The sequence below is a fragment of the Rhodobacter sp. TJ_12 genome, assembly GCF_020023995.1.
In the GTDB taxonomy this organism is placed as follows: Bacteria; Pseudomonadota; Alphaproteobacteria; order Rhodobacterales; family Rhodobacteraceae; genus Rhodobacter.
The window spans coordinates 1-87,245 of the sequence record NZ_NRRD01000015.1 but is presented as its reverse complement, the minus strand read 5'-3'; the positions used below and the strand labels follow the sequence as shown (position 1 = coordinate 87,245).

General features: G+C 62.9%; 86 protein-coding genes and 3 tRNA genes. 66 read left to right on the top strand and 23 right to left on the bottom strand.

Annotated features, from left to right (window positions below; genetic code table 11):
• Together CKO11_RS11890 and CKO11_RS11885 are read left to right on the top strand one after the other, a co-directional pair.
• On the top strand, positions 1 to 278 hold a 278-nt coding region (locus tag CKO11_RS11890; protein WP_223638915.1), incomplete at its 5' end, for a hypothetical protein.
• A 21-nt stretch (positions 279 to 299) separates the two neighbouring features.
• On the top strand, positions 300 to 1,127 hold the full coding sequence (locus CKO11_RS11885) for a PGN_0703 family putative restriction endonuclease (protein WP_223638910.1): 828 nt from the start codon (positions 300 to 302) through the stop codon (positions 1,125 to 1,127).
• Positions 1,128 to 1,177: 50 nt separating this feature from the next.
• Here the strand turns inward: CKO11_RS11885 and CKO11_RS11880 are convergent, their stop codons facing one another.
• Positions 1,178 to 2,020: a hypothetical protein gene (locus CKO11_RS11880; protein WP_223638900.1), complete on the bottom strand. Its 843-nt coding sequence runs from the start codon at positions 2,018 to 2,020 to the stop codon at positions 1,178 to 1,180.
• A gap of 337 nt (positions 2,021 to 2,357) precedes the next feature.
• Between CKO11_RS11880 and CKO11_RS11875 the strand changes: the two genes are divergently transcribed.
• Together CKO11_RS11875 and CKO11_RS11870 are read left to right on the top strand one after the other, a co-directional pair.
• Positions 2,358 to 2,756 (top strand): helix-turn-helix domain-containing protein, encoded by a 399-nt coding sequence (locus tag CKO11_RS11875; protein ID WP_097081584.1) that lies wholly within the window; start codon positions 2,358 to 2,360, stop codon positions 2,754 to 2,756.
• Positions 2,753 to 2,920: a hypothetical protein gene (locus CKO11_RS11870; protein WP_223638896.1), complete on the top strand. Its 168-nt coding sequence runs from the start codon at positions 2,753 to 2,755 to the stop codon at positions 2,918 to 2,920. The genes CKO11_RS11875 and CKO11_RS11870 overlap by 4 nt, the downstream gene beginning before the upstream one ends.
• Positions 2,921 to 3,000: 80 nt before the next feature.
• Here CKO11_RS11870 and CKO11_RS11865 read toward each other — a convergent pair whose 3' ends face one another.
• Both CKO11_RS11865 and CKO11_RS11860 read right to left on the bottom strand, forming a co-directional pair.
• A complete protein-coding gene (locus tag CKO11_RS11865) occupies positions 3,001 to 3,219 on the bottom strand; it encodes a helix-turn-helix transcriptional regulator (protein ID WP_223638893.1) in 219 nt (72 codons plus the stop codon).
• 229 nt (positions 3,220 to 3,448) lie between these two features.
• Positions 3,449 to 3,538: transfer RNA gene (locus tag CKO11_RS11860), tRNA-Ser, on the bottom strand.
• A gap of 65 nt (positions 3,539 to 3,603) precedes the next feature.
• On the opposite strand from CKO11_RS11860, the gene CKO11_RS11855 reads away from it, so the two are divergent.
• The 5 genes from CKO11_RS11855 to CKO11_RS11840 all read left to right on the top strand — a co-directional run bounded on the left by CKO11_RS11855 (position 3,604) and on the right by CKO11_RS11840 (position 6,395).
• The gene (locus CKO11_RS11855) at positions 3,604 to 4,371 is read left to right on the top strand and encodes a hypothetical protein (protein WP_223638890.1); all 768 of its coding nucleotides are present in this window, start codon (positions 3,604 to 3,606) and stop codon (positions 4,369 to 4,371) included.
• A gap of 86 nt (positions 4,372 to 4,457) precedes the next feature.
• A complete protein-coding gene (locus tag CKO11_RS17520; RefSeq protein WP_263298464.1) occupies positions 4,458 to 4,586 on the top strand; it encodes a hypothetical protein in 129 nt (42 codons plus the stop codon).
• Positions 4,587 to 4,588: 2 nt separating this feature from the next.
• A complete protein-coding gene (locus tag CKO11_RS11850; protein ID WP_223638887.1) occupies positions 4,589 to 4,900 on the top strand; it encodes a hypothetical protein in 312 nt (103 codons plus the stop codon).
• On the top strand, positions 4,900 to 5,106 hold the full coding sequence (locus CKO11_RS11845) for a hypothetical protein (protein ID WP_223638884.1): 207 nt from the start codon (positions 4,900 to 4,902) through the stop codon (positions 5,104 to 5,106). Before CKO11_RS11850 ends, CKO11_RS11845 begins: the two co-directional genes overlap by 1 nt.
• 20 nt (positions 5,107 to 5,126) lie before the next feature.
• The gene (locus CKO11_RS11840) at positions 5,127 to 6,395 is read left to right on the top strand and encodes a hypothetical protein (RefSeq protein WP_223638882.1); all 1,269 of its coding nucleotides are present in this window, start codon (positions 5,127 to 5,129) and stop codon (positions 6,393 to 6,395) included.
• 181 nt (positions 6,396 to 6,576) lie between these two features.
• Here CKO11_RS11840 and CKO11_RS11835 read toward each other — a convergent pair.
• Positions 6,577 to 6,651, bottom strand: a tRNA-Asn gene (locus CKO11_RS11835).
• Positions 6,652 to 6,710: 59 nt separating this feature from the next.
• Entirely contained in the window at positions 6,711 to 7,601 is an 891-nt protein-coding gene (locus CKO11_RS11830; RefSeq protein WP_223638880.1) for an MBL fold metallo-hydrolase, read from the bottom strand.
• Positions 7,602 to 7,642: 41 nt separating this feature from the next.
• Between CKO11_RS11830 and CKO11_RS11825 the strand changes: the two genes are divergently transcribed.
• Positions 7,643 to 8,983: an ATP-binding protein gene (locus CKO11_RS11825; RefSeq protein WP_223638878.1), complete on the top strand. Its 1,341-nt coding sequence runs from the start codon at positions 7,643 to 7,645 to the stop codon at positions 8,981 to 8,983.
• Positions 8,984 to 9,046: 63 nt separating this feature from the next.
• On the opposite strand, the gene CKO11_RS11820 is transcribed toward CKO11_RS11825, so the two are convergent.
• Positions 9,047 to 9,238 carry a hypothetical protein gene (locus CKO11_RS11820; protein ID WP_223638876.1) on the bottom strand — a complete coding sequence of 64 codons (192 nt, stop codon included), beginning with the start codon at positions 9,236 to 9,238 and terminating at the stop codon, positions 9,047 to 9,049.
• Positions 9,239 to 9,655: 417 nt separating this feature from the next.
• Between CKO11_RS11820 and lon the strand changes: the two genes are divergently transcribed.
• From lon to CKO11_RS11780, 8 genes are all read left to right on the top strand, one after another.
• The gene (gene lon, locus CKO11_RS11815; RefSeq protein ID WP_223638874.1) at positions 9,656 to 12,070 is read left to right on the top strand and encodes an endopeptidase La; all 2,415 of its coding nucleotides are present in this window, start codon (positions 9,656 to 9,658) and stop codon (positions 12,068 to 12,070) included.
• 138 nt (positions 12,071 to 12,208) lie between these two features.
• Positions 12,209 to 12,625: an HU family DNA-binding protein gene (locus tag CKO11_RS11810; protein WP_223638872.1), complete on the top strand. Its 417-nt coding sequence runs from the start codon at positions 12,209 to 12,211 to the stop codon at positions 12,623 to 12,625.
• A gap of 19 nt (positions 12,626 to 12,644) precedes the next feature.
• Positions 12,645 to 12,719 (top strand) — tRNA-Val (locus CKO11_RS11805).
• 287 nt (positions 12,720 to 13,006) lie between these two features.
• On the top strand, positions 13,007 to 13,828 hold the full coding sequence (phnC, locus tag CKO11_RS11800; protein WP_223638870.1) for a phosphonate ABC transporter ATP-binding protein: 822 nt from the start codon (positions 13,007 to 13,009) through the stop codon (positions 13,826 to 13,828).
• Positions 13,829 to 13,874: 46 nt separating this feature from the next.
• On the top strand, positions 13,875 to 14,798 hold the full coding sequence (phnD, locus tag CKO11_RS11795) for a phosphonate ABC transporter substrate-binding protein (protein ID WP_223638867.1): 924 nt from the start codon (positions 13,875 to 13,877) through the stop codon (positions 14,796 to 14,798).
• 67 nt (positions 14,799 to 14,865) lie between these two features.
• Positions 14,866 to 15,717 carry a phosphonate ABC transporter, permease protein PhnE gene (gene phnE / locus CKO11_RS11790; RefSeq protein WP_223638865.1) on the top strand — a complete coding sequence of 284 codons (852 nt, stop codon included), beginning with the start codon at positions 14,866 to 14,868 and terminating at the stop codon, positions 15,715 to 15,717.
• Positions 15,714 to 17,045: a phosphonate ABC transporter, permease protein PhnE gene (phnE, locus tag CKO11_RS11785; RefSeq protein WP_223638862.1), complete on the top strand. Its 1,332-nt coding sequence runs from the start codon at positions 15,714 to 15,716 to the stop codon at positions 17,043 to 17,045. Before phnE (CKO11_RS11790) ends, phnE (CKO11_RS11785) begins: the two co-directional genes overlap by 4 nt.
• Before the next feature lie 3 nt (positions 17,046 to 17,048).
• Positions 17,049 to 17,675 carry a chloramphenicol acetyltransferase gene (locus tag CKO11_RS11780; protein WP_223638859.1) on the top strand — a complete coding sequence of 209 codons (627 nt, stop codon included), beginning with the start codon at positions 17,049 to 17,051 and terminating at the stop codon, positions 17,673 to 17,675.
• Here CKO11_RS11780 and phnF read toward each other — a convergent pair.
• On the bottom strand, positions 17,654 to 18,388 hold the full coding sequence (gene phnF / locus CKO11_RS11775) for a phosphonate metabolism transcriptional regulator PhnF (protein ID WP_223638856.1): 735 nt from the start codon (positions 18,386 to 18,388) through the stop codon (positions 17,654 to 17,656). The two genes, CKO11_RS11780 and phnF, sit on opposite strands and share 22 nt — an antisense overlap.
• A 77-nt stretch (positions 18,389 to 18,465) precedes the next feature.
• Between phnF and phnG the strand changes: the two genes are divergently transcribed.
• The 7 genes from phnG (at position 18,466) to CKO11_RS11740 (ending at position 23,604) form a co-directional block, all read left to right on the top strand.
• The gene (gene phnG / locus CKO11_RS11770) at positions 18,466 to 18,912 is read left to right on the top strand and encodes a phosphonate C-P lyase system protein PhnG (RefSeq protein WP_223638853.1); all 447 of its coding nucleotides are present in this window, start codon (positions 18,466 to 18,468) and stop codon (positions 18,910 to 18,912) included.
• Positions 18,913 to 18,917: 5 nt separating this feature from the next.
• The gene (gene phnH, locus CKO11_RS11765; RefSeq protein WP_223638921.1) at positions 18,918 to 19,481 is read left to right on the top strand and encodes a phosphonate C-P lyase system protein PhnH; all 564 of its coding nucleotides are present in this window, start codon (positions 18,918 to 18,920) and stop codon (positions 19,479 to 19,481) included.
• Positions 19,481 to 20,563 carry a carbon-phosphorus lyase complex subunit PhnI gene (locus CKO11_RS11760; RefSeq protein WP_223638850.1) on the top strand — a complete coding sequence of 361 codons (1,083 nt, stop codon included), beginning with the start codon at positions 19,481 to 19,483 and terminating at the stop codon, positions 20,561 to 20,563. The genes phnH and CKO11_RS11760 overlap by 1 nt, the downstream gene beginning before the upstream one ends.
• A 171-nt stretch (positions 20,564 to 20,734) precedes the next feature.
• Positions 20,735 to 21,601: an alpha-D-ribose 1-methylphosphonate 5-phosphate C-P-lyase PhnJ gene (locus tag CKO11_RS11755; protein ID WP_223638848.1), complete on the top strand. Its 867-nt coding sequence runs from the start codon at positions 20,735 to 20,737 to the stop codon at positions 21,599 to 21,601.
• Positions 21,598 to 22,356, top strand: coding sequence for a phosphonate C-P lyase system protein PhnK (gene phnK, locus CKO11_RS11750; protein WP_223638845.1), 759 nt, complete (start codon positions 21,598 to 21,600; stop codon positions 22,354 to 22,356). The genes CKO11_RS11755 and phnK overlap by 4 nt, the downstream gene beginning before the upstream one ends.
• 28 nt (positions 22,357 to 22,384) lie before the next feature.
• On the top strand, positions 22,385 to 23,068 hold the full coding sequence (gene phnL, locus CKO11_RS11745; protein WP_223638842.1) for a phosphonate C-P lyase system protein PhnL: 684 nt from the start codon (positions 22,385 to 22,387) through the stop codon (positions 23,066 to 23,068).
• Complete coding sequence (locus CKO11_RS11740) at positions 23,065 to 23,604, top strand: phosphonate metabolism protein/1,5-bisphosphokinase (PRPP-forming) PhnN (RefSeq protein ID WP_223638839.1); 540 nt, start codon at positions 23,065 to 23,067, stop codon at positions 23,602 to 23,604. The genes phnL and CKO11_RS11740 overlap by 4 nt, the downstream gene beginning before the upstream one ends.
• On the opposite strand, the gene CKO11_RS11735 is transcribed toward CKO11_RS11740, so the two are convergent.
• Positions 23,586 to 24,263: a DUF1045 domain-containing protein gene (locus CKO11_RS11735; protein ID WP_223638837.1), complete on the bottom strand. Its 678-nt coding sequence runs from the start codon at positions 24,261 to 24,263 to the stop codon at positions 23,586 to 23,588. The two genes, CKO11_RS11740 and CKO11_RS11735, sit on opposite strands and share 19 nt — an antisense overlap.
• Positions 24,264 to 24,352: 89 nt before the next feature.
• On the opposite strand from CKO11_RS11735, the gene CKO11_RS11730 reads away from it, so the two are divergent.
• The 6 genes from CKO11_RS11730 (at position 24,353) to CKO11_RS11705 (ending at position 31,511) form a co-directional block, all read left to right on the top strand.
• Complete coding sequence (locus CKO11_RS11730; RefSeq protein ID WP_223638834.1) at positions 24,353 to 25,516, top strand: alpha-D-ribose 1-methylphosphonate 5-triphosphate diphosphatase; 1,164 nt, start codon at positions 24,353 to 24,355, stop codon at positions 25,514 to 25,516.
• 504 nt (positions 25,517 to 26,020) lie between these two features.
• A complete protein-coding gene (locus CKO11_RS11725) occupies positions 26,021 to 27,439 on the top strand; it encodes an aminotransferase (protein WP_223638831.1) in 1,419 nt (472 codons plus the stop codon).
• Positions 27,440 to 27,527: 88 nt separating this feature from the next.
• A complete protein-coding gene (locus tag CKO11_RS11720; RefSeq protein ID WP_223638828.1) occupies positions 27,528 to 27,797 on the top strand; it encodes a hypothetical protein in 270 nt (89 codons plus the stop codon).
• A complete protein-coding gene (locus CKO11_RS11715; RefSeq protein WP_223638824.1) occupies positions 27,790 to 29,043 on the top strand; it encodes a diaminopimelate decarboxylase in 1,254 nt (417 codons plus the stop codon). The genes CKO11_RS11720 and CKO11_RS11715 overlap by 8 nt, the downstream gene beginning before the upstream one ends.
• 51 nt (positions 29,044 to 29,094) lie before the next feature.
• Positions 29,095 to 30,012 carry a methyltransferase domain-containing protein gene (locus tag CKO11_RS11710; RefSeq protein ID WP_223638821.1) on the top strand — a complete coding sequence of 306 codons (918 nt, stop codon included), beginning with the start codon at positions 29,095 to 29,097 and terminating at the stop codon, positions 30,010 to 30,012.
• Positions 30,013 to 30,080: 68 nt separating this feature from the next.
• Complete coding sequence (locus tag CKO11_RS11705) at positions 30,081 to 31,511, top strand: aldehyde dehydrogenase family protein (RefSeq protein ID WP_223638818.1); 1,431 nt, start codon at positions 30,081 to 30,083, stop codon at positions 31,509 to 31,511.
• 61 nt (positions 31,512 to 31,572) lie between these two features.
• Here CKO11_RS11705 and CKO11_RS11700 read toward each other — a convergent pair whose 3' ends face one another.
• From CKO11_RS11700 to CKO11_RS11690, 3 genes are all read right to left on the bottom strand, one after another.
• Entirely contained in the window at positions 31,573 to 31,944 is a 372-nt protein-coding gene (locus CKO11_RS11700; protein ID WP_223638815.1) for a YigZ family protein, read from the bottom strand.
• 112 nt (positions 31,945 to 32,056) lie between these two features.
• Entirely contained in the window at positions 32,057 to 32,305 is a 249-nt protein-coding gene (locus CKO11_RS11695) for a hypothetical protein (RefSeq protein WP_223638813.1), read from the bottom strand.
• 102 nt (positions 32,306 to 32,407) lie between these two features.
• On the bottom strand, positions 32,408 to 33,226 hold the full coding sequence (locus tag CKO11_RS11690; RefSeq protein WP_223638779.1) for a sugar phosphate isomerase/epimerase family protein: 819 nt from the start codon (positions 33,224 to 33,226) through the stop codon (positions 32,408 to 32,410).
• A 166-nt stretch (positions 33,227 to 33,392) separates the two neighbouring features.
• Between CKO11_RS11690 and CKO11_RS11685 the strand changes: the two genes are divergently transcribed.
• The 3 genes from CKO11_RS11685 (at position 33,393) to CKO11_RS11675 (ending at position 34,989) form a co-directional block, all read left to right on the top strand.
• Entirely contained in the window at positions 33,393 to 34,196 is an 804-nt protein-coding gene (locus CKO11_RS11685; protein ID WP_223638769.1) for a threonine/serine exporter family protein, read from the top strand.
• Positions 34,197 to 34,198: 2 nt separating this feature from the next.
• Positions 34,199 to 34,666 (top strand): threonine/serine exporter family protein, encoded by a 468-nt coding sequence (locus CKO11_RS11680; RefSeq protein WP_223638767.1) that lies wholly within the window; start codon positions 34,199 to 34,201, stop codon positions 34,664 to 34,666.
• A gap of 101 nt (positions 34,667 to 34,767) precedes the next feature.
• On the top strand, positions 34,768 to 34,989 hold the full coding sequence (locus CKO11_RS11675) for a hypothetical protein (protein WP_223638751.1): 222 nt from the start codon (positions 34,768 to 34,770) through the stop codon (positions 34,987 to 34,989).
• 36 nt (positions 34,990 to 35,025) lie between these two features.
• On the opposite strand, the gene CKO11_RS11670 is transcribed toward CKO11_RS11675, so the two are convergent.
• The 3 genes from CKO11_RS11670 to nikR form a co-directional block, all read right to left on the bottom strand.
• On the bottom strand, positions 35,026 to 36,687 hold the full coding sequence (locus CKO11_RS11670; protein WP_223638748.1) for a hypothetical protein: 1,662 nt from the start codon (positions 36,685 to 36,687) through the stop codon (positions 35,026 to 35,028).
• Positions 36,688 to 36,756: 69 nt separating this feature from the next.
• The gene (locus CKO11_RS11665) at positions 36,757 to 38,505 is read right to left on the bottom strand and encodes a PhoX family protein (RefSeq protein ID WP_223638743.1); all 1,749 of its coding nucleotides are present in this window, start codon (positions 38,503 to 38,505) and stop codon (positions 36,757 to 36,759) included.
• Between the two features lie 83 nt (positions 38,506 to 38,588).
• Positions 38,589 to 39,113, bottom strand: a complete 525-nt coding sequence (gene nikR, locus CKO11_RS11660) for a nickel-responsive transcriptional regulator NikR (protein ID WP_223638740.1) — start codon at positions 39,111 to 39,113, stop codon at positions 38,589 to 38,591.
• A gap of 137 nt (positions 39,114 to 39,250) precedes the next feature.
• Between nikR and CKO11_RS11655 the strand changes: the two genes are divergently transcribed.
• From CKO11_RS11655 to CKO11_RS11505, 31 genes are all read left to right on the top strand, one after another.
• Positions 39,251 to 40,030, top strand: a complete 780-nt coding sequence (locus CKO11_RS11655; protein ID WP_223638738.1) for a DUF4198 domain-containing protein — start codon at positions 39,251 to 39,253, stop codon at positions 40,028 to 40,030.
• A gap of 1 nt (position 40,031) precedes the next feature.
• Positions 40,032 to 40,667 (top strand): cobalt transporter CbiM, encoded by a 636-nt coding sequence (cbiM, locus tag CKO11_RS11650; protein WP_223638736.1) that lies wholly within the window; start codon positions 40,032 to 40,034, stop codon positions 40,665 to 40,667.
• Positions 40,664 to 41,233 carry a cobalamin biosynthesis protein CbiL gene (locus tag CKO11_RS11645; protein WP_223638733.1) on the top strand — a complete coding sequence of 190 codons (570 nt, stop codon included), beginning with the start codon at positions 40,664 to 40,666 and terminating at the stop codon, positions 41,231 to 41,233. Before cbiM ends, CKO11_RS11645 begins: the two co-directional genes overlap by 4 nt.
• Positions 41,230 to 41,943 carry a cobalt ECF transporter T component CbiQ gene (cbiQ, locus tag CKO11_RS11640; protein WP_223638730.1) on the top strand — a complete coding sequence of 238 codons (714 nt, stop codon included), beginning with the start codon at positions 41,230 to 41,232 and terminating at the stop codon, positions 41,941 to 41,943. Before CKO11_RS11645 ends, cbiQ begins: the two co-directional genes overlap by 4 nt.
• Entirely contained in the window at positions 41,940 to 42,659 is a 720-nt protein-coding gene (locus CKO11_RS11635) for an energy-coupling factor ABC transporter ATP-binding protein (protein ID WP_223638728.1), read from the top strand. The genes cbiQ and CKO11_RS11635 overlap by 4 nt, the downstream gene beginning before the upstream one ends.
• Before the next feature lie 552 nt (positions 42,660 to 43,211).
• Positions 43,212 to 43,931: a hypothetical protein gene (locus CKO11_RS11630; protein ID WP_223638725.1), complete on the top strand. Its 720-nt coding sequence runs from the start codon at positions 43,212 to 43,214 to the stop codon at positions 43,929 to 43,931.
• A 10-nt stretch (positions 43,932 to 43,941) separates the two neighbouring features.
• On the top strand, positions 43,942 to 45,438 hold the full coding sequence (locus CKO11_RS11625; RefSeq protein WP_223638722.1) for a Ni/Fe hydrogenase subunit alpha: 1,497 nt from the start codon (positions 43,942 to 43,944) through the stop codon (positions 45,436 to 45,438).
• Positions 45,420 to 45,965 carry a hydrogenase maturation protease gene (locus CKO11_RS11620; protein ID WP_223638719.1) on the top strand — a complete coding sequence of 182 codons (546 nt, stop codon included), beginning with the start codon at positions 45,420 to 45,422 and terminating at the stop codon, positions 45,963 to 45,965. Before CKO11_RS11625 ends, CKO11_RS11620 begins: the two co-directional genes overlap by 19 nt.
• Before the next feature lie 8 nt (positions 45,966 to 45,973).
• A complete protein-coding gene (locus CKO11_RS11615) occupies positions 45,974 to 46,207 on the top strand; it encodes a HypC/HybG/HupF family hydrogenase formation chaperone (protein WP_223638716.1) in 234 nt (77 codons plus the stop codon).
• A 130-nt stretch (positions 46,208 to 46,337) separates the two neighbouring features.
• On the top strand, positions 46,338 to 47,819 hold the full coding sequence (locus CKO11_RS11610) for a sensor histidine kinase (protein WP_223638713.1): 1,482 nt from the start codon (positions 46,338 to 46,340) through the stop codon (positions 47,817 to 47,819).
• A complete protein-coding gene (locus CKO11_RS11605; protein ID WP_223638711.1) occupies positions 47,816 to 48,814 on the top strand; it encodes a HupU protein in 999 nt (332 codons plus the stop codon). Before CKO11_RS11610 ends, CKO11_RS11605 begins: the two co-directional genes overlap by 4 nt.
• The gene (locus CKO11_RS11600) at positions 48,811 to 50,241 is read left to right on the top strand and encodes a nickel-dependent hydrogenase large subunit (RefSeq protein WP_223638708.1); all 1,431 of its coding nucleotides are present in this window, start codon (positions 48,811 to 48,813) and stop codon (positions 50,239 to 50,241) included. The genes CKO11_RS11605 and CKO11_RS11600 overlap by 4 nt, the downstream gene beginning before the upstream one ends.
• Before the next feature lie 59 nt (positions 50,242 to 50,300).
• Positions 50,301 to 52,535: a carbamoyltransferase HypF gene (gene hypF / locus CKO11_RS11595; RefSeq protein WP_223638706.1), complete on the top strand. Its 2,235-nt coding sequence runs from the start codon at positions 50,301 to 50,303 to the stop codon at positions 52,533 to 52,535.
• A gap of 202 nt (positions 52,536 to 52,737) precedes the next feature.
• The gene (locus CKO11_RS11590; protein ID WP_223638704.1) at positions 52,738 to 53,814 is read left to right on the top strand and encodes a hydrogenase small subunit; all 1,077 of its coding nucleotides are present in this window, start codon (positions 52,738 to 52,740) and stop codon (positions 53,812 to 53,814) included.
• 3 nt (positions 53,815 to 53,817) lie between these two features.
• Positions 53,818 to 55,611, top strand: a complete 1,794-nt coding sequence (locus tag CKO11_RS11585) for a nickel-dependent hydrogenase large subunit (protein WP_223638702.1) — start codon at positions 53,818 to 53,820, stop codon at positions 55,609 to 55,611.
• An 11-nt stretch (positions 55,612 to 55,622) separates the two neighbouring features.
• A complete protein-coding gene (gene cybH, locus CKO11_RS11580) occupies positions 55,623 to 56,411 on the top strand; it encodes a Ni/Fe-hydrogenase, b-type cytochrome subunit (RefSeq protein ID WP_223638700.1) in 789 nt (262 codons plus the stop codon).
• A gap of 258 nt (positions 56,412 to 56,669) precedes the next feature.
• Positions 56,670 to 57,302, top strand: coding sequence for a HyaD/HybD family hydrogenase maturation endopeptidase (locus tag CKO11_RS11575; RefSeq protein WP_223638698.1), 633 nt, complete (start codon positions 56,670 to 56,672; stop codon positions 57,300 to 57,302).
• Positions 57,302 to 57,622 (top strand): HypC/HybG/HupF family hydrogenase formation chaperone, encoded by a 321-nt coding sequence (locus tag CKO11_RS11570; RefSeq protein WP_223638696.1) that lies wholly within the window; start codon positions 57,302 to 57,304, stop codon positions 57,620 to 57,622. Before CKO11_RS11575 ends, CKO11_RS11570 begins: the two co-directional genes overlap by 1 nt.
• 7 nt (positions 57,623 to 57,629) lie before the next feature.
• Positions 57,630 to 58,046 (top strand): hydrogenase accessory protein, encoded by a 417-nt coding sequence (locus CKO11_RS11565; protein ID WP_223638687.1) that lies wholly within the window; start codon positions 57,630 to 57,632, stop codon positions 58,044 to 58,046.
• A 3-nt stretch (positions 58,047 to 58,049) separates the two neighbouring features.
• A complete protein-coding gene (locus CKO11_RS11560) occupies positions 58,050 to 58,877 on the top strand; it encodes a hydrogenase expression/formation protein (protein ID WP_223638685.1) in 828 nt (275 codons plus the stop codon).
• On the top strand, positions 58,874 to 59,710 hold the full coding sequence (locus tag CKO11_RS11555) for a [NiFe]-hydrogenase assembly chaperone HybE (protein ID WP_223638683.1): 837 nt from the start codon (positions 58,874 to 58,876) through the stop codon (positions 59,708 to 59,710). The genes CKO11_RS11560 and CKO11_RS11555 overlap by 4 nt, the downstream gene beginning before the upstream one ends.
• On the top strand, positions 59,707 to 60,591 hold the full coding sequence (locus CKO11_RS11550; RefSeq protein WP_223638681.1) for a hypothetical protein: 885 nt from the start codon (positions 59,707 to 59,709) through the stop codon (positions 60,589 to 60,591). The genes CKO11_RS11555 and CKO11_RS11550 overlap by 4 nt, the downstream gene beginning before the upstream one ends.
• A complete protein-coding gene (gene hypA, locus CKO11_RS11545) occupies positions 60,584 to 60,925 on the top strand; it encodes a hydrogenase maturation nickel metallochaperone HypA (RefSeq protein ID WP_223638679.1) in 342 nt (113 codons plus the stop codon). The genes CKO11_RS11550 and hypA overlap by 8 nt, the downstream gene beginning before the upstream one ends.
• Positions 60,925 to 61,830 carry a hydrogenase nickel incorporation protein HypB gene (hypB, locus tag CKO11_RS11540; protein ID WP_223638677.1) on the top strand — a complete coding sequence of 302 codons (906 nt, stop codon included), beginning with the start codon at positions 60,925 to 60,927 and terminating at the stop codon, positions 61,828 to 61,830. The genes hypA and hypB overlap by 1 nt, the downstream gene beginning before the upstream one ends.
• Positions 61,830 to 63,308: a sigma-54-dependent transcriptional regulator gene (locus CKO11_RS11535; protein ID WP_223638918.1), complete on the top strand. Its 1,479-nt coding sequence runs from the start codon at positions 61,830 to 61,832 to the stop codon at positions 63,306 to 63,308. Before hypB ends, CKO11_RS11535 begins: the two co-directional genes overlap by 1 nt.
• Positions 63,308 to 63,598, top strand: a complete 291-nt coding sequence (gene hypC, locus CKO11_RS11530; protein ID WP_076484133.1) for a HypC/HybG/HupF family hydrogenase formation chaperone — start codon at positions 63,308 to 63,310, stop codon at positions 63,596 to 63,598. The genes CKO11_RS11535 and hypC overlap by 1 nt, the downstream gene beginning before the upstream one ends.
• Complete coding sequence (hypD, locus tag CKO11_RS11525; protein ID WP_223638675.1) at positions 63,595 to 64,728, top strand: hydrogenase formation protein HypD; 1,134 nt, start codon at positions 63,595 to 63,597, stop codon at positions 64,726 to 64,728. Before hypC ends, hypD begins: the two co-directional genes overlap by 4 nt.
• A 32-nt stretch (positions 64,729 to 64,760) precedes the next feature.
• Positions 64,761 to 65,783 (top strand): hydrogenase expression/formation protein HypE, encoded by a 1,023-nt coding sequence (hypE, locus tag CKO11_RS11520; protein ID WP_223638662.1) that lies wholly within the window; start codon positions 64,761 to 64,763, stop codon positions 65,781 to 65,783.
• A 182-nt stretch (positions 65,784 to 65,965) separates the two neighbouring features.
• Positions 65,966 to 69,016: a CheR family methyltransferase gene (locus tag CKO11_RS11515; RefSeq protein WP_223638659.1), complete on the top strand. Its 3,051-nt coding sequence runs from the start codon at positions 65,966 to 65,968 to the stop codon at positions 69,014 to 69,016.
• A gap of 1 nt (position 69,017) precedes the next feature.
• A complete protein-coding gene (locus tag CKO11_RS11510) occupies positions 69,018 to 71,726 on the top strand; it encodes a putative bifunctional diguanylate cyclase/phosphodiesterase (protein ID WP_223638656.1) in 2,709 nt (902 codons plus the stop codon).
• A 103-nt stretch (positions 71,727 to 71,829) separates the two neighbouring features.
• On the top strand, positions 71,830 to 72,264 hold the full coding sequence (locus tag CKO11_RS11505; protein ID WP_223638653.1) for a cupredoxin domain-containing protein: 435 nt from the start codon (positions 71,830 to 71,832) through the stop codon (positions 72,262 to 72,264).
• A 56-nt stretch (positions 72,265 to 72,320) separates the two neighbouring features.
• Here the strand turns inward: CKO11_RS11505 and CKO11_RS11500 are convergent, their stop codons facing one another.
• From CKO11_RS11500 to xdhA, 8 genes are all read right to left on the bottom strand, one after another.
• Entirely contained in the window at positions 72,321 to 73,604 is a 1,284-nt protein-coding gene (locus CKO11_RS11500; protein WP_223638650.1) for an NAD(P)/FAD-dependent oxidoreductase, read from the bottom strand.
• A 174-nt stretch (positions 73,605 to 73,778) separates the two neighbouring features.
• Positions 73,779 to 74,864, bottom strand: coding sequence for a BMP family ABC transporter substrate-binding protein (locus CKO11_RS11495; RefSeq protein WP_223638647.1), 1,086 nt, complete (start codon positions 74,862 to 74,864; stop codon positions 73,779 to 73,781).
• A gap of 42 nt (positions 74,865 to 74,906) precedes the next feature.
• The gene (locus CKO11_RS11490; RefSeq protein ID WP_223638644.1) at positions 74,907 to 75,836 is read right to left on the bottom strand and encodes an ABC transporter permease; all 930 of its coding nucleotides are present in this window, start codon (positions 75,834 to 75,836) and stop codon (positions 74,907 to 74,909) included.
• Positions 75,833 to 76,912, bottom strand: a complete 1,080-nt coding sequence (locus CKO11_RS11485) for an ABC transporter permease (RefSeq protein ID WP_223638639.1) — start codon at positions 76,910 to 76,912, stop codon at positions 75,833 to 75,835. Before CKO11_RS11485 ends, CKO11_RS11490 begins: the two co-directional genes overlap by 4 nt.
• On the bottom strand, positions 76,909 to 78,426 hold the full coding sequence (locus CKO11_RS11480) for an ABC transporter ATP-binding protein (RefSeq protein WP_223638636.1): 1,518 nt from the start codon (positions 78,424 to 78,426) through the stop codon (positions 76,909 to 76,911). The genes CKO11_RS11485 and CKO11_RS11480 overlap by 4 nt, the downstream gene beginning before the upstream one ends.
• On the bottom strand, positions 78,423 to 79,364 hold the full coding sequence (gene xdhC / locus CKO11_RS11475) for a xanthine dehydrogenase accessory protein XdhC (RefSeq protein WP_223638633.1): 942 nt from the start codon (positions 79,362 to 79,364) through the stop codon (positions 78,423 to 78,425). The genes CKO11_RS11480 and xdhC overlap by 4 nt, the downstream gene beginning before the upstream one ends.
• Positions 79,361 to 81,661 carry a xanthine dehydrogenase molybdopterin binding subunit gene (xdhB, locus tag CKO11_RS11470; protein WP_223638630.1) on the bottom strand — a complete coding sequence of 767 codons (2,301 nt, stop codon included), beginning with the start codon at positions 81,659 to 81,661 and terminating at the stop codon, positions 79,361 to 79,363. The genes xdhC and xdhB overlap by 4 nt, the downstream gene beginning before the upstream one ends.
• Positions 81,658 to 83,040: a xanthine dehydrogenase small subunit gene (xdhA, locus tag CKO11_RS11465; RefSeq protein WP_223638627.1), complete on the bottom strand. Its 1,383-nt coding sequence runs from the start codon at positions 83,038 to 83,040 to the stop codon at positions 81,658 to 81,660. The genes xdhB and xdhA overlap by 4 nt, the downstream gene beginning before the upstream one ends.
• A gap of 204 nt (positions 83,041 to 83,244) precedes the next feature.
• On the opposite strand from xdhA, the gene dnaE reads away from it, so the two are divergent.
• Positions 83,245 to 86,754: a DNA polymerase III subunit alpha gene (gene dnaE, locus CKO11_RS11460; protein WP_223638624.1), complete on the top strand. Its 3,510-nt coding sequence runs from the start codon at positions 83,245 to 83,247 to the stop codon at positions 86,752 to 86,754.
• Between the two features lies 1 nt (position 86,755).
• Here the strand turns inward: dnaE and CKO11_RS11455 are convergent.
• Positions 86,756 to 87,245: AbrB family transcriptional regulator (locus CKO11_RS11455; RefSeq protein WP_223638621.1), on the bottom strand; the 490-nt coding region annotated here is incomplete at its 5' end.

Genomic DNA, 87,245 nt, shown 5'->3' with positions numbered 1-87,245 from the left:
AAGGACAGCCCAAAATTGTGTTTCTGAAGGAGCTTCAGGTTGCGTTTTGGGGCCGAAAAAGTGTTTTCGGTGATTTTTGTCAACCTGACGCCCCGAAACCCCTTATTTTATTGGATTTCGGGGTTGCGCAAGGTTGCGTTTTCCGGGTCTCGCGCGCAAAACGCAACCACTTTTGGGGTATTTTGTTACGGCTTTGTCATCATTTTGCCCAAAAACGCAACCAGAATGCAACCCAAATGCAACCGAGTAGCCGGGCGTTTCTCTTGCGTTCAACATGAACCGCGCGCACCCTCTTTTTCATGTTGAAGTCTTCGATCCGCAGCCGCGCTATCACCGCCCTATGCACCGCACATGCGAGAGCACATCCCGGCGTCGATCTTGATGAAAAAGGCTATGCCCCCGATTGGCGCCGCAATCTTCTTCCCGCCGTATGTGCGAATGACGTGGCTCAAGAGCTGTCCGAGGGGAGCGGTCAGGAACTCGCGACGAAGTTTCGCGCGGCACATTCTTCTTCGGCACTTGCGGTGAATGTCTTTGCGCCGTTCAAGCGGGCGCCTGAGGTGTTGCATATCCTCGACCGCGCGGGCTTCACCCAAGTCGCTTTTGAAAAGAAATGCCCGACCGGGCTGGGAGGCACCCCTCCGAACCTCGACGTGATACTCGAAGCGCCGGACGGGCTGATCGCGATAGAGTCGAAATGCCTCGAATATCTCACGCCGAAAACCGCGAAATTCGCCGACAGCTACCGGAGCGATCTGCCCGCGTCTCGGCGTGAAAGTCGGTGGTTCGCCGAGATGCTGCGTCTGTGCGACGATCCCAAACGGTATCGCCACCTCGACGCCGCCCAGCTCGTCAAGCATGCGCTCGGTCTCGCGCACAGCTACCCGGACCGCACGGTGACTTTGCTTTACCTGTTTTGGGAACCCGCAAACGCAGCCGAGGTCGAGGTCTTCGCGCAGCACCGCGCCGAGATCGACCGTTTCGCCGAGGCCGCGACGGGGGACCGCATCGCGTTTCGGGCGATGAGTTACCCGGAGCTTTGGGCCGATTGGACCAAGCTCAGAGCCCCTCAATGGCTCACAGTTCACATCGAGAGCCTCCAACGGCGCTATTTTGTTGCGCTCTGATCACGTCCCCAACCGGCTGGCGCTGGCTGCACCCCGATAGCGATGCGTTCTCACGGTGAAGTCAGTTGTGTAAAGCTCCCGTATTGTTCGGAGCCAATGCCTCTATCCTCGTAGCCCAACTCAGAGGCAGCGCCGGTGTCACCGGAATAGTCGTCCGCATGGCACAATGACAGGTAGATATTGGTGATCCCCTCGTTGAACCCAAAAACAGACGTGGGAGTCAGCACCTCCCAAACCTCATCGTCTCGCAGGTAAGCCGGGCGCTCCATAGAACAGAAGAACTGCTCATAGCGAGTCTTCGTCCAGCCCGGATTATCTGCCGTGGCCTCGGCTTCAATGCGTTCGTAGCCCTCGTCATTCCCCGCCTCAAGGCTCAGGCTGCTCCTCCTGACGCGGATGCGCTTGCCGGGAATGAGAGCGCTGCCTTCGCCCATCACCTCAATATCTTCTACGCGGGCCCACCAGCAGCCCCCCATGTGGCAGCGCCCCAAGAGCACCTTGGGCAAATCCGTTGGATGCGAGAAACGCCCCATGCTCGTTGAGGTTTGGCTATTGCCTTCACCCAGCGCCCGGACACAAAGTGTCACGTCATCGCCCGCCCAACAGGCGGGATCGCTGTCCGAACGGTTGGCCGCACCAAGACTTCGGCTGCCGTTGCGGATTTCGCCGCTTCCCTTGCGCAGCACGTCGAGCGACAGGGAGGGTGCCCCCTCGAAGCTGCGACCATCTTTCATCGTCACGTCGAAACTACCGCCGCCGCGCGGTCGGAAGTCGCACGCTCCGTCGATGCGCGCACCGCCAAGCGTGACCTCACAGGCCGCATCCTTTGCGAATCCCGGCGAAGCTACGGTTCCAATCAACAAAGAAAAAACGAACGGGAGACTTCTGCGCATAGAGAGCATTCCATTAAATAACATAAACTTAATAGGCCCGCTAAGCGTCAATCCAGGCCTTGTCAAGAGCAGTGCGCAGCAGTTTCTAACGATCGGCGTCGCTGTAGAAGTGAAAAACCGGCTCCCCTAATCCACGGCACCATCATACTCCTCGGGAGTGGAGGGTTCGCGCATCCCCGACCGGCTGGCACCGGCGGCATCCCCATCATGCCACCGCCTTTTCCCTAGGACTTCGGTCACGCTGCACTTCCCATCGTCGCGTATGCAAGTCCCACCCGACGCGGTTCGCGCGCTTCGATACGTTCGTCTCATCAGCAATAAATGTGAGACAAAACCAATGACCACACCGTTCAAAAACAGCGAAGTCGCGCGCTTCATCACCGATCGTGTTGACGCCTTAGCGCATCGCAAAACCCAAAGCGAAATCGCCGCCGAGGCGGGCTTTGCGAATGCGAATTTCGTGTCGATCCTGAAATCGGGCAAAAGCAAGTTACCCTTAGACCGGGTGCCCTCGCTGGCAAAAGCGCTCGAGGTCGATCCGGCCTATCTTTTACGCATCGCGCTTGAGCAGGCGGTGGGTGCGACGGCGGCGAAGGCGATCACCGAGATTTTCGGCTCTCCGGTCACGGCCAATGAACGCGCTTGGCTTGAGGAGTTGCGCGATGCGTCGGGCAACAGCGATCCGCGCATGACCGCGCGGGGGCGGACGACCCTGCGGGGTATCTTTGGCAAATGACCGATCTCTTCATCACACCGATGGGACCACTGGGACAGTGGGACCAGCTTTCTGAAAACGAGAAGGCGTGGGTCGAGTTCATCCGGGTAATCAGCGCGGGGCGCGACCCGAAGATCACACCAGAGCGCGTGCGCAAGCTGCGCGAACTTCTGGATGCGGGATGAGGCGTCGGAACGGCAGACCTCAGCCGTTCACCTGCGGAAAGGGGGCGCATTGCCTCCCTTCCGCACAAGGCGACCGTTCGTCAGCAAAAGGCAAGATGCGTCATGCAACAGGTCTGCAAGGATGCTTCGTGCGCGATGATCTCCGACTGCCGCCAGCGCGTGCAATTGGGGCCGACCTTAACGCCCTTCGGGAAGTCGCCTTCCCGCTTCCAGCGCCAGATCGTGTCTTTCGACACCCCATAGCGCTCAGCAACTTGGTTGACGGTTAGATAGATTTCGTTGAGTTCGACTTGGTTCATTTGAAGTCCTTCGGCGTTCTACGCACCGACCATCGGTGCATCCATACGCCTCAATACGCAGCAATGCAGAAGTCGTCGGGTGGGATCAGAAAAATATTATGAGCATTCCCGTCATCAGCCGCATCATTCGAGGCTGAAACAAGCGCGAACGGGTTGTTGGTATTTTTGTTGGGGATAGCAACAACGCCCAGCAGATTTGCCAGTAAAATATAGTCAAAAACTGAGAATGTGGCGGAGACGAAGGGATTCGAACCCTCGAGACGGTTTCCCGCCTGCACCCTTAGCAGGGGTGTGCCTTCGACCACTCGGCCACGTCTCCGTCGACCCGTATATGCTTGGCGAGCGGGGCGAACAAGAGCTTTTTCGCCGCGACAGGGGACCTTTATGCAGGCCTTGGTTGAACAGGGCGAGGACTTGATCCTGCCCAACCCCGATCCGGCGGTCGAGATCGTCAAAGGCTATCGGCGGTTCCTCTTGGGCCTCGATATTGCGAAGGCGCAGGACCGCAAAGCCTATTCGATCCTGCTCGACGAGCGGGTGGGCTTCCGGTACGATGGGCGGCGGGTCTATGTGCGCGACAGCACCATATCCCGGTTCTACGGCAAAGTGGCAGGGGCGGCGAAACGTGACGGGCGGCGTCACGTCGAGAGCAACCCGGCGATGGACGCTGGGATCTTGATTGGCAGCTTCGACTATCCGCTGTTCTCCCAGCGCTTCAGCAAGGTCAAGAAGTCCAACCTGACCAGCGACTACCGTGGTTGGACGTTCTACTCATACCTCAAGCGGTCTGCCGAGGCGTTCGGCCCAAAGGGAGACCGCATCCTGCGGCAGGCGCGCGGCTTCGATGAACTCATGAAGGATCGCGTGAGTTTGCCCGCCTTTGTCGATGCCGCCCAGGTGGCCGCGATGCTGGGCCATGATGACCCCGCCGAATTCCTGCGCCGCCGGATCGAGCTGGAAGACAATCACGGCTTCCCGATCCCGCTGCCGCACTGGAAACGCCCGCTGAAATGGCGCGCCGATCAGGTGGCCCTCTGGATCAAAAGCCAGGGCCTGCCCAAAGCGGCCATGCAGCCCGTGCCCGCCCATATCGACCCGGCCCTGATCGCCACCGGCAAGGTAGCCCTGATGGCAGAGGCGCGCAAAGCATGACGCAGCTCCGCCCAGATACGCCGGCACATGAGCGCACGAGCTTGATAGCGGCTGCGCTCGCAAAGGTGCTCGACCGTGGGCCAGAAATGAGCGTGGAGGCTACCGGCCCAGCCGCCAGTGACTTGGGGCTTTATGTGATCGCAGCCCCCTACGACGATGCGCGCAAAGTGCATGACATCGACCAGATCGCCCGCGAAATGGAGCTGTTGCTATGACCATGCAAACCGAAGCCCCCATTTATAACGCCTCAGTTTACAAGGTGTCAGACCTCACGCCCGCCGAACGCACAGCGCTGGCGCAAAACCGCGCCGAGGCGCTCGCCCTCGCGCTTGATGCGGGCGAAGATCCCGACGCCCTGATCGCGCGCCTCGTGGCCGGTTACGGCGCAAAATACACCACGAGCCGCGCCGCGACGCCCGATCGCCTCACCTGCCTCGGCATTGCCACCAGTTGCACCTATGGGGCGCACGGCCTCCTGCGCAACTGGATCGCTGCTGTCTGGCGCAAAACCGGAAAGGCGGTGGCGTGATGGCGGCGCAGTGGCGCGTGACGGTGGTGGCCAACCAGCCCGTTGCCTGCACCGTCTTGGTGCATGCAGCCGATAAATATGAGGCCGAAGATCTGGCCCAAAAGAGCGTGGCACGAACGCTCACTGATCCGGCCCGCCACTGGGAACCTTGCGGCGAAATCTATGATCCGCTCGCCGTGGCGGCAGATCCTATCACCAACGGTTAATCCCCCCGAAAGCCTTTCCGATGTCCAAATCCCCCCGCCTTCTGATCGCCGATCCGCCGCAGCTCCTGCGCCAGCGCCAGCGCGCCGATGGCTCTTGGCGGATCTGGTGGGAACCGTCCAACCCCGCCCGCCGCCTTGGCTTTGACGTGGTCGAGCTCGATGCCAACCGCCTCACCTGGTCGGTGCGCGAAGCGGGCAGGCTGAACCGTGAATTGGCCGCCGCACTCAAAACCGGGCGGCGCGCTGCCGCAGCCCCAATGGGCCGCACGATCGACGGGCTGATTGTGGCCTATACCAGCTCGGCCAAATTTGCCCGCCTCGCGCCCAAGACCCAAGACAGCTACCGCAAAGCCTTCGCGCCCATCGCCCAAAAATGGGGCGCCTATGCGGTGATCGACTTTTCCAAACCGGTGATGCACGAATGGCACGAAACGCTGCTCGCCACCAAATCCACCGCCACCGCCTCGGCGCGGATCCGCCACATGTCGATCCTGATGGCGCATGCCGAACTGATCGGTTGGCGGCCGGAAAACTCCAACCCCTGCACCCGGCTCGGCATGGCCACGCCCAAGGGGCGGCGCCAAACCGCCAGTTGGTCAGACTTCGATGCGCTGATCGAGGCGGCGCAGATCCTCGACATGCCCGGCATGGTCACCGCCATGACGCTCGGCCTTTACACGGGCCAGCGCCAAACCGATTTGCGGCTGGCCACCTTGGGCGAGTTTCAGCGTCGGCCGCTGCAACTGATGGGCTGGGCTGAACCGCGGCCGTGCTGGATCTGGGCCCTCACGCGCCAAAAGCGCGGCAATCAGGGCACCGTGGTCATTCACGATGACGCCGCCCCCGCGCTCGAAGCCGCGATCGCGCAGGCCCGCGCGCGCACCGCCGCCGCCAATGCCGGCCACGCCAGCGCCGATGCGCTCGCCGCTGCCGCTCTCGTCTGGGATGATCGCACCGGCCAGCCCTTCACAGGCGCAGGCGCGGAAGACCGTTTCCAAAACCGCTGGGGCGCCATCCGCCGCGCCGCCGCCGCCGCCCTTCAAGCCAAGGGGCAGGGCGACGCCGCCACCGCAATCGCCCAATTGCAATTCCGAGATCTGCGCCGCACCTTCGGCGCGCTCTCCCGCGCGGGCGGGGCCTCGAAAGATGACACGGCCGATGTGCTGGGCAACTCGGCCGCCACCGACCAGCACCTGGCAGACATCTACATGTCGCCACAAATCGAAACCTCGGGCCGCGCGGTCACCGCCCTGCGCCGCCCCACCAAGCCGGAAAGGAAAAAGGCGTGAGCATAGCCAAACAAAAAGCCCCGCGATTCGCGGGGCTTTTTGCTGCGGCAAATGCGGATCATTTTGCCGGCGTTGGCAACATGATCGAGCGCCCGCGAACACCGTCCGAAGTCGGACAGGTTCGGACGTCGGACGCTGACCATTTTGGCCAGCTACTAACGTCTTGATTTTCTTTGATTTTTGGCTCCGGCGGTAGGGATCGAACCTACGACCAATTGATTAACAGTCAACTGCTCTACCGCTGAGCTACGCCGGAACACGCGGCGGTGTATAGCTAGGGTCTGGGGGCGGCGCAAGGGGGGAGATGCGTTTTTTTTACCCCGAGGGACAAAGCATGAAAACGGCCTCGCTGGCGAGCGTCGGTGTGGCACTGACGCGGCCCGCTTTTTCAAGTTCCACCAGATGGGCAAAGACGTTACGGCGGGCGGCAAATTGCAGGTCGGGCGGGGTGTCGGTGTAGATGGCAGCGGTCAGCGCGGTGGTCGTGGCCGGACCTTGATCCGCCAGCGTGGCGAGGATTTGTTCGGTGCGGGCCGCGCGATGGGCGCGCAATTCGGCAAGCCGCGCCGCTGGGTCGGTGATCGGGTCGCCATGGGCGGGATAAAACACCTGTGCATTCTCGGCGGCCAGCACGTCGAGTGATTCGTAATAATCGCCCAGATCGCCATCAGGGGGAGAGATCAGCGTGCTGGACCAGCCCATCACCACATCGCCGGTGAAGATCGCCTCGCCCATGCGAAAGCTTAGATGATTGCAAAAATGCCCCGGCGTAAACAGCGCCGTCACCGCCCAGTCGCCCAGCGACAGACGGGTGCCATGTCCCAGGACCTGATCGGGGAAGAAGCTGGCATCCACCCCCTCGCCGCCGCCCGCAAGCCCCTCGGCCGCCAGCGTTTCCATCACCGCCGAGCGGCCCGCTTGCGGGGGGCCATAGGCAAAAACCGGGGCGCCGGTCCGGGTGGCCAGCGTGCGTGCGCCCTCGGAATGATCCAGATGCGCATGGGTCACCAAAATTGCGGCTACGGTTTCTGCGGTGCCAAGCCCGTCCAGAATCGCTTGCAGATGCGTGGCAATCTCGGGGCCGGGGTCCAGCACCGCCACTCGCCCATTGCCCAGCACATAGGTATTGGTGCCATGGTACGTCAGCGGCGAAGGATTGGGCGCCACAATCCGCCGAATGCCTTCTGTCAACTGTTCCAGTGCCATTTCGCTTCCCCTCCTTCACCGTCACCGCTAGGCTTTTTGCCATGAATTTCCTCTGGCTCAAACACCTCCTGCCGCGCGGGCTTTATGGACGGGCTGCGCTGATCCTTGTGCTGCCGGTGATCACGATTCAGCTGGTGGTTTCGGTCGTGTTTATTCAGCGCCATTTCGAACGCGTGACCGAACAGATGACCGGCTCGATGTTGCGCGAGATTGTTCTCGTGATCGAACGGGCGGATGCCGCGCCCGATCTTGACAGCGCACAGGCGCAGATGGGCGCGCTGGAAGAGGCGCTGGATCTGACGCTGGAACTGCCCGCGCCGGGGCCGGTCCCCACGGGCGATGCCCGCAAGGCCAGCGATTTTACCGGCGGCACCGTCATTCGCACCTTGCGCGAGGGCTTGCCCGAACTGCGCGCCATCGATCTGACGCAGGGCGGTGCGGTGCAGTTGTGGGCGGTGACGCAAAACGGCTGGCTTTATATTCGGTTTCCGCGCGGCTGGGTTTCGGCCTCCAACCCGCATCAACTGCTGGTGCTGATGGTTTTCGTTTCGGTGTTGATGACGGTGATCGCCTATCTTTTCTTGCGCAATCAATTGCGGCCGATCCAGCGGCTTGCGCGGGCGGCCGAAGCCTTTGGCAAGGGGCAGGTTTTGCCCTATCGGCCCACCGGCGCGATTGAGGTGCGCGCCGCCGGGCGTGCCTTTATAGAGATGCGCGACCGGATCGAACGGCAAATCGAACAACGGCGGATGATGCTTTCAGGGATCAGCCACGATCTGCGCACGCCGCTGACCCGGTTGCGGCTGGGCTTGTCGATGCTGCCCGAAGAACCGGATATGCGTGACGAAGTCGCCGCGATGGAGCGCGATGTCACAGATATGGGCAAGCTGGTGGATGCCTTTTTGAGCTTTTCGCGCGAAGAGGCGATTTCGGGCGATGCAGAGCGGATCGACATTTGCGCACTTGTCACGCAGGTGGTCGAGGATACGCGCCGTGCGGGGCAGGCGGTGCAATTGGCCGATTGCCCCGAGGGGCCGGTGATCGTGACTGCGCGCCCCGATGCGCTGCGCCGGGCGCTTGAAAATCTGATCGGCAATGCGGTGCGCTATGGCACGCGCGCCGAGGTGGTGATCGGGCAGCGTGCGCGCAGTTTGCGGGTGACGGTCGAAGACGATGGCCCCGGCATTCCGCCCGAGCGGCGCGAAGAGGCGTTACGTCCCTTCACCCGGCTTGATCCGGCGCGCAACCAAGATCGCGGGCAGGGGGTCGGGTTGGGACTGGCAATTGCAGCAGATATCGCGCGCGGCCATGGGGGCAGTTTGCAGCTTGGTGTCAGCACGCGTTTGGGGGGGCTGGCGGTCGAGCTTGTCTTGCCCCTTTGAAGAAAGGGCCAATGGGCACTGTGCAAGCTTAGGCTGGGTGCAAACCGATGGGGCGGTGCCCGATCAGAACAGGATCACCGCCAAGCCAACCCAAAAGGACAGGCCAAGGCCCAGCGCGGGCACGATCCACCATCCCGCCGGCCAGCGCGCATCCGACGCCTGATGCGCATGATCTTCACACCGGCTCGTAAGGCTCGGTCTGGACCGATCCGTGGCAAACAGCGCCGGAAACTCTTGGTCCAAACTGTAAGACATGGTCTTGCACTCCTTCTGTGCCCCGCGCGAAACAGCGCGAGCGGTCCTAGATTAATCTACCAAAGGTTAACGATACCTTGATATGAATCATCCGCAGGCTGCATCGCGCCCCAAGGCAAGTTTCTGCGCAAGAAAGCGGCCAAGTCATGGCCGGATCGTGGCAATTGCCGTTCCCGCGCGCGGTTTTCATGTTTTGGCGGCGCAATGGCGGCAAAGCGCCCCGATCCATCGCATTCGACAGATGCTGTGCTTGCGAGGTGGGCGTTTCTGCCGCACTGTAACGATTCGATGAATACGGGGCGGCTTGGGCAGATGCGTGGCATTGAACTGCGCCCACCCCCCCCCTAGATATGGGTCAAAGGGAGGGCACCGGCTGCCATGAACGGGGCCAGAGCCTTTCGCTACAGAGGACTTCAAATGACCGACACCCATCCCGTTTCTCACCCCGTCTTGCCGCTGCGCGATATCGTGGTGTTCCCGCATATGATCGTGCCGCTTTTCGTGGGGCGCGAGAAATCGGTGCGCGCCCTTGAAGAGGTGATGGCCGACGACCGCCAGATTCTGCTGGCCAGCCAGATCGACCCTTCGGTTGACGAACCGACCACCGATGGCATTTTCCGCACCGGCGTTTTGGCCAATGTGCTGCAACTGCTGAAACTGCCCGATGGCACCGTGAAGGTGCTGGTCGAGGGCAAGACCCGCGTGCAGATCACCGATTTCATCGCCAATGAGGCGTTCTTCGAGGCCGAGGCCGCGCCGCTCGAAGAAACCGAAGGCGATGTCGAAACGATCCGCGCGCTGCTTCGTTCGGTTGCCGAAGAATTCGAACGCTACGCCAAGATCAAGAAAAACATCCCCGAAGAGGCGATGGCCGCGGTGGCCGAAACCGCGGAAGCCGACAAGCTGGCCGATCTTGTGTCGGGCCACCTTGGGCTAGATGTCAGCCAAAAGCAGGAGCTTTTGGAAACGCTCGATGTCAGCGCCCGACTGGAAAAAGTCTATGGGCTGATGCAGGGCGAGGTCTCGGTTCTTCAGGTCGAGAAAAAGATCAAAAGCCGGGTCAAGAGCCAGATGGAGAAGACCCAGCGCGAATATTACCTCAACGAACAGATGAAGGCGATCCAGCGCGAGCTGGGCGATGGCGAAGACGGCCAGAACGAGATCAACGAGCTTGAGGAAAAGATCGCCGCCACCAAACTGTCGAAAGAGGCACGCGATAAGGTCGAGGGGGAGCTGAAAAAGCTGCGCTCGATGAGCCCGATGTCGGCCGAAGCGACCGTGGTGCGCAATTATCTGGATTGGATCTTGGCGCTGCCGTGGGGCGTGAAAAGCCGCGTGAAAAAAGACCTCATCGCGGCAGAGAAAGTGCTCGATGCCGATCACTACGGTCTGGAAAAGGTCAAAGAACGCATCGTCGAATATCTGGCTGTGCAGGCGCGCTCGACCAAGCTGAAAGGCCCGATCCTGTGCCTTGTCGGCCCGCCCGGCGTGGGGAAAACCTCGCTTGGCCGTTCGGTCGCGCGGGCGACGGGACGCGAATTCATCCGCATTTCGCTGGGCGGCGTGCGCGATGAATCCGAAATTCGGGGGCACCGGCGCACCTATATCGGCTCGATGCCCGGCAAGATTATTCAGGCGCTGAAAAAGGCCAAGACGACTAACCCGCTGATTTTGCTCGATGAAATAGACAAGATGGGGCAGGATTTCCGGGGCGACCCGGCCTCGGCCATGTTGGAAGTGCTGGACCCAGAGCAAAACTCGACCTTCGTCGATCACTATCTTGAGGTGGAATATGACCTCTCGAACGTGATGTTCTTGACCACGGCCAACAGCTACAACATGCCCGGCCCGCTTCTGGACCGGATGGAGATCATCAGCCTTGCGGGCTACACCGAAGATGAAAAGCGCGAAATCGCCAAGCAGCACCTGATCCCCAAACAGATCAAGTCGCATGGGCTCAAAAAGGGCGAGTTCAGCCTGACCGATGAGGGGCTGAGCGATGTGATCCGCTATTACACCCGCGAGGCGGGGGTGCGGAACCTCGAACGCGAGATCGCGAAGCTGGGCCGCAAGGCCGTGACCGAGATCATCAAGTCCAAAGGCGAGGTGAAGCAGATCACCGTCGATGCCGAAAAGGTCGGGGAATATCTTGGCGTGAAGCGGCACCGCTATGGTCTGGCCGAGGCCGAAGATCAGGTGGGCGTTGTGACCGGCCTTGCCTGGACCTCGGTGGGCGGCGATCTTTTGCATATCGAGGCGCTGAAACTGCCCGGCAAAGGCCGGATGAAAACGACCGGCAAGCTGGGAGATGTGATGAAGGAATCGATCGAGGCGGCCTCGAGCTATGTCCGCTCGATCGCGCCTGAAATCGGGGTCAAACCGCCGAAATTCGAAAAGGTCGATATCCATGTGCACGTGCCCGATGGCGCAACGCCAAAGGATGGGCCCAGCGCCGGTTTGGCGATGGTGACCTCGATTGTGTCGGTGCTGACGGGCATCCCGGTGCGCAAAGATATCGCGATGACGGGCGAGGTTTCGTTGCGCGGCAATGCCATGCCGATCGGTGGGCTGAAGGAAAAACTGCTCGCAGCGCTGCGCGGCGGTATCAAGACGGTCCTGATCCCCGAAGAAAACGAAAAGGATCTGGCCGAGATCCCCGACAACGTCAAAGAGGGGTTGGAGATCATTCCGGTCAGCCATGTGCGCGATGTTTTGCCCCGCGCGCTGGTGCGGATGCCCGAAGCGGTGGAATGGGACGAGGCCGCCGAAGAAGCCGCCGCGGCGGCTGCCGCTGCCAGCGCTGGCGCGGGGCAGGGCGCAACCGCACATTGACCCTTCGCGGCTAGAAAAATCGCGGCGCGTCCCGACCGGGGCGCGCCGTTTCTTTTCGCCCCGTCTTTGCGGAAAGTGCGTAGATTGTAGTCACGCGGCGCCGTAGGGTGTTGCCGTAGCCAGAACGATGGGGCGCCGATGGCCAAGTCCAGAAAAACGAGCACAGGGGCGAAATCTGCTGTGGGGGCGTCACAGCCCGAAGCGCCCATAGGCGCCCCTGACGGGGCAGTGCAGGCGCGCGCGCCAGACCCTGCCGTGGCGGTCAGCGTGCAGGTGCGCAAAAAGGAAATCGTCGATCGCGTGGCGCTGCGCAGCGGGGCCAAACGCGCAGTGGCGCGCGACATGACCGAGGCGGTTTTGGGCGTTCTCTCCGAGGCTTTGGCGCGCGGGGAAACGCTGGTGCTGCCGCCCTTGGGCAAAATCGCGGTGCAGCGTCAGGCCGACAAACCCACTGGCGAGGTGCTGCATCTCAAGCTCAAGCGGATCGGTTCGGGCACCGGGGCAAAAAAGGATGCAGAATCCGCGCAAGACCCCCTTGCAGAGCCCGAAGACTGAGGCTAAAAGCCCCGCTACCGGGCGATTAGCTCAGCGGTAGAGCGCTTCGTTCACATCGAAGATGTCAGCGGTTCAAATCCGTTATCGCCCACCATTATTCCCGTTGAAAGCGCTGGAGTGTTCCGGCGCTTTCATCATTTGCGGTATGGGCCAAGGCCGGTGCATGCGATGGTCGAGGCCCGTTCTTATGTGATGCGCCTTGCGCGGTTTGCGGATCGGCGCAAGATTTGCTGAACGATCTTAGCCGTTTGCACGCCCCCGCGTTGGTCCGGGGCTGGCTTTGGCCTGCTGGCGCTGTCATGTAAGCTTCGCGCAGCAGCCATGAAGACGTTGTAAAAGCCCCCCTAAATCCCGCCCCGAACCAAAGGCCGGGGGGCGCACTTGCTTGAGATTCGCGAATTGACACGGGTGTTCGGCACCCGCACGGCGGTGGAGCGTGTGTCGCTGCGCATCGATGGCCCGGCTTTCGTGGGGGTGATCGGGCGCTCGGGCGCGGGAAAATCCACGCTGTTGCGAATGCTCAACCGGCTGACCGATGCCAGCTCGGGCGAAATCCTGTTTGAAGGGCGCAACGTGGCCGCGCTGACCGGGCGCGAGAAACGCGCTTGGCAAAGCCAATGTGCGATGGTGTTTCAGCAGTTCAATCTGGTGCCGCGCATGGATGTGGCCTCCAATGTGCTGCATGGGCTCTTGGGGCGCCGCTCGACGCTTTCGACGCTGTTCAACCTGTGGAGCGCGGAAGATATCTTTCGTGCGCTGGATATCCTCGACCGGCTCGGCATCGTCGATCAGGCGTCGAAGCGAGCCGAGGCGCTTTCGGGCGGGCAGCAACAGCGCGTCGCGATTGCCCGGGCTTTGATGCAAGACCCCAAGATCATTCTGGCCGATGAGCCCATCGCCTCGCTCGACCCGATGAATGCGCAGGTGGTGATGGACACTTTGCGCCGCATCAACACCGAAGACGGGCGGATGGTGGTGGCGAACCTGCACACGCTTGATACGGCGCGGCGCTATTGCGACCGGGTGATCGGCATGCGCGACGGCCGCGTTGTTTTTGATGGCACCCCCGATCAGCTGTCCACCCAAGTCGCGCGCGAAATTTACGGCGCCGATGAAACCTTCGACGAGGCCGCGACCTCGACCGCCATTCCCGCAGATGCCCGCGCCGATGCGGCCTATGCCAAGGAAATGCTTGGCGCTTGACCCCAATCCCCGGCCGGGGTGGCCGGGGCAAAACCCGGAGACGACCATGAAGAACCTGCTCGCCATTCTGGCCGCCACCACCGCGCTTGCCGGTGCCGTGCACGCCGAGGAAATTACCCAGTTCAACATTGGCCTCTTGGGCGGTGAAAACGCCCAAGACCGCCTGACCTCTAACGAATGCCTGCGCTCCTATGCCGAGGAAACGCTGGGCGTGCCGGTGAAGCTGTTTGCCCCCGCCGATTATGACGGCGTGATCCAAGGTCTTCTGGGCGGCACCATCGACATGGCGTGGTTGGGGGCTTCGGGCTATGCCAAAGTCTACCTGACAAACCCCGATGCGGTGGATGTGGCGCTGGTCAAAGCGAACCTTGACGGGTCGTACACCTATCACTCGATCGGCTTTGCCCGCAAAGACAGCGGCATCACCTCGCTTGAAGAGGCCAAGGGCAAGGTCTTTGGCTTTGGCGATCCGAACTCCACCTCGGGCTATCTGATCCCCTCGGTCGAAATCCCGGCCTCCACCCCGGGCATTGCGCGCGAAGACCTGGCCGATGGTGCCACAAGCTACTTTGCCGATGTGAAATTCACCGGCGGGCATGAACAAACCATCGTCGCGGTGATGAACGGCGATATCGATGCGGGCGTGACCTGGGCGGACGGCCAAGGTAACTGGGAGGACGGTTATAACTCGGGCGCGCTGCGCAAGGCGGTGGATGCCGGTCTTGTCGACATGAACGCGCTGGTCGAGATCTGGAAATCGAAGCCGATCCCCGAAGGCCCGGTGGTGCTGCGCCGTGCCCTGCCCGAAGAGGTGAAAGCCAAGATGACCGCGTTGGTCGAGGGGCTGCACGCCCAAGACCCGGATTGCGCCTATGGCGTGGCGGCGGGGGATACCTCGGGCTTCGTGCCGATCACCCACGATTATTACGAGTCGATCATCGAAGTGCGCCGCGCGCAACAAGACAACTGATTTCATGACGCAAGGCGGGGGCTTTGGCCCCCGTCTCTTTTCTGCACGACGTCGCGAAAGGGTCCCCATGGCGGATGCCGCACTTCCCGCAGCGGATTACCTTGCCCTTGTTCGCCGCAAACGGCTTTACGGGGCAATCTTGCTGGTTTTGTTCATTGTGCTGATGGCCTCTGGCTTTCAGGTGGCCGACGGGCGCAATGCGGGCAGTTTCGCCAATGGCATCACCCATGTCTTCGATTTCCCCAAGGAAATCTTGTCCGAGGCGCTGCGCGACTGGCGCAATCTGCCGGGCTTTGTGGTGAAGTTTTTTCCCTCGCTCATCGAAACGCTCAATATCGCGGCGGTGGCCACACTGATTGGCGGCGTGCTGGCGGCAGTTCTGGCGGTGTTCTCCACCCGCGGGCTTGCGCTTTGGCCGCGCGCTATTCCGGTGTTTCGTCGCGCCATGGATGTGATGCGCGCAATGCCGGAAATCGTCGTGGCGCTGGTGCTGATTTTCCTGCTGGGCGGTGGCCCGGTGCCGGCGATGATCGCCATTATCGTGCATACCTCTGGCGCGCTGGGGAAGCTTTTCTCCGAAGTGGCCGAAAATGCCGATCTGAAACCGGTCGAGGGGCTGGCCTCGACGGGCGCGGGCTGGCTGCAACGGATCTGGTTTGGCGTTGGCCCGCAGGTGGCCCCGAACTGGTCCTCCTATGCGCTGTTGCGCTTCGAGATCAACATTCGCGCCTCGGCGATCTTGGGCTTCGTCGGCTCGGGCGGCATTGGCTATGACCTCAAGACCGCGCTGCAATGGGGGCAGGGCAAATACGATCAGGTCGTTGCCATCTTCTTGCTGTTGTTCCTGACCATCGTCTTGGTCGATACGTTTTCAGACAAGGCCCGTGCGCGGCTTGTGCGGGGCAGGGTGACGCCATGAGCACATTATCCCAACCCGCCCGGCTGATCGTCGAAATGGAGCTGGCGCGCGGCTTTGGGCGCCGCCGTCTGCGGATGATCGCGCTATTGCTCGCGCTTGCGGGATATTTGGCCTATGTCTTTGCCGCTTTTGACATTGCGGGCGTGGCCAGCCGCATGCGCCCGGAAAACGCGCAAACGCTTTTGGGCGATTTCTGGAGCCACAAGACCCATGTCACGCTCGATCGGCGCAAAGAGGGGCTTGAGGTCGCGATCGAGGGCGAGGCCAAGGGCCGTTACGCCCCCAATGCCTTCCCCGATTGGGTGCATACCGGCGCCCAGACCGTGGTGGACCTGCCCGATGGCGCACAGATCATCTATACCGAAACCGGCGCATGGGTCGATTATCCCGGCTTTGGCCGTATCACCGTCACCCGCGACGGGCGGCGCATTGATCTGGCCTTGCCCGCCGGTGCCCAGATGCCCGATTGGATTTCCGCTTCGCGCACGCGGGTCAATATCACCGGGTCTTGGTGGCGGTTTTCGCTGACGCCCGCGCGGACCGAAACCTTCCGCTATGCGCCGGGGTGGGAGCTGTTCTTTTTCACCCTTGATAGTCCCTATCACGGGAAGGGGCTGGGCGATTTGGCCGCGCTGGCGCTATGGGAGCCGCGCCTTGAGCCCGCGCGCAGCAATTTTGCGGGCATGGTCGAGGATATCTGGACCAACAAGATGTGGCGTCACGGCGATGTCGTTTGGGCCTTGGGCGAAACGGTCCTAATGGCCTTTCTGGGCACGATGGGCGCGGGGCTTGTGGCTTTTCCGCTGGCTTTTCTGGCGGCATCGAATTTTGCGCCCGGGCGTCTGATCCGGCTGGCGTTGCGGCGGATGTTTGACTTTTTCCGGGGCGTTGATGGGCTGATCTGGATGGTGATCCTGAGCCGGGCTTTCGGTCCCGGCCCGCTGACGGGGGCCTTGGCCATTTTCATGACCGACACCGGCACCTTTGGCAAAACCTTCTCGGAAGCGCTGGAAAACATCGACGCCAAACAGGTCGAAGGGATCGCCTCCACCGGGGCGAATGGCGCGCAGCGCGCGCGCTTTGGCGTGGTGCCACAGGTCGCACCGGTGATCCTAAGCCAGTTGCTTTACTACCTTGAAAGCAACACCCGCTCGGCCACCGTCATTGGCGCGCTGGTGGGCGGCGGCATCGGGCTTTTGCTGACACAAGCCATTATCACCCAAAAAGACTGGGAAGAGGTCAGCTGGTATATCGTCTTGATCATCGCGATGGTGATGGCGATGGACAGCCTGTCGGGCTGGCTGCGGCGGCGTTTCATCAAAGGGTAGACCATGCCAAAACTACACCGCACCACGCCGCATATCGGCCCCGATTGCGAAATCGTCAATGTCTCTTTCGGCGGCTGGGTGGAGGTGGGCAAAGGCGCGCGTCTGCTCAATGTCGAGATGCAGGACTATTCCTATTGCGACCGCTATGCCGATATCGCCAATACAACCGTGGGGAAATTTGCTAATATCGCGGCGATGACCCGGATCGGCCCGACCGATCATCCCTATCAGCAACCCGCGCAGCACCATTTTCTGTATCGTTCGTCCTACTATTGGGATGATGTGCGCGATGATGCCGCCTTTTTCGCGCAGCGTGCCGGGCGGCGCGCGACTTTGGGGGCCGATTGCTGGATCGGTCACGGGGCGATTGTGAAGCCAGAAATCACCGTGGGCATTGGCGCCGTGGTCGCCGCCGGTGCGGTGGTCACCAAAAATGTGCCGCCGTTCATCATCGTGGCGGGGTGCCCCGCGCGCCCGATTAAAATGCGCTTTGACGAACGCATTGCCGAGCGGCTCTTGGCGCTGGCGTGGTGGGATTGGCCGCATGAAACCCTGCGCGCGCGGCTGTCGGATTTTCGCACCCTGCCTATTGAAGCCTTTTTGGAACGCTATGAGACGTCGGCTGGATGAGCGCCCGGCTCGGGCGTGACGGTCAGCGCGACGCGGTCCGCGACAAACCAAGTGATCCCATATTCCACGGGCACGCCGTCGGCGTCGATATTCACCGCCTCGGTGCGCAAAAGCGCTGCGCCTTCGGCCACGCGCAACAACCCCGCGCGCGGCGCCCGCGCCAGTTTCGCGGTGATCCGGGTGGAGGCGCGGGTGTAATCGCGCAGGCCCGCCTCGGCCAGTGCGGCGGTGACCGAGGCAAGGCGGTGCAGCTTTTCTGGCAGGTCGGGAAAGCGCTTTGCGGGAAAGCTGGACCGAAACTGTCCCAGCGGCAGGCCATCGGCCAAGGAGATCCCCTCGAACAGATGCACCGCCTCGCATCCCAGCGCGGCGCGCTCCGCATCATCGGCGGGCCGGGTTTCGATCCGCAACACCTCGCGCGAGGGGGTGCGGCCCGAGGCGGTGACATTTTGCTGAAACCGCACCCGGCGGCCCAAGGGGTAATCGGTGCGCGGGGCCGCGGCCACAAAGACCCCGGCGCCGCGCCGCGAGACCACCAAGCCGTCCTCGGCCAGCGCCGCCAGCGCATGGCGCACCGTGTGGCGGTTCACGCCGAACCGGGCCGACAGCGCGGCCTCGGTCGGCAGCTTGCCGCCGGGGGGGTAAACGCCTTGGGCGATTTCCGCGCGCAGTGTAGCGGCGATCGAAGCCCAGACGGGAGCGCGTTTGGTCATGAAAGTTTCACTTCCCGAATCGTGCAAGACTGCGCATTATTTGTCTAGTTGTATAGAAAAGTGGACAACTTCGCAAGATGTCTAGCCTCTCTTCAGATCCGCAACCGCGGCGCGCCTATATGGGGCTTTTGGCCCGCGCACCGGCGCATCGGCTTGCCGAATTGCTGCCCGATCTGCCCACATATGCGTGGCTGCGCGCGCCCGAAATCGGCGCGGTGATGGTGCGCGGCCGCATGGGCGCGACGGGGGCACCGTTCAATCTGGGCGAGATGAGCGTGACACGCTGCGTCTTGAAACTGGACGACGGCACGGTGGGTCATGCCCATGTGCAGGGCCGCGACAAGGCCCATGCGACCCGGGCGGCGCTGATTGATGCGCTGATGCAGGGGGCGCAAGCCAATCAGATCGAAGCCGATGTTCTGGCGCCGCTGCGCGCCGATGAAGCCGCCCGCCGCGAGGCACAGGCGCAAAAGGCCGCGGCAACCAAAGTTGAATTCTTCACCATGGTGCGGGGGGAAGATTGATGGCGATGACCGAAGCGCTTTCGGGCGGCTTTGCCGATGCGCCCACGGATGCCGCGCGGGCCTTTCGCGCGCTGCTTGAGGCCATGGCCCGCCCCGGGCGGCTGCAACGGCTGACGCAAGCCACGCCGCCTGCGCCGCTTTCGGTGGCCGCAGGCACCGCGCTTTTGACCTTGGCCGACAGCACCACGCCTTTGTTCTTGGCGCCCAGCCATGACACGCCTTTGTTGCGCGACTGGATCGCCTTTCATTGTGCCGCGCCGCTTTGTGCGCCCGAACAGGCGGTCTTTGCCTTGGGGCGTTGGGAGGCGCTGCCTTTGGCGCGGTTCGCGCTGGGCACGCCGGACTATCCCGACCGGTCGGTGACCGTGATTGTCGAGCTTGAGGCGTTAGAGCCGCCCAACGCGCTTTTGTCCGGCCCCGGCATCCAGACGGTGCAAGCGGCGCATCTGCCCGAGATTGCCGCCTTTCAGGCCAATCATGCGCGCTTTCCCTTGGGTTTTGATGCCTATTTCTGCGCGGGCACCCGCATCGCGGCCTTGCCCCGTGCCACCGGCGTGGAGGCACTTTGATGTATGTCGCGACGAAAGGCGGCGAAAAGGCGATTGATGCGGCGCATGCGTGGCTGGCGGCAGAGCGGCGCGGGAATCCCGATGTGCCCGAACTCAGCATCGCGCAAATCCGCGAACAGATGGCCTTGGCCGTCAACCGCGTGATGGCCGAAGGGTCGCTTTATGATCGCGATTTGGCGGCCTTGGCGATCAAACAGGCGCGCGGCGATCTGATCGAAGCGGTGTTCTTGATCCGCGCCTATCGCACCACGCTGCCGCGTTTCGGCGCCTCTGCCCCTGTGGAAACCGGCGCGATGGCGCTGACCCGGCGCATTTCCGCGACCTTCAAAGATGTGCCGGGGGGGCAAGTTCTTGGGCCGACTTTCGACTATACGCACCGGCTTTTGGATTTTGCGCTGATGGCGGAGGGGGAGGCACCCCTCGCCCCGCAAGATCCCGCCCCCCAAGATACCGCGCCGCATGTTTTGGGGCTGTTGGACCGTGACGGGCTGATGGAGCCCTTGCCCGACGGGGCCGAGGTGCCGCCCGATTTGACCCGCGAACCGCTTGAGATGCCCGCGAACCGCGCGCTGCGCCTGCAAGCGCTTGCACGGGGCGATGAAGGGTTCGTGCTGGGCATGGCGTATTCCACCCAGCGCGGTTACGGGCGCACCCATGCCTTTGTCGGCGAATTGCGCATTGGCACGGTGATGGTGGAGATGGAAATCCCCGAATTGGGGTTTTCGGTCGAAATTGGCGAGGTGGAATTGACCGAATGTGAAACGGTCAACCAGTTCACCGGCTCCAAGACCGAGCCGCCGCAATTTACTCGCGGCTACGGGTTGGTGTTGGGCCAATCCGAGCGCAAGGCGATTTCCATGAGCTTGGTGGATCGCGCCCTGCGCTGGGCAGAACTGGGCGAAGAAAACACCGGCGCCCCGGCGCAAGACAGCGAATTTGTGCTGTATCACTGCGACAATATTCAGGCGACGGGCTTTTTAGAACATATCAAGCTGCCCCATTACGTCGATTTCCAATCCGAACTGGAATTGATCCGGCGGTTGCGGCGCGACGCGGGGCACATGCAGGAGGCCGCCGAATGAGATCAGTCGCCGCCACAATCCCCGCTGTCATTGTCCGCGCCACTGTCGGCCCCGCTATCGCTGCGGCCTTTGCCCCTGTGGGGGCGCAGAGAGGCGCCCAACAGGACCACCGTGGCCACGGCGAAAAAGATCCAATGCAATATCGCATTTCTTCTGCCCCGGGGGGGTGTCATGTCTGAGGCCTATACCTTCGCCTATCTTGATGACGCCACCAAGCGGATGATCCGGCGGGCGTTGCTGAAAGCTTTGGCCGTGCCCGGCTATCAGGTGCCTTTTGCCTCGCGCGAAATGCCGATGCCTTATGGCTGGGGCACGGGCGGGGTGCAGGTGACGGCGGCCTGTCTGACGCCCGAAGACACGCTTAAGGTGATCGACCAAGGCGCGGATGACACGACCAACGCCGTCTCAATCCGGCGGTTTTTTGAACGCACGGCGGGCGTGGCGGTCAGCGAACACACCGCCGAGGCCAGCGTGATCCAGACCCGCCACCGCATTCCCGAAAAGCCGCTCAGCGAAGGGCAGATTTTGGTCTACCAAGTCCCGATCCCCGAGCCGTTGCGCTTTTTGGAGCCGCGCGAAAGCGAAACCCGCAAGATGCATGCACTGGAAGAATACGGGCTGATGCATGTGAAGCTTTACGAAGACATCGCCCGGCATGGCGCGATTGCCACCTCTTACGCCTATCCCGTGCGGGTCGAGGGACGCTACGTGATGGACCCCAGCCCGATCCCCAAGTTTGATAACCCGAAACTGTCGAACAACCCGGCGATCCAGCTGTTTGGCGCGGGGCGCGAGCAGCGCATTTACGCGCTACCGCCTTACACGCAGGTGGTCAGCCTCGATTTCGAAGATCACCCGTTTGAACCGACCAAGGCCGAGGCGGCCTGTGATTTATGCGGGGCGACCGAAAGCTATCTGGACGAGGTGATCGTCGATGATGCGGGGGGGCGGATGTTTTGCTGCTCTGACACCGATTTTTGCGCCAGCCGCCGCGATGCGGGTCACATAGGGCGGCTTGCGCCCGAGGTGGTGGCATGAGCGGTCCGCTATTGGAGGTGGTGGGGCTGGAAAAGCGCTATGGCGCGCGGATCGGCTGCACCGAGGTCAGCTTCGATCTTTATCCCGGCGAGGTGCTGGGGATCGTCGGCGAAAGCGGCTCGGGCAAATCCACGCTTTTGGGCTGTTTGGCGGGACATCTGTCTGCCGATGCCGGACATATCCTTTACAAGGGCCGCGACACCCGCGCGATGGCGGAGCCTGAACGGCGCGTGCTGGCGCGCACCGAATGGGCCTTTGTGCATCAAAACCCGCGCGACGGGCTGCGCATGGGGGTCAGTGCGGGCGGCAATGTGGGCGAGCGGCTGATGGCCGTGGGCGCGCGCCATTACGGCGATATTCGCGCAACCGCCAGTGATTGGCTGGGCCGGGTGGAGATTGACGCAGGCCGGATCGATGACCGCCCGCGCGCCTTTTCGGGGGGCATGCAGCAACGGTTGCAGATCGCGCGCAATCTGGTCACCGGGCCGCGGCTGGTGATGATGGACGAACCCACCGGCGGCTTGGATGTCAGTGTGCAAGCCCGGCTTTTGGATTTGCTGCGCGCATTGGTGCGCGAAATGGGCTTGGCGGTGATCATCGTTACGCATGATCTGGCCGTGGCGCGGCTTTTGGCTGATCGGTTGATGGTGATGAAAGATGGCCGGGTGATCGAGGCGGGGCTGACCGATCAGGTGCTGGATGATCCGCAGGCCGCCTATACGCAATTGCTGGTGTCATCGGTGTTGCAGGTGTGAGGCCACGCATAAAATGGAGCGACAGCCGATGATCGAAATCGAAAATCTCTCGAAAAGCTTCACCTTGCACAATCAGGGCGCGGCGGTGATTTCCGTTCTAAGCGGGGCGCATTTTGCGGTGGCCCCGGGCGAGTGCGTGGCACTGACGGGCCAATCGGGCGCGGGCAAATCCACGCTGATGCGGATGATCTGGGGCAATTACCGCGCGGCCTCGGGGGCGATCCGCGTGGGCGGGCTGGATGTCGCCACCGCCACGCCGCGCGAAATCATCGCGCTGCGCCGCGACCGGCTGGGCTATGTCAGCCAGTTTTTGCGCGTGGTGCCGCGTGTGCCGACCCGCCGCGTGGTGGCCGAGCCGCTTCTGGCGCTGGGCGTGCCGGAGCCCGACGCACTGGCGCGGGCCGAGACGCTTTTGGACACACTCAATATTCCCGAACGGCTTTGGGATCTGTCGCCCACCACCTTTTCAGGGGGCGAACAGCAGCGGGTGAATATCGCCCGCGGCTTTGCCCATCCTTACCCGGCGCTGTTGCTCGATGAGCCCACCGCCTCGCTTGATGCGACGAACCGCGAGGTCGTCTTGGGCCTGATCGAGGCGGCCAAGGCGCGCGGCGCGGCGATCGTGGGCATTTTCCATGACGCGGCAGCGCGGGCGCGTGTGGCCGACCGCGCGGTGGATGTGACGCGCTTCACCCCCGCGAGGGCGGCATGACCGGCCGTTTGTTTGCGGTGGTCGGCCCCTCGGGCGCGGGCAAGGACCGGCTGATTTCCGGGCTGATCGCGGCCCGGCCCGCGATCTATCGCGCGCGGCGCACCATCACCCGCCCGGCCGCCGAAAGTGAAGATTTCGAAAGTCTTGGCACGCTGGCATTCTTGCGCGCACTGGCCCGCAACGCCTTTGCCCTGCATTGGGAGGCGCATGGGCTGCATTACGGTATCCGCCCGGCGGAACTGGCGCCGCTGCGCCAAGGCCATGACGTGGTGTTCAATGGCTCGCGGGCGGCTTTGCCCGCCTGTCTTGCGGTCTTTCCGGCGCTGAAAGTGATCGAGATCGTCGTCACACCCGAGGTTTTGGCGCAACGCTTGGCCGCGCGGGGGCGCGAAACCCCGGCAGAGATTGCGCATCGGCTGCAACGGGCCACGTTGCCCTTGCCCGCCGATATTGCGGCGATCCGGGTTGAAAACGACACCACGCCCGAGGCGGGCATTGCTGCGCTGATCGCGGCGGTTCAGCCCGAAAGTGTATGACGGGACAGAATATGAAACCGGCCCTGCGCATCCTCGCCAAACAGGCAAATCTGATCGACCCGGAAGGGCCGGGGCAGATGCGGGGTGAAATAGGCCACGGCTTCGGGCTGCAACCGGTCCAGCTCGGGTTCCGGCAGATCGCCGGTCAGGGTCAGGTGAAAGCGGAATTCCTCAAACACATAGGGGTAGCCAAAGGCGTGCAGCAGGTCACGTTGGCGCGGCGTCAGCGTCTCGGGCTTGCGGCGGGCGATCTCTGCCGCACTTGGCGGCGCGCGAAAAGGCTCGAACCGGGTCACCACCTCACTGGCGATCTCGCGCAGACCGGCCTCATTCCCATCGGGTCGCAGCGCCAAAAAGCGCCCGGCCAAGCGCGCCACCGCAAGGCCCGGCAGATCGACCGGGGCAATTTGCGTGGCCGCATGGGCCAAAGCCTCGGCCAGATCGTCGGTGCGATAGGCCGGGTCCAGCCGGAACGGCGCCTTGAGCGTGCCATGAAACCCGTATTTGCGCGGCGCGGCGGTGGCCGCCGCCAGACCGGCAATCGCGGGTTGGGCCACCGCGCAACCGGTTTCGGCATCCCAGCCCAGCCAAGCTGCGGCGGCCTGCGACAGCGCGCGATCATTCGGGGCGAAATAAAGGGCGTAGCGTTCGATCTGCATAGCCTCTCCTTGGCAGCGCTTTGTCACCGCGATGTGACACTGGCCTGCAACACCACCAACCGCAACCCAGCAACCAAGGGGCTTTCACGATGAAAGACATGCCGGTCCAGACCGAGACCATTTTGGCCAATGCAAACCTTGTGCTGCCCGATCGGGTGATGCCCGGCGCGCTGGTGCTGCGGGGCGGGATTATTGCCGAAATTCGAGAGGGCACCCAAGTGCCAGCCGGGGCCGAGGATTGCGGCGGCGATCTTGTGGCGCCGGGTTTGATTGAATTGCACACCGACAATCTGGAACGCCATATCGAGCCGCGGCCCAAGGTCGACTGGCCTCATGCCGATGCAATCATCGCCCATGATGCCGAATTATGCTCGGTCGGGATTACGACGGTGTTCGATGCCTTGCGGGTGGGGTCCATCGGGGCCTCTGGCGCGCGCGGGGACTACCGCGAATATGCGCGCGCGCTGGCCGATGAAATTCTGGAAATGCGCGCGCGTGCGGGGTTCCGTATCTCGCATTATCTGCATTTGCGGGCCGAAACCTGTTCGGAGACATTGCTGGAAGAACTGGCCAAATTCGGGCCGGAAGATCGGGTGGGCATTGTCAGCTTGATGGATCACACCCCCGGCGAGCGGCAATTTCGCGATCTAGACAAGCTGCGCGACTATGTGATCGGCAAGCATGCGCTAAGCCCCGAAGGGTTCGAGGACCATGTGGCGGCGCAGCGCGCCCTGCGCGCGCGGCTGGGCGCGGCGCATGAGGCGGGCGCGGTGGCGGCAGCGGCGCGATATGGCGCGGTGCTGGCCAGCCATGATGATACGACCGCCGAACAGGTCGAAACCTCGAAACGCCATGGCGTGCAATTTGCCGAATTCCCCACGACGTTTGAGGCCGCCCAAGCCTGCCATCGGGCGGGCATTGCGGTGATGATGGGTGCGCCGAACCTTATTCGCGGTGGCTCGCATTCGGGCAATGTCGCCGCGCACGAGCTAGCCGAGGCAGGGCTTTTGGACATTTTGTCGTCGGACTATGTGCCCTCGGCGCTGCTGTCGGCGGCGCTGATGCTGGGCGATATCTGGGGCGATGTGGCGCGTGGGCTGGCCACGGTGACCGATGCCCCGGCGCAAGCGGTCGGGCTAAGCGATCGTGGCCGGATCGAACCGGGTTTGCGCGCCGATCTTATTCGCGCGCATCGGATCGGGCGCACGGCGGCGCTGCGCGGGGTCTGGGTCAAAGGCCAGCGCGTCGGCTAGTTTGGCTGCTTGCCGCGCGGTTTGACTGGAAAACTGGGGCGGGCTTTGCTCGGCGCCGTTTGGGAGAGCTTGTGCGCGGCTGGCGCGCAAGGGCGTCAACCCTGCGCGCCGCCTCGTCCCAGTCTTTTGATCGGATTTTCAGGCGTTTGATAGCGGACTGCCTGCAGGCGGCGCATCATGCCTATCGAATGGGCAAAAGCGACGCTTTTGTGGGGTATTGTGTCGCATTTTGGAAAACTTGGCGCCCTCGGGTTTAGTTGGGGGGGCGATTATGGCAAGTATAGGGTGAGAATCCGAGGAGAGCGCAGGGGCGCAGAGGCCCGACATAAGTGACGCCTTTCTCGGTGGCGGCTCCGTCTGGATCGGTTTTCGACCAAAGGTCATCAAGCCGTGACAGGGCTGGCGCGTTCCCGCGCCGGCTGGCCGTTTTTATCCGTTCAGGCCCGACTGGGGCCGTAAATCACCCATATCGCGCGTGGCGCGAAACCAGGAGGCGCAACCTTCATGGAGTTAGTGGCTGAAAACGCCCCGAAGACCGAAACCGGCACCACGGCGCCCGCATCGATCCCGCAAGCCGATGCGCGCCATGTGCTGCACCCTTGGGCCGATCTGAGCAGCCTTGGCACGCAAGATGCGCTGGTCATCAGCACGGCCAAGGGCGTGCGGGTGCGCGACAGCGAAGGCAAAAGCTATCTGGATGCCATTGGTGGCATGTGGTGCATGACCTTGGGCTACGGGCGCGAGGAATTGGCCGAGGCAATGGCCGATCAGGCCCGCAAAATGGCCTATTACACCCCCTTTGGCGATGTTTCGAGCGAACCGGCCGCGCGGCTGGCGGAAAAACTCGCTTCGCTGTCGCCGGGCGATCTGAACCGGGTGCATTTCACCACCTGCGGCTCGACCGCGGTGGAATCCGCCATTCGCATCGCGCATTACCATTTCGCGGCGCAGGGCCAGCCAGAGCGGCGCCATGTGCTGTCGCGGATCAATGCCTATCACGGCGGCACCTATCTGACGCAATCGCTGTCGGGCAAATCGGCGGATCGCACGCTGTTTCACTACGAAGCGGGCTTCGTGCATCATTTGTCGAGCCCGGGCTATGACCCGGATCGCTCCAACCTCTCGGCGGAAGAAAAGCTGCAAGAATTGCTGTCCGAGATGGAAGCCGAAATCAAGCGCATCGGCCCCGACAAGATCGCCTGTTTCATCGCCGAGCCGATCATGGCCTCGGGTGGGGTGCTGACGCCCCCCGAAGGCTACCAAAAGGCCACCTGCGATCTGTGCCACAAATACGGCATCCTTTATATTTCCGATGAGGTGGTGACCGGCTTCGGGCGGTTGGGGCATTTCTTTGCCTCGGAGGTGCGCTTCGGGCTGGAGCCGGACATGGTCATCACCGCCAAAGGGCTGTCGTCGGGCTATCAGCCCTTGGGGGCGGTGTTGGTCTCAGACCGGATCGCCTCGGCGCTGGCCAAGAATGCGCCTGCCGACAAGCCTGTGTTCTCGAATGGGTTTACCTATTCGGGCCATCCCGTCGCCTGTGCGGTGGCGCTGGCCAATATCGAGATCATGGAGCGCGAGGATATCTGCGGCCATGTGCGCGATGTCGGCCCTTACTTCATCGAAAAGCTGCGCGAATTGCGCGGAGAAGATATCGTTTACACGGTGCGCGGCGATCATCTGATGGCCTGCGTGGAATGCTGGACCGGCGAAGAAATCGGCCCGACGGCGGCGAATATGGCGCTCGCGCAGCGGGTGGACAGCTATTGCCAAGAGGCGGGGCTCTTGGTGCGGCCCTATGAAAACCTGTGCATCCTGTCGCCGCCGCTGATCATCGAACGCGCCGATATCGACCGGATCGTTGCCATTCTTGCCGACGCCCTGAACCGGGCCGAGGCCGATCTTAAAGCGGGCAAGCTCTAACACCCGGCCTTCGGGCGGGGCACGGTGCCCGGACATGCTGACGACCCTAAAAGCGGCAAAGCCGCCCAGAGAACGAAGGAGACGAAACATGAGCCAACCGACAAGCTTCATCGATTGCCGTGGCCTTTCGGCCCCCCTGACGGTGCTGCGGATCAAACAAGCGGTCGTCGGCCGGCAAGATTGTGGTTTGCCGCTGGATGTTTTGGTTGATCGCGCCTGCACCGCGCCCGACCGGGTCGCCGCGTGCCTGACCGGCGAAAGCACAGATGTGCGGCTGGTCTATTCGAGCGCCGAAGCACCCGAAGGCCCCGTGGCCAAGACGCGATCGGCGCCGCAAGGGACGGCTCGACATGTCTGAGACAGAGGTAGAGTTACCCAAGACTGCGGCTGCGGCCCCCGCCGCCGCGACGGCCCCATGGTGGCAACGCGACGATTTGGCCCTGCGGGGTGGGCATCTGCATCTTGGCACCGCCGATCTGGAGGCTTTGGCGCGCAAGATCGGCACGCCCGCCTATGTGATCCGCGCGCCCCGCGTCACTGAAAAGCTGGGCCAATTGCACCGCGCCTTGGACCGGGCCGGGCTGGATCACCGGGTTTATTACGCGATCAAGGCCAATCGCACGCCGCAGCTTTTGTCTTACCTTGCGGGGCAGGGGCTGTGCGGGGCCGATATCTGCTCGCCCGAAGAATTGCTGCATGCGCTGTCTTGCGGCTTTCGTGAAGAAGATATCTCTTTCACCGGCACCTCGCTCAGCCGCGCCGATATCGAAACGCTGGCTCGGTTCGAGGGGATCGCGATCAATTTCGACTCGCTGGCCGCGCTGGACCGCTTTGGGCAGATCTGCCCCGGGCGCAAAGTCGGGCTGCGCATCAACCCCGACCGTGGCATTGGTTATGGCGGCAGCGAGATGCTGCAATATAGCGGCACGGCGGCCACGAAATTCGGGATTTATCTGGACCGGCTGCCCGAAGCGATCGAGATTGCGCGCAAGCACGGGTTGACCATCACCCGGCTGCATTTCCATGCGGGCTGCGGCTATCTGGATCGGGAAATGACCCAATTCGCCGCTGTTTTGGAGGCGAGCCGCGCCTTCATCGCGCAATTGCCCGGGTTGACGGATATTAACATCGGCGGCGGGCTGGGCGTGCCGCATCGCGCCAGCGATGCACCGCTGGATCTTGATCTTTGGGCCAAGACTATCGCGCAGGCCTATGGCGGCGCAGGGCTGACCGTTTCGGTCGAGCCGGGCGATTTTCTGATCAAGGATGCGGGGGTGCTGCTTGCCTCTGTCACCTATCGCGAACGCCGCAAGGCGGTGGAATTTCTGGGCCTTGATGCCGGGTTCAACCTTGCGATGGAGCCTGCCTTTTACGGCCTGCCCTGCGAGCCGGTGCCCGCCGCCCCGCGCGACGCGGCGCCCAGCCCGTTCACTCTTGTGGGCAATGTCAACGAGGCGCTCGACAAATGGGCCGAAGATCACCCGTTGCCCGACCCGCAAGAGGGCGATGTGATCGCGCTGATCAATGCGGGCGGCTATGCCGCCTCGATGCGCTCGGATCATTGCCTGCGCGGCGATGCACGCAGCGTGCTGCTGCTGGATTGATATGGGGGCCGCCGATTGCGGCGGCGCCCTTGCTATTTTCACGGAAGAGACATGAGCCATTCAGACTTGACCGCACCGCAAATTGACGAGCTGGAGAGCGACGCCACCCCCCATGCCCCCGAATTCGCCTTTGACCCAAGCGATCCTTGGACGCAGACTTTTCAGCGCGCCTTGGAAAAGGCCGATCTTGCCGGAAAGCGTGTCTATGAGGTGGGGATCGGCACCGGCGCGAATGCGGCTTTCCTGTTGCGGCTGTGCGGCGCCGCGCGGGTTTCGGGTAGTGACCTTGACCCGCGCATGGCCGATCTGGCCGAACGCAATGTGCAAAGCCTTGCGCCGGAACAGGCGCATCTGTTCCACCCGGTCCATGGGGCGGTCAGCCTGATCGACACGCCCGAAGCGCAGGAAGAAATTGCGCAAACGGATGCGGTGATCGGCTGTCTGCCACAGGTCGCCTGCCCGGGCGATCCGCGCTTTGATGCCTTTCGCAAACTGCACCGCACCGAATTGGGCGAGGGGGCGGATGTGCGCGAAGACGACCATATCGCGCATTACTACCCGTGGACCGAATTCGAGGAATTCCCCTTCAATGCCGTTGGTTTGGGCCTGAACGAGGCATTGCTGCGGCGTCTGCGCGCGCGTGCACCAAAGGCCGATGTGATCCTTAATTTCGGGGCGCGGGTTGGCGTTCCGGTGCTGTTTGATATGTTCGAGGCCAATGGCTACACGCCTGAAAAGCTGCAAGGTCAGATCGTGCGCCAGCATGCCGGGACGGATATTTCTTTCTTCGTCGCGTTGGAAAAGGCGCTGGGGGGCACCGGGCTGGACCACGATTTCCGCTGCGCCTTTTACCGTGACCCGGCGGGGGCAGAGCCTATCTCGGCCAGCGAGGCGCAGCAAATGCTGGATGCCGACCGCGAGGCGGCAATCTATCATGAGGTCTGCACGATCCGCGGTCGCCCGGTCTAAGCACCCCGTGCAGCTTGCAAAACACAGATGACCCGCTGCCGTTTGCGGCGGAACAAAAGGACCCTGCGATGACTGCAGATCGTTTTTACATCGATGGCGCATGGGTAAGCCCCGCCGGGGGCGAGACCATGCCGATCATGGACCCCGCCGAAGATGCGCTGATCGGCACGGTGGCGCTGGGCAGCGCCGCCGATGTGGACCGGGCGGTCAAGGCCGCCACCCACGCTTTTGAAAGCTTTGGGCTGTGGCCCAAGGCGGACCGTTTGGCGCTGTTGCGCCGTATTCGGGAACTGACCGCCGCGCGCAAGGAAGACTTGGCCCAAGCGATGTGCCGCGAAATGGGGGCGCCCATCACCATGGCGCGCGAGATGCAGGCCGAGGCGGGCATCGGCCATGCCGATGGCTTTATCGAGGCGCTGGAGGGGCAAGAGGAACGCTGGCAGCTTTCCAACGGCGATAAGATGACGCGCGAGCCGATCGGGCCGGTCGGGCTGATCACGCCGTGGAACTGGCCGATCAACCAGATCGCGCTCAAGGTGTTGCCCGCGCTGGCCGCCGGCTGCCCGGCGATCTTGAAACCGTCCGAGTTTACGCCGCTATCGGCGCAGATTTACGCGGAAATCCTGCACGAGGCGGGGGTGCCGCCGGGGGCCTTTGCGCTGATCCATGGCACCGGGCCCGAGGTGGGCGATGCTTTGGCGCGCCATCCGGGCCTTGCGATGGTGTCGTTCACCGGCTCGACCCGGGCGGGGATTTCGGTGTCGAAATCCGCCGCCGATACGGTCAAGCGCGTGACACTGGAACTGGGGGGCAAATCCCCCAATCTGGTGTTCGCCGATTGCGGCGCGGCATTGGCGGATCGGGTGCGCTATGCGGTGAGCGAGTGTTTCCTGAACACCGGGCAATCGTGTGACGCGCCCACCCGCTTGATCGTGGAGCGCGCCTGCTATGACGAGGTGGTGGAGATCGCCACCGCCGCCGCGCAAGACACGCAAGTGGGCGATCCCAAGCAAGAGGGTGACCACCTTGGCCCGCTTTATGACCAGATCCAATGGGAGCGGGTGCAGGCACTGATCGCGGCGGGCATCGCCGAAGGCGCGCGGCTGGTGGCGGGCGGTCCGGGGAAGCCCGATGAGTGCCCGCGCGGCTGGTATGCGCGCCCCACGGTCTTTGCCGATGTCACCCCCGAGATGACGATTGCCAAGCAGGAAATCTTCGGCCCGGTGCTGTCGATCCTGCCTGCGGCGGATGAAGCGGAAATGATCGCGCTGGCCAATGCCACCGAATATGGCCTTGCCGCCTATCTGCAAACCGGTGATCCCGCGCGCGCCGAGCGCGTGGCCCGGCGGCTGCGCGCAGGGGCGGTGCATATCAATGGCGGCGGGCTGGGCTGGGGCACGCCCTTTGGCGGCTACAAAGCCTCGGGCAATGGGCGCGAGGGCGGCCTGTTGGGCCTTGAAGATTACCAAGAGGTCAAGAGCCTGCATTTCGGCGGCTAGGGGCGGTTTCTTGGGGATTGGGCCATCCTGTCGTGCGATGGGGTGGCCCTGCATCGTCACTTTACCCGTGATCGGGGGCCTCTGCTTTTAGGGCATCAAGGTAGATCCGCACGGCGTCTTGCACATGGCGGAAACGGTCGCCGCCCAGATGCTTGCCCCCGAACCAGCGCGTCACCACGATCAGATGATCGTGCAGCCCCTCGCGTTCCAGCATCCGCAAGATCACCATGCCCGCGCCCGTCTCGCCATCGTCATTCTTCAGCGGGGCTTCTGGCGTCAGCAAGGCCCAAGAATGATGCGTGGCCTTGGCGAATTTCTTGGTTTTGCACAGCGCCTGAACGAAGGCGCGCGCCTCTTGCGGTGAGCCGCAAGGCCCGCCCGAAACGGCATATTTGGAGCCGCGATCACTGATGATATTGTCAAGAATACGCATGCCCCGGCATAGGCCTGACGGGCCCCGACAACAAGCGATCACATGGTTTTTTCAGCCTTATGGCCACTTTCCCCCAGCCCGAAAGGAAACCGGGGCCAAAAACCGGCGGGCCTTAATGCCGACCGGTGACTTCTTTTTGATGGCGGCGCAGCAGATCGATCATCTTGCGATCTGAAATCAATTGATCGCGGTGAAATTCCACGATCAGGCATTCGGTGCGGTCAAGGCCCGCAATGTCCTGTGCATCCTTGAGCCGCAGCGCGGGGCGCACGCAGTCTTCGTCGAATGACATTGGGTCAATTTTGTGTAGGCGCGCGTAGCGGTCGACGATCTGATCAACCGAATTACGAAAGTGGCTCATGCGTAGCCCCCCACTCGATAAAATGAATCGGTCCTTCCACCAACAAGGCTACCACGCCCGGTTGCCTCGTGTCGCGCGGAAGTTGCGTGCCAACCCGTGCGCCTATCGGGCAAGCCCCAGCGTTTCCAGCCGCGCCACCGTTTCGGGCAGGCGGGCATGATCGCCGCGCACCTCTAGAATGAGGCGCGGATTTTGGGCGTATTCAGCCAGTGCCGTGAAAACCGGCCGCCACGGAATGCGGCCATCCCCCGGGTGCCAGTGCCGATCGGCGTAGCCATCGGCATCTTGCAAATGGACATGGCCCAAAAGATCGCCTGCCGCGGCGATGAAATCCACCACCGGCGGTGCCCGATATTGCCCATGCGCCAGTTCGGCATGCCCGGTGTCCAGCGACACGCGCAGGTTCGGATGATCGAGCGTCTGCACCAACCGCACCCGGGCGCTTGGGTCCGTGTCATCGATGTTTTCCAGCATCAAGGTGCAGCCCACATCGGCGGCACGGGCCAGCACGGGGGCAAGGCATTCGGCGGCGGCATCAAAAATCGCGGGTTCGATATGGGGGTAATTCGCGCGGTTGAGATGCAGCCAATAGCTGAAGGGCGAATGCACCACCATATGCGTGGCCGCAAGCGCCTCGGCGATCTCAAGCCCCCACAGGAAGCGGCGGGTGATGATCGCGCGAATTTCCCGGTCGGGGTTGCCCAGATCCAGCCCGAAGAACGGCCCGTGGATACCGCGTGGCCCGGTTTGCGCGGGCAGCACCCGCTGCCACGCGGCGATCAGATCGGCGGTTTCGGTCTCGCCAAGGTTGGGGGTGACGAAATCCTGAATCTCGATGGCCCGGCCCGCATCACAGATCCAAGGGCGCAGGGTTGCGAAATGATCATAAAGCAATGCGGTGCCCAGAAGCGGAAGCGTCATGGTGGTCCTTTCCGATTTTGTGGCGCAAGCTTTGCACATCCCGCCCCCGTAAAGAAGGGATCGTGGCGCTTTGCGTGTTGTGCTGCGCATGGCCGCCATGCAGGGCCTGTTCCGCGATTGTCTGGCCCCGGTTAGGCTGCTAGGTGCAGCCCGAAAGGAAGCACGCATGAACGAGACTGATGCGCCGATAGACCCGGTCGTGGTGCGCCACCGCGCGCTAGAGCGCTATGCAACCACGGCCCTAAGGGCCGGACGAATGATGATGGAAAGCGGCGCCTCGGTTAGCGTGGTGCATCGCGGCATTACGATGATCGCAAAGGGGTTCGGGGCCGAAACGGTCGGACTGCGCTCGGGCTATGCCTCGATTGCGATGACGCTGCATGCCGAGGGCAATACGATCACCCGCATGTTGCAGGTCGGGCGGCTGGGCGTGAACCACCGGCTGGATCTGGCGGTGCGGGCGCTTTGCTCGCGTGCCGCACGCGAGAATATGAGCGTTGAGGCGGTCGAAGCGGAATTGGACCGCCTGGCCCGTGAAACCCCGCGCCATTCGGCATGGCTGACTGCGCTGGCGGTGGGGTTGGCCTGCGCCTCGTTCGGGCGGCTTTTGGGCATCGATTGGGCCGCCTTTGGCCCGGTTTGGGCCGCAGGGGCCGTGGGACAATATCTGCGCCACCATCTGATGCATCGCGGCGTCAACGTCTTTCTGGTGGCCGGGGCCATTGCCTTTATCGCCGCCACCTTGGGCGGGCTTGGCGCCTGGCTTTTGGGCAGTGCCACCACGCAATTGGCGATGATGGCGTCGATCTTGCTTTTGGTGCCCGGTGTGCCCTCGACCAATGCGCAGACCGATATCATGGACGGCTATCCGACGATGGGCAGCGCGCGTGCGGTCTGGGTGCTGATGGTGATGATCTTCGCCTCGGTCGGCGTGTGGTGCGCGCAGGTGCTTTTGGGCATGGGAGGCTGACTATGATGGAGCTTTTACCGCATCTTGCCCATCAGGCCCTGTTTGGCGCGCTGGCCGCCGCCGGGTTTGGCGTGCTGTTCAATTTCGGTTTGCGGGCCTTGCCGTGGTGCGCGGCCGCGGGGGCGCTGGCGCTTGCGGTGCGCACCTTGGGCCAAGATATGGCGTGGAGCCTTGAAGGCGCGACCTTCGCCGCCGCCATGGTCACAAGCTGCGCGGTGTCCTTTTTGCATCGCCGCTTGGGTCCGGCCTGTAATGCGGTGGCGCTGGCGGGCTGCATCCCGATGGTGCCGGGCGCCTTTTTGGGCCAAGCGTTGCTGGGCCTTTTCGCGCTGACCGTGCCCAATGCGCCGGAGCCAAGTGCCCTGTTGACCGATGCGGCCATCAGCATGATCCGGGTGATTTTCACTCTTGGCGCGATCGGGGCAGGGCTGGCGATCCCGGCGCAATTGCTTAAGAATCAAGATTTCTGAGCCTGTTTTGGCTTTGATCCGGCAGCGCCATTCCCCAACCGGGGAATGGCGCGCTTTTCGCGGTTTCGGCATGCTGGGCCTGCACCGTGAAAGGACAACAGATGGACAACGACAGCTTCATTTTTACCGCGCCGGTGGGGCAGGGCGATGCAGGATCGATCTTGCACCCGGTCATCGGAGATACCGATTTTGCCGGCGGCGATGCTGGGTCAACCCTGCATCCGGTCATCGGCGATACCAGTCTTTTGGGCGATGACGCGGGAACGATCTTGCATCCCGTGATCGGTGATACCAGCCTGACGGGCTTTGATCTTTTCGCCTGAGCCGCGCCCGAACCGGGTCGGGCGCGGTCCGGGGGGTTAGTCATACCACGCGGTCAGCGGGCGGGTGATCGCGGTCGGTTGATCGGGCGTGACGCTGCGATGGACGTTTTCTTGCTCCGTCAGCGTCGCGTCGCGGCCTTTTACAAAGCTCTGTTCGCGCACGATCTCCCGATAGGCTTTGTTCAGCGCCAGCGCGCGCTTGCGCGAGGGATAAAGCAATTGCGAAACATCGGCGCGAAAGGCGGCGACCGGGTCCGGGCGCAGATCGCCCGTTTCCGTCAGATACCGGTCAATCACCTCCATATTGCCGCGCAATTCATCCCCCGCACCGTTTTCCGCCAGATAATGCGCATATTCGGGCGCCCCATCGGCGCGGATCATTTCGGGGATGTCATAAAGCCCGCGCTGGCTCCAATGCCACCAGCCGCCATGGCCCAAGGTGCCCGCCAGCTTGCGCGGAAAGGCGAAAGTGTCGTCGTCATTGGCGCCAACCCCGCCGTGGCAGCCGATGCAAAAGACGGTTTCTTCAAAGCTTTGCGGGCGCAGATCGCCCGTTGCATCTTCAATGAACCCTTGCAGCCGCCAGCCGGTGCCATTGCTGACCCCCACTTCTGACGAGCCAAAAAACAGCGCGATCCGGTCGGGGAAGCTGTCGCGTTCTTTTGCCTCGGCCAGCGCGCCTTCTTGGCGGTCGAAATAGGTCTGCCAGCGGGTCTTGCGCATATAGCGCAATTCCTTGAGCCGGGCCGCCATGCGGATTTGCCCGGTCACCTCATCCACATCAATATAGCGCACCGTGTGCAAAAACTCGGTGCCAAGCGGGTAAAGCCCGGCAGCCAAAGGAGCCTCGCCCGCCGCTTGCAGCACGCGCGCGCGACCCACATAGGACATATTGCGTCCCTCTTTCGGGGCCCAGTCAAAGGCGATGTTGAGCGCTTGGCCAAGCGTGCCGTCTTTATCCAGATCGACGCCTAAAGGGCGCTCATCCGTTGGTTCAATCGGCACCGGTGCGCGGCGGATCAGCGCTTCGGTGATCGCAAGGTTCACCTTGTAAACGCTGCGGCTTTCGCGCCCGTCTTCGGTTTGACGATAGGCGTCGGGCAAGCGGATCATCACATCATCCGTCGCGCCATTGGTGGGCCAAAACGCACCGTTGAGCGGATAATAGGCAAAGGCGCGCCAGCCGGTCATCTGCCCGTCTGCCCCAATATCAAAGCCTTCCGCGTCAAAGTTGTAGGCGACATCGGGGGTGAACCCGTCCCATGTGCCATTGCCATCCACATCCCAGTCTGGGGGCAGATGCTCCAGCCGTTCGGCCAAAAGGTTGGTGCCTGCCGCATCAAGGTAATTGCCTTGCCGGATATAGGCCAAAATCTCGGTATCGCTCACCCGCGCCACCGCCGCGCGGCGATCCACAAACAGGTTCGTCCACGGGTTTTCTAGTGCGGGTTCGGGGAAGCTATAGGCCGTCTGCAGATCCGCATCATTGATGTAATGCGGTGCGCGGCTTGAAACATGGCAGGTGAAACAGGGGTTATGCACGCCCCCGGCCGCATCTTCGGTTTTGGTGTAGCATTGCGGGGGAATATAGGCGGTCGGGTTGCTCAGCACCGTTGATTTCAAATCCACCTGCATCGGCTCGGCCCAAGCAAAATTCGGGGCAAGCATGAGCAAAAACAGGGCAGGGGCGCGGCGCATCATCTTCTCCGGGCAGGCAAAAAAACTGCGGGGAGGGCGTACCCTCCCCGCACAGGTCATTGCGAGGTCTTATTTCGCGTCCAGCGCCGGCATCGGCCCGATATAGCCCACATAGGCGCGCGCATCGGCGGCGTCTTGCAGCTTGTCTTCATCCGATTCCCCGTAGGGGTGCTGCACCACGGCGGTAAGATAGGCATGCCCGCCGATGTTCGGGTAGAAATAGGGCGAGGTGGTTTCCGAGCCGTAAGGCGTCGAGAACACGCGGGTGATGTCGCCCGAACCGAGGTTCATCGCCCAGATCACGTCGTTTTGGTGCCCCGAACCGGTGTCTTCGCCGATGATCAGCGTGTTGGTGCCCGGCATATAGGTGATGTTGTCGGGGTTGGCGATGCCGTTGATATCGCAGCTATTGCCCGCTTCGGGCGCATCTTCGGCATAGTCATGCGGCATGCCCGAGATCAGCGCTTTCATCTCGGTCGCGCTGAAGGCGTCATCCAGCGCCAGTTCATAAACGGTGCCGCATTTATTGGCGGGCAGCGCAATCGCATCGCGCGAGGCAAGGTCTCGCTTGTCGCCGCCTTCCATCCCTTTGGCCACTTCCGACATGGCCAGATACAGCACATGCTGGTCGGGGTTATAGGTGATGCCTTCCATTTTGCGGAATTCAGTCGTGGCCCCCATCATCGAGGCGTAGCGGCGCGTTTCAATGCGCGAGGCCACCGCCTCCATGCCCGGTTTCACCTTCAGGCATTGTTTCACACCTTCGGCGTTCGAGGCGCCAAAGCCTTCGCCGCAGGTGTCGCCTTCGCCAAGGTCCGCAACTTCAAAGATATCCGAAAACGCCGGTTTCTTGGCGATGGCTTCGGCAATTTCGGCATCGGTGGCATGGCCAAGGTCAACCCATTCAAGCGCCGCCGCGCCGCCGTTTTCCGCCGAGCTTTGTACCCATTTGGCAGCGTAAAGCGTGCCCGCCGACAGATCGCCCGCTTCGTCGGCAACGAATTTGAACAGGCCAACATTCGTGCCGTCATCCGAGATATAGGCGGTTTTTTGGTCGGGCATCACATAGGCCAGCTCAACCGCGACGCGGCCCATGGCATAGTGTTTGGCCGCCGTGGCCTCGCCCGCCGCGCTCACCGTGATTTCGGTCGGGTAGCCATAGGCATAGGGGTTGAACACGTCGCGGAACTGCGCAAGGTCCATTTTCGCTGGATCGACGCCGAAGAAGCGCACCATCGGCTTGTAGTAGTCATCGATTTCCTCAAGCGCGGTCGCCATTTCGATGCCTTGGGCATCGGCCGGATATTCTTCCGAGCCCAGATGCGTGCCCCACGGCGTCACCGACCCCGCGCAGGGCACCCAAAGCCCGCCCAGATCTTTAAACTCGATCGGTTTGGTCGACACCGGGGTCAGTTTGCCATCGGCGTCTTGGGTCAATTCGCTCAGATACATCGCCCCGGGGCGCGATTCGAAATGGGTGATCGAGTAAAGCTTGTCGCCCACCGGTAGAAACGAGGTGAAATCGGCATCGACCGACAGCGCTTGCGAGCCGTCCTCCTCGGTCACGATCGCGCCGGTCTCATCGACCAAAGCGCCAAAGGTGCCGGTGCCGATCTTGTCGCCGGTGCGGGCCAAAATGTTGTAACCAATGGCATATTCGGTGCCGTCGATAACGATTTTATCCGAAGCGGTCACGGCGCGTTTGGCGGCATCATCGGCGGCAAAGGGCACTTCGGAAAAGCTGATATCGGCCGCGAAGGTCATCGTCGGCAGGGCCAGCAGCGCGGTCGCGCCAAGCAGGGCGGATTTGAATGTCATGGGTCTCACCTGTTCCAATATGGTTGGGGTGAGGCCGTGCTAGAGCGGCTGTGCGACGCGCCGTTAACGTTTACGTAACGGTTTCACGACGCATCCGGGGTCGTCGGCGCCGTGGTGGGGCGAAAGCTTGTTTGCACGACCGTATGGCTGTGCTCGTGGCCATGCCCGTGTTCCCCATCCGGCTGCGGGTGTTTGTGCCGGGCCCCGTCTTGCCCCACCGGAATGAGCGCAAGCGCGCCATGCGCCACGCCGCGTTCCAGAAATTGCGCCTCTGCCGCGCGGGTCAGCATGCCCAATGTGCCGCGCGTCACCTCGATTTCCAAAGAGGTGGAATGATCCAGCGGCACTGACAAAGCGGCCAAGGTGCGGTCATGCGTATCAAGCCGCCGCTGGGCCAGCCGCGCGCCAAGGTTGCGCACCGACTGATCGACCGTGCAAGACATCACCCCCAGGCAGGGCGCCTCGGGCGGGGCATCGGGGCGGGTGGCCAGTGCGCGCCGCACCAGATCGCGGATCGCTTCCGAGCGGTTGCCCGCGCCGCTTTGCGCCATGAAAAGATCAAGCTCTTCAGCGATTTCATCGGTCAGGGTGATCGTGATGCGCTGCATGGAAACCCTTTCTTTCCAGTGGTCATTTTCTTACCGCTTTGATTTTCCTGTAATTTTCGCCTCAAGGCAACGATTTTCACTTGTGTAGCTGCGCGGTATGACTAATGTTTTGAAAAATCATACCAACGGAGACTGCCATGCCGCTTCGCGTTGCCCGCACCTTTGCCCTTGGATGTCTGCCCGCGCTCTGGCTCGCCGCTGCGCCCGCACAAGCGCATTTTCTTGAGCTTCTGCCTTCTGCCGATGTGCTGCCCGAGGGCGGCAGGGTGACGCTTGATCTGACCTTTACCCACCCGTTCGAAGGCGGGCCTGTCATGCAGCTTGATCGCCCCGCCGCGGTCGGGATGGTCGCGGGCGGTGTCGCCACCGATCTTTCCGCCGCTTTGGCCGAGGCGCCGCAGGGCGATGCGATGGCCTGGACCCTGCGGGCCGATCTGCCAGAGCCGGGTGCGGCGGTGTTTTGGGCGACCCCGCAGCCCTATTGGGAACCGGCAGAGGGCAAGATGATCGTGCATCATGCAAAAGTCGTGGTCGATAGCTGGGCCAGCGGGGAAGGCTGGGATCAGATGATCGGTTTGCCCGTTGAAATTCGTCCGCTGACCCGCCCCACCGGGCTTTGGGCGGGCAATCTCTTTTCCGGGGTGGTGATGAAGGGCGATGCGCCCGTTCCCTTTGCCGAGATTGAGGTGGAATGGGTCAATGAGGGCAGCCTGAGCGCGCCGAATGATGCGTTCGTCACCCAAGTCATCACCGCCGATGCCAATGGCACCTTTTCCTATGCGATGCCTTTGGCGGGCTGGTGGGGCTTTGCCGCCCTGACCGAGGCCGATGCGCCGATGACCGCGCCCACGGGGGAACAGGTGCCGGTCGAAGAGGGCGCGTTGATCTGGGTGCATGCCACCGCGCCGGGCCGCTAAAATGGCGCATATCCCCGATGGATTGCTAGGCCTGCCAGTGCTGATCGGCACGGGCGCGCTGGCCGCAGGCGGCGTGGCGCTTGGTCTGCGGGCGCTGGATGACCGCGCGATCCCGCGCGTGGCGCTTTTGGCCGCCGTGTTCTTTGCCGCCTCTTTGGTTGCGGTGCCGGTGGGGCCGTCCAGCGTGCATCTTTTGCTTTCCGGTGTGATGGGGATCATGCTGGGCTGGGGCATATTTCCCGCCGTTGTGGTGGCTTTGGCGCTGCAAGCGGCGCTGTTTGGCATGGGCGGGCTGACCAGTCTGGGCACCAACACGCTGAACATTGCGCTGCCCGGGGCGCTTGTGGGCGTGGTGCTGGGGCCGATGATCCGCAATGCTGCCAGCCCCGCGCGGGCGGGGGCGCTGGCGGCGCTGGGCTCTGTGCTGGCGGTGGCGGGCACGGCGGCGGGGGTGGCCTTGGCGCTGTTTTTGTCAGCCCCCGAATTTACGCCTGCGGCCAAAGTGCTGGGGCTGACCTATCTGCCGCTTGCACTGGTCGAGGCGGCGGTGAGCGGCACCATCATCAGCTTTCTTGCGCGGGTCGAACCACGTGCGTTACATCCCCGCCTGTCCCCCGAAGAGGACCTGCCCGCATGATCCGCCTGCCCTTCTTGCTTCTGTCGCTGATCTTTGCGCTTTGTGCCGCAAGCCCCGCCGCGGCCCATGGGATGAAAGTCTTTGCCAAGGTCGTGGGGGGCGAGGTGTCGGGCTATGGGTTCTTTATCGGCGGCGGGCGTCCGCAGGGCGTGCATTGGAGCGCCGCAATGGGCCAGACCGCCCTGGCCGAAGGGCAGACCGATGCGACGGGGGGCTTCGCCTTTGTCGCGCCCGCGCAGATCACCGCCCCGGTGACGATCACGATGAACACCGGCGATGGGCATATCGCCCAAGCGACGCTGGGGCCCGAGCGGTTCGGGGCGCCGCCGCCGCCCGCCGCCGCCAAAGCCGCCCCCGCCAATTCCCCCGCCCTCTCGTCGTCCGCCCCCCCGCAAGGTGATATCGCCGCTGTGGTCGAGGCCGCCGTAGCGCGCGAAGTCGCACCGCTTATGGAGCGGCTTGAACAGCTGGATGCGCGGATGCGGATGACCGATCTGATGTCGGGGATTTTCCTGATCATCGGCTTGGCGGGGATCGGCCTTTGGGCGCGAGGTCGGCGCAAGTGACGCTTTGGCCCGGCGATTTGCGTGCGCGTCTTTTGGCCGGGGCGGCGGTGCTTGTGTTCATTGCGCCGCTTGATGCGCCCGGTCCGGCCTTTGCTGGATTGGCGCTGGTTGCGGTGCTTTATGCGTTGGAGCGGCACGCCCTGCCATGGCGGCGCTTGCTGCATCTAGAGGCATTCTTGCTGATCGTTCTGGTGACGGTGCCCTTTTCCATGCCCGGCACCGCGCTGCTGACACTGGGCCCGCTTCAGGCCAGTGTCGAAGGGCTTTGGCGCGCGTTGACACTGGCGGCCAAGGTCACCGCCTCGGTGCTGTTTCTGTCAGCGCTTTTTGCCGGGGCCGCGCCCGAGCATTTGGGGGCCGCGCTGCGGGCGCTGCACCTGCCAGAGCCCTTGGTGCGCATTTTTTTGGGGCTCGTGCGCTATCTGGCGCTGATCCGGGCTGAGATGGCGCGGGCGCAAGAGGCGATGCGCGCCCGCAGCTTTCGCCCCGGCACCAATTTGCACAGTTGGCGCAGCTATGGCTGGCTGATCGGGCGGATGCTTTTGCGCGCGCTGCAACGCGCCGACCGGGTAGAAGAGGCGATGCGGCTGCGCCATTATGCGGGCCGGCTGCCCCGTCCCGCCACGCGTGCGGTGCCACGGGCGGATAAGCTTCGTGCGATCGCGCTGCCCGCGCCCTTTCTTTTGATTCTGCTATGGGGGCTTGGATGATCCCGCTTGTCACGCTGACTGATCTGACCCTTCGCCGCGATGGGCAGGTTGTGATGTCCGGGGCCAGCCTAAGCCTGAAACTGGGCGAACGCTTGGCCATCGTCGGGCCGAATGGCGCGGGCAAAACCTCGCTGTTGCGCGCCATCGTCGGGTTAGAACGTCCGGCAGCGGGGCGGGTGACCCTGTTTGGCCAAGAGTGCACGCGCGAGGCCGATTTCCGGGTCGCGCGGCGCCGGATCGGCTTTTTGTTTCAAGACAGCGATGATCAGCTTTTCTGCCCCAGCGTGATCGAGGATGTGGCCTTTGGTCCGCTTAATCTTGGCGTGGGTGAAGACGCGGCGCGGGCCACCGCGCTGGCGGTGCTGGAGGGGCTGGGCCTTGCCCATCTGGCGGAGCGGTTCACACATAAACTGTCGGGCGGTGAAAAGCGGCTGGTGTGTTTGGCCGGGCTTTTGGCGATGCGGCCTGACGTGTTGCTGCTGGATGAGCCGACCAACGGGATCGATGCGGAAAACGGCGCAAGGCTGCGTGCGGCGCTGGCGGCGTTTGAGGGGGCGATGATCCTCGTTTCGCATGACGATGGGTTCGTTTCGGAGCTGGCCAGTCGGGCGATGGTGCTGCGCGCGGGCGTGTTGCGCCCAGCTGAGATCCATTCCCATCCGCATTTCCACGCCCATCCGCATATTCATGCCCCGGAGCCGCGCGGCGGGGCCTGATCCGGCGCCGAATCTGGGCATTTCGGGGCAATTGGGTGCAAACTTTCCACTTTCCTGCCGTGGGTGGAAGGTTTTGAACCACCCTTATTTTTCGCCTTTCGCGCGAAAGTCGGTGCCGGGGTGCACGCTTTGGCGTTATTTGCCGAAGAATATGTCTCGAAATGGCCGTTCCAGAGGACTGTATTCGACCACGAACCGGGCGCGAAAACGGGCAAATGGGTCCGCATCGGAACCTTTGGGCACATCCGAGGGCTTTGGGCTGCAATGTCAGCTAAGGGCCTTAGAAAACAGGGATGAAAGGCCCGGTTTTGGCTGTGGCGCAGACCTTATTTTGTGACTTTGTCACCAAAAATTGGCGCTTGTCCGCGCGCGGCTGGGGCGCTGGCTGCCCTGAAGGGGTGCGATGTCTGACCTATTGACGACGCGTGCCGCGCCCGGCGCGGTTGGGCACATTTTTCGCCCACTTTTCTGGCGTTCTTTTGGCGCGAATTTCGTTTGAAGCCCCCCCGGCTGCGCGGGCATTTTGAACGCAACGCAGGCGGAGGGACGTGGATGCAAAGGTTTGAAGAGGGGCTGCGCCCGATTCTGACCGCACATCGCAAGGGCCCCGGCCAGCTTGTGCAGATCCTGCGCAAGACTGGTGCAGAGGCCGGGCTGGGAAGGCCCGCGCGCGCCGCTTTGGGGGCGACGGTCCTTGCTGGACCCGCGGCCTGCGTCAAGGCGCCGTCCGAGGAGGGATGGCGTCGTAAACGGATGCAGAGGAGGCATCCGTTTCAGGTGGTCAAAGCTGCCGCCGGTTCGATGGGCGCCCTGCCTGTCGTCGGGACCGGACAGGTGGCAGAGGTCTGTCCGGTGGGGGCGAAAAACGTGAAGCGGGTCGGCTTCACCTCCCCCACCGGCGGACGCCGCCATGCCCATACCCCATCTGAACACCCCTTACACAAGCTGCGCAGTTTTTCTGCGCAGCACCACCCAATGCTCATCGCGCTCGGTGCCTGCGCGGTGACCGGGGGCCTGCCTGCGCAGTGCAACCATCTCGATGTGGGCGAGATGCTCGAAGATATCTTGCACGATATCGACGAGGGGCTTCCCTGCCCCCCGGACGACCCAGAACCGTCACCCCTGCCATGCAGGGGAAGGCCGGTCGGCGTGGTCGTCCGGGGCGAGCTTTCGGTCCGACAGGCTGGCGCCTTGCGGACCGGCCTGACGGGGGCCTGCCTTTGCGGATCACAACGCGCGGGCCCCAACGGTCCGCCGGTTCGGTCCCACTGAAAGCCTGACGATGTATGCCCTTGAAACCAATCTGGAACCTCGCAAGCTGCGCCGTGTCGCGATTGACCCGGTCACGCGGGTCGAAGGGCATGGTAAGGTCACGATCTTGCTGGACGAGGCGCAAAAGGTGCATCAGGTGCGCCTGCATCTTGTCGAGATTAGGGGCTTTGAGAAATTCATCAATGGCCGCCCCTATTGGGAAGTGCCGGTTTCGGTGCAGCGGTTATGCGGCATTTGCCCGGTCAGCCATCACTTGGCCGCGGCCAAGGCGATGGACCGGATCGCCGGTTATGACGCGCTAACCCCCACCGCCGAGAAACTGCGCCGTCTGATGCATTATGGCCAGATGGTGCAAAGCCATGCGGTGCATTTCTATCATTTGGCCTCGCCCGATCTGTTGATGGGCTTTGACAGCGAGCCGACCCGGCGCAGCATTGTCGGGCTTTTGGACGCCTTTCCGCAGATCGCCACCGAAGGGGTGCTGGTGCGCCGCTTCGGACAAGAGGTGGTGCGGGCCACGGGGGGCAAGCGGGTGCAGGGCACCGGCGCGGTGCCCGGGGGCATGAACACCGCCTTGTCACGCGATAACCGTGATATGTTGCGCGCCGATGTCGATCAGGTGATCGATTGGACGGTGGGCGCGCTGCGCATGGTCGAACGGCTGCATGAGACGAACCCGGCCTTTTACAACCATTTCGGCGAAGTGGGCGGGAATATGCTGGGGCTCGTCTCAGCCTCGGGGGCCGCAGATTACTATGATGGCAGCTTGCGCGCCCGCGATGCTGCCGGCGGGGTGATCTTCGACCATGTGCGGGATACCGATTACCGCGCGGTTTTGCGCGAAGATATGCAATCGTGGAGCGATCTGAAATTCCCCCATATCGCGGCGCTCGGCCCGGAGGAGGGTTGGTATCGGGTGGGGCCGCTGGCACGGATACAGGTTTGTGACCTTCTGACCTCCGAGAAGGCAGAGGCCGAACGCCAGCGGCTCCTGGCTGTGGGGGCGGGGCGGCCGCTTCATGGCACGCTGTTTTATCACTGGGCGCGTTTGGTCGAATTGCTGCATGCGGCCGAGTTGATCCGCGATCTGCTGGATGACCCGACGATCTGCGCCACCGATCTGATGGCGGATAAGGGGGATCGGCGCGCGCGAGCGGTGGGGGTGATCGAAGCGCCGCGCGGCACGCTGTTTCATGACTATACCGTGGGCGAAGATGACCGTGTCACCGCCTGCAACCTGATCGTGTCGACCACCAACAACAATCAGGCGATGAATGCCGCGATCCGCGATGTGGCGGTGCAATATCTTGAGGGCGGCGCGATCACAGAGGGGCTTTTGAACCATATCGAAGTGGCGATCCGTGCCTATGATCCGTGCCTGTCTTGCGCGACCCATGCGCTTGGGCTGATGCCGTTGCAGGTGGAATTGATCGATGCCGGGGGCATGGTGCTGTCGGATGTGCGGCGGGGTATCGACGGAGGTCTTTCATGCTCCGCGGTGGGATGAGCCCGCGCGTGACCGTTTTCGCTTGGGGCAACGAGACCCGCGGCGATGACGGGCTGGGGCCGCGGCTGGCGGCGCGGATCGCGGCGGCGGGCTGGACCCATCTGACACTGATCGAAGAGTTTCAGTTGCAGGTGGAACATGCGCTCGATCTGGTGGGACAGGACTTGATCTTGTTCATCGATGCCGGGCGCGCCACGCCGGGGCCCTATGTCTTTGCGCAGACCGGGCCGCGCCGGATGATGACCCATACAAGCCATGGCGTCGGCCCTGAAACGGTGCTGGAGGCCTATCGTCAGGTGATGAACGATGCGCCGCCGCCGGCCTTCGTTTTGTGCCTGCGCGGCGAGTCGTTTGAGCTAGAGGAACTGCTTAGCCCGCAGGCGTTGTCCAACCTTGCCGATGCTTGGGGCTTTCTCATTCCGTTGCTGTCCTCCCCCGATCTGGCGCAGTGGCAAGCCGCCCAGACAGGTGGCGCCGAAACCATCGTTCCGCCAGCCGAGTCGGATCTGCGTCCGGCGGCGGAATAGGCCGCGGCATGTGTATGGGAAGGCCCGTGCAGATCGAGGCGCTGTTCGAGGGCCAGATGGCGCAGGTCACGCTAGAGGGCGTGGTGCGCCGGATTTCGGTGGCGATGATCGATCCGCCCCGCCTTGGCGATTACGTTACCGTTCATGCGGGCATGGCTTGGGACAGGCTTGACCCGGAAGAGGCTGCAGAAATCCTTTCCGCGATTGACCTGGCCTGTGTGCCGCCGGACGCGCTGAATTAGGCCGCTGTTTGGGCCCTGTTCGGCGGGTAAGCTTAAAGTTGTGCGCGCACGGCTCTTGCTTCATGGCGCGTCCGGGATATGCTGGATGTGACGCCGATGTTTGTTTTCTTGTTTTGCGGCGCAGGATCCCATGAGCCTCAAGGATAGCACGCCCAGTCTCGACCCGGCCCGGCTCGGCACGCTGTTGCCGCCTGAAACCGGTGACGAAGTCTGGAGCGAGGTTCTGTCGGCGGTGGACCGCACTTGGGCAGAGCTGGTCGATTATCAAGAACGGCTGGAGCGGCAAAACCACGAGCTTGAGGATTTGCGGTCTTTCCTTGGGTCGATCTTGGCCTCGGTTTCCGATGCGCTGATTGTGGCCTCGCGCGCGGGGGAGGTGCTGGAAACTTCGGCCTCGGTCGATGCGCTGACAGGACAGCCGCCGGGGGCTTGGGCCGGGCGCGCCTTGCCGCAGATGTTCGAGCCCGCCTCGGTCGCGCAGATCGAGCGCGCGATGGCAGAGGCCACGAACGGGCGCACCACGGTGACGATCGAAGCCGCGTTAATCGGCCCCGATGGGCCCGCGCCGCTGGAATTGTCGATCAGTCCGCGCCGCGATGAACGCGAGCGCATCATCGGCTATGTGCTGACGGGCCGCCCTTTGGGCGAATTGCGCCAAGCCTATTCGCAGCTTGAAAGCAGTCACGAGGCGCTGATTGCCGCGCAAGCGCAACTTGTGCGCAATGAAAAGCTGGCCTCTTTGGGGCGGTTGCTGGCGGGCGTGGCGCATGAACTCAACAACCCGATTTCTTTTGTTTACGCCAATGCGCATGCGCTGGAACGCTATGCGGGCAAATTCGAAGCCTATTTTGCCGCCGTGCAAAACGGGGCAAGCCGGGAAGAGTTGATTGCCCTGCGCGATGAGATGAAACTCGACCGGGAGGTGACAAACCTGCGCACCGCCATCGAGGGCGCGCGCGACGGGGCCGAGCGGGTGCGCGATATCGTCGAGGATTTGCGCCGCCTGTCTGCCGAGGGCAGCGGCGAGATGGTCGATTTCGATCTCGTCGCGGTTGCCCAGGTCGCGGCGGATTGGGTGCAGCGCGGATCGAAAACGCTGGTCGATATCAGCTTTGCGGGGCTGCCGGAACTGATTGTGCGGGGGCGGCCCGGCCATATTCAGCAAGTGGTGATGAACCTCGTGCAAAACGCCTCTGATGCGCTGGAGGATCTGGGCGGGGCGCGCATCCGGATCGAGGCGCGCGATACGGGCGGGCGCGGGGAACTTTGTGTTTGCGACAATGGGCCGGGGATTTCCGACGCCGTGGCGGCAACGATTTTCGATCCGTTTTTCACCACCAAGGCGGTGGGCAAGGGCACGGGGCTTGGCCTGTCGATCAGCTACAAGATCGTCGAGGAACATGGCGGACGGTTGCGTCTGGAGCCTGAAAGCCCCTTGGGCGGGGCCTGTTTTTGTTTCGATCTGGATTTGGCCAACGGGGGCGGCGAAGCCGCGCCGCTGGATTGGTTGGCGCCGCGCGCCGCCCCTGCGGCACCGGGCCCCGAAGGCTTGCCACCCGTGCCGGGGGCGGACCGTAAAGGCACCAGCGGCAAAGAAGACGAGGGCGCATGAATATACTTTGGTTACAGGCGGCGGGCTGCGGCGGCTGCACCATGTCGGCCCTTTGCGCCGAGGCGCCCGATTTTCTGGAAACCCTGTCCGGTGCCGGGCTGGAATTCCTGTGGCATCCGGCGCTGAGCCTGCAAAGCGGGGCCGAGGTGGCGGCGCTTTTGGCGGCGGTGGAACGGGGCGAGACGCCGCTTGATATCTTGGCCGTCGAAGGTGCGATTGCGCGCGGACCGCTGGGCACAGGGCGGTTTCAGATGGTGTCGGGCACCGGTCGGTCGATGCTGGATTGGGTGCGCGCGCTGGCCCCGATGGCGCAACATGTGGTTGGTATTGGCACTTGTGCCACCTATGGCGGCGTGACCTCGGCGGGGGGGAACCCCTCCGATGCGGTGGGGCTGTCGTATGACGGGGCGCATCCGGGCGGGGTGCTAAGCGCCGATTTCCGTGCCCGCGCGGGCCTGCCGGTCGTCAATGTCTCGGGCTGCCCGACGCATCCGGGCTGGGTGGCCGAAACGCTGATGCTGATCGCGGCGGGGCGTCTGGCGGAGAAAGACCTTGATCCGCTGGGGCGGCCGCTTTTCTATGCCCAGCATTTGATCCATCACGGCTGCCCGAAAAACGAATATTACGAATACAAGGCCTCGGCGGTGACGCTTTCGGATCATGGCTGCATGATGGAGCATCTGGGCTGTGTGGGCACGCAGGCGGTGGGCGATTGCAACATCCGTCCGTGGAACGGCGAGGGGTCGTGCACGCGCGGCGGTTACCCCTGCATCGCCTGCACCGCGCCGGAATTCGAAGAACCGGGCCACCCGTTCACCGAAACGCCGAAAGTCGCGGGCATCCCGGTCGGGCTGCCGTCTGATATGCCCAAGGCGTGGTTTATGGCGCTGGCCTCACTGTCGAAAGCGGCGACGCCCGAGAGGCTCGCCAAGAATGCGGTCGCGCCGCGTGTCGCGGTCACGCCGACGATCCGCAAACCGAAGGGGCATCGATGAGCGATACACCAAGGCTGGTCGTGGGGCCGTTCAACCGCGTCGAGGGCGATCTTGAGGTGCAGTTGGATCTGGCCGATGGCAAGGTGGTCTCGGCGCAGGTCAATGCCCCGCTTTACCGTGGGTTTGAGCGGATGCTGGAGGGCCGCGCGCCCTCCGACGCGCTGACGCTGACGCCGCGCATTTGCGGCATCTGCTCGATCTCGCAATCGGCGGCGGCAGCGCGGGCCTTGGCGGCGGCGACCGGGGTCATGCCAACGCCGCAAGGCGCGGCGATGGCGGCGCTGATCCACGCGGTTGAAAACGCTTCGGACCATCTGTTTCACTTCAATCTGTTCTTCATGCCCGATTTCACCCGCCCCTGTTATGCGGGCCGGGGGTGGTATGAGCGCGCGGTAGATCGGTTTGCCGCGATCAATGGCGCGGCGGGGCGTGCGGCCATCGCGGCGCGCACCGATCTGATGCATATTTTGGGGCTGATGGCGGGCAAGTGGCCGCATACGCTGGCGCTGCAACCGGGGGGCGTGACCCGCGCGCCGGGGCCGCGCGACAAGCTGCGGATCGAAACCGCGCTACGCCAGTTTCGTAAATATCTGGAACGCGATGTCTTCGGTGGCGCGCTTGAAGATTTCTGTGCGCTTGATAGCCCCGCCGCGCTGATGGGCTGGACCGGGGGCGATGTCGGGCTGTTTTTGGAGATCGCCGCCGATACGGATTTGGCGGCCATGGGGCGCGGGGCGGGCCGTTATCTGAGCTTTGGGGCCTATGAACTGGCCGAGGGGCATGGGTTTGCGCCGGGTCTTTGGCGTGCGGGGCGGCGCGGGCCGGTCGATCAAGCCGCGATCATCGAAGATCCAAGCCATGCTTGGATGCTGGGCGGGGCGGCGCATCCGTTCAAGGGCCAGACGACCCCCGATGAGACGATGCGCGAAACCGCTTATACATGGTGCAAGGCCCCGCGTCTGGGGGGCGAGCCGGTCGAGGTTGGCGCGTTGGCGCGCCAGATCGTGGACGGGCATCCGCTGGCTGTGGCGCTGGCGGGCGGCGGCGTGCTGGCGCGGGTCGCTGGGCGGCTTTTGGAACTCGCGCGCACGCAAATTTTGATGGAACACTGGGCGCGCGAGATCGACACCGAGGCGGTCTTCATGCGGACCGCCGCCTTGCCCGAAACGGCCAGCGGGGCGGGCCTTGTGGAGGCCGCACGCGGCGCGCTGGGCCATTGGGTGCGGATCGAGGGGGGCAAGATCGCCTCGTACCAGATCATCGCCCCGACGACGTGGAATTTTTCGCCCCGCGATGCGCAGGGCGTGCCCGGCCCGCTAGAGACGGCACTGGTGGGCGCGCCCGTGGCCGAGGGAGAAGACACGCCGGTGGCGGTGCAGCATATCGTGCGCAGTTTCGACCCTTGCATGGTCTGCACAGTCCATTGAGACTGGGGCGCAGGCCAAGCCGGGGGTGCGTTCCCGGCGCCGGGGATGTTTAGGGCAAGATGAAACAGCAAGGCTGGCAGATCCGTGTGCGCGGACAGGTGCAGGGCGTGGGGTTTCGCCCCTTCGTGTGGCAACTGGCGCAGGCGCAGGGGTTGCGGGGCACGGTGTCAAACGATGCCGAGGGCGTGCTGATCCGCGTGCTGGGCGCACCGGATGATCTGGTTGCCGCGCTAAAGGCCGAGGCACCGCCGCTGGCGCGTGTCGATGCGGTTGAGGTAACGGTCGCGGTTTTCGAAGCCCCGCCGAAAGGCTTCGAAATCATCGCCTCGGGCGGGCCGGGGGCCGAGACACGGGTGACCCCCGATGCCGCCACCTGCCCGGAGTGTTTGGCTGAAATTCGGGGGGAGGGGCGGCGGCGAGGGTATGCCTTCACCAACTGCACCCATTGCGGGCCGCGCTTCACGATCTTGCAAAGCCTGCCCTATGACCGGGCGCGCACGACGATGGCGCCCTTTGAGATGTGCCCCGATTGCCGGGCCGAATATGAAAACCCGGGCGACCGGCGCTTTCATGCCCAGCCGATTGCCTGCCCGATTTGCGGGCCGCGCCTGTGGCTGGAAGTGGGCGGGGCCGAGGTTCCGGGCGATGCCATTGCTTTGGCGGTGGCGCGGCTGCAAGCGGGCGAGGTTCTGGCGATCAAGGGGCTGGGGGGCTTTCATCTGGCCTGCGATGCCGCCAATCCGCGTGCCGTGGCCGAATTGCGCGCCCGCAAGCGCCGCCCCGCCAAGCCCTTTGCCCTGATGTGCCGCGAAGCCGATCTGGACCGGATTGTGACCGTGTCGCCCGCGGCGCTTGCGGCCCTGAAAGAGCCTGCGGCCCCCATCGTGCTGATGCCGGCCCGGGACGCTTTGCCCGCCAGCGTCGCGCCCGGCATGGCGGAATTGGGCGTGATGTTGCCCTATACGCCCCTGCATCATCTGCTGCTGGACGCCTTTCAGGGCGTGTTGGTAATGACCTCGGGCAATTTGTCGGGCGAACCGCAGGTGGTGGGCAATGACGAGGCGCGCGAGAAACTGGCCCCCTTTGCCGATGCTTTTGTGATGCATGACCGGACGATTGCGCGGCGGCTGGATGACAGCGTGCTGCGTGTTGACCCGCCGATGGTGTTGCGCCGCGCGCGCGGGCAAGTGCCGGGCACCTTGCCGCTGCCGCCGGGGTTTGAGGACGCGCCGCAGGTCGTGGCCTATGGCGGGCAAATGAAGGCGGCGCTGTGCCTGATCAAGAACGGGCAGGCGCTTTTGGGCCACCATCTGGGCGCGTTGGATGAGGCGCTGACATGGGAGGCCTTTGTGCAGGCCGATGCCGATTACGCGGCGCTGTTTGACCATGCGCCGCAAGCGGTGGCGGTGGATCTGCACCCCGATTTCCGCGCCAGCCGCCACGGGGCAGAGCGGGCCGCGCGCGAAGGGCTCCGGCTCATTGAGGTGCAACACCATCACGCGCATTTGGCCGCCGTGATGGGCGAAAACCAGTGGCCGCGCGAGGGCGGCAAGGTGGTGGGTATTATTCTGGATGGGTTGGGGCTTGGCCCCGATGGCACCGTTTGGGGCGGCGAGTTGCTGCTGGGCGATTACGCGGGGTTTGCGCGCTGCGCCTGGCTTAAACCCGCGCCGCTGATTGGCGGGGATCGCGCGCAGATGGAGCCGTGGCGCAATGCGCTGGTGCGGCTGGATGCGGCGGGCCTGTCGGGCTGGGCGGATGCGCTGTTTCCGAACGCCCCGCGCGAGATCGCCCGCGCGATGGTGGCCAAGGGGCTGAATGCGCCGCCCTCTTCCAGTGCCGGGCGCCTTTTCGATGCGGTGGCGGCCTGTCTGGGGCTGTGCCCGGACCGCCAAAGTTACGAGGGCGAGGCGGCGATGCGGCTGGAGGCGCTGGCGGGCCGGGCCGAGGCCGGGCAAGCCCCGCGGCTGCGCTTGTCCGGGGCGGGCGAAGAGATTGATCCCGCCCCGCTTTTTCAGGCGCTGGCGCAGGGTGGCGATCCGGCTGGCTTGGCCTTTGCCGTGCACGACGCGCTGGCCGAGGCCTTTGCGGCACGGGCGCGCACTCTGATCGCTCAAGGCACGGCGCAGGCGGTCGCCCTGTCGGGCGGGGTGTTCCAGAATGCGCTGATGTTACAGCTTATGGTTGAAAAGCTGGCGGGCTGCGCCATATTGAAGCATCAGCCTCTTCCGGCAAATGACGGCGCTTTGGCGCTGGGGCAAGCCCTTGTGGCAGTGGCAAAATTGGAAGAATAGTTTCCATCTTGGAAAGATAATTGATCATACGTCTTCCGGAAATTTCCGGCAGTCAAATCGCACGACATTGATTTTAAAATATAATTTTTTCTGCGACATTTTGTCAGTTCCGGGTGGTCCGATGGCCGCTGATCGGCACAATCGGAAGCTTACCAAGGGCGCGCCTGGGACATCTGGCCGACCCCAGGCAAGGGAGGGACAATTGTCGCAAATCGAAACCTTCTATGACGTCATGCGGCGTCAGGGGATCACCCGCCGCAGCTTCATGAAATATTGTTCGCTGACCGCTGCGGCGCTGGGCCTTGGCCCCAGCTTCGTGCCGAAAATCGCCCATGCGATGGAAACGAAGCCGCGCACCCCGGTGATCTGGGTGCATGGTCTGGAATGCACCTGTTGCTCGGAAAGCTTTATCCGCTCGGCGCATCCGTTGGCAAAAGATGTCGTTCTGTCGATGATTTCGCTCGATTATGACGACACGCTGATGGCCGCTGCGGGTCACGCCGCCGAAGCTGCCTTTGAGGATACGATCGCCAAATACAAAGGCAATTACATCTTGGCCGTCGAGGGCAACCCGCCGCTGAATGAAGACGGGATGTTCTGCATCACCGGCGGCAAGCCGTTCGTTGAAAAGCTGCGCCATGCTGCGAAAGACGCCAAGGCGATCATCAGTTGGGGGGCCTGTGCCTCTTACGGCTGCGTGCAGGCCGCCGCGCCGAACCCGACCCAAGCCACCCCGGTGCATAAGGTCATCACCGATAAGCCGATCATCAAGGTGCCCGGCTGCCCGCCGATTGCCGAGGTGATGACCGGCGTCATCACCTATATGCTGACCTTCGACCGGATGCCGGAGCTTGACCGCCAAGGCCGGCCGGCAATGTTCTATTCGCAGCGCATCCACGACAAATGCTATCGTCGTCCGCATTTCGACGCGGGCCAGTTCGTCGAGCAATGGGACGATGATGCCGCGCGCAAAGGCTATTGCCTTTACAAAATGGGCTGCAAAGGGCCGACCACCTATAACGCCTGTTCGACCGTGCGTTGGAACGAAGGCGTCAGCTTCCCGATCCAATCGGGCCATGGCTGTATTGGCTGTTCGGAAGACGGGTTCTGGGATCAGAATGGCTTTTATGAGCGGGTGACCGGCATCAAGCAATTCGGGATCGAGGCGACGGCGGACCAAATCGGCTTTGCCACCACCGCCGTGGTGGGCGGTGCCGTGGCCGTGCATGCCGCGGCCTCCGCGCTCAAACGTGCCCAGAAAAAGAACGAGGAGGCGTAAGCCATGACGACCCAAACGCCGAACGGCTTCACCCTCGACAATTCCGGCAAGCGTGTCGTCGTTGATCCGGTCACCCGGATCGAAGGCCATATGCGTTGCGAAGTGAACGTCAACGACGAAGGCATCATCACCAATGCGGTGTCTACCGGCACCATGTGGCGCGGCCTTGAAGTCATCTTGAAAGGCCGCGATCCGCGCGATGCTTGGGCCTTTACCGAGCGTATCTGCGGGGTTTGCACGGGCACCCATGCGCTGACCTCGGTGCGCGCGGTCGAGGATGCCTTGGGGATCACCATTCCCGACAATGCGAATGCGATCCGCAATATCATGCAGCTTAACCTGCAGATTCACGACCACATCGTGCACTTCTACCACCTGCACGCGCTTGATTGGGTGAATCCTGTCAATGCCCTTCGCGCCGACCCGAAGGCGACGTCTGAGTTGCAGCAGATGGTGAGCCCGAGCCACCCGCTCTCGTCCCCCGGCTATTTCCGTGACGTGCAAAATCGGCTGAAGAAATTCGTCGAATCCGGGCAGCTCGGGCTGTTCAAGAACGGCTATTGGGACAACCCGGCCTATCTGCTGCCGCCCGAAGCCGATCTGATGGCGACGACACACTATCTGGAAGCGCTGGATCTGCAAAAGGAAGTGGTCAAGGTCCACACGATCTTTGGCGGCAAGAACCCGCATCCGAACTGGTTGGTGGGCGGCGTGCCTTGCGCGATCAACGTGCATGGCGTGGGCGCGGTGGGCGCGATCAATATGGAGCGGCTGAATATGGTCAGCTCCATCATCGACCGCTGCATCGAGTTCAACAAGAACGTCTACCTGCCCGATGTCGTGGCGATTGGCGGTTTCTACAAGAACTGGCTTTACGGCGGCGGGCTGTCGTCGCGGGCCTGTCTGGCCTATGGCGATATTCCTGAAAATCCGAACGATTTCAGCCCCGAACAACTGCATCTGCCGCGCGGTGCGATTATCAATGGCAACCTCAACGAGGTGCATGATGTCGATACCCGCGACCCCGAGCAGATCCAAGAATTCGTCGATCACTCGTGGTATGACTACGGCGAACCGGGCAAGGGGCTGCATCCGTGGGATGGGGAGACCTCGCCCAAGTTTGAACTGGGCCCGAACCTGAAAGGCACCCGCACCCATATCGAGGAAATCGACGAGGGCGCGAAATATTCCTGGATCAAGGCGCCGCGCTGGCGCGGGCATGCGATGGAGGTCGGGCCGCTGGCGCGCTACATCGTGGGGTATGCCAAGGGGCACGAAGACATCAAAAACCAAGTCGACGGGCTGCTGCGCACCATGGACCTGCCGGTGAATGCGCTGTTCTCGACGCTGGGCCGCACTGCGGCGCGGGCGCTTGAATCCGAGTATTGCGGGCGTTTGCAGAAGCATTTCTTCGACAAGCTGATCACCAATATCAAAAACGGTGACAGCTCCACCGCGAATGTCGAGAAATGGGACCCGAAAACCTGGCCGAAAGAGGCCAAGGGCGTGGGCATGACCGAGGCGCCGCGCGGCGCGCTTGGCCACTGGGTTCGTATCAAGGATGGGCGCATCGAGAATTATCAATGCGTCGTGCCGACCACTTGGAACGGCTCGCCCCGGGACAGCCAAGGCAATATCGGTGCCTTTGAGGCCTCGCTTTTGGACACCAAGATGGAGCGTCCCGAAGAGCCCGTCGAAATTCTGCGCACGCTGCACAGTTTCGATCCCTGCCTTGCCTGCTCGACCCATGTGATGTCGCCCGAGGGTGACCCGCTGACCACCGTCAAAGTGCGGTAAAGGGGGGCATCATGCGGAAGATCACCAAGGATCGGATTTATGAACCAAAGGTGCCGCCGGAGGAGATGCTTGAGGCGTCTCGTCTGACCGGCGACGCCACCCTTGAAGACCTGGAAAGCATCCGTCGCCGCACATCCGTTTACGTGTATGAGGCGCCGGTGCGGATCTGGCACTGGATCAATGCGCTGTGCATCACCATCCTGTGCGTGACCGGCTATCTGATCGCAGAGCCGCTGCCGAGCATGGAATTTGCCGAAGCCACGAACCAGTTCGTGATGGGCTACATGCGTTTTGCCCATTTCGCGGCGGGCACGGTGTTGTCGATCGGGTTCTTGGCGCGGATCTACTGGGCTTTTGTGGGCAACACCCACGCCCGGCAGATGTTCTATGTGCCGATCTTCAACCTGCGCTACTGGAAGGAATTCATCTTCGAGCTGAAGTGGTACATGTTTCTTGAGGAAGAGCCGAAGAAATACATCGGCCACAACCCTCTGGCACATATGGCGATGTTCACCTTCATCACGCTTGGTATCACCTTCATGATGATTACCGGCTGGGCGCTTTATGCCGAGGGGGCGGGGCAGGGCAGCCTTCCCGATACGCTGTTTGGATGGGTGCTGGGGCTGGTGCAAAACAGCCAGCGGCTGCACACCTTGCATCACCTTGGCATGTGGTCGATCGTGATCTTTGCGATCATCCATATCTACGCCGCGATCCGCGAAGATGTGATGAGCCGCCAATCGATGGTTTCGACTATGATTTCAGGCCATCGGACCTTCAAGGACGACCGGATCGAGTGATCTGAGGAACAGGTTGGGGCCGGGCGTGAGTCTTTCACGTCCGGCTTTTTTGTGGAAATCATGCTTCCAATTGTCGCGCTAACTTGGTAGCAATGTTTCCAAAGGGGGCCGGTGCGACTCGCTTTTCCCGCTCATAGAGGCCGCATCCCCAAGATGGCGGCATGATCGCTGCGCCTTGCGTGGCGCCGGGGAGGGTGTGGCCCACGGCCTGAATTTCGGCGCGTAAGCGCCGCGGCAGACGGTTCCAGGGAGGGACTCATGCAAGAAATCAGACCCGCGCGGGTGCTTGTGCTGGGGATCGGCAATGTGCTGTGGGCCGATGAAGGGTTCGGGGTGCGCTGTGTCGAGACGATGGCGCAAAGCTATGCGCTGCCCGAGAACGTCAAGCTGCTTGATGGCGGCACGCAGGGGCTCTATCTGCTGCCCTTCCTCGAAAAAGCCGATGCGCTGATCGTCTTTGATGCGGTGGATTTCGGGCTTGATCCCGGCACTTTGGTGACAATGCGCGATGACGATGTGCCCGCCTTCATGGGCGCCAAGAAAATGAGCCTGCACCAGACCGGCTTTCAAGATGTGATCGCGACGGCGCAACTGATGGGCTACTGCCCCGAACATATGACGCTGATCGGCTGCCAGCCAGTTGAGCTTGAGGATTACGGCGGCAGCCTGCGCCCCGCCGTGTCTGAGCAGATCCCCCATGCGCTAGCCGAGGCGGTGCGCGAATTGCAAAGCTGGGGCATCACCGTCACCGAGGGCGCCACGCCCACGAACGATCTGGTCGACCCCTCGTTGTCGCGCCATGTCTATGAACAGGGCCGCCCGACCGAAGATGACGCCTGCCGGGTGGGCGATCATCGTTTCTTCCCCAGTGCCGCGAAGGTGCGCGCCTGATGTGCGTTGGTGTGCCCGTGCAACTGATCGCCGTTGACGGTATTCGCGGCGATGTGATCGAAAACGGCACCCCCGGCATCATCGATCTGTCGCTGACCCCCGAGGCGCAACCCGGCGATTGGGTTTTGGCCTTTTTAGGGGCTGCGCGCGAGGTGGTTTCGGCCGAAGACGCCGCGAAAATCTCGGCCGCTTTGGGGGGACTGCGCAGCCTGATGGAAGGCGGCGATCTGGGCGATGCCTTCGCCGATCTGGAAAACCGCACCCCCGAGCTTCCGCCCCATCTGCAAGCCGCGCTTGATGCCGGCAAGACCACCGCCTGAGGTTCCCATGCACGACTTTGCCATGCCCGATACCGCGCCCAAATCGGGCAAAATCCACCCGCTGGTCGCCCGGCTGACCGAGGAATTTGGCTATCCCCGGCTGGAAAACGGCTCGGATCTGGCCGAGTTCACCCGTCGCCCCGGCGTGCATTGCCTGTTTGTGCCCGGTGATGCCGCGCGCAACCTTGAAACGCCCGATGCGGCGGTCGTTTTGCCGGAACTGCGCCAAGCCTTTCAAAACGGCTTCGATTGTGCGGTGGTGGCCGATCCGATCGAGGCCACCCTGCGCGAAGAAACCCGCGTGCTGAAAACTCCCTCTTTCATCTTTTTCCGCGAGGGGGAGCTTTTGGGCGGCATCGAGAAGATCCGCGATTGGGATGATTACATCGCCCGCACCTCCCATATCATCGCTGCGAAAGGCTGAACCATGGTGTCGAATTTCCATCTGCCCCCCGTCGGCTTTGGCCCCGGTTCGCAGCCCGAAGAGCAAGAGGAACTGGGCTATATGCAACTGCCCGAGGGGATGCGCACCTATGAAAGCCATCTGCCCGAGGTCGAAGATAGCTCCGCCGTGGCCCCCGCGCTGAAGCTGTTGTCGGACATTGCGGCCGCGTGTGAAGCGGTGGCCGCAGGCGGCATGGTCAGCTTTGATCTGACGGGGCTCGATGCGCAAAACCGCGCCTTGATCGCCGAGACGATGGGGCAGGGCGAAGTCGCCATGAAGATCCGCGGCATTCCCGCGCTGATGGTGCAAGAATCCGTCTTTGCCGGGGTTTGGAACGTGGCGGGCGCGGGCGTCGACCGGATTGAGGTAGCCAATGTCCCCGCAGAGTCGCTTAGCCGCGCGTTTGAGCCGTTCCGCGCCGCCCAAGGGGCGAGCCACCCGCGCCCCGAGGGCGTGGTGAACGCCCCCGCGCTTTTGGCGGAACTGCTCGATAAATCGGCCAGCTACGCGGGCGGTGAGCCGCATGTGATCAACCTCTCGCTCTTGCCCCATACCGAGCAAGACCTTGTCTGGTTGGATGAAACGGTGGGCGAGGGCGCGGTGACGATCCTGTCGCGCGGCTATGGCAATTGTCGGATCACCGCGACCGCGCTGCCGCATGTCTGGCGTGTGCAATTCTTCAATTCGATGGATGCGCTGATCTTGGATACGTTTGAAGTGACCACCATGCCCGAAGTGGCCTTGGCTGCGCGCGAAGACCTTGAAGACAGCGCGGGCCGCATCCGCGAAGTGCTGGAGGCGATCCGATGACCGCCCCCCGCGCCGGGTTCGAAGGCAGCTATCTGGGCGCCAATGACCGCATTTCCGATCAGGCGATCATGGAATGCAAAATCTGCTGGACCCCCTATGACCCCGCCCATGGCGATGATTTTCGGCAGGTTCTGCCCGGAACGCCATTTTCGGCCCTGCCCGAGGATTGGCATTGCCCCAATTGCGATGCGCCCAAGGAACAGTTCATCGTGCAATCAGATCCGGGCGCGCCGGAGCTGATTGAGCAGCAGCGTATCGATGAGCAAGTCGCGCTTCTGGTTGCGGATTTTCGTGAGATTTGGCATGCGAAAATGCGCGATGTGCCGCTGGTGAACAAGGCGCTGTCGATCGAGGCGGTGGGTTTTATGGCGCATGAGGGGCGCGGGCTTGGCGTGCTGCTTAGCCCATGGTTCATGAACCTGATCCTGCTGCCCGGCGCGGGCGAGGATTGGTCAACCCTGACGCCGGGCGACAAGGAAGATGTGCACTTCCCCTCGGGCACCTATGAATTCATCCACAACCGGCGGGAAATGGTCGGCGGCTACAAGGCCTGCGCGCTGTTTTCCGCGATGGGCGATTTCCAGACCCAGATGCAGGCGCGCGACGTGGCCCGCGCGGTGATGGGGGAATTGTTCAAAGAAAAAAACCGGGCCGAAACCGCCCGCACCGGCGATATTCGCGCGGCGCGCGAGGCGGAACTGGCTGCCGCCGCCGCCGCCGAGACGGCTGAGGCCGAAGACCAAGCCCGCGCCGAGGCGCTGGCCCATCCCAGCCGCCGCCAGTTGATTTCTGGCGGTTTGGCGGGCGACAAAACGGAGGAGGGCGCAGCGTGAGTGCCGATCTCGGCATCCGGCTTCGGTTGGACGGCATGCGGCTCGCGGCCGAGATCCGCCCGCCTGTGCCGCTGCCGCTGGCGCAGATGCTGATCGGGCGCGCCCCCACCGAGGTGGCTGAACTTTTGCCGCGTCTTTTCAACCTGTGTGGGGCGGCGCAAGGTCATGCGGCGCGGCTTGCGCTGGGGTTGCCCGCCACGGCGGGAGATGCGCAGCGCGAGATTTTGCGCGACCATCTGGCCAAGATCTGCTTGGTCTGGCCGCGTTTTCTGGGCCTGCCTGCGCGGCCTCTGCCCCCCCATTGGGCCGAGGGGGGCGCGGCGCTGCAAGAATGGGTGTGGGGCGGGCCGATGCCCGAGCGGCTGACCGCTTATCTGGGCTCGGGCAAGGGGGTGGCGCCGCTTCTGGCCGAGGTGGCGCATCGCTTTTCGCCCGGGGATGCGGTGGCGGACCTGCCCCCGCTTAGCAACCCGATGTCGCTGACGCCGCAAGAAAATTCACCCGCCGGGCGGGCGAGTGCGGCGCCATTGATGGCGCAGGCCGAAGCGCTTTGGGGCCGTGGCCCGCTGTGGCGCGTGCTGGGGCGGATCGTGGATTTGCACCGTCTCGCCGAGTCGCCCTTTCCGGCGGAACTGCGCCCCGATGGGGCGGCGGTCGTGGCGGCGGCCCGCGGGGCTTATGCTTTGTCGGTCACGGCCGAGGGGGGGCGTGTGACAGCCCTGACCCGTGTCACCCCCACTGATCATCTGCTGACGCGCGATGGCGCGCTAGAACGCAGCCTGGCCGCCTTGCCCGCCAGCAAGGTGGAACTGGCGGGGCTTGTGGTCGATATTTTGGACCCCTGCGTTGCGGTCTCGCTGGAGGTGGTCGCCAATGCATGAAATGTCGATTGTCGAGGGCATTCGCAGCGTCATCGAAGAGGCCGGACAGACGCAGGGTTTTGCCCGCGTCACCAAGGTGCGGCTGGAAATCGGCCGCATGTCGGGGGTGGAAATCCCGGCGCTGGAATTCGCCTTTGACGTGGTGATGAACGGCTCCCTTGCGCAAGGCGCGACATTGGAAATTATCAACCTTCCGGGCAAGGCGGTGTGCTTTGACTGCGAAGAAAATGTAGAAATCGAACATCGCCTAGATACCTGCCCGCGGTGCGGCGGGGCGCGCCTATTGGTGCAGGGCGGCGACGAAATGCGGATCAAGGATCTGGAGGTGCTCTGATGTGCACGGTTTGCGGCTGCGGTGGCCATAGCGTTGAAGATCAGTTCAAGGCGCATCTGGAAAAGACCGGGCAGGCGATGGCTGCCCCGACGGCGCCCTTGGCGGTGCTGGCGCAGGCCCCGGCGTCTGTTGCCGCGCACAGCAAGCCCCATGATCACGGCACGATCGATGCGCAAGGGGCAGAGTGCACGCATGATTTCCACCTTGGGCGCGGCCCGGCAGGCACCGAAGTGCCCGGTATGACGCAAGCCCGCTTGGTCGAGATCGAGACCGATATCTTGTCCAAAAACAACAATTATGCCGCCCGAAACCGCGAAAACCTTGCGCAAAAGAGTGTTTTTGCAACCAATTTGGTTTCATCCCCCGGTTCGGGCAAGACCACGCTTTTGGTGAAAACCATCGAGATGCTGGGCGCGGCACCTTTGGCGGTGATTGAGGGCGATCAGCAAACCACCAATGATGCGGACCGCATTCGGGCCACCGGCGCGCCTGCGATTCAGGTCAATACCGGCAAGGGCTGCCACCTTGATGGCGCGATGATCGAGCAAGCTTTGGCGCGGATGCCGCTGCCCGATGGGGCGCTGTTGTTCATTGAAAACGTGGGCAACCTTGTGTGTCCGGCGGCATTCGATTTGGGCGAAGATGCAAAGGTTGCGATTTTGTCGGTGACCGAAGGCGAAGACAAGCCGCTGAAATACCCCGATATGTTCGCGGCGGCGGGGCTGGCGCTGATCAACAAAGTCGATCTGGCGCCGCATTGCGATGTGGATCTGGACCTGTACGAATCCAACATTCGCCGCGTGAACCCCGCGATTGAGGTGCTGCGCGTTTCTGCCCGCACCGGAGAGGGGATGCAAGCTTGGTTGGATTGGCTGCGCGCGGGGCTTGCGCGCAAGGCAAGCTGATGTCGGCCTCGTCCCCAGCGATTTTGCTTGTCGATGACGAGCCGCATTCGCTTAGCGCGATGAAGCTTGCGCTTGAGGATGATTTCGACATCCTCACCGCCAAGGCGGCGGATGAGGCTTTGGCCATCCTTGAAGAGGAATGGGTGCAGGTCATCATTTGCGACCAGCGCATGCCGGGGCGCACCGGGGTCGATTTTTTGACTGAAGTGCGCGAGCGTTGGCCCGAAACGGTGCGCGTGATTTTAACGGGCTATACCGATAGCGCCTCGATGATGACGGCGATCAATGAAGCCGGCATCCACCAGTTTTTGACCAAGCCGTGGCACCCCGAACAGCTTTTGGCCTCGGCGCGCAACGCGGCGCGAATGTTTGCGCTGGCGCGCGAAAACGACCGGCTTTCGCTGGAAATGCGGCTGCTCAATTCCACCCAGGAAAGTCGGGTGGAAAAGCGTCGCCGCGCGCTGCGCGAGGGGATGGGGTTCGAAACGATCCTGCGCAGCCCCAATTCGGCGATGAACGAGGCGGTGACGCTGGCGCGCCAATTCGCCAGTTTCGATGTGCCGGTTTTGGTGCGCGGCGAGCCGGGATCGGGGCGCGCGCAAATGGCGCGCGCAATGCATTACGTGTCTTTGCGTTCGGACAAGCCTTTTTACGAACTGAACCTTGCTGGGATGCCCGAAGATCTGGCGATGATCGAATTGTTCGGCGCGCGGCGCGGCATCCTGCCCGGCGGTGTGGCGAAGATCGGTCTGGCGCAAAAAGCCGACCGGGGCACGCTGTTCATCGCGGGGATCGAAACCGCCAGCCCTGCGCTGCAATTGGCGCTGGTGCGGATGCTGAGCGAGGGCGCGATCACGCCGCTGGGCGGGCAGGAAACGGCCAGCACCAATTTGCGCCTTATCACCGGCGCGGCGGCGGATTTGCGCGCGCTGGTGGCCGAGGGGAAATTCCGCGCAGACCTTTATTATGCGCTGTCCACCGGGGAGGTGACGATCCCGCCCTTGCGCGCGCGGCGCGGCGATGTCGCGATCTTGGCGCAGAATTTTCTGGCCGAGGCTTCGGCACGGCACGGCAAGCCGGTTTTGGGCTTTGACGGTCCCGCACTGGATTTTCTCGAAAACTATGATTGGCCCGGCAATCTGCGCGAACTGTCGAATGAGGTGACGCGGATGCTGATGTTCGCGCAGTCGAACACGCTCGGCGCCGATCTGATTTCGCGCCATATCTTGCAGGCCGCCCCGAATGAAGAGGGCGCGGACCGGTCCGCCGAAGAGGTGATGACGGCCTCGGGCACGCTGAAAGACCGTGTGGAACTGATCGAGATGCGGATCTTGCGCGAAACGCTCACGCGCTGCCGCTGGAACAAAAGCCGCGCGGCGGCGGAACTGGGGCTCAGCCGGGTCGGGCTGCGCGCCAAGCTGGAAAGATACGGGATCATCGACCCTGCGGGGCGGGTGCCCGAAGAGGAGGAAAGCTGATGTGTCTGGGCATTCCGGGGCAGATTGTTGAGATCACCGATCCCGCGCGGATGGCCGCGATGGCCGAGGTCTCGGGTGTGCGGCGCGAGGTGAATGTGGCCTGCGTGGCCGAGGGCCCGCTTGAGGGGCTTATTGGGCAATGGGCGCTGATCCACGTGGGTTTTGCGATGAGCCTGATTGATGAAGAAGAAGCCGCCAAAACACTGGACGCGCTGCGCGATCTGGGCGAGGCGCAAGAGGCGTTGGAACAGATGGCGGCGGGCGATGCCGCGCTGGAGGGGCGGGCATGAAATTCGCCTCTGAATTCCGCGACCCAAAGCTGGCCAAGGCGCTGTTGGCTGAAATCGCCAAGCTGGCGGATCAAATCGGGGCCAGCAAAGAAAAGCCCGTGCATATTATGGAGATTTGCGGCGGGCATACGCATTCGATCTTTCGCTATGGGCTCGATAAGCTGATCCATGAGGGGGTGGAATTCATCCACGGCCCCGGCTGCCCGGTTTGCGTGCTGCCACGCGCGCGGGTCGATGAATGCATTGAAATTGCGCAAAAAGAGGGTGTGATCTTTTGCACCTTTGGCGATGCGATGCGGGTGCCAGGCTCGAAACTGAGCCTGTTGCAGGCCAAGGCTGAGGGTGCAGATGTGCGCATGGTTTATAGCCCGCTTGATGCGCTGGAAATCGCACGCCGCAACCCCGCGCGGGAGGTGGTGTTTTTCGGGCTGGGGTTTGAGACCACAACCCCTTCCACCGCGCTTGCCATTCAGGCGGCGGCGCGCGAGGGGCTGACGAATTTCAGCGTCTTTTGTAACCACATTACCGTGCCGGAACCCATTAAGGCGCTGCTGGATGACCCGCATATGTGCCTTGATGGCTTTATCGGGCCGGGCCATGTGTCGATGGTGATTGGCATTCATCCCTATGATTTCATTGCGCAATACTATGGCAAGCCGATCGTTGTTGCGGGCTTTGAGCCGACCGATCTTTTGCAATCTGTGCTGATGGTGCTGCGCCAAATCGCCGAGGGCGCGGCAAGGGTGGAAAATCAATATGCCCGCGTTGTGCCCGAACATGGCAACAAGGTCAGCATTGCTGCGATAGAAGACGTCTATGAAAAGCGCCCCTCGTTTGAATGGCGGGGTTTGGGCGAGATTGATGCCTCTGGCCTGCGTATCCGCACGTCCTATCGCGCCTTTGATGCCGAAGAGAAATTTGCCATCGGCTATGCGGGCGTGCGCGCCGTGGTCGAAGAAGCCGAGGGCTGCGCTTGCGGGGCGGTGATGACGGGGCGCATGAAGCCGCCGGCCTGCCCGCAATTTGGCAAGGGCTGCACGCCCGAAATGCCGCTGGGCGCGTTGATGGTCAGTTCCGAGGGCGCATGCGCGGCCTATTGGCAATATGGGGGCGCGCGGGCAGCGGAGTGATCCGCCCCAGCCGCGCAGCAGGAGCAAAGAGAATGGCACTGAGAGACACGCGGGTGACGCTGGCGCATGGCGGCGGCGGCAAGGCGATGCGGGACCTGATCGAAGAGGTCTTTACCGCCGTCTTCGCGCCCCCCGGCATGGAGGATCAGGCCCGCCTGACGGCGGAGGCGCTGGCCGAACCCGGCGCACGGCTGGCCTTCACCACCGATAGTTACGTGGTGACGCCGGTTGAATTTCCGGGCGGCGATATTGGCAAGATCGCGGTTTGCGGCACGGTGAACGACTTGGCCGTGGGCGGGGCCAAGCCGCTGTGGCTGTCGGCGGCATTTATCATCGAAGAGGGCACCGAGATCGCGCTGCTGCACCGGATCGCGGCGACAATGGCGCGCGAGGCCGAGGCGGCAGGCGTGCGCATTGTGACGGGCGATACCAAAGTGGTCGGGCGCGGGGCCTGTGACGGGGTCTTTGTCACCACCGCCGGCGTGGGCGTGATCGCGGCGGGTCGTGAGATGGCGGCGGGGCTGGTGCGCCCGGGCGATGTGGCCATCGTGAATGGGGTGCTGGGCGATCATGGCGCGACGATCTTGGCTGCGCGGGGGGATTTGGCGCTTTCAAGCACGATTGAAAGCGATTGCGCGGCGCTTGGCCACCTTATGGCCGATGCGATGCAAGCCGCGCCCGACATGCGCGCGGCGCGGGATTTGACGCGAGGTGGGCTGGCTTCGGCACTCAATGAAATTGCGCAGGCGGCGGGCTGCGGCATCGTGATCGACGAGACCGCGCTGCCGTTGCGGGCCGAAGTGGTTGGGATGTGCGAAATTCTGGGACTTGATCCGCTTTATTTGGCCAATGAGGGCCGGGTGGTGACCTTTGTGCCCGAGGCGCAGGCCGAAGCCACCCTTGCGGCAATGCGCGCGCGGCCCGAGGGGGCCGGGGCTTGCATCGTCGGGCGCGCAGTGGCAGAGCATACGGGGCAAGTGCGCATGCGCACGGCCTTCGGGGGGAGCCGGATCGTCGATATGCTGGTGGGGGAGCAATTGCCCCGCATCTGTTGAAACGCGCGAATCCATATGCAACCCACGCGCGAAATATGTGTTGACAGCTAGAGGGGCTCGCCTTTCTGATAGGGCAAGAACTTCCAATAAACGTCGTGAATGGTCAGCGGGTTGTAGCTGAAAGCTAAAGTATAGTGGCGCTGGCGCGGGGTGTGGCCGGTGTTGCCCGGAAAGACGAGGCGATGGACGGTTCGACCGACGACAAGAACGACACGACTGTGCCGAGCGAAGACAAGGCCGAGGAGGCGCAAGCCGAGACGTTGCTGCCCGCGCCCGATGGGGCGTTTGACGATCCGGCGCTGGGGCCGCAGGCGGTCGTGGCGATTGGGGCCTCGGCCGGGGGGTTAGATGCGCTTGAGCGGCTGTTTTCCGGCCTGCCCAGCGATACCGGTGCCGCTTATGTCGTGATCCAGCATCTTTCGCCCGATCATAAATCGATCATGGCCTCGCTGTTGGCGCGGCATACGAAAATGCCGGTGGTCACCGTCGAAGACGAGATGGCACTGGCGCCGAATTCGGTCTTTTTGATCCCGCCCGCCACGATCATGACGCTAGAGGGGCGGCATTTGCGGTTGGCCCCCAAGGATCGGCGCGTCTTGTCCTTGCCGATTGATGCGTTTTTTACCTCGATGGCGGCAGGTTATGGCGACCGGGCCGTGGCGGTGGTGCTGTCGGGCACCGGCTCGGATGGCACGCGGGGGGTGTCGGCGGTGCATGCGGCGGGGGGCGTGGCGATTGCGCAAGACCCGAGCGATGCGCGCTTTGACGGTATGCCGCGTTCGGCCATTGCTACTGGGTTCATCGATAGTTCCATGAGCATCGACCGGATCGGGCCGTGGATTTCCGATTATCTTGTGCGCCGTCCGGCCTTGGCGGCTGCGGCTGCCGCGGATGCCGCCGATGGCCCCAAAACGGAAAACAAATCGGCTCTGCCGCGCCAGTTCGAGGGGCTGGAGCCGCAAGAGGCTTTGGGGCGCATCGTTGAAATCCTGTCTCTGTCGGGCGAGGTGAATTTCACCGATTACAAATCGGGCACGGTGCAGCGCCGGATCGAGCGGCGCATGGGGGTGCGCCAAGTCACCGAGCTTTCCTCTTATCTGGAACTGCTGACGCAAGACCGCGCTGAATTGGCCATTTTGCGCCGCGAAATGCTGATCCCGGTGACATCGTTTTTCCGCGACCCCGAGGCCTTTGCCGAATTGTCCGAACGGGTGATTGACCCGCTGGTGGCCGAGGCGGCGGTGGGCTCGACCCTGCGGGTCTGGTCGGCGGGCTGTGCGACGGGCGAAGAGGCCTATACGCTGGCGATGCTGTTTTTCGATGCGTTCGAGCGGGCGGGGCGTTGGCCGACGTTGAAGATTTTCGCCACCGATGTGGAGCCGGTGAATATTGAACAGGCCGCGACCGGGTTCTACCCCGAAACCATCGCAGCCGATCTGCCCGGCACCTTTCTAGAGCGGTTCTTCACCCCGCGCGGCGGGCAGTTCGTGGTGCGGCCCGAACTGCGCCAATCAATTGTTTTTGCACGCCATAATCTGCTGTCTGACCCGCCGTTCACGCGCATGGATTTGGTCAGTTGCCGCAATACGCTGATCTACCTGCGCCCCGATGCGCAAGAACGCGCGTTGAAGCGGATGCATTATGCGCTGCGCCCGGGCGGCTATCTGTTTCTGGGCGGCTCCGAGGCGCTGGTGCAGGTGCAAGACGATTTCACCGTGATGTCGGCGCGCCACCGGATCTGGCAGGCGCAACGCTCGGGCACGGCCCCGCTGGCAGACCGCAAAAGCGGGCTTTACGTGAACCCCCGCCCGCCACGCCGGCGCGCGGAAAACGGGCCGCAAACGGCGATGGAACGCGGCTTTGCCGCTTTGCAAAAAGCCTATGCGCCGCCGCCCTCGCTGTTGATCAACGGGCGGCATGAAATCCTGCATTCCTATGGCGATATCAGCCGGTTCATGCAGTTGCGCGAAGGCGTGGCAACGCTGGAAATCGGGCGTATGCTGATTGAGCCGCTGTTGCCGGTCGCCTCGGCGTTGTTGTTCAAGGCCGCGCGTCTGGGCGAAGAGGCAAGCTCCGATCCGCTGCATCTGGCTGAAGGCGTTGCCGGGCCCGACCCGATCTGGGTGCGGCTGAAGGTGATGCCGGTGGCCGCGCAGCAAGAGGCGGTGGCCGATGATGTGAAGCTTTATCTTCTGTCCTTCGAGACCGTCCCCTCGGATGAGGAGGATGTGCCCGCGATCGACATCGACCGCGAAGTGGGCGCGCGCATCGAGATGCTGGAGGCCGAACTCGCGATGACGCGCGAAAGCCTTCAGGCGATGATCGAGGAATTGGAAACCTCGAACGAGGAATTGCAGGCCACGAACGAAGAGATGATGGCCTCGAACGAGGAATTGCAAAGCGCCAACGAGGAGCTGCAATCGGTCAACGAGGAACTGAATTCGGTCAATGCCGAATATCAAGAGAAGATCGATCTTCTGAACCGCTCCAATGCCGATTTGGACAGCCTGACCCGGATCATGGCGATGGGCGCGATTTTTGTTGATGCCGATCTGCGGGTGACGCGGTTCAGCCCCGATGCGGTGGATTTGTTCCGTATCCGCGATGTCGATATTGGCCGCCCCTTGGCCGATATCACGCATCGGCTTGATTACGCGGTTTTGCTGGATGATTTGCGCCGCACGCTGAAGGCGCAGACCCGCACCGAACGCGAGGTGACCGGGCTTAACGGGCGCCATTATCTTGTGCGGATGCTGCCCTATAAGGTGCCGTCCTCTTCGGCACAGGGGGCGGTGCTGACCTTTGTCGACATCACCCAGACCCGGAACCTGCAATTGCTGCAAGCGGTGATTGACGGGCTGGCCGAACATGTCGCGGTGCTTGACGTCAAAGGCGATATCATGCTGGTCAACGCCGCATGGACCCGGTTCGCGGTGGAAAATGGCGATCCGGGCGGCGAAACGACCGGGGTCGGCTCCAATTACGTCGGCCATTGCGATCTGGGCGAATTGGCGATTGATGCGGGCTATGCCCAGCGTGCGGTGGAGGGCATTCGGGCCGTTTTGCAAGGCAAGACAGAGCGGTTTTCGCTCGAATATCCCTGTGATGCGCCCGATTGCCCGCGCTGGTTCGTGATGCATGTGCGCCCGCTCGATAACCCGGTGCAGGGCGCGGTGATCAGCCATATCGAGATCACCCGCTGGCGCGACGAGATCAGCGCGGAGCCGCAATGAGATGACAGAGGCGCCTCCGCATGGCAACGGCTCTACGGCGACGCCCGTAAGCGCCATTCCGCGGCGGGCGGGCGCATCGCGCACCGGTATGTCGATCGATGCGCAATTCGAGCAGGTCGAGACGCTTTTGGCCCATGCGGGGCGCGCCTCTGGCGTGGGGGTAGCGCTGTCGCGGCTACGGGTGCATGTGGCCGAACAGTCGCTGGCGCTGATTGATCTGCTGGAACAAGATCTTCGGCTGCGCGCCGAGATCGAGGAATTGAACGATGTGATCGGGCTTTCCCCGCTGCCGGTTTATCGGGTCGATGATACGCTTTCGGTTTTGTCCGCCAATGGGGCGGGGCGCGCCTTCATGGGGCCGCTGTGGCAAGAGGATGGGCGCGGCGCGCTGCGCGAGGCTTTGTCGCGGCGCGAGGCAGCCCAGTTGCGCGCTTTCTTGCCCCCGGCGCTGGGCCCGATCCCCGATCTCCGCGGGCTGCAAGAAAAGCCGGTGCTGCGCTTTTCGCGGGGGGATGATACCCACCCCGCAAGGGTCACGGCGCTGCGCGCGCGCAAGCGCCATGCGGCGGCGGACGCGCAATGGTGGCTGGTGTTGGAGCCCGAGCGGTCCGAAAGGCTGCATGATACGCAATTGCGGCGCCATCTTTTGGAAACCACCGCCGATCAGCTTTGCATCACCGATACCGATGGGCGCGTGCTAGAGGCCAATAGCGCCTTTTTGCAGGGCTTTGACGGGGGCGCGGTGGCGGTGATCGGGCGCACCCGGCGCGAGTTTATGGCGCCGATTGCAGCCTTGCAGCATGCGCAGGGCGACGACAGGGTGCGCGCCACCCAGCGCCCGGTGAGCTTCGAAGAGTTTCGGCAATTGCCTGCCACCCATCAGATGCCCAGCCGCTGGGTGCGGGTGCTGACAGAAAAGCGTCCGCTTTTCGATGATCGCGGTCGGATCGTCGGGATCGTGAGCCAGTCGCGCGATGTGTCCGAGCGCCGCCGCGGCAGCGATTTGGCCGAAATGGTTTTTGAACATTCCAGCGATGCCATCGTGCTGACCGATTCCGATCTGACGGTGCTGCGGGTCAATGCCGCCTTTGAACAGGTGGGGGGCTTTGGCTTTGCGCAGATCGACGGGCGCCCGCTGACCGAGCTTTTGCGCTTTTCGGGCGGTGCGGCGCGCAGTGGCGAGGCGCCGATTGCCGCGCAGGTGCGCGAAGCCTTGCAGATCGATGGGAAATGGCGCGGCGAGATTGCGATACGGACCTCTGAGGGGCGGGTGGTGCCCTGTTGGGCGCGGATCACCCGGCTCGATGATGCCGCCGGGGTGGCGCTGGGCCATGTGGCGATGTTTTCCGATCTGACGCAATTGCGTCAGGCACAGGCCGACAACCAGCGGTTGGCCAATTACGATCTGCTGACCGGCTTGCCGAACCGGCAATTCCTGTCAGAGCGGCTCGATGGGGCAATCGCCATGGCCGAACGGCGCGGCGCGCCTTTTGCGGTGCTGTTTCTGGATCTCAATGGGTTCAAGGCGGTCAATGACTCGCTTGGCCATGACACCGGGGACATGCTGTTGAACGTGGTCGCGCGCCGTTTGCGCGAGGCGGCGGGCGATGGCCCATTCGTGGCGCGCATTGGTGGCGATGAATTCGTGATCTTGTTGGATGGGGCCGATGCGGCGGCGGCCTCGACGCGGGCGCTAACCTTGCTTGAAGGCTTATCCGCACCACTTGATCTGCCGGGGCTGCATCAATATCGCCCGGCGGGATCGATTGGTATTGCCTGTTACCCGGCGCATGGCGACAGCCGCGACGTGCTTTTGCGCAATGCCGATCTGGCGATGTATACCGCCAAGCAGGCGCATGGCGCGGTCAAGGTCTATGAGGCCGAACTGGGCATCGAGGCGCTGCGCGAACTGGAAGTGCGCAACGCGCTTTTGGGCGCGGTAGAGCGGAACGAACTGGTGTTGCACTATCAGCCATTGTTCCGTTTGTGCGATGGCACGCTTTACGGGGCAGAGGCTTTGGTGCGCTGGAACCGGCCCGGTAAGGGGCTGGAAATGCCGGCGAACTTTCTGCCGGTGGCGGAACGGGCCGGGTTGATGCCGACGCTCGATAGCTGGGTGCTGCGCGAAGCGATCACCCGCTTGTCGCACTGGCGTCAGGCGGGACTTTTGACCGAATCCTTCAAGCTGTCGATCAACCAGACAGCCGCCGATCTGGCCGCGCCGGGCTGGGCGGAAACCTTGACCCAAACCTTGGCCGCGCATCACCAAGAACGCCCGGGCGCACCGCCGCTAGGCTTGCAGATCGAACTGACCGAGGCGCAATTGGCCCATGGCATGCCCGGTGCGGTGGAAACCTTAAGCCAGCTTCGCGGCCTTGGCGTGCGGCTGGCGATTGACGATTTTGGCACCGGCTATTCCAGCCTTGCCTATCTGGCGCGTTTGCCGGTTTCGATGCTGAAGATCGCATCCGAATTCGTGCGGGGCATTGACCATGACGCGAATGCCCGGCTGATCGTGGAAACGATCACCGGGCTGGCGCAGCATTTTGGCTATGCCACCTTGGCCGAGGGGATAGAACACCCTTCGGAGGTTGCGGTGCTGTCGGGCATGGGCTGCGAACTGGGGCAGGGCTTCGTGGCCAGCCCCGCGATACCGCAAGAGGCGTTCGAGGAACGGTTCCTGCGCGGCGGCCCTTGCCTGACGCTTTAGTCTCAGACCTTGGCAGGCCTGCTGGGCGATCTATCTTGTTGGCCGGCACGCGTTCAATTTTCCTGCGTTCGCACCCATTGCCACCAACAAAGAGGCCTGACACATGACGACCTCCACCGACCCCGACCCGAAAAAGCCCATGCGGGGCATCGCGAATACCTATAGCTATGGGATCGCCATCGGCATCGCGCTGGCGATTGGCGGCTTTGAAATGGCGTGGAACGTCCATGCGCGCAATACCGCGATGCGGATGGATGGGATCACCCTGACGCTTGACGCCAATGGCTGTGCGCCGGGGGCGCTGAAGATGCCGCCGGGCGCGGCGACCTTCAATATCGTCAATGCCACGGCACAGCCGCTGGATTGGCAAATCCTGGATGGGACGACGGTTGTGGCCGGGCAAAGCGCGATTGCGCCGGGCAAGGCGGCCAGCGTGGCCCAAACGCTTCAGCCGGGCGACTACCAGATGATTTGCGGCTCTGCCGCCGCGCCGCGCGGGGCGATTGAGGTGATCCAGCCACGAGTAATGCGGGGCTAGGTGGGCCTAAGCCTGAGGGCGCGGTCTCCCGCGCCCCTAGGCTGTGTCGCGGGGGCTCAGCCCTTTTTGACGGCTTTCAGCTTATCGATGCCCAGCACCTTCATCGCAGCCTTTTCATAGAAGGTTTCCGAGGTGCCGCGGCGCAGCTTGTGCATGAAATAGCGCTCAAAGCCCTCTTTCGCCCAATGCACCCATTTGCCTTGCGCCGACCAGTTGACGTTGCGCGGCGGGATTTGCGGCTGCGCCACAAAGGCAATGCCCTGATCGCCGAAGTCGGCCAGACAGACCGCGTTCCATGTGCCGACTTCATCGGCCTCTTTGCCGCGCACAATCTGGCCCACATTATGGGCGGTGGCGGTGACCATCGATTCAATCATGAAGCCGGTTTTCGGCACGCCACAGGGCACCGGCGTCGGCACCACCGGCGGGATCGCCACGCAGACCCCGACGGCAAAGACATTTTTGTATGTCGGGTTTTGCTGGTGCTGATCTACGATCACAAAGCCGCGCGGGTTCACCAGCCCCTCGATCCCCATCAGCGGTTTGATGCCCCGGAAGGCGGGCAGCATCATCGCATAGCCAAAGGGCATCTCTTTCTCGGCCTTGACCGAGCCATCATCGTTGATTTCCTCAACGATCATCTTGCCGTCTTCGACCTTCTTAACGCGGCACGAGGTCATGTATTTGATGTGCTTCTCGCGCATATTGGATTCGAGAAGGCCCTTGGTGTCGCCCACGCCATCAAGACCAAGGTGGCCCACATAGGGTTCCGAGGTGATGAAAGTCATCGGCACCTTGTCGCGGATTTTGGCTTTGCGCAGCGCGGTGTCGAGGATGAAGGTGAATTCATAGGCCGGGCCGTAACAGCTTGCGCCTTGCACCGCGCCGATGATGATCGGACCGGGGTTTTCGCAAAACCGCTCAAAGGCCACGCGCGCATCTTCGGCGTGGTCGATGTGGCAGATGGATTGGGTGTAGCCATCGGGGCCAAAGCCCTCGATTTCGTCAAAGGCGAGTTCCGGGCCGGTGGCGATCACGATGTAATCGTAGCTGACCGATTGGCCATTGACCAATTCGACCCGGTTTTCATCGGGATGCAGCTTTTCAGCGGCAACCGGAATGAACTCGATGTTCTTTTTCTTCATCGTCGGCGCAAGGTCGACGGTGATTTCTTTGCGGCTCCGCCAGCCCACGGCGACCCACGGGTTCGAGGGCACGAAATGGTAATGCGGGTCTTTGGTGATGACGGTGATTTTGTCTTCCTTGCGCACCTGTTCGCGCAATTCGTAGGCCATGATGGCGCCTCCCAAACCGGCACCAAGAACCACGATATGAGCCATTTTGTCCCTCCCCTGAACTGGCTACGGGTTAAACTCCGTTCATGCATATCTGTGAATATGAAGGATGCGGCTGTCAAGCGCGAGTTGCGAAGATGTGTCGCAGGGCCTTCATCAGAAATAAAAAAGGGTGGGCCAATGGCCCACCCCGAAAGCTTAACACGATTTTTCGATCGGTCACTTCGGCATTTCTGCGGAAATCCCCTCGACGAAGAAATCCATCCCCGCCAGCGCGCCATCTTCGGGCGTTTCGCCCTCGGCCAGCCATGCGGTGCCATCTTGCTTGTTCAGCGGGCCGGTGAAGGGGTGATACTCGCCCGCGCTGATCATTTCGATCATCTTCTCGGCTTCGGCTTTCACTTCGGCGGGCACGGCCTCGGTGATCTCGCCGATTTCGACCATGCCGGTGCCGATCCCGCCCCAGGTCGCATCCGAGCTCCAGGTGCCATCCAGCATCGCTTGCGCACGCTCAATGTAATAGGGCGCCCAGTTGTCGATGGTCGAGGCCACGCGCGGGCTCGGCTTGAAGGCTTCCATGTCGGAGGCTTGGCCAAAGGTATAGACGTTGCCCGCCTCTTGCGCCTTGGCTTGCGGCGCGGTGGAGTCGGTGTGTTGCAGCACGAAATCGCAGCCTTCAGCGATCAGCGCGGCAGCGGCGTCGGCCTCTTTCGCCGGGTCGAACCACGTGTAGGCCCAGACCACCTTGATTTCCACATCCGGGTTCACCTTCTTGGCGTGGATATAGGCGGCGTTGATGCCTTGGATCACCTCGGGGATCGGGAAGGAACCGATGTAGCCGATCTTGTTGGTTTTGGTCATCCGGCCCGCGATGGTGCCTTGGATCGCGCGGCCCTCGTAAAAGCGCGCGTCATAGGTGCCAAGGTTTTCGGCACGTTTGTAGCCGGTGGCGTGCTCGAATTTCACATTCGGGAATTTCGACGCGACGTTGACGGTCGCATCCATGAAGCCAAACGAGGTGGCGAAAATAAGCTGGTTGCCTTCCAGCGCCAACTGGGTCAGCGCGCGTTCGGCATCCGGGCCTTCGGGAACGTTTTCGATGAAGGTGGTTTGCACCTTGTCGCCCAAGGCTTCCTCGATCGCGCGGCGGCCCACATCATGCTGATAGGACCAGCCCATGTCGCCCACCGGGCCCACATAGATGAAGCCGATTTTCAGCGGGTCGTCCGAGGCCCAGGCCGGCAGGCCAAGCCCAGCAAGCGTCGCGGTGGCGGCGGTGGTTTTCAGAAAGGATCTGCGGTCCATGGGAACTTCCCTTGTTTTGGGCCAGCGGCCCGGTTTGATGCCTCACGACGAGGCGTGGAACGACCGCCCCAGCGCCGCCGGCGCGGCCGGGGCTCCGTGACGGTGGGTGGCAGACAAGATCACCAGCACAAGCACGGTGATGACATAGGGCGCCATTGACAACAGGTGCACCGGGATCGCGTAACCTGCGGCCTGAAGCTGCAATTGCAGCGCGGTGATGCCGCCAAAGAGATAAGCGCCCACCAGCACCCGTTCGGGCTTCCAACTGGCAAAGACCACAATGGCCAGCGCAATCCAGCCTGCGCCTGCGGTCATGCCCTCGGTCCATTGCGGCACGCGCACAAGGCTCAGATAGGCGCCGCCCAAGCCCGCCAGCGCCCCCCCAAAGGCCAGCGCGGCAAAGCGCACCGCAATCACCCGATAACCCAGCGCATGGGCGGCATCGTGGTTTTCACCGACCGCGCGCAAGATCAGCCCGGCGCGGGCATATTTCAAAAAGGCCCAAGTCGCTGCAACCAGCACAAGCGACAGATAGACCATCCAGTCATGGTGGAACAGGATCGGCCCCAGCACGGGGATCTCGCTCAGCGGGCCGAAATCGAGCTTGGTCGTGGGGGGCGGGCGAATGCCCTCGAACCCTTTGCCGAACAGCGCCGAAAGCCCCAGCCCAAACAGCGTCAGCGCCAAGCCGGTCGCTGTCTGGTTCGACAAAAGCAATTGCGTCAGCACGGCAAAAAGGCTTGCCAAAAGCGCGCCCGCGACCGCCCCGCCCAGAAAGCCCAAAACCGGGCTGCCGGTGGTGACGGCTGTGGCAAAACCCGCCACCGCGCCCAAGATCATCATGCCTTCGACGCCAAGGTTCAAAACGCCCGATTTCTCGGCCACCAATTCACCCGTCGCCGCCAGCAAGACCGGGGTCGAGGCTGCCATCAGGGCAGCAATCAGGGTGACGATGTCGATGCCGCCGATCATGCGCGCGCCCTCCCAAGGCGAAGACGGTACTGCGTGAGCAGGTCGAATCCCAAGAGGAAAAACAAAAGCATTCCTTGGAACACCTGAATAGCCGCCGTGGGCAAGCCCAGCATCAGCTGCGCCATGTCGCCCCCGATATAGGTCAGCGCCATCAACAGCCCGGCCAGCAAGATGCCGATGGCATTGAGACGCCCCAGAAAAGCCACGATGATCGCGGTGAAGCCATAGCCTGCATTGAAACTATCGGTGATCTGCCCGTTTGGCCCTGCCACCTCGAAAAGCCCGGCCAGACCCGCAAAGGCGCCCGACAGCCCAAGACAGAACATCACCAGTTTTGCGGGCACAACACCTGCAAAACGCGCCGCGCGCGGCGCTTCGCCGGCAACTCGGATGCGATAGCCTGCGATATGGCGTTGCATCAGAATATAGGTGGCAATCACCGCCATCAGCGCCGCCACCACGCCCCAATGCATCCCCGTGCCCGCGATCAGTTCGGGGTTATGGGCGGACGGATATTGTTGCAGGTTGCGCGATCCGGGAAAGCCGTAGCCTTCGGGGTTTTTCAGCGGGCCAAAGGCGGCATAGGCCAGAAAGTTCTGCGCCACATAGACCAGCATCAGCGAGACCAGAATTTCCGATGTGCCAAAGGCGGTTTTCAAAAGCGCCGGGATCATCCCCCAAAGCCAGCCGCCCAGTGCGCCCGCCACAACCATCGCCGGGAACAGCCAATGGCTTTCCGCCGGATAGGCCGCCAGCGCCACCGAGGCCCCGGCCAGCGCGCCCATGATATATTGCCCCTCGGCGCCAATGTTCCAGATGCCCGCGCGAAAGCCCACCGCAAGCCCGGCCGCGATCAAAATCAGCGGCCCCGCTTTGACCAGCAATTGGCCCCGGAAATAGGCGGCATTCGGACCAAAAAGCGGATCATAAAAGATCACCTTGATCGCGGCGATCGGGTCCTTGCCCAAGGCGGCAAACAAGATGCCGCCCGCCACCATAGTGGCCAGCACCGCCAGAACGGGCGTCGCATAGGCCCAAAACTGAGAAGGCGTGGGGCGTTTGACAAGCGTGATCATACCGCCGCCTCCTGCATGCCATGTGCGCCGCCCAGCATCAGCCCGATTTCCTCCATACTTAGCCCCTCGGTCGGGCGCGGGGCAGACAGGCGGCCTTCGTTCAGCGCGCAGAAGCGGTCAGAAATTTCCATCAATTCATCAAGATCTTGGGAAATCACGATCACTGCAGCCCCCTTGGCCGCCAGATCCAGAAGCGATTGCCGGATCGCGGCGGCGGCGGCGGCATCCACGCCCCATGTGGGTTGGTTGACCACCAAAACCTCGGGCGCTTGCAGCACTTCGCGGCCTATGACGAATTTCTGCAAATTGCCGCCTGACAGCGCACGCGCGGCCACCTGTGGGCCCGGGGTGCGTACGTCAAAGCCCGCAATGATTTCTTCGGCAAAGCGTTTCGCCGCGCCCATGTTCAAGAACCCGTTGCGGGTCAGCGGGCGGCGCACGGTGCCGGTCAGGATCGCGTTTTCCGTCAGGCTGAGGTTCGGCACGGCGGCATGGCCAAGCCGTTCCTCGGGCGCCGCCAGAAGCCCAAGCCTGCGCCGGTCGTTTGGCCCAAGGTCGGAAATATCCTGCCCATGCAGGCTGACCGTGCCGGCGGCCGAGGGCCGTTCCCCCGACAGCGTCGCGATCAGTTCTTCTTGGCCATTGCCTGCCACACCGCCAATGCCCAGCACCTCGCCCGCGGCAAGTTTGAACGACAGGTCTTTCAGCGCGGGGCCAAAGGCGCTCATCGGTGCAAGGTTGAGATGCGTGACCTCAAAGATTTTTGCGCCCGTCTTGCGCCCCGCGCGGTCGGTGGCGGCGAATTCGCCCCCCACCATCAATTCGGCCAGTTCCCGGGCGGATTTTTCGCGCGGGGTGCAGCTTGCCACCACCTTGCCGCCGCGCAAGATCGTGGCGCCATCGCAAAGCGCGCGGATTTCCTCCAGCTTGTGCGAAATATAAAGAATCGCGGTGCCTTCGGCCGCCAGCTTGCGCAGGGTGCCGAACAAGATTTCCACCTCTTGCGGGGTCAGCACCGAGGTGGGCTCGTCCATGATCAAAAGCTTCGGATCTTGCAGCAGGCAGCGGATGATTTCGACCCGCTGCCGCTCGCCCGCCGACAGATCGCCCACCGTGCGCGTCGGATCGAGCGGCAGTCCATAGGCGCTGGAAATATCGCGGATGCGGGCCGACAATGTGCGCATCGAGGGCGGGTTTTCCATGCCCAAGGCGACGTTTTCCGCCACGCTCAGCGCCTCGAACAGCGAAAAATGCTGAAACACCATCGCCACGCCAGCCGCGCGGGCGGCGCGCGGTTCGGGCGGTGTATAGGGCGCGCCTTGAAACTGCATCGTGCCGGCATCGGGCTTCACAAGGCCATAGATCATCTTGACCAATGTGGATTTGCCTGCGCCGTTTTCGCCCAAAAGCGCGTGCACTTCGCCCGGGCGGATCTGAAAGCCGACCCCGTCATTCGCCACGACGCCCGGATAGGCTTTCGTCAGCCCCTCGATCCTGAGCAGTGTTTCACTCACCCGGTGAGTCCTTCCGTTGGTGCGGCCGTTCCGGCTCTTGCGTTGCGTTCTCTCAGTAGCGCGGCGGCGACGGAAATCGCAATGGCTTGTGGTGCCTTTCCAAGCGCCGGATCGCCTATCGGGCAGGCAATGCGTGAAATTTGGGCGGGCGAATGGCCGAGTTCGGCGAGGCGGCGGCGAAATCTTGACCATTTGGTCTGTGACCCGATCAGCCCACAGCCCGCGAATCCCCGACCCAGCAGCCGGTGGCACAGCTCCAGATCCAGCGCATGGGAAAAGGTCACGATCAGATGCCGGGCGTGGGGCGGGGCCAGTGTCACCAGGTCGGCGGGGTTCTGCGCGATGAGCGGTGTGACGCCGGGGGGGCGTTGTTCGGGGAAGCGTTCCGGCCCGGTATCGGCCCAAGACAGCGCCCAATCGGGCAGCGGCGCGATCACATCGACAAGCGCCCGTCCGACATGACCTGCGCCCCATATCCACAGCGGCTCTGGCGGCGGCGCGATGGGTTCGATCAGCCAATTGTCGTGCACAACCGGCCCGGTCAACGCGCCGCGTCGGGCCTCGGCCATTGCTTTGCGGATCGCAAGGGGCATTTGATCTGCGCTGCGAAAGGGGCGGGCAAAGGCGGGGCCATCGATCCCGGCAAGGGTCTGTGCCGTGATCGGCTCAAAGGCCAAGCGCACCGCCCCACCGCAGCATTGGCCCATATCCGGCCCAAGGGCAAAACGCTTGATCTGCGGGCGGCTTAGGGTGCGGGCCTCGGCGATGGCTGCGAATTCCAGCGTGCCACCGCCAATGGTGCCTTGGGTTTGATCTGGCCACACCAGCATTTCGGCGCCCACCTCCCGTGGGGCAGAGCCTTTGACACCCACCACTACGAGCCGTACGAACGGGCCGCGCTGGGTGGCTGTGGCCAAAAGATCGAGGCGCAGGCTCATGCCCGCCCCTCATCGGTTCCCCGCGCCCGGTGCACAGCGGCCAGCACCGCCTCGGGCGTGGCGGGGGCTTGCAGGTTGGGCCAATGCGGGCCACAGGCGGCACAGGCGTTGCCAAGCGCCAGAAATGCCGAAATTCCCAGCATGAAGGGCGGCTCGCCCACCGCCTTGGACCGAAAGATCGTCTCTTCGCGGTTGGGCGCATCGTATAGGGCGACGTTGAACAGGCGCGGGCGATCCGAACAGGCCGGGATCTTGTAGGTCGAGGGGGCATGGGTGGTCAAATGCCCCTTGTCATCCCAGACCAACTCTTCTGTGGTCAGCCAGCCTGCGCCCTGCACATAGGCGCCCTCAATCTGGCCAATATCCAGCGCGGGGTTCAGGCTTGTGCCCGCATCATGCAAGATATCGGCGCGCAGAATGCGGTTTTCCCCGGTCAGCGTGTCAATCACCACCTCGGTCACCGCGGCGCCATAGGCAAAGTATAGAAACGGGCGCCCTTGCCCCGCCAACCGATCCCACGAAATGTTGGGCGTTGCATAAAACCCGGTGGCCGAAAGCGAAATCCGTGCGAGATAGGCCGCCTCGGCCACCTCGGCAAAGGTCCAGCGCTTGTCTTTTGCCTGCACCTCGCCTGCCGCAAAGCGCACCTCTTCCGGGGGGCAGCCTTCGCGCGCGGCGATAAAGCGCGTCAGCCGTGCGCGCAGCGTTTCACAAGCCTCTTTCACCGCCATCCCATTCAGATCGGCCCCGGAAGAGGCCGCCGTGGCCGAAGTATTGGGCACTTTGGCGGTATCGGTCGCGGTGATGCGCACCTGTTCGGCGCGGGTGCCCAAAACGGCGCTGGCCACTTGCACCATTTTGCGATGCAGCCCTTGGCCCATTTCCGTGCCGCCGTGATTGAGCGCGACAGAGCCATCTGTGTAGATCTGCACCAAGGCGCCCGCCTGATTGAGATGGGTCAGCGTAAAAGAGATGCCGAATTTGACCGGCGACAGGGCGATCCCGCGCTTTAAGGTTCGATTTTGGCTATTCCACTGCGCGATCTGCGCCTTTCGCGCGGCAAAATCCGCTGTTTTGTGCAATTGATCGACCATCTCGTCTAACAAGAAATCGTCGACCGCCTGCCCGTAATGGGTGGTTTGCACGGGCTTGCTGCCCGCAGGCGCATAGAAATTCCGGCGCCGCAAATCGGCGGGGTCACAGCCCATCACATGGGCCAGATGGTCGATGGCGCGTTCCATCCCCAACATACCTTGCGGCCCGCCAAAGCCCCGAAAAGCTGTGGCCGATTGGGTATTGGTGCGCAGCCGATGGCTTTCGACCCGCAGCGCGGGCAGGAAATAGGCGCTATCGGCATGAAGCATGGCCCGGTCGCAGACCGGCAGGCTGAGATCGGGCGACCAGCCGCAGCGCGCCCATTGGGTGACTTCGGCCCCCAGCAGCTTGCCCGCAGCATCTGCGCCGATCCGGTAGCGGATGCGGAAGTCGTGCCGCTTGCCGGTGATCACCATGTCATCATCGCGGTCATAACGCATCTTGCAGGGGCGCCCGGTCGCCCGCGCGGCAACGGCACAGGCGATAGCAAGGTGATTGCCTTGGCTTTCCTTGCCGCCAAAGCCGCCGCCCATGCGCCGCATCTCGACCCGCACATCATGCAACGCAAGCCCCAGCGCATGCGCCACCTTATGCTGAATTTCCGACGGGTGCTGGGTCGAACACTGGATCGTCACCCCCTCTTCGCCGGGCAGGGCCAGCGCGGCTTGTCCTTCTAGATAGAAATGTTCTTGCCCGCCGATGTCGATCTCGCCCTCGGCCAGATAAGTGGCTTGCGCCAGCGCCGCAGCCACATCGCCGCGTGCCCAGGTGATGGGGCCGTTTTCGAACCGGCTGCCCGCTGCAAGCGCTTGATCGATAGTCAAAATCGGGTCTTTAGGCGCATAGGTGATACGCGCTTTGCGCGCCGCGACACGCGCCGCCCGATGGCTGGTGGCAGCGACCAGAAAGATCGGCTGGCCCGCGTAATGCACCGCGCCGTCGGCCAGCACCGGTTCGGGTGTAGGCGCGGGCGAGGCATCATTGGCATGGGGCAGATCGGCGGCGGTGAAAACCGCGATGACCCCGGGGCTTTGGCGCACCGGTTCAAGATCTAGCGCGCTGATGTCGCCCGCCGCTTCGGTTGAGAGGCCAAAGGCCAGATGCAGCGTGTCCGCCGGACAGGGAATGTCGTCTAGGTAACGCGCTTGCCCGGTCACGTGTAGCCGGGCCGAGTCATGGGGAAGCGGTTTGCCCACCGTCATGGCGTGACCTCCAGCACCGAAACCGCTTCGCCGCCGCAGGCCCGGATGTAGCGCAGCGCCATCGCCTGCGCGGCATTCATCCGATAGGCAGCCGAGGCGCGCATATCGCTCATGGGTGTGAAATCCTGCGTCAAGGCAGGCAGGGCACTCGCAAAGCTGTCTTCGGTCAAGGGCTGGCCGATCAGGGCCGTTTCAAAGGCCGTCGCGCGTTTCGGCACCCCGGCCAGGCCGCCAAATGCGACGCGCGCAGTTTCAATTTTCGAACTTTTTGCAGTGATATTGAAGCAGCCACAAACGGAAGAAATGTCTTGATCGAACCTTTTGCTCAGTTTGTAGCAGGCGAGATCGGGGGCGCTTTTCGGCACGCTGACACTTTCCACAAATTCCCCCGGCAATTGGTCTTGTTTGCGGTAGTCGAGGAAGAAATCTTCTAGCGGCAGCCTGCGGCGGCTGTGTCCGCGCCGCAGGGTGAGCGTGGCGCCCAAAGCGATCAGCGCGGGTGGCCCATCACCGATGGGCGAGCCATTGGCAATATTGCCACCGATGGTGGCCACCTGACGCACCTGTTCAGAGGCAAAGCGGCGCAGCAGATCGGCCAGCGCCGGATGCGGCCCCGCCGCCCAAGCGCGCAGGGCGGCAATGGTCACGCCTGCGCCAATGTCATAGCCCGTTTCGGTTTCTTGGATCTGGGCCAAGTCTTTGCATTGGTTCAGAAAAGCCACTTCGGGCAGGTCGCGCAATTGCTTGGTGACCCAAAGCGCGACATCGGTGCCCCCCGCGATCAAGGTGGCCTCGGGATGGGTTTCATACCAATCGGCCAGTTCATCCACGGTTTGCGGCAAAAAGGCCGTCTGCCCCGCTGCACCGGTTGCAAGTTGCGCGAAGTCGAAGGTCAAATCACCCTGCATCCAGTCTGGCACTGCCGCCTCGGCCGCCGCTTCGGCCGCGCGGATGATCGGCGCATAGCCGGTGCAGCGGCACAGGTTTCCGGCCAGCAGGTCATCATAATCCGCGCGCCGGTTCGTATGCGCGGCGGCCAGTGAGGTGATGAAACCGGGGGTGCAAAACCCACATTGGCTGCCATGATGGTCGACCATCGCTTGCTGCACGGGGTGCAACTGGCCCTGCGGGCCTGCCACGCCCTCGACCGTGCGCAGCGCCTTGCCCGCCAGTTGCGGCAGCATCATCAGGCAGGCATTGACCGCGCGCGGACCGTTTTCATCGGTCACAATCACTGTGCAGGCGCCGCAATCGCCCTCGTTACAGCCTTCTTTCGTGCCGCTTAGCCCCGTGGCGCTCAGCCAGTCCAGCACGCTTTCCAGCGGGTTTTCAACCGTCACCCGGCGGGTTTCTCCGTTGAGAAGAAACGCGATTTCCATGACATGTTCCGCCGCGATACCTGATTTTCGCTGCCCCGCCCGATGCGGCGTAGAACGGGGGCGCTCCCATCGCATCAGCTTTGCCGATGGGGGCAGGGCTGGCAAGCGTTTCGGCGCAAGGGCAGACGCAGATTACACCGGATGGTCAGAAAATGGGCAGCCAAACCCCTTCCGCTTGGCCCGCCCCGCGCCTAATCTGCGCCCATGACCCAGCCCCGATTCATTCATCTGCGCGTGCACACCCAATATTCGCTGCTGGAAGGCGCGGTGCCGGTGAAGACGCTGATCAAGATGTGCGATGGCATGAACATGCCCGCCGTTGCCGTGACCGATACGAATGTGATGTTCTCGGCACTCGAATTTTCGGTGCTGGCGCAGGGCGCGGGGTTGCAGCCGATTGTGGGCTGCCAAGTTTCGGTGAATTACGACCCTGCCGCGCCGGGGGAAAAGCCGCGGATGCCCGCGCCGGTGGTGCTGCTGTCGCAGACCGAAACGGGCTATATGAACCTGATGAAGCTGTCGTCTTGCCTTTATGTCGACAAGCATGGGGAATTGCCGCAGGTCACACTGGAGGAGTTGGAGGCCCATTGCGATGGTCTGATCTGCCTGTCGGGCGGGGCGGATGGGCCGGTGGGCAAGCTTTTGCAGGCCGGCCAAGCGGGCAAGGCACGGCTTTTGATGGAGCGGCTCGCCAAGGCCTATCCGGACCGGTTTTATGTCGAATTGCAGCGCCATCCCGGCGAAGGCGGCAAGCTGCCCGAGGCCGAGCGCAAGACCGAGCGGCCCTTTGTGGAAATGGCCTATGACATGGGGCTGCCTTTGGTGGCCACCAATGATGTCTACTTTCCCAAATCGACCATGTATGAGGCGCATGACGCGATGATCTGCATCGCCGAAGGCACCTATGTCGACCAAAGCGAGCCGCGCCGCCGCCTGACGCCGCAGCATTATTTCAAATCCGAAGCCGAGATGGCGACCTTGTTCGCCGACTTGCCTGAGGCACTTGAAAATACGGTTGAAATTGCGCGCCGTTGCGCCTTTGCCACTTATAAGCGCAAGCCGATCTTGCCGAAATTCGCCGATGATGAGGTCGAGGAATTACGCCGCCAGGCTTGGGAGGGGTTGCGCGCGCGGCTTGATGTGATCCCGCATGCGGTGCCGGTCGAAGACTACGAAGCAAGATTGAAATTCGAACTTGGCATCATCGAGCAGATGGGGTTCCCCGGCTACTTCCTGATCGTGGCCGACTTCATCAAATGGGGCAAGGCGCAAGGCATTCCGGTGGGGCCGGGGCGGGGCTCTGGTGCGGGCTCGCTTGTGGCTTATGCGCTGACGATCACCGACCTAGACCCTTTGCGTTACAGCCTGCTGTTCGAACGGTTCTTGAACCCCGAACGGGTCTCGATGCCGGACTTCGATATCGATTTTTGCATGGATCGCCGCGAAGAGGTGATCCGCTATGTGCAAGAGAAATACGGCCGGGACAAAGTTGGCCAGATCATCACATTTGGTGCGCTTTTGTCCAAGGCGGCGGTGCGCGACGTGGGCCGCGTGTTGCAAATGTCCTATGGCCATGTCGACAAGCTGTCGAAGATGATCCCGGTCGAGGGGGTCAAGCCGGTCAGCATCGAAAAGGCCTTGGCCGATGAGCCGCGCTTGCGCGAGGCGGCAAAGGCCGAAGAGGTCGTGCAGCGGCTTTTGAACTATGCCCAAGCGATTGAGGGGCTGTTGCGCAACGCCTCCACCCACGCGGCGGGGGTGGTGATTGGCGACCGGCCCTTGGATGAGCTGGTGCCGCTTTATCAAGACCCGCGGTCCGACATGCCTGCGACCCAGTTCAATATGAAATGGGTCGAACAGGCGGGCTTGGTGAAGTTCGACTTTCTGGGGCTGAAAACGCTCACCGTAATCCAAAATGCGGTGAACCTGATCCTGAAATCGGGTCGGCCCTTGCATGTGAATGCGGCGGGCGAAACGCTTTACGCCCCTGCCGAGGGCGGGGAGAACCAGATCAACCTGATCCCGATCGATGACGCCAAGACCTACGCGCTTTATGCGGCGGCGAAGACGGTCGCGGTGTTCCAGGTGGAATCGACGGGGATGATGGATGCGCTGCGGCGCATGAAACCCACCTGTATCGAAGATATCGTGGCGCTTGTGGCGCTTTATCGCCCCGGCCCGATGGAGAATATTCCCACCTATTGCGAGGTGAAGCACGGGCTGCGCAAACTTGAAAGCCTGCATCCGACGATCGACCCGATCTTGGCGGAAACGCAGGGTATCATCGTCTACCAAGAACAGGTGATGCAGATTGCGCAGGTGATGGCGGGCTATAGCCTTGGCGGCGCCGATTTGCTGCGCCGCGCGATGGGGAAAAAGATCGCCGAGGAAATGGCGAAGGAACGCCCCAAATTCATCGAAGGCGCCAAGGCCACCCACAATATCGACGCGAAAAAAGCAGGTGAAGTTTTTGACCTGCTAGAGAAATTCGCGAACTACGGGTTCAACAAATCGCACGCGGCCGCTTATGCGATTGTGTCCTATCAAACCGCTTGGCTAAAGGCGAACCACCCGGTGGAGTTCATGGCGGGCGTCATGAATTGCGATATTCACCTGACCGACAAGCTGGCGGTCTACACTGCCGAGGCGCGGCGGGGCCTAAGCATCGAGGTGGTGCCCCCCTGTGTGAACCGCTCGCTCGCCACCTTTGATGTGGTCGATCAACAACTGGTCTATGCGCTGGGCGCGCTGAAAAACGTCGGCGTCGACGCGATGAAGCTGATCGTGGCGGCGCGCGGGGACACACCCTTCCACGACATGACCGATTTCGCCCGGCGCTGCGATCTTAAGCGGATCGGCAAGCGGCCCTTAGAGATGTTGGCGCGGGCGGGGGCGTTCGACCAGCTTGATCCAAACCGCAAACGCGTCTTTGAAAGCCTTGAGGGGCTGATGGCGTGGTCGGGGGCCGTGGCAGAGGCCAAAGCCTCGGCGCAGGTGTCGCTTTTTGGCGAAGCGGGCGATGATCTGCCGCCGCCGCGCATGGCCGATACCGATGACTGGCTGCCGGGCGAGCGGCTAGCCGAGGAACATAAGGCCATCGGCTTCTACCTGTCGGGCCATCCGCTTGATGACTATCTGCCCGCGCTGAAACGCAAAAAAGTGCTGACGCTGGCCGATGTGACCGCCAAGGCGATCAATACCGGGCCCTTTGTCGGTAAGATCGCGGGGCAGGTCGCCGCGCGGTCGGAACGCAAATCGGCCAAGGGGAACCGGTTTGCCTTTGTGTCATTGTCGGACCCGACCGGGCCTTATGAGGTGACGGTCTTTTCCGACACGTTGGAGGCGTGCCGTAGCCATTTGGAACCCGGTCAAGCGGTGGTGCTGACCGTCAAGGTCGATGTCGAAGGCGAGACGGTGAAAATGCTGTGCAATGCCGCCACGCCGATTGACCAAGTGGCGGCGGAGTCGGATGGCAGTTCCGGGCTGTTGATCCACCTTGAAACGCCCGAGGCGGTCAGTTCCGTTGCTGCACTTTTCGAACGTATTTTGGCTGAAGGCCGGGTGAAATCGCGCGGTCCTGTGACCTTTTCTGTCTTTGACCTGGAAAAACGCTGCCGCTACCAGATCGCGGCGGGGCGCGATCTTCCGGTCAACCCGCAGGTCAAGGGGGCCTTGCGCAGCCTGCGCGGTGTGGTGCAGGTCGAAGAGGTCTGATCTATTTTGCCAGACGGGGGGCCAGCACGCGCGCGGCGGTGACGGCCAGCAAGATGCGCAACGCGTGATGCGCGGTCACGTAAACGGCACTGAGTTGCAACGACAGCGCCACGAGCGACATTTCCACCAGCCCGCCGGGCGCAAAGGCCAAAAATACGGCGGAAATGGGCTCGCCCACCCATGTTGCCAAGGCAAAGGCGAAAAGCCCCGCCAGCCCGATCGAGACCGAGGTGGACAGCCCCGCCAGCCGCAGCGCAAGCCAGAACCGGCGCGGTTCCATTCCCGCAAAACGCACCCCCAAAGAGGTGCCGATGATCAACTGTGTCAGCGTCACCAGCCAAGCGGGCGGCGCGCCTTGGGCCAGCCCGGACAGATGCACAAGCGCAGAGACAAGGATCGGCCCCGTCACCATGCCGCCCGGGATTCGCAAGCGCCAGCCAAGCCCGCCGCCAACGGCCCCCGCCGCGGCGAGCCAGAGCAGATCCCCCGGC

Bases quoted from the DNA above. Each gene is read 5' to 3' on its own strand.
- lon (WP_223638874.1), top strand. From the start codon at position 9,656: ATGACCGACACCCATCCCGTTTCTCACCCCGTCTTGCCGCTGCGCGAT.
- CKO11_RS11755 (WP_223638848.1), top strand. From the start codon at position 20,735: ATGTCTGAGGCCTATACCTTCGCCTATCTTGATGACGCCACCAAGCGG.
- CKO11_RS11500 (WP_223638650.1), bottom strand. From the start codon at position 73,604: ATGGCTCATATCGTGGTTCTTGGTGCCGGTTTGGGAGGCGCCATCATG.
- phnF (WP_223638856.1), bottom strand. From the start codon at position 18,388: ATGACCAAACGCGCTCCCGTCTGGGCTTCGATCGCCGCTACACTGCGC.
- CKO11_RS11575 (WP_223638698.1), top strand. From the start codon at position 56,670: ATGCAAGAAATCAGACCCGCGCGGGTGCTTGTGCTGGGGATCGGCAAT.
- CKO11_RS11740 (WP_223638839.1), top strand. From the start codon at position 23,065: ATGACCGGCCGTTTGTTTGCGGTGGTCGGCCCCTCGGGCGCGGGCAAG.
- xdhA (WP_223638627.1), bottom strand. From the start codon at position 83,040: ATGGAAATCGCGTTTCTTCTCAACGGAGAAACCCGCCGGGTGACGGTT.
- hypD (WP_223638675.1), top strand. From the start codon at position 63,595: ATGAAATTCGCCTCTGAATTCCGCGACCCAAAGCTGGCCAAGGCGCTG.
- phnD (WP_223638867.1), top strand. From the start codon at position 13,875: ATGAAGAACCTGCTCGCCATTCTGGCCGCCACCACCGCGCTTGCCGGT.
- cbiM (WP_223638736.1), top strand. From the start codon at position 40,032: ATGGCGCATATCCCCGATGGATTGCTAGGCCTGCCAGTGCTGATCGGC.
- CKO11_RS11605 (WP_223638711.1), top strand. From the start codon at position 47,816: ATGAATATACTTTGGTTACAGGCGGCGGGCTGCGGCGGCTGCACCATG.
- CKO11_RS11615 (WP_223638716.1), top strand. From the start codon at position 45,974: ATGTGTATGGGAAGGCCCGTGCAGATCGAGGCGCTGTTCGAGGGCCAG.
- cybH (WP_223638700.1), top strand. From the start codon at position 55,623: ATGCGGAAGATCACCAAGGATCGGATTTATGAACCAAAGGTGCCGCCG.
- CKO11_RS11670 (WP_223638748.1), bottom strand. From the start codon at position 36,687: ATGCGCCGCGCCCCTGCCCTGTTTTTGCTCATGCTTGCCCCGAATTTT.
- CKO11_RS11875 (WP_097081584.1), top strand. From the start codon at position 2,358: ATGACCACACCGTTCAAAAACAGCGAAGTCGCGCGCTTCATCACCGAT.
- CKO11_RS11495 (WP_223638647.1), bottom strand. From the start codon at position 74,864: ATGGACCGCAGATCCTTTCTGAAAACCACCGCCGCCACCGCGACGCTT.
- CKO11_RS11810 (WP_223638872.1), top strand. From the start codon at position 12,209: ATGGCCAAGTCCAGAAAAACGAGCACAGGGGCGAAATCTGCTGTGGGG.
- CKO11_RS11830 (WP_223638880.1), bottom strand. From the start codon at position 7,601: ATGGCACTGGAACAGTTGACAGAAGGCATTCGGCGGATTGTGGCGCCC.
- dnaE (WP_223638624.1), top strand. From the start codon at position 83,245: ATGACCCAGCCCCGATTCATTCATCTGCGCGTGCACACCCAATATTCG.
- CKO11_RS11720 (WP_223638828.1), top strand. From the start codon at position 27,528: ATGAGCCAACCGACAAGCTTCATCGATTGCCGTGGCCTTTCGGCCCCC.
- CKO11_RS11715 (WP_223638824.1), top strand. From the start codon at position 27,790: ATGTCTGAGACAGAGGTAGAGTTACCCAAGACTGCGGCTGCGGCCCCC.
- CKO11_RS11735 (WP_223638837.1), bottom strand. From the start codon at position 24,263: ATGCAGATCGAACGCTACGCCCTTTATTTCGCCCCGAATGATCGCGCG.
- CKO11_RS11850 (WP_223638887.1), top strand. From the start codon at position 4,589: ATGCAAACCGAAGCCCCCATTTATAACGCCTCAGTTTACAAGGTGTCA.
- nikR (WP_223638740.1), bottom strand. From the start codon at position 39,113: ATGCAGCGCATCACGATCACCCTGACCGATGAAATCGCTGAAGAGCTT.
- CKO11_RS11625 (WP_223638722.1), top strand. From the start codon at position 43,942: ATGTATGCCCTTGAAACCAATCTGGAACCTCGCAAGCTGCGCCGTGTC.
- CKO11_RS11760 (WP_223638850.1), top strand. From the start codon at position 19,481: ATGTATGTCGCGACGAAAGGCGGCGAAAAGGCGATTGATGCGGCGCAT.
- CKO11_RS11865 (WP_223638893.1), bottom strand. From the start codon at position 3,219: ATGAACCAAGTCGAACTCAACGAAATCTATCTAACCGTCAACCAAGTT.
- CKO11_RS11700 (WP_223638815.1), bottom strand. From the start codon at position 31,944: ATGCGTATTCTTGACAATATCATCAGTGATCGCGGCTCCAAATATGCC.
- xdhC (WP_223638633.1), bottom strand. From the start codon at position 79,364: ATGAGCCTGCGCCTCGATCTTTTGGCCACAGCCACCCAGCGCGGCCCG.
- CKO11_RS17520 (WP_263298464.1), top strand. From the start codon at position 4,458: ATGAGCGTGGAGGCTACCGGCCCAGCCGCCAGTGACTTGGGGCTTTAT.
- hypA (WP_223638679.1), top strand. From the start codon at position 60,584: ATGCATGAAATGTCGATTGTCGAGGGCATTCGCAGCGTCATCGAAGAG.
- phnE (WP_223638865.1), top strand. From the start codon at position 14,866: ATGGCGGATGCCGCACTTCCCGCAGCGGATTACCTTGCCCTTGTTCGC.
- phnH (WP_223638921.1), top strand. From the start codon at position 18,918: ATGACCGAAGCGCTTTCGGGCGGCTTTGCCGATGCGCCCACGGATGCC.
- CKO11_RS11610 (WP_223638713.1), top strand. From the start codon at position 46,338: ATGAGCCTCAAGGATAGCACGCCCAGTCTCGACCCGGCCCGGCTCGGC.
- CKO11_RS11505 (WP_223638653.1), top strand. From the start codon at position 71,830: ATGACGACCTCCACCGACCCCGACCCGAAAAAGCCCATGCGGGGCATC.
- CKO11_RS11710 (WP_223638821.1), top strand. From the start codon at position 29,095: ATGAGCCATTCAGACTTGACCGCACCGCAAATTGACGAGCTGGAGAGC.
- CKO11_RS11485 (WP_223638639.1), bottom strand. From the start codon at position 76,912: ATGATCACGCTTGTCAAACGCCCCACGCCTTCTCAGTTTTGGGCCTAT.
- hypC (WP_076484133.1), top strand. From the start codon at position 63,308: ATGTGTCTGGGCATTCCGGGGCAGATTGTTGAGATCACCGATCCCGCG.
- hypE (WP_223638662.1), top strand. From the start codon at position 64,761: ATGGCACTGAGAGACACGCGGGTGACGCTGGCGCATGGCGGCGGCGGC.
- CKO11_RS11825 (WP_223638878.1), top strand. From the start codon at position 7,643: ATGAATTTCCTCTGGCTCAAACACCTCCTGCCGCGCGGGCTTTATGGA.
- CKO11_RS11585 (WP_223638702.1), top strand. From the start codon at position 53,818: ATGACGACCCAAACGCCGAACGGCTTCACCCTCGACAATTCCGGCAAG.
- CKO11_RS11680 (WP_223638767.1), top strand. From the start codon at position 34,199: ATGATGGAGCTTTTACCGCATCTTGCCCATCAGGCCCTGTTTGGCGCG.
- phnG (WP_223638853.1), top strand. From the start codon at position 18,466: ATGTCTAGCCTCTCTTCAGATCCGCAACCGCGGCGCGCCTATATGGGG.
- CKO11_RS11855 (WP_223638890.1), top strand. From the start codon at position 3,604: ATGCAGGCCTTGGTTGAACAGGGCGAGGACTTGATCCTGCCCAACCCC.
- CKO11_RS11665 (WP_223638743.1), bottom strand. From the start codon at position 38,505: ATGACATTCAAATCCGCCCTGCTTGGCGCGACCGCGCTGCTGGCCCTG.
- xdhB (WP_223638630.1), bottom strand. From the start codon at position 81,661: ATGACGGTGGGCAAACCGCTTCCCCATGACTCGGCCCGGCTACACGTG.
- CKO11_RS11780 (WP_223638859.1), top strand. From the start codon at position 17,049: ATGCCAAAACTACACCGCACCACGCCGCATATCGGCCCCGATTGCGAA.
- CKO11_RS11600 (WP_223638708.1), top strand. From the start codon at position 48,811: ATGAGCGATACACCAAGGCTGGTCGTGGGGCCGTTCAACCGCGTCGAG.
- CKO11_RS11695 (WP_223638813.1), bottom strand. From the start codon at position 32,305: ATGAGCCACTTTCGTAATTCGGTTGATCAGATCGTCGACCGCTACGCG.
- phnE (WP_223638862.1), top strand. From the start codon at position 15,714: ATGAGCACATTATCCCAACCCGCCCGGCTGATCGTCGAAATGGAGCTG.
- CKO11_RS11620 (WP_223638719.1), top strand. From the start codon at position 45,420: ATGCTCCGCGGTGGGATGAGCCCGCGCGTGACCGTTTTCGCTTGGGGC.
- CKO11_RS11515 (WP_223638659.1), top strand. From the start codon at position 65,966: ATGGACGGTTCGACCGACGACAAGAACGACACGACTGTGCCGAGCGAA.
- hypB (WP_223638677.1), top strand. From the start codon at position 60,925: ATGTGCACGGTTTGCGGCTGCGGTGGCCATAGCGTTGAAGATCAGTTC.
- hypF (WP_223638706.1), top strand. From the start codon at position 50,301: ATGAAACAGCAAGGCTGGCAGATCCGTGTGCGCGGACAGGTGCAGGGC.
- CKO11_RS11730 (WP_223638834.1), top strand. From the start codon at position 24,353: ATGAAAGACATGCCGGTCCAGACCGAGACCATTTTGGCCAATGCAAAC.
- CKO11_RS11885 (WP_223638910.1), top strand. From the start codon at position 300: ATGTTGAAGTCTTCGATCCGCAGCCGCGCTATCACCGCCCTATGCACC.
- CKO11_RS11725 (WP_223638831.1), top strand. From the start codon at position 26,021: ATGGAGTTAGTGGCTGAAAACGCCCCGAAGACCGAAACCGGCACCACG.
- CKO11_RS11880 (WP_223638900.1), bottom strand. From the start codon at position 2,020: ATGCGCAGAAGTCTCCCGTTCGTTTTTTCTTTGTTGATTGGAACCGTA.
- CKO11_RS11490 (WP_223638644.1), bottom strand. From the start codon at position 75,836: ATGATCGGCGGCATCGACATCGTCACCCTGATTGCTGCCCTGATGGCA.
- CKO11_RS11820 (WP_223638876.1), bottom strand. From the start codon at position 9,238: ATGTCTTACAGTTTGGACCAAGAGTTTCCGGCGCTGTTTGCCACGGAT.
- phnK (WP_223638845.1), top strand. From the start codon at position 21,598: ATGAGCGGTCCGCTATTGGAGGTGGTGGGGCTGGAAAAGCGCTATGGC.
- CKO11_RS11845 (WP_223638884.1), top strand. From the start codon at position 4,900: ATGGCGGCGCAGTGGCGCGTGACGGTGGTGGCCAACCAGCCCGTTGCC.
- CKO11_RS11655 (WP_223638738.1), top strand. From the start codon at position 39,251: ATGCCGCTTCGCGTTGCCCGCACCTTTGCCCTTGGATGTCTGCCCGCG.
- CKO11_RS11635 (WP_223638728.1), top strand. From the start codon at position 41,940: ATGATCCCGCTTGTCACGCTGACTGATCTGACCCTTCGCCGCGATGGG.
- CKO11_RS11510 (WP_223638656.1), top strand. From the start codon at position 69,018: ATGACAGAGGCGCCTCCGCATGGCAACGGCTCTACGGCGACGCCCGTA.
- CKO11_RS11705 (WP_223638818.1), top strand. From the start codon at position 30,081: ATGACTGCAGATCGTTTTTACATCGATGGCGCATGGGTAAGCCCCGCC.
- CKO11_RS11565 (WP_223638687.1), top strand. From the start codon at position 57,630: ATGCACGACTTTGCCATGCCCGATACCGCGCCCAAATCGGGCAAAATC.
- phnL (WP_223638842.1), top strand. From the start codon at position 22,385: ATGATCGAAATCGAAAATCTCTCGAAAAGCTTCACCTTGCACAATCAG.
- CKO11_RS11645 (WP_223638733.1), top strand. From the start codon at position 40,664: ATGATCCGCCTGCCCTTCTTGCTTCTGTCGCTGATCTTTGCGCTTTGT.
- CKO11_RS11630 (WP_223638725.1), top strand. From the start codon at position 43,212: ATGCAAAGGTTTGAAGAGGGGCTGCGCCCGATTCTGACCGCACATCGC.
- CKO11_RS11685 (WP_223638769.1), top strand. From the start codon at position 33,393: ATGAACGAGACTGATGCGCCGATAGACCCGGTCGTGGTGCGCCACCGC.
- CKO11_RS11690 (WP_223638779.1), bottom strand. From the start codon at position 33,226: ATGACGCTTCCGCTTCTGGGCACCGCATTGCTTTATGATCATTTCGCA.
- CKO11_RS11870 (WP_223638896.1), top strand. From the start codon at position 2,753: ATGACCGATCTCTTCATCACACCGATGGGACCACTGGGACAGTGGGAC.
- CKO11_RS11675 (WP_223638751.1), top strand. From the start codon at position 34,768: ATGGACAACGACAGCTTCATTTTTACCGCGCCGGTGGGGCAGGGCGAT.
- CKO11_RS11555 (WP_223638683.1), top strand. From the start codon at position 58,874: ATGACCGCCCCCCGCGCCGGGTTCGAAGGCAGCTATCTGGGCGCCAAT.
- CKO11_RS11535 (WP_223638918.1), top strand. From the start codon at position 61,830: ATGTCGGCCTCGTCCCCAGCGATTTTGCTTGTCGATGACGAGCCGCAT.
- CKO11_RS11570 (WP_223638696.1), top strand. From the start codon at position 57,302: ATGTGCGTTGGTGTGCCCGTGCAACTGATCGCCGTTGACGGTATTCGC.
- CKO11_RS11560 (WP_223638685.1), top strand. From the start codon at position 58,050: ATGGTGTCGAATTTCCATCTGCCCCCCGTCGGCTTTGGCCCCGGTTCG.
- CKO11_RS11840 (WP_223638882.1), top strand. From the start codon at position 5,127: ATGTCCAAATCCCCCCGCCTTCTGATCGCCGATCCGCCGCAGCTCCTG.